The following is a 96974-nucleotide window of genomic DNA, read 5'->3' as shown; positions in this document are numbered from 1 at the left end:
CAATTGCGTCTGATTATTGGTCTTCCAAACGACATTGCTTTTCATACCATTAAGATAAGAAAATCGATACTTTTTTTAAAATCATAAACAAAAAAAAGAGACTGCCTTTTTAGACAGCCTCTTCAATTCACAAAATATTGTATTATTTATTGACCGCCAATTGACCCACGTTGTTCCATTCGGTAACATTGGCAATTTTACTGTCCACAAAATCCACTTCTTTTAATTTTTTGACATCCCAGAAGAACCATTTTCCGGTTTTCTTTCCTTCGGTATATTCACCCATGGATATTTTTTTTCCATCTTCACCGTACATCTTCCATTCACCATGGAGTTTTCCATTTAGAAATTGACCTTCCTGGGAAACTACTCCATTGTCATGGTAATAGGTGGCCTTCAATATTTCACCATCTAGTTCAAAAACAGGTTTTATATCTTGAGCGTTGATTACAACTGAAAATATAAGTGCAAAAATCAATGTTATTCCTTTCATTTTTTTTTGGGATTTTAAGTTTTTCAATAATCTCCTAACGAAATAAAGATACATATATTTTACGAAAAATAAACCTTAAGTTAACATTAAATTTACATTGAACTGCCAAACAGCTGTTTTATAGTTACTTATAAACCAAAGAAACTCCCTATTTTAGGGAGTTTCTGTTTTCATCGATTATTCGATGTGTTACAACTACAAATTATTGAGCTTCATTCTGAGGAATAGGGAATTGTGCAACCCTATTGTCTCCGGCCCTGTCTATTACCAGTTCATCCAGCCTATCAAACCTTCTTAAATCTATCCAGCGATGCCCCTCGGCAAATAATGAATATCTTCGTTCGTACAAAATCCTATCTTCATCCACACTACCTGGAAGAACAGGGTCTAGTCCGGCAGCATCCCTCACTAGGTTGATAGCCATTTCAGCTTCGCCAGGGTTATCTGCCATATTCGCTTCTGCATATAACAAAATAAGCTCTTCATTCCTAATTATTGCAACCGGATCAGTACTGGATTCATAAATATATACATCATGTGTCCCAGGTGTCAATCCTGCAATATTTAGTGGGCCGTCGGTTCTCAGTACCGCTTTCCCCAATCGACTATCTCCAGGTTCGGCTGAATTAACAAAATCTGGATGTGCAATTCTCGCATTGGCACCCGTGGAATTCTTGGCAAAAAACAACTGGTTCAATTCATCGGACCCCGCGGATGAAAATTGGTAATATGCTCCTAAATACAAGTCCCCCGTGAAATCCATAAAGGAATCCTCCAAAGCACTTAGAACAAGGGGATAGTTACCTTGATAGGCAGCTGCCCTTGCCGTTAGGGCTCTATTGAATTCCAAATAGGATACGCCCAAGGTATTGGGAGAAACGTCCCCTCCGGTGGCCAAATCAGTGGCCGCGGAATTCAATAAACCTATAATAGTTGTTAACGCGGCATCATAACCTTCGAAGCTGCCCAGATTATCAGGATCGGCCACATCGGTCCGTATTCCGTTTTGATACAACATATTAAGTACGGTTAACAGTTGATGTGCCTTAATAGTGTTTGCAAACCCCCGAATAGCAGCCTTTTCAGCCTCGGAAAAATCTGTTGTCGTATTTTCCAATCCTTCCAGCAAAATATTACATTCCTTAACTACAGCATAACGGGCCGAATACGGTGTTGTAAGATAAAAGGCGTTATCATCCAAGACCCCGGTCATAAGATCCCCGGTCCATCTGGGATCAGAACTCTGATGTCTCCAATAGTCCCGGCCAACAACCGAAATAACATCTTCTTGGGTATTTAAACGATCTCTCATATCGGCCAGTATTCCGGACACCACTTGAGGAAGTTCCGGTCTGGACACTCCTTCCGAAATGGATGTTGTTTCTGGACCGTTTAAATCTTTCCCATCTTCAATAGTACAACCAAAAACCAGCAATCCGATCAAGGTCATAAATAGAACTTTTAATTTATTTGTGATTTTCATATTATTATTTTTAAATGTTATAGTCCAATTGATAAGTGAAACATAAATCTTTTGGACGATGGAAATGGTGCCACTTCAATTCCTATCCCTGCTGCTGCCGAACCAAAATTAGATACTTCTGGATCGTAGCTATTGTAGTCAAAAATACTAATGATATTGTGTCCGGAAAGACCAATTTTAACATTGGAAACATTTCCTTTAAACAATTTTTGGAGCGTGTTTTCGGGAAGGTTATAATACAAACCTACTTCCCTTAATTTTAAATACGAAGCGTCTTCCACAAAAGGTCCTGCAAAACCGGCGCCATAAGCACTAAGCCTATAACTTCCATTGTTGAGGGCACCTGAAGGGTCTAAATTCATTTTATCAAAATCGGCACTGGTTCCGCCAAAATCTGAAAGTAACCTACTTAGATTTACATTATCCCCCCCTTTTTTCCAATGCCATAAAAAGGATAAAGAGAAGTCCTTATACTTGAAATTGTTATTAAATGACATTTGAAAATCCGGTTCTGCATCCCCCAAAACGACTACGTTGCCATTTTCATCATTACCAACAATTTGGGTAGCACTTTTGCCCTCCTCAATTCTAAATGTTCCCAGACCCGTACCAAAACCTTGAGTATCAAATGAGGCCACGGTTAATTTTGTGATTTCAGATTTATTTTTAAACCAACTAATTCCGGAATCCCATGAAAAGTCCTCATTGTCAAAGGCATTTACATTGATTCCTATTTCGGCTCCCTTATTTTGCAAAGCTCCGGCATTTGCCCATCGAAAGGTATAGCCCGAAGAGGGTTCGTTATCCGCTTGGAGAATTAGATCTTCCACCTTCTTGTTATACCATGTAAATTCCAAGGTCACTTTATTATTGATAAAACCGGCATCCAGACCAATTTCAAATTCCTTTTGCCTTTCGGGCTGTATGGAGGGGTCCCCAAGCGTTGCCGGGGTAATTATCCCTACATTTCCGTCGATCAAAGAATTTATATAGGTCGTAAAAAGTGCCCCATTTGGCGCAAAATTACCTGCTTCCCCATAAGCAGCACGTAGCTTCAACTGATTAACGGCCTCCAGTTTCCAAAAATCAAAATTGTGAATATTCATTGCTACGGAAGCCTTTGGATAATAAAATAGCTTATTGGCATCACCATTGTTTGAGGACTTATCTCCCCTTATCCCAATGGTTCCCACTAATTTATCTTGAAAATTAACCTCCTCCTGAACGAAAAACCCGGCATCTTCCTGTTCCAATCTAAACTGGTCTACCTTTACATTGGCAGCCTGATCCACATTTTGTTCAGAAGCTATTAAGCCAGTTGAGGTTACCCTAACAGTGTTTTGGGAAAACTGCTCATTGGTCACCCCTGCTTGGGTGGTAAAACTAAGTTCATTATCGGTTCGAAAATTATGTACAAGAAACCCCGAAAAATTAGCATCGGTGTTCTGTGTGGTACCATCGGATGACAATCCGTCCAATCCTCCTACATCCGGTCGCATAAACTGTAATTCCCTCGGAAAAAAAACGGTCGTTTTAAGAGTGTATGTGTCCATTCCAGCCTTAAGGATCATTTTCAAACTTTGATTTTCATTTCTAAATAAATTCACATCCAAAGATCCACCGGCAATCAATCGACTAACAGATTCGTTGTTCGTCATTACATCCCGGGTATGTATCTGATTGGAAGAATTCGCAGGGTGATCGGGGTAATTACCATCCGCATCGGGTAATAAATAATCCCATGGCCTAGTAAATAACAAAGAAACTCCTATGGTGGTGTTGGAGTTATCATTATTGAAGAACCCTCTATCCGCACTGGACTCAATATAATTTCCTGTTAAGGATAATTTAATATCATCTGTAATCCTGTGATCCACATTTAAACGAAGCGATTGTTTGGATGCCCCGGTCCTTTTCACAATACCATCTTCCTCATTGTTGGTAAAACTGCCAAAAAAAGAGGTTTTGTCGGACCCTCCTGAAATACTTAAATTAGTATTGGTAATAAAGCCCTTTTCTCCATAAATTTCCTGCTCATAATCACGTAGCCTGCCTGCAGATTCAGCCGCCGTAAACAATGCGCCTTCACTATATGCACTCTCTGCCAATGCCGCGGTCCAGTTTCTTTGACCCAACAAATTAACAGCTTCGTTAAATCCTACGGCTTGGGAAAAATTGATTTTTGTTTTCCCGGCCTTCCCCTTTTTGGTTGTAATAATTATTACACCTGCAGCGGCCCTAGACCCGTAAATGGCAGAGGCCGAAGCTCCTTTCAGTATCTCAATATTCTGAATATCGTCCGGATTTATATCCGCAATCCTATTTGAAGCGTTGTCCTGGGAATCGGTAGAGGAAGCACCACCACCGGCTGCATTGGAAATCTCATTTAGACCACCAGCAAAAACACTGTTGTTATTCACATAAACACCATCTATAATATATAAAGGCTGGCCCTGTCCATTAATAGAGGTAACCCCCCTCAATTTTACCGACATACCACCCCCTGGGGCTCCGGATGCCGCAGTAATTTGTGCTCCTGCAAATTTGCCGGCCAGGGCACCATCCAGAGTTTGTGGTGGTGTCCTTCCCGTTAACTCATCTGCGGATACCGAGGCTACTGCATTGGCGGAATTACTCCGTTTAACCGATGTTGCCAATCCTGTTACCACCACTTCCTCCAATCCTGTTGCAGATTCGTCCATAACAACATTTAAAGTAGTTGGGCCAGTTACCCGCATTTCTTTTAAGGCATATCCCAAGGACGAAAACACCAAGGTAGCCGGGAAATTATCCACTGAAATTTCGTAATTACCATCAAAATCGGAGGTAGTACCTGTTGTGGTACCTTTTATTACCACATTGACCCCTGGAAGTGGATCTCCCAGACTAGTGTCTGTAATCTTTCCCTTAACAACTCCCTGAGCCAACAAAAGCAGAGGTGCCATTAAAAAAAATAAGAACATGTTTTTCCTAATTAATTTCTGTTTCATATTTATAAGTTTAGTTAGAATTATATACTAAAATACTTAAGTTTTGTTAATATTCTCTAAAAATTATTAGAATTTGATAAAATTGAGTAACCCATATTTCGAATTTCCTAATTGCGGATATTTTTTTCAGCTTACCCTATTACTTCTTACATTTGCCTGATCATAGATGAAAAAAAAGATGTATAGAAGTCATAATTGCGGTGAATTACGGGAAAGCCATCAACACACAGAGGTTACCCTGTCTGGATGGGTCCAAACGGTTAGGGACAAAGGTTTTGTGATATGGGCCGATTTACGCGACCGATATGGTATTACCCAGCTCATTTTTGATGAGGAACGCTCCTCAAAAGAGATTATGGAAATTGCCAAATCCCTAGGTCGTGAATTTGTAATACAGGTTAAGGGAACCGTTATTGAAAGGACCTCCAAAAACCCAAATATACCTACCGGAAATATAGAAGTTTTGGTCTCGGAAATCAAAATACTCAATAAATCCTTAACCCCCCCTTTTACCATTGAGGACCAAACCGATGGTGGCGAAGATATCCGTATGAAATTCCGATATCTGGACATTCGCAGAAATCCTGTAAAGAACAACCTAATATTTAGGCATAAAGTGGCCATTGAGGTGAGAAAATATCTCTCCGACCAAGGTTTTATTGAAGTGGAAACTCCCTATTTGATCAAATCCACTCCAGAGGGTGCCAGAGATTTTGTAGTTCCAAGCAGAATGAACGAAGGCCAGTTTTATGCCCTGCCACAATCGCCCCAAACATTTAAACAATTATTGATGGTCGGAGGAATGGACAAGTACTTCCAAATCGTTAAATGTTTTAGGGACGAAGATCTAAGGGCGGACAGGCAACCGGAATTTACACAGATAGATTGCGAAATGGCCTTTGTGGAACAAGAAGATATTTTAAATGTTTTTGAGGGACTAACCAGGCATTTATTGAAGGAAATAAAAGGGGTCTCCCTTGACAAGTTTCCTAGAATGACTTATGATGAGGCCATGAGAAAATATGGCAACGATAAACCGGATATCCGTTTTGCCATGGAATTCGGTGAGCTTAACGCCATTGCAAAACATAAGGACTTTGGAATATTCAACGAGGCCGAATTGGTAGTGGGTATTGCCATACCTGGAGGAGCGGCCTATACCAGAAAAGAAATAGACGCCCTTGTAGACTGGGTACGTAGGCCACAAATAGGGGCCAAAGGAATGGTCTATGCCAAATTCAACAACGATGGCACCTTCAAATCTTCAGTAGACAAATTTTATGACCAGGAAGATCTTGCAAAATGGGCAGCTGCAACAGGCGCCAATGCAGGGGACCTAATATGCGTACTATCCGGGGAGACCCATAAAACGAGGACACAATTAAGTGCACTTAGAATGGAAATAGCCCAGCGTTTAGGATTACGCAAAAAAGATGAGTTTGCTCCGCTTTGGGTAATCGATTTTCCATTATTGGAACTAGATGAGGAAACAGGTCATTACCACGCCATGCACCATCCATTTACCTCACCGAAGCCCGGACAGTTGGAGCTACTGGACACGGACCCCGGCGCAGTAAAGGCCAATGCCTATGATTTGGTGCTGAACGGCAATGAAATTGGAGGTGGCTCCATACGGATTCACGATAAGCAAATACAAGCCACTATGTTCAGACATCTTGGCTTTAGCCCAGAGGAAGCCAAGGCACAATTTGGATTTTTAATGGATGCCTTTCAATATGGAGCACCGCCCCATGGTGGTTTGGCATTTGGCCTCGATAGATTGGTAGCCATTTTGGGCGGACAGGAAACTATACGGGACTTTATTGCTTTTCCCAAAAACAATAGTGGTCGCGATGTCATGATCGATGCCCCTGCCCCGATTGACAATTTACAGTTGAAGGAACTTCACCTAAAATTGGATTTATAATCATATCTTTAAAATCCTGCTAGTCAAAGTAACTAGCGGGATTTTTTCAAAATCATGACAGCACTAAAAAAATCTTGGCTTACCAACTTTTTGGTTTGGCGCGCAAAACATATCTCCCAAAGGCAATTTATTTACATCCTTAGTATTTTGGTTGGGTTTACTTCTGGGATAGGTGCTGTTGTCCTTAAAAATTTAACTCACTTTTTTCAACATCTATTGGAAGGTAATTTGGTAAGGTATTACCACAATGCCTTTTATTTTGTTTTTCCTATAATTGGTCTTACCCTTGTTTGTTTGATCATTAAATACGTGATCCGCAACAAGGTGAGCCATGGTATTCCCTCTACCCTCTTTGCCATTTCCAAGATGAAGGGAATAATGCGGAAATATCAGATGTTCGGATCCATTCTTACAGCACCCATTACCGTTGGTTTCGGAGGATCTGTTGGTCTGGAGGGCCCTACCGTGGCAACAGGAGCTGCCATAAGCTCCAACATTTCAAGGATGTTCCACGTAAACCAGACCACAAGGAATTTACTTATAGGCTGTGCGGCAGCAGGAGCCATGGCCTCCATATTCAAAGCCCCCATTGCAGCCATTATTTTCGCCATTGAAGTATTTAGCCTAGACCTGACCATAGCCTCCATGCTGCCCCTGCTCTTGGCTTCCCTTTCAGGAATTATAACATCCTACTTTTTCTTTGGGAGCGATGTGCTTTTGCCCTTTAAAATTGAGGACGATTTTATTATTTCGGACATTCCCTTCTTTGTAATCCTAGGCTTGTTTGCAGGTCTAACCTCCATCTATTTCACAGAAGTATATGAGCGGATCCAAAAAATATTCGACAGAATAGGTTCTCCCATCAAAAGGTTACTTTACGGCGGAATTGCTATTGGAATATTGGTTTATTTGGTCCCTCCTTTATACGGCGAGGGTTTTGATGTTATCAACAACCTCATCTTGGGAAAGCCTGAAAAGGTTTTGGAAAATAATATTTTCCATTTGGACCTTACGAATATATGGTTAGTAATTGGACTATTGGCCGGATTGGTTTTTTTTAAAATTATTGCCTGTGCCCTAACTTTTGGTGCGGGGGGCGTTGGGGGTATCTTTGCCCCTACACTATTCATGGGAAGTATAATGGGCAATTGTATTGCAAAAGCAATTAACAATTTAGGAATCTTATCAAACCAAATTTCAGAAAGTAATTTTACACTTGTGGGTATGGCCGGACTTATGGCCGGCGTTCTCCACGCCCCCCTCACTGCAATATTCCTTATAGCCGAGGTAACTGGGGGATATGAATTGTTCATTCCTCTAATGATCACCTCTACTATCTCCTTTTCCATCACCAAATATGTGCACCCACATTCTGTTTACAACATGGAGTTGGGCAGAAAAGGAGAGTTAATTACACATGATAAGGACCATGCCGTTTTAACTTTGATGGATATAGACAAAGTTATTGAAGATAATTTTGTCCCAATATACCCGGAGATGAATCTGGGGGATATTGTACATCAAGCAGTGGTAAAATCCAATAGAAATATATTTCCGGTAATTGACAAGGAGGACAATACCCTTTTGGGGATTATTTTGTTGGATGACATACGCCCCATAATGTTCAATCAGAAATTGTACAAGGAAGTAATGGCGGGCGACATTATGAACACCCCTCCCGATATAATTGAATTGGACAAGGATAAAATGACGGATATTATGGAGAAGTTTCAAAGTAGCGGAGCTTGGAACCTGCCCGTTATTAAAGATGAAAAATATGTAGGTTTTATCTCCAAGTCCAAGTTGTTGACCGCTTACAGAAGAAAATTAATAAATTTAACCTCATAAAATCCCAGTTAGGAATGAAGTATATTATTTCTTTGATTCTAATAGCTTCCATAACCTCCATCGTTTATGGGTTTAACATAAGTGAGGAAGATGTGGTCTTATCCAATAAATGTATAGGTTTTGGAACAGTCGGGATATTTTTGGTGGCCATGCCCCTCTTTCTTATCAAAGTTAGTAAAGGCAAAAAAATGAAGGACTATATGCTTACTGAGGAAAACATCCTAAAAATGCAGGGAAAGGAAAAGAAGCCTACTGACAATCAGTGATTTTCATATTTTTTTAAATCGATTATATCCAATTTTGCCCAAAAAAACATAAATTAGTAATATAAACCATTATTATTTTAATTTCATTGGAATGACTGGAACAGTAAAATTTTTTAATGAATCCAAGGGATATGGCTTCATTACCAACGACGACACAGGTAAGGATATTTTTGTTCATGCAACTTCATTAAACGGCACTGAACTTAACGAAGGCGACAAAGTGGAATACGAGGAAGAGGAAGGCCGAAAAGGAATAGTTGCTGCAAGGGTGCAGGTAATTGGCTAATACTATTTATTTAAAAAAATGTAAACCCTTGGTGATCGCTAGGGGTTTTGGTTTTTGACCATTTATCAATGCCTTGGCTATTTTACCAGTACCAATACAAAGCCATCCGCTCCACTACCCGAAGAGGTGTTGTTTTGGTCTAAGACCAATTGTGACTTGGCAACATCAATACCACCTACCTCCTTGTCGTTTAATTGCAAATAATCCTGGTCTTTCCCCTGTAGGATGGAATAAGCATAGGTGCCCGTTGGCAAGCCGTTGTATAGTGCGCCTGATTCGTCATTGTTGGTAACGAGCAAGGTCCCATCCTTGGTGTCGAATTCCCATATAATTTTACCTTTTTCAAAGTCTTCATCAACCCCAGCGAATCCACCACTAACGTTCATCAGGTTCCAAGTTCCACTAACCTTGTCCTTCTTTTCGGGCGTACTTTCTGTGGAACATCCATGTAGGACAAAAATCAGAACCAGGAAGCGTATTAATCCATATACTTTCATTATATCTCAGATTGTTGAATTAAAAAGTAGATGCAAAATCTGCTAATAAGTTGCGTATTGGGCAAAACCAATTGGAAACATTCTAATTCAAATTGCGCTTCTGAATAAAAAAGCGCTTCAAAATTTCCGATGCCTCCTTCTCCATGACCCCTTTTACCAATTCGGTCTTGGGGTGTATTTTGGTACCCATGGTTATAAAACCCCTATCCAAGTCCCTTGCTGCATAGACAACCTTGGAAATTTGGCTCCAATACAGTGCCCCCGCACACATTTGACAAGGTTCCAGTGTTACGTATAGGGTGCAATTGTGTAGATACTTCCCTCCTAGAAAATTGGCCGCCGCGGTTATGGCCTGCATTTCGGCATGTGCAGTAACATCGTTCAAACGTTCGGTTAAATTATGCGCCCTGGCAATAATCCTATTCTCAACAACAATAATGGCACCAACGGGCACCTCTCCTATTTCAAAAGCGGCTTCTGCCTCCTGTAAGGCTCTCTTCATAAAATAAGTGTCGTCAAAAGGATTGATCATACCTAACATTTTAAGCCACAATAGTAAACAATATTGGTGAAGGGTCAAAAAAAATACCATTTGATTAAATTATCCTGAAAAACCGCCAATGATCCACTAAAAAACATACCATTCAACGTTTAAATACCTTAGTTTTGCGTAACATTTTTAGTATGCCCAAGGGAATTCTACAACATATTAACGACCCCAAGGATATTCGAACCTTGGAAATAGTCGATTTATTGCAACTTGCCCAAGAATTAAGGGAGTTCATCATAGACATTGTAGCTACCAAAGAAGGGCATTTGGGGGCCAGCTTGGGTGTTGTGGAACTAACGATCGCCATTCACTATGTATTTAACACCCCAAAAGACAAGCTAATATGGGATGTTGGACATCAGGCTTACGGCCATAAAATATTGACCGGACGTAGGGATATATTCGATACCAATAGGCAATTGGGTGGAATAAGCGGATTTCCCAAACGCACAGAAAGCATTTATGACGTATTTGGCACTGGACATAGTTCAACCTCTATTTCAGCAATCCTAGGAATGGCTTTGGCCTCCCAAATAAAGGGGGCAAAAAATATACAGCACATTGCCGTCATAGGTGATGCCTCCATTGCTAGCGGTATGGCCTTTGAAGCGCTTAATCATGCCGGGGACACCAACGCCAACGTCCTTATTATCCTAAATGACAATGCCATAGGAATTGATCCTAGCGTAGGTGCCTTGAAAAAATACCTTACCAATGTTAAAAAAGGCACAGCCAAAGACGAAAACATTTTTGAATGTTTAAATTTTAATTATTCCGGCCCTTTGGACGGACATGATCTGGCTATGTTGATAAAAGAGCTAAAGAGGTTAAAAGATATTGAAGGGCCCAAATTGCTCCATATTATAACTACCAAGGGAAAAGGACTCAAAAAAGCTGAGGAGAACCAAGTAGCGTACCATGCTCCAGGAAAATTTAATAAAGAAACGGGCGACCTTTGGCCCAAAACCTCGGAAAAACAACCTCCAAAATATCAGGATGTTTTTGGGTACACCTTGGTAGAATTGGCTAAAAACAATGAACATATTGTAGGTATAACCCCAGCCATGCCCACCGGAAGCTCCCTTAAATATATGATGGAACAAATCCCGGAAAGGGCTTTTGATGTGGGCATTGCCGAGCAACATGCCGTAACCATGGCTGGTGGAATGGCCGCAGAAGGCCTGGTCCCATTTTGCAATATATACTCTACTTTTTTACAGCGTGCCTATGACCAGATCATACATGATGTAGCACTTCAAAATCTCCCCGTTATTTTCTGTTTGGATCGTGCAGGTATAGTTGGGCAGGACGGTGCCACCCATCACGGAATATATGATATGGCCTATTTACGGTGCATACCAAATCTTATTATTTTTGCACCTTTGAACGAAATCGAACTTAGGGATATAATGTTCACGGCACAGCTGGGTTTAGGACAACCCATAGCCATAAGATATCCAAGAGGAAGAGGGGTAACACTGGATTGGAAACAACGGTTTAACAAAATTCCGATAGGATTATCACAAGAATTAAAAAAAGGTACGAAAATTGCTGTACTTTCAATCGGTCATATTGGGAACATGGTGGTTGATTTACTAAAAAGCACGAAGGACGAGGGCCAAATTGGCCATTACAATATGCGTTTTGTAAAGCCTTTGGATACGATTATGCTGCGGAAAATATTCTCGGCCTATGAGCAGGTGATCACCATTGAGGATGGCTGTAAAATGGGGGGATTTGGAAGTGCCATTTTGGAATATGCCAACGAGATGCATAGTTTTGTCCCAATAAAGATTTTTGGAATTGAAGATGTTTTTATAGAGCACGGAACTGTGGAAGAGCTCCATAAAATAGCTAAAATAGATATATCGACCTTAAAAAAATATATTAACAACCTCTTGAATACTGATTAGCATGTACGGTAAAATTTTCATTATTGTCCTTCTGTTTCTAAATTTTAATTTTTTATTCGCACAAGATACTATTCCCGCTCCACAAGCCCCGGATTCCATACAAGTAGATTCTATGCGTATAGATACCATAGTAATACGGACCTTGCAGGACAAAATTAAATACATTCCGCGTGGTGCAGACCTGACAAATCCCGTTGTCTCCTTTAAGCGCACCAAGCCCCTAGAAGAAAAATACAGACGATTTAGAATTCCTTCGTTTTGGGAAAAGGAGAATAAACTTGGATTTAATTTTAGTGAAGTAGCCTTTGTAAACTGGAATGCCGGGGGTAACAATTCCATTTCCGGATTGGCCAGCGCCAAATTTGTACGAAATTATAAATTTCGATACGTTCAACTCAACAACAATTTGGACATACGATATGGCCTCAATGCCCAAGAAGGTTTTAAATTAAGAAAGTCCGATGATGCATTACGGTTTTCCTCCACCTTTGCATTTCGAAGGGATACCATAAGCAATTGGTACTATTCCGCTAGTGCCGAATTTAGGACACAGTTCTCCAATGGTTACAAATATCCCAATAGGGATAAACCAATTTCCCGATTTATGGCTCCTGGCTATGCCCTATTGGGTGCTGGTACTTCCTATATTCCAGAAGGCAAGAAATTCAACCTGCGCTTAGCCCCTCTCACCTTCAAATCCACCTTTGTGTTAGACCAAACTCTTGCCAACAGTGGTGCTTTTGGGGTACAAAAAGCACTTATAGACACCGATGGCAACATAATAAAAGAGGGCGAAAACGTATATCTGGAATTTGGTTTTCTGGTCTCCAACTCCTGGGAAACCATGGTTTATGAAAATGTAAAACTAAATCACAGGTTACAATTATACTCGGACTACGTGAAAAATTTCGGGAACATAGATGTTGACTGGGAAGTAAATTTGGATTTAGCCGTAAACAAATATGTAAAGGCCTCCATTGGCACCCATGTTTTATATGACCACGATATAATTTTCGACGAGGTTAAAGCCGCGGATGGCACCATTACAACCCCAGGAAAACGCAAGGTACAATTCAAACAATTACTGGGCGTAGGTTTGATCTATGATTTTTAAAGCTGTTTTCCCATAATCTTATTATGGATGTGCACCGCAGCACTATCCGATAAGCTGGCAACATAACAGCAGGTACTCAAGAGTATATCGTAGATGGAACCTTTGGTTTCCCTATAAGGTTCGGGCAAAGTAGAAATCATAAGTCGGTCATAATTGGAACTATTCCCTTCCTTATTCCTGATCAATGCCGTTGCATATACATCCAAAATGTCCGAAATTATCCTGTAACCCGCTATTTCCTTTTCCAACACCTCCTGGGACCTATAGATCTTCTGTACACTTAAGGTAATAATATCCTCTATTTGTGCCTTAAACTTGCTTTTATCCATTAAGGAAACCGAAAATTCCCCGTTTAGGATAGCATCCTCGTTTTCAATAAAAATAGTAATGGCATCAGAGATCAAGGTGTTGATAGCAAGAGCCCTTAAATAGCTCAGACGATCTTCCATATATGCCAAATTGTTATACTTTTTTATGTTGATACTGTCCTTGACCAACTTAATTAAATACTCCAAGGCATAATCCTCTGAAATAAGGCCTAAATTGATTCCGTCCTCAAAATCGATAATGGTATAACAAATATCATCTGCAGCCTCTACCAAAAAAGTAAGCGGGTGTCTACAAAAACCGACATCACTGCCCTTTCCCCTCGATTCGAGTCCCAGCTCCGCGGCCACCTCCTGAAAAGAAGACACATCCTGTTGAAAAAATCCAAATTTCTTGTCCGCTATATGCTTGGTGGGCTTTTTGGGCAAGGATTCCTTTGGGTATTTCATAAAAGCCCCCAGGGTAGCGTAACTAAGTCGCAATCCCCCTTCAACTCCTTGGCGGGATTCTGTTAATAATCTATATCCATTGGCATTACCTTCAAAATCTATAATGTCCTGATACTCTTTTGGTGTCAACACCTTCTCAAACTGTTTGCCCCTGCCTGTTTTAAAGTATTCCCCTATGGCCTTCTCCCCACTATGGCCAAAAGGAGGGTTCCCAATATCATGTGCCAGGGCTGCAGCGGCAACAATGGCGCCAAAATCGTTAAAGCGATAACCGTGCACTTCACGTAAATGAGGATGTTTTTCCAGAATTCTCTTCCCGGCGATCCTGCCAAGGCTTCTACCTACTACCGAGACCTCCAAGCTATGGGTAAGACGGGTGTGGACAAAATCGGTTTTGGAAAGAGGTATTACCTGTGTCTTGTCCTGTAGGCTCCTAAAAGCCGCAGAAAATATCACCCTATCGTAATCCACTTCAAAACCCAACCGAGTTTCATCCTGTTCCTTTCTAATTCTTTTGTTGGTATCACCAAAACGTTTCAAGGAAAGAAGCTGCTCCCAATTCATAATGTAATTTTAGAGGTCGCAAGATACATTTTTAGGATTTCAACACATAATAAAACCTAAAAACAGCGCTTACCCAACCAAACCACACACCCAATTTTTAACGATAAATTAAAGTTAAGATTACAATGGGTTTATTAGCAATCCCCATCTTAGCATTTGTCTTAAGACTATCTTGGTTTCATTGTAACTATTAGTTTTTGTCGACTATTGATGTGAAATCGGAAGCTACCTCTGGCCAAGGTAGCTTTTTATTTAAACTAATATTATTCCTAAGTTAACATTAAATTAACATATATATTGGTACTTTGTCCTCGACAAAAACTAATACTATATGAAAATGAAATGCTTAGCCCTAGGGCTTGCATTGTGCTCACTTTTTATATCCTATTCTCAAGAACCCAATGCCCCCGAATTTGGCAAAGGTCTTTTTAATTTGATGGGCAAGGACAGTACCTGGAGCTCCAAGATTGCGGCTAGAATGCAATTTTTGAGTGGCACGACTTGGACTGAAAATCCCAACGGAAATTATACAGACCCCGATTTTAATGCTTTGATAAGAAGGGCAAGGTTAAAATTTGATGGATTTGTATATTCCCCTAAACTTCGTTACAAACTGGAGTTGGGATTGTCCAACAGGGATATTTCCGGTGGTTCCAAATACACTGGTAACGCCCCGCGTTATATACTGGACGCCGTAATAATGTGGAATTTCTATCAAAATTTTGAACTTTGGGTAGGCCAAACCAAACTGCCCGGCAATATGGAGCGGATTATTTCTTCAGGCAATCTTCAAATGGTGGACCGTTCCCTATTAAATGGTCAGTTTACCTTAGACAGGGATATGGGCATTCAACTTAGACACCACTCCCATCTAACGGATACATTTGTGATACGCGAAATAATCGCAATTTCGCAAGGAGAAGGTAGAAATATCACCACTGGAAATCTAGGTGGCCATCAATACAGCGGACGCGTGGAACTACTTCCATTTGGTGAATTTAAAAGAGGTGGCGAATATAGTGGAGGCGATTTAAAAAGGGAAAAATCCCCAAAACTGATGGTGGCCGCCACGTACAACCTGAACCTCAATGCGGTTAAGACCAGAGGTAGCCAAGGGACATATATGGTAACCGACTTCGGTTTTCACCAAACCGATATCAACACCCTATTTCTAGATGCCATGTTTAAGTATAACGGATTCTCCTTTATGGCCGAATACGCATATAGGGATGCCGAAGACCCCATTGCGAGAAATATGGACGGTTCCCAGACCGGGGAGACAGTGCAGATAGGGCACGGATTAAATCTGCAAACCGGATATCTTTTAAACAGTAATTGGGAAATTTCCGGAAGATACACCAACATAGAACTGGAGAATAATATTACCATAGAAAACCCTAAAAATCAATACACCCTAGGACTTTCAAAATATATTGTTGGCCACAAATTGAAGGTGCAAACGGATATTAGCTATCTATCTGTTGGCAGTGGCCCTGATGAATTAATGTACAGACTGCAATTGGATGTACATTTTTAAGAATAAAATATAACCTTAAGATAACGTTACGAACCTAGAGACTTTAGATATTTGCAAACTATTTTTATAAGATAATGGACAATTTATATTTATTAATGATCATTGCCCTTGCCTTCTTGGCAATAGCAGATTTGGTAGTTGGGGTTAGCAATGACGCCGTTAACTTTTTAAATTCCGCAATTGGCTCCAAAGCCATTTCGTTCAGGACCATTATGATAGTGGCCAGTTTGGGTATAGCCATAGGTGCCATTTTTTCCAGTGGAATGATGGAGGTGGCCCGTAAGGGAATCTTTCACCCAGGTGAATTCATGTTCAGCGAAATTATGATAATTTTCATGGCGGTAATGATTACCGATATCCTGTTATTGGATTTTTTCAACACGGTTGGGATGCCCACTTCCACAACGGTATCCATCGTCTTTGAACTGTTGGGAGCCTCGGTAGCCATGTCCTTTATAAAAATTGCCTCAAGTGGGGGCGACTATATTGATATTTACAATTATATAAACACTTCAAAGGCTACTGAAATTATTTTGGGCATCTTGCTTTCCGTTGTAATTGCCTTTTCCATAGGAGCCATGGTTCAATATCTGTCCCGTATTCTACTTTCTTTCGACTTTAGAAAAAAGGCTAAGATAATAGGAGCGCTCTTCGGAGGTATTGCCCTGACAGCAATCACCTATTTCATTCTTATAAAAGGTTTAAAAGGGGCTACTTTTGTAAGTGATAATGTTCTGGATTATATAAAAAACAATACCGGCACCATTATCATTGGAAGCCTTGTACTTTGGACCCTGGTATCTTATATTATTTCGGTAATATTGAAATACGACGTGTATAAACTCATTATTATAGTAGGTACATTTGCCTTGGCACTTGCCTTTGCAGGGAACGACCTTGTTAACTTTATTGGAGTCCCCATCGCCGCTTGGCAATCTTTTGAGGCTTGGCAAGCTTCAGGGATTCCGGCAACCGAATTTAGTATGACAGTGTTGGCCGAAAAAGTTCCTACCCCCACTATTCTATTGTTCGTAGCAGGAATGGTCATGGTACTTACCTTATGGTTTTCCAAAAAGGCACGTTATGTAACCCAAACCGAAATTAACCTATCTAGGGAAGGGGAATCCAAGGAGCGTTTTCAACCCAATTTTTTATCAAGGGGAATAGTTCGATCGGCTATGATGTTGTCTACGGTCACCTCTGCCCTTTTACCAAAAGCCCTACAGGAAAAAATAGATTCCAATTTTAAAAAGCCCGTTATACCCCTTTCCAAAGATAAAACATTTGAAATGCCAGCTTTTGATATGGTAAGGGCTTCCGTTAATTTGATGGTTGCCGGGGTGCTGATATCCGTGGCCACCTCGTACAAATTGCCATTATCCACTACCTATGTAACATTTATGGTAGCAATGGGAACCTCTTTGGCCGATAGGGCTTGGGGAGCTGAAAGTGCCGTTTACCGGGTTGCCGGAGTATTGAATGTCATTGGAGGCTGGTTCTTTACGGCCATTATAGCCTTTGTTTCTGCCGCAGTTATAGTTTCACTTATCAATATACATGTACCCTCCATGGTGGCGGTTCTGTTATTGTTGGCAATCCTCTTGTTGGTAAGAAATTATATTTCACACAACAAAAAATCCAAGGAAATCCGGGCGGAAGACAGTTTAAGAAAGGCTGAAAGCAGCTCTATCCAAGGGGTGATCGAAGAAAGTGCGGACAATATTTCCAATGTGGCGAAAAGAAGTAACAAAATATACACCCACATCATCGACGGACTTGCCAAACAGGATTTGGAGCTATTGAAAAAGAACAAAAAAGGTGTTGGTAAACTTTCTGACGAAATAGATGAATTACGAGATCATATATTCTATTTCATCAAGAATCTGGATGAGGCAAGTGTTGGGGCCAGTAACCTATATATCAACATTTTAGGGTATTTGCAAGATATGGCCCAATCCTTGGAATATCTGAACAAGATAAGCCATAAACACATCCACAATAACCATAAAAAATTAAAATACAACCAGATAAAAGAGTTAAAAGAAATAGACCTTGAATTGCAAAAATTACTAAGTGCAACAAAGGCGGCTTTTGAAACTAGATCTTTTGATCGTATTGGTGAAATTTTTGCCAGTAAACAAGCACTTTTGGATATGGTTTCGCAAAAAATAGAAAAGCAGATTGCTAGGACACGTACCGAAGAATCCAGCCCAAAAAATACTACTCTGTATTTTACCTTTCTTCTGGAGACAAAAGATTTTATCAACGCTACCATGAACCTTTTGGAGCTCTATTACAACGAACACGATAGTACGGTAATACCTGCCAAATTGGAAGTGTAATAGTGTTCCTTTCAATTATAAGTTTGCATGAAATACTTATTTATAATAATCTGTTTTATACATGCTACGGGATGTGTGAGCCAGGGGATATCCGGATCCGAACTCCTGGATAAGGCTATTGAATATCATGACCCCAACAACAATTGGCACTCCTTTAAGAATGATTTTTCAGTGACCATGGAATCGCCCAAAGGGGATATCCGAAAAAGCCTCATCAACATTGACCGGCCCGCATCCTCCTTTAAGTTGACCACAAATATGGCTGGGAAAACCCTGGAACAGATTATGGTCAGGGATACATGTATTTTGAAAATTGATGGTAAGGCCATTATTTCAGAAAAAGATAGGGCAACCTATAATATCTCCTGTGAGCGGGCCAAAAAAATGAGGGATTACTACACCTATCTCTATGGCCTTCCAATGAAATTAAAAGACCCGGGGACCCTTTTAGACCCACTTGTTGATACCAAAACCTTTAAAGGCAAGAACTATTTGGTACTAAAGGTTACTTATTCAAAGGAAGTGGGAACAGATACCTGGTATTTTTATTTTGATCCTTCCAGCTATGCCATGGAAGCCTATCAATTCTTCCATGATGAATCCAAAAATGATGGTGAATACATTCTATTATCAGGAGAAGAGATAATCAACAATGTAAAAATGCCTAAGACTAGGGCATGGTACTACAATAAAAACGATCAATATTTAGGAACGGACATTTTGAGTAAACTATCTCAGGGCAAGCCCGCGAGGCATTGAAAGAAAATTCAAATTTGATTTCGACGCAAGCGTCAGAGCATTTAAATCTCGATTATCGAGTAAAACCCCCTAATGACCTATCTATAAAAATTCATTTCATCCATATATTTCCAGACTCTTTCCGGAAGCATAGGCCTTACATTTTTACCCAATTTATGTTGCGCCCTAATAAAGGTGGAGGATATTTCCATGATTGGAGCATCCACCCGTTGGATCCTATCGTGATTCTTAAAACGATGCACCACTTCCCCTTCGGATATCCTTGGGTAGACATAAATGTAATGGTTTTCCAAAATTACCTCAAAGTTCTTCCATTTATGTAGCCCTTTTAAATTATCCTCCCCCATTATCAAACAAAAATTGTGTTTATCATCATATTTTTCAAGAAGATAGGCAAGGGTGTTTACTGTATAATTGGGCTGGGGCAGATCAAACTCAATTTTGCTAGGTTTTAATTTGGGATAATCCAGGGTAGCTTCGGTTACCAGCTGATAACGATGATGATTGTCCAGCAGGCTTTTCTTGGTTTTAAAAGGACTTTGTGGAGTAACCACAAACCAGACCTCGTCCAGATCGGAAAACTCTACCATATAATTGGCTATCACCAAATGCCCTATATGGATCGGATTGAAGGTGCCGAAATAAAGTCCAATTTTTTTATTCATACGAAACTTGATGCAGTATCATTATTCAAGGAGTACACTAATCCTATTTGCGAGGGCCAATCTGTACCAGACCCTGTTTCCTATATTTTACTTTTAACTTCAACACCTACATATTCTGCCACCAATTTATGGGCCTCATTCAAAGCGGTATCCAAATCGTAATTCTTAATCACCGCATCAAACTGAGGGGCGGTCGCCAACTCTACCGAAGCTTTCGCAATCCGCATATTTATTTTATCCTCGGATTCCGTACTGCGTTTTTTCAACCTAATTTTGAGTTCATCAACACTGGGAGGTTTCACAAAAACGGCAAGTGTCTGATCAGGAAACTTCTTCTTTATCCGCAGACCCCCAACTACATCTATATCAAAAATGACATTTTTACCCTCTGCCCAAAGTCGGTCTACCTCACTTTTTAAGGTCCCATAGAAATTGTCCCTATAGACTTCCTCCCACTCCAAAAAATCATCATTTTTAATATGTCTCTTAAATTCGGACAAGGTCATAAAATAATAATGCTCCCCATGCTTTTCCTTACCTCTCCTAGGCCGGGAGGTAGCTGAAATGGAAAAAGCCAAATTTAGCTCTGGCTGGTTTAATAAATGTTTGACAATGGTAGTTTTTCCACTGCCCGAAGGGGCAGAAAAAATAATTAATTTTCCTCCTTTCATTATAAAACGTTAAGCATTTGTTCTTTGATCTTTTCCAATTCATCCTTCATTTGCACGACCAACTGTTGCATTGGGGCAAAGTTTGCCTTGGAACCAATGGTATTGATTTCCCTCCCTATTTCCTGACTTATAAAGCCTAGCTTCTTACCATTGGAGTCATCAGATTTAAGCGTAGCGGCAAAATAATCCAAGTGATTTAGCAAACGGACCTTTTCTTCCGTAATATCATATTTCTCAAGATAATAGATCAGCTCTTGTTCAAAGCGATTGGTATCCAGATCGGCCTTTAGGTCCGCCACGGCCTTCTCCAGTCGCTCCCTGATCGTTAGAAGCCTATCGGGGTCCATTTGTGCCACTTGTTCCAACAAGTTCTTTAAAACACTTATTCTGGCCTCAAAATCGGCTTCCAAAACCTTTCCCTCCTCCGTTCTAAAAATGTTTATTTCCTTAAGGGCTTCCTCCAAGGATTCCTTAATGATCTTATATTCCTCTTCATCAATATCCTCCCGTTCCGTTTTCATAGTATCGGGCATTCGCATAGCAATTTCCAACAAACCCATTTCATTGCCCGAAACAATATGTCCCAATTGCTTCATATATTGCCTTACTACCACTTCGTTCACCTCTGAAGAGGTCTCTGCACCCGTATTTTCTATATAAAGTCCGAAATCTACCTTGCCCCTGACCAATGAACCTGCAATAGTCCTGCGCAGTTCCAATTCCTTTTCCCTATAGGTGGATGGTATTCTAGCATTTAAATCGAGACTTTTACTGTTCAGCGATTTAATTTCGATGGTAATTTTTTTCGAAGGAAGTTGAATAACATGCTTCCCAAACCCTGTCATAGATTGGATCATAAAATATTTTTAGAATTTGTCAAAGGTAATTAAAATTGAGGTTTGTATATCTCGATAGTTCAGTACTGTCCAAAGTAGTTCATGGAGACCATAAACACCATTTTGAACACTTCCCTAATTGGGTTTACCACCTTTATGAATTCGTTTCCCATTTTTATCAAAATTATCCGCCAATTGCTGTTCGCACCAAAATATGCCTACAAATGCAGCAACCACAAGGAAAAAAATGGAAATACCAAAGGACCATGGAGGAGAAATGAAATAAGTGGCCGCACCTACTATCAAGGAGGACACGCCCACGTAAAAAAACATTTTGGCTCCTATTTTGTTACCAAAATCCCATGTCTCTTGATTCCTCATACTTTTCCTTGTACGGTAACCATAAATAAAATTAATGCTTTTGGGAGGGAATGCCCTATAGTACCAGGAAAAAATAATAAATAGTAGACCGGGCCCTGTGGCTCCAAGAAAAAACACCCATTCCATTTAAAGTTCCCGTACCCAAATATTCCTATAGCTAACCCTACTATTGTCCCCATGGTCCTGTAGTCTTAAAGGCCCCTTGCCATGTGCAGGATTTTTGGGCCAGCCAATATAGGGAGTGGTTCCCTTAATTTCAACATTGTCCTGAATCAGTACGCCATTATGTAAAACCGTTATGGTCCCAGATTTAATTTTATCCCCTTCATCATTGAATTCAGGAGCATGATAAATAATATCATATATATTCCATTCCCCTGTGGGCACCGATGCCATGGCGAGGGGCACGTGCTGCTTGTAAATAGAGCCCACCTGTCCATTAACATAGGTGTCATTATCATTGTTGTCCAAGACCTGTACCTCATACAGCCCATTTAAAAAGACACCGCTATTGCCCCTACTTTGACCTTTACCCTGTATTTCCGCAGGAGATTTCCATTCCAGGTGCAATTGAATACTTCCAAAGTTTTGTACCGTCTGTATATCCCCAGTTTTATTATTAACAGTCATACTGCCATCATTGTTCACTATCCATTTGGCCGCGGTACTATCCCTTGAGCTGATCCAATTATCCAAATTGTCCCCGCCAAAAAGTACAATGGCATCACTGGGAACTTTTTTTATGGGGTCATAGGGATTAACTACAGCTGGTACTGGTTTATACAATTCGGTCTCCTCAGGAGTAGTGGGTTCTATACCTGCATATTCCGAATGAACCACAATCTCTTCCCCCCCGGTTTCTGTTCCCCTTGACTCCAAGGCATCCACCGAAACTTTATCCTTACAGGCCAAAACCAAAATCGATAAAAAAGGGATAAAAATTAATCTTATTCCCATAAGCATTCCAATATAGATTTAGTCCAATGATTTAATTTTAATATTTCTATAGGACACTATATCCCCGTGATCCTGTAAACCTATTTTTCCAGTTCTATACTTCCCAAAATGTTCGGAACCCTTAAATTTGGATTTGGAGATCATAGCCTCCCATTCCTCTCCGTGTAAAGGGAAAGAAGCCACTTCCGTACCATTCAACACCACATTCCCCTTATTGGTTTTATGATTTACTGTGATAACACAGGTATTCCATTCCCCTACAGGTTTGGTAACATCCTCACTAGGACCAACCATATCGTACAAAGCTCCAGCCTGTCTTACAGGCCCATTTTTGGCGTCAGGGTGTTTTTGGTTGTCCAAAACTTGGATTTCCGGTCCGGAATGGTAGGCCTCTGGAAGACTTTCCACCTCCTTGACCCCCCAAAAAATACCACTATTTCCACCTTCCGAAATTTTCCAATCTACGGATAGTACAAAGTTGGTAAAGTCTTCCTTGGTCACTAAATTGTATTTCTCCCCCTTTTTACGCTCTTTTGGCGGATAGTATACCATGGCACCATCCTCTATTTTCCAGGCATCCCCTACACCATCCTCCAAGTACCTTTTCCAGGCATCGAAATTTGTCCCATCAAAAAGTACTTGCCATTCGTTTTCCATGACATTGGTAGCTGGGGTTTCTTGCTCCGAATTGGTCACAGCATCCGAATCTACGGTCTTTTTGTCTGATTTTTCCTTACATCCCATTACCATAACGGCGATCAAGCTGCTAAATATTAATTTTTTCATTTCCCTTATATTTATTTTAAAGTCCTAATATTTTCTTCAATACTGATTTATCTATGGCCGCCCCGGCGAAATCATCAAAGGTCTTTTCAGTGGCTTCAATAATATGCTCTTGGATAAACTTGGCGCCTTCCCTAGCTCCCTGCTCCGGGCTCTTTATACAACACTCCCATTCCATCACGGCCCACACATCGCATCCGTACTGGGTTAATTTAGAGAAAATGGATTTGAAATCTATTTGCCCATCCCCTAATGAACGATATCTTCCTGCCCTGTCGCCCCAATCATTAAAGCCCCCAAAGGCACCTTTTTTTCCAGTTGGATTAAATTCGGAGTCCTTAACGTGAAATGATTTTATGAATTCGTGATAATGGTCTATATAGGCAATGTAATCTAACTGCTGAAGTACAAAATGGCTAGGATCGTACAAAATATTAACACGTTTATGGTTCCCGGTGGCCGCCAAAAAACGTTCAAAAGTATCCCCATCATGTAGATCTTCACCTGGATGAATTTCGTAACATACGTCCACACCCTCCTTGTCAAAGTGATCCAAAATGGGCAACCATCTTTTAGCCAGTTCTTCAAAGCCCATTTCTACCAATCCTGCAGGTCTTTGAGGCCAAGGATGGGCGGTATGCCAAAGTAGGGAGCCAGAGAAAGTGGCATGTGCATTTAGTCCAAGCCTACGACTCGCCGTGGCCCCTTTTTTAACAACATCAATGGCCCATTCGGTTCGTGCCTTTGGATTATTCTTCACCTGGTCCGGCGCAAAGTTGTCGAACATCAGATCGTAGGCAGGATTCACTGCTACCAATTGTCCTTGCAAATGGGTGGACAACTCTGTAATTTCCAATCCATAGGAATTTATCTTTCCCTTTAGTTCATCACAGTAAGTCTGACTCTCGGCAGCCTTATCCAAATCGATTAGAAAATCTACCCATGTAGGTATTTGTATTCCCTTATATCCTAAATCGGATGCCCATTTACACAAGCCATCCAAGGAATTGAATGGTGCTTTTTCATCAACAAATTGCGCTAAAAATACTGCCGGCCCTTTAATTGTCTTCATTTTGATTTTTTATTAAGTATAATTGAAAATAACCTCTGTTAACATTTAGGATAAAAATCCTATATTTAAAGTTTGTAGCATATACCTACAAATGCGAAGTCATAAATATAGGAAAAGCATCAGAATTAAAACAAGAAATTTAGAATGAATCAAGGTGAAATATTTGATGCCATTGTTGTAGGTACTGGAATTAGTGGGGGCTGGGCAGCTAAAGAACTTTGTGAGAATGGGTTAAGGACTTTGGTGCTGGAAAGAGGTCGAATGGTAAAGCATATCGAAGATTATCCCACAATGAACGACGATCCCTGGGATTATCCGTTAAAAGGTGAATTATCCAAAACGGATAGGGAGAAATATCACATACAAAGTAGGTTGAATTGGGCACCGGTGGAAAGCAATAAGCATTTCTTTGTAAACGACCTGGAGCATCCTTACGTTGAAACCAAACGATTTGATTGGATTAGAGGATATCAGGTGGGCGGACGTTCCTTAACATGGGGCAGACAGAGTTACCGATGGAGTGATATTGATTTTGAAGCCAACAAAAAGGAGGGTATTGGTATTGATTGGCCTGTTAGATATAGGGACATTGCGCCCTGGTATGACAAAGTTGAGGAATATATAGGGGTAAGTGGCGAGCCCCTGGGGCTAAAGCAATTGCCCGATGGCAAATTTCAACCCGCCATGAAATTAAATTGTGTAGAGGAAGACTTTCAAAAATCTATCGAGGAAACATTTGATGACGGCCGTTTGGTGACCATTGGCCGTACGGCACATATTACAGATCCAAATGCAGATTTTGAAGGTCGTGGAGTATGTCAAAATCGAGATAGATGCTGGCGCGGCTGCCCTTTCGGAGGCTATTTTAGCAGCAATTCATCCACTTTGCCGGCCGCCGAAAGAACGGGCAATATGACGCTCAGACCCAATTCCATTGTTTACGAAGTTGTCTATGACGATAAAACAAAAAGAGCGACCGGCGTAAAGGTGATAGATGCGGAGACCAACGAAAAAATGGAGTTCAAAGCCCGTATTATTTTTCTTTGTGCGTCATCCATGGCCTCTGTGGGTATTTTATTGCAATCTAAAAGCGAACGCTTCCCAAACGGCCTTGGAAATGACTCGGATGCCTTGGGAAGAGGAATTATGGACCATCACTATAAATTAGGGGCAACCGCTAATGTAGATGGATATTTGGACAAATATTATAAGGGTCGCCGTGCCAATGGTTTTTATATTCCCCGATTTGTAAATTTGGACGAAAGGACCAAACGTGATGGGTATATTCGTGGCTTCGGGTTTCAAGGCACGGCCAGTAGAGGTGATTGGTCGGAAGCCATTGGGGAATTGGGATTTGGAAAAGAACTCAAGGAAACCATACTAAAGCCAGGGCATTGGACCATAGGTGTCACCGGTTTTGGTGAATTCCTTCCCTATGATGACAACAGGGTTACCTTAAGCCCTACTGAAAAAGATAAATGGGGGCTTCCACAACTGGCCTTTGATGTTGAGTTTAAGGAGAACGAATTGAATATGCGCAAGGATATCATAAAAGTTATTGTGGAAATGTTTGAAGCGGCAGGATTTAAAGATGTAAACGCCTATGAGGAAGCTTCCGGGCCAGGATTGGGAATCCATGAAATGGGCGGTGCCCGTATGGGGCACGACCCCAAAACTTCAATCCTGAACAAAAACAATCAAGTACATCTCGTTCCCAATGTTTACGTCACCGATGGTGCTTTTATGACCTCTTCAAATTGTGTAAATCCCTCATTGACCTATATGGCATTTACCGCCAGGGCTGCAAATCATGCTGCCAAACAATTGAAAGAGGGTACATTTTCATAATATCCTTCGAGAAATAATTAATGTTTTAAATCGTTACTGTTAAACCTTAGACCTAATTAAAATGGACAATGCTTCGGCTAGAAATATGTGGGGTGATTTTTTGGATGCCCACTTGGAATTTGCTTTTGAAGAAGCCCCTAAAGTGTTACACTTTAGCGACAATGAACAAGATGCAGACCACGGGGTGGAACTGGTCATCAAAAACCTTAAGAAAGCGACCACCTTTTCCCTTTTGGGCCTGCAATACAGAAAAGAGCCACTTCCCAAAATAGGTGCCTTTATAATCCTTACGGATTGGAGCGGCAAAGCAAAATGTATCATTAGGACAACAGCTGTAAAACTAAAGCCGTTCTTTAGTATTTGCAAAGAGTATGTACAATTGGACTGCTTGGGCGATAAAAGTCTGGAACATTGGAAAAAGTTCCATTGGGATTATTTCTCACGTGAATTGGCCCCTTTTGAACGTGTTCCTCGAGAAAGTATGATCGTGGTCTGTGTAGAGTTTGAAAAAATATACGGATGAGAATCCTTTACATTAAAAAGGGCCGCAAATGCGACCCTTTTTTTTATACCCAATCGCGTATTATTTTAAATTGATCCAAACGTTGCCCTTTTTGTTGGATTCCACAGTGCTCTCTATAAAATCGAGCCCGCGAACACCATCCATCATGGTTGGGAATTCTCCATCGTTATATTTTTGCCCTCGAATAGCCCTTGCAACACCCAAATAAATATTGGCCATGGAATCAAAGATACCTTCGGGATGCCCTGCAGGTAATTTTGTTCCATCCAAGGACAACTTGGAATTATAGGCATGACCAGGCTTATAAACCTGAAGCGGTTTATCATCGCTCAGCACATAAAGGTAATTGGGATTTTCCTGCTCCCATCTCAGTCCACCTTTCTCACCATAAATAGCAATGGAAAGTCGGTTCTCCTCCCCGGTAGCAACCTGGCTGGAGCGTATAACCCCTTTCACATGTTTGTCCATACGGATCAATACCGTACCGTCCATATCCATTTGGTTATCTTCATATAAATAATTGAAATCTGCCAAAATGGATTTGATGGTCAATCCCGTGGTATATTCAATCATATTAAAGGCATGCACCCCTATATCTCCCATACAGGAACTGATCCCGGCCTTCTTAGGGTCCAATCTCCAAACCGTTGAACGTTTGTCCTTGTCATGGATAATGGAGTTGATCCACCCTTGATAATACTGTGCGTCCACCTTATGTATCTTCCCTATGGCGCCGGACTTTATCATTTCCCGCATTTGTCTAACCATAGGATATCCCGTATAGGTATGGGTAACCGCAAAAACCGTCTTGGCCTTTTCCAAGGTAGCCTGTAAAATTTTGGCTTCCTCGTAAGTGGTGGTCATGGGCTTTTCACAAATTACGTGAAACCCATTTTCCAATAACTTTTTAGCCATAGGAAAATGCAAAAAGTTAGGGGTCAGCACCGAACAAACCTGTATACGCTCTGTCTCTGGAAGTTTCAATTCCTCTTCCACCAAGGTGTCAAAATCCTTATAGATTCTATTGGTAGGCACATCTATTTCCTTGGCAAAAGCAACATTTTCCTCAAAAACAGGGTTGAAAACCGCTCCAACAATCTCGTAATTATCATTGATCTGTGATGCCACCCGATGCAGCACCCCAATAAGGGAGTCTCCTCCACCTCCCAAAATTCCTAATCTAATTTTCTTGCTCATAATGTATTTATTCCTAAGTTACTCTTTATACTCAACTTCTACGTTCTTAAAAAATATTGCGAACAACAACATTGCCCCTAAGGCAAAAACAGCAGGAAATGTCCAAATATTGGTCCAACTGTGTATCCCTTCACCAATTACATAACTATCCGTTATAGTTCCTGCCACCCAAAAACCAATCAACATTCCAACCCCATAGGTAGCCAAGGTTATCAATCCCTGGGCCGCACTCTTAAATTTGTCACCTGCCTTGGAATCCGTATAAATTTGTCCTGAAACAAAGAAAAAATCATAACAAATTCCATGAAGGGCTATCCCCAAAATTAACATAAATGCCAAATCTCCAGCATTACCGTATGCAAATAACAGATACCTAATGGTCCATGCCAACATTCCGGCAATCAAAGTATTTTTAAATCCAAATTTCTTGAAAAAATATGGCAATAACAACATAAATAAAACTTCCGAACCCTGGCCAATGGTCATTTTACCGGTGGGATTTTCCATTCCGATCTCCGACAAAAACGGGTTGGCATTTTGGTAATAAAAGGCCAATGGAATACAGATTAAAATAGATGAAAGAAAGAAAATAAAAAAATTTCTATCCTTTAGGAGTTTTAGGGCATCCAGCCCCAAAATACCCGAAATGGATACCTTTTCACCGGTTTTTACCTTTGGTGGCGTTTTGGGCAGGGTAAAGCTAAAAATCCCTAAGGCCGCTGATGCAATGGCCACCATTAAAAATGTATTTTTCAAAAGACCTTGTTCCCTAGAAGTTTCCGAATCCCATAGGAACACAAAACTAATTATGAGTCCGGCCACTATCCAACCTACGGTACCAAAAACCCTCACAAAAGAAAACTCCTTGGCAGGATTCTTCATCTGACTAAAGGAAATTGAATTCACCAAGGCCAAAGTTGGCATATATAGAATCATGTATCCAAGTACATATGGATAGAAACCAGCAAAATCGACCGCCATATACATTTGATACATCATTATCGCGCCAAGAAGGTGCAAAACCCCTAAAATGCGCTCTGCATTGAAATATCTATCCGCTATTAAGCCAATGATAAAAGGTGCAATTATGGCCCCCCAGGATTGGGTGGAATAAGCCATTGCCGATTCTGCACCCGTGGCCTTGAGATTCTGCCCCAAAAAAGTGCCAAGTGTTACAAACCAACCTCCCCAAATAAAAAATTCGAGGAACATCATTAAGGACAACTGAACTTTGGTCTTTACATTCACGTTATTGTAGGTATATTTAGCGTTTATAAGTTGCGTAATCCAAGACCAAGGGCTCAATGGAGTTGTTTCTAAAATCAATGGAAATTTGTGCCCTGTGATGGGTGGAATGGTTTATGATATGAAATAACATATCCTGTATGGTATTGGTAAACAATCTACCCTGCGAATTCTCATAATCCAAGCGCTTTTCAAAACTATCCACATTGGTGATTATTTCAAAAGAGCTTCTTTGATTTTCATAATGCAGGTCGCCCCAATCTTTTAACGATTGTAACTGAAATACACCATACTCCACTTTTTTACCAAGAATTCTGGCGTTCCATATATGGTGTGCATTTAATATATGACTGAACAGTTCCGTTGTCCTTTCTGGAACGTTTTCCAGTCTTTGGCACTCTTCAATCAATTTCTTATTGCAATAAAAGTTATAATCGAACAGTTGATTGAAAAAAGCCTTCATAAAAATAATGCTAATTAAGTTCCTTACCAGCTTTTATCAATAGATCCCTGGTGGCGATTATTCCCTGCTCCTCACTGAGCACGCTACCTTCATACTCCACGCCTATAAAACCGGTATAACCGGCATCCTTGACGATTTTAAGTATTCTAGGGTAGTCCAATTTGGTTTCATTGCCCTCGGCATCAAAATTGTAAGATTTGGCACTTACTGCCAAGGCGTGTGGCATTAACTCACTAATACCTTTGTAAATGTCATATTCCTGGGCGCAACCATCCTTGGACCTCTCAATGCAAAAGTTACCAAAATCGGGTAGGGTGCCACAATTATCCATATTTACCTTGGTCATAACCTCTGCCAACATAACGGCATTGGACGATAGACCACCATGATTCTCCACCAAAATCTCAATATTTTTATCCTTGGCATAGGTAGCCAACTGGGTTAGACCATCCACAGAACTGGCAACCCATTCATCGGGAACCTTGCTTCCGGAAAGGTTGACCCTAATAGCATGGCAACCCATGTCTGCAGCAGCATCTACCCACTTGTAATGATTTTCAACAGCCTTCTTTCTTTTTTGTGCATCCGGTGTGGCAAGATCTCCTTGACCATCGATCATTATCAACACGTTTTGCATTCCATGTTTTTTGCTTTCGGCATTGCATTTTTCCACGAAAGAAGCCATGGCTTCCTTGGAAAAATTGGCAGCCTCCAATTCCTTATAATAAAGGGCACTTACATACTCCAATCCAGTAAAACCCCAATTCTTGGCCTTTTCGGCAAATGTATATGGATCCACACCATCTTCACGCACCATTTTATGCATTGACCATTGCGCGAGCGACAATTTAAAAAAAGGTTCCGTAGCCTTCATGGACACTTCTGGGGTTCCTACATCTTTGGGCTGCTCCTTGGGGGCTTCCTTACAGGACAAGGCACCCATTAACAAGGCAACCAAAACCACCTTGACACCTTTTGAATTTAAATTTTTTTGCTTCATTTTTAAGTTTTGAGATTATATCCGAGAATTAATAATTACTATAACGTTATAGTGCCATAGTATTAATATATATAGGGTTTAAATGTAAAAAATTAATTTTATATTTAATAAATTTATTAAATAAACAATTTCATAAATGAGCAAATTCAATAACAATGAAGTGCAGGATTCGTATGATGCAATTGTCGTGGGTACGGGTATTAGCGGAGGATGGGCCGCTAAAGAACTATGTGAAAAAGGACTCAAAACCCTAGTGTTGGAGCGCGGAAGGATGGTGAAGCATATCGAAGATTATGAGACGGCCAATTTGGATCCCTGGGATTTTCCGAATGCCGGCGAACCAACCAAGGAAGATATTAAAAAACAGCCCAAACAGAATAGAACTGGATATACCACCAATGCCGCCAGTAAAATGTGGTTTGTAAATGATTTGGAACACCCTTATAATGAAATAAGGCGATTTGATTGGATGAGAGGTTACCACCTAGGGGGGCGCTCCTTACAATGGGGACGCCAAAGTTACCGCTGGAGCGACATCGATTTTACCGCCAATCAAAGGGAAGGTATAGCCGTCGATTGGCCAGTGCGCTATAAGGACATTGCACCGTGGTATTCAAAAGTGGAAAACTTTATCGGTGTTAGCGGGGAAGCACTTAACCTACCTCAATTGCCCGATAGCGATTTTCTACCGGCCATGGAAATGAATTGTGTGGAAGAACATTTTAAGAACAAAGTAACCGAAGGTTTTGACGACCGTGCCGTAACCATAGGTCGGGTTGCACATATTACCGGTACCAAAAATTTTGAAGGCCGTACCAAATGTCAATATAGAAATAGATGTATCAGAGGCTGTCCTTTTGGAGGCTATTTCAGTAGCTTGTCATCTACCCTACCGGCCGCAGAGGCAACGGGAAATATGACGTTGCGGACGGACTCCATTGTTCACGAAGTAATATATGACCCCGATACCAAGAAGGCTACAGGAGTAAAGGTCATAGACAGGTTGACCAAGGAAACTTTTGAATTTAAGGCAAAGGTAATTTTCTTGTGTGCCTCGGCCATAGCGTCTACCTCTATTTTAATGCAATCCAAATCCGATCGTTTTCCAAATGGTTTGGGCAACGACTCGGATCAATTGGGACGTAACATTATGGACCACCATCTAGGAGTAGGTGCTTCCGGTAAATTTGATGGCTTTGAGGACAAATATTACAAAGGCCGAAGACCCAATGGGATCTATATTCCTAGATTTAGGAACCTTGGGGGTGCTTCCGATAGAAAAGATTACAAGCGTGGTTTCGGTTATCAAGGTGGAGCCAGCAGAGGTAATTGGGAAGAAACGGTTGCAGAACTCTCTTACGGAAAAGAATTTAAGGAAAACATGCTTAAACCGGGTGGATGGAGAATGGGAATTGGCGGTTTTGGCGAAGTACTCCCTTATGAAGATAACAGGATGACCTTGGATTATGACAAACTGGATAGCTGGGGACTCCCCACGATAACCTTTGATGCCGATTTACAGGAAAACGAATTCAACATGCGTAAGGATATGCAGGAATCTGCAGTGGAAATGTTGGAAAAAGCTGGATTACGGGATGTAAAGGGACATGATGGACCAACCGGTTTGGGTCTGGGCATTCACGAAATGGGTACTGCCAGAATGGGACGTAACAGAAAAACCTCCGTACTAAACGGTAACAACCAATTACACGATGTACCCAATGTATATGTTACCGATGGGGCATTTATGACCTCGGCCAGTTGTGTTAACCCATCATTGACCTACATGGCCTTCACCGCCAGGGCAGCCGACCATGCGGTAAAAGAACTTAAAAAAGGAAATATATAATGGATAGAAGAAAAGCACTAAAAAATATGGGGCTGGCATTAGGATATACGGTAGCCACCCCAACCTTGATCAGCATCGTACAAGGTTGTAAAAAAGATACTGCCAATGTATGGACTCCGGATTTTTTAACCTCCGCCGAAGGAGCTGTTCTGACCCATTTGGTAGATATAATAATGCCTAAGACCGATACGCCTTCAGCTTCCGAAGTGCAGGTCCATATCTTTATAGATCGCTTTGCCGATCAGGTAATGGAAAAGGAGCAACAGGATCTTTTAAAAATGACTATGGGAAAATTCATGGAGAAGGCCCTGCAAAATTCCGGCAAGATGGAAATTGCAGACCTGACCCCCGAAGATTTGGAACCGGTCTTGGCCAGTGCCCTCAAAATTTCCAAAGCCGATCAAGCCAAAAACTTTAAGGCTATAAGTTCTTATACAGAAGCTGTTAAGAATGGCCAAACAGCCACCTTGGATGATGATGTGTCTAGATTTGCCTTTGCCAATAATTTAAGGGGGTTGGTTATCTGGGGCTACAAGTCGTCTGAGTTTGTAGGAGAAAATGTATTGCCCTATTTACCGGTACCTGGTGAATTTATAGCCTGTGGAGACCTTCAGGAACTGACCGGGGGCAAAGCTTGGTCCCTATAAATTATTATGACTATCAAAAATTGAAAAAAAGCTAAAAGAACTGGGATAGCCAATGGCATTCTGTTCTTTTAGCCTTATTTTTATAATATTCCAACCATATCCAAAAAAATGAAAAGAAGAGATTTTATCCAAAAAACTGCCCTAACCAGCAGTGCGGTTACCCTAGGAGGTTCTTTGGCCTATGGGGCCAAGCCTATTTTAAATCAGAAACATACGTTCAACTTAAAATACGCCCCTCATTTTGGGATGTTCAAGAACCTTGCTGGCGACGACCTTATTGACCAGATAAACTTTATGGCCGATCAAGGGTTTACGGCGTTTGAAGACAATGGTATGATGGGCAGGGATGTAGCAACCCAAACGAAAATCGGCGAAACCTTGGCCAAACGCAATATGACCATGGGGGTTTTTGTGATAGACAAGGGTGGCAATATGGCCAACACCTTGGCTGCCGGCAAACAGGAATACATCGATATCTTTTTGGATGGATGCAGAAGAGCCGTTGAGGTTGCCAAACGCGTCAACGCCAAGTGGATGACCGTTGTACCAGGTGGATTTGAAAGGAAACTGCCGATCGGTATTCAAGATGGCAATGTTATTGAAGCATTAAAAAGGGGGGCTGAAATTTTGGAACCCCATGGCTTGGTAATGGTCCTTGAACCATTATCGGACTCTCCGGATCTGTATTTACAAAATTCCGATCAGACCTATATGATCTGTAAAGGAGTGGACAGTCCTTCCTGCAAAATATTGTTCGACATTTACCATATGCAGAAAACAGAAGGACATCTAATCCACAATATGGAACTTACCTGGGATGAGATCGACTATATCCAAATAGGGGATAATCCAGGTAGAAAAGAGCCAACTACAGGAGAAATTAATTATAAAAACGTATTTAAATACATCCATAGCAAGGGATTTAAAGGAGTTCTGGGAATGGAACACGGCAATTCCAGACCGGACAAGGAAGGAGAACTGGCGGTTATAAATGCCTACAAATCGGAAGATAATTTTTTGTAGTCCAAACTACCTTTCAAGGTTCCTGGGCCATCAATTTAACTTAGTATTGAGAAAGTTTCCATCTTGTTTCCACGTCAAAGGATCAGGATGGAACTTTATTTTTACACCATAACAATGTACTTGATATTATTTGTCCTAGGCAGAATAATATATCACCATCATTTTAAAAAATGAGAAGGGTAAACTAAGTTATATTATTGTTTTTGAGTTAATTATAATCTATTTTTTAATTCTTACCGTATATAACTATATACTCATTAATACAGGTAAAGTGGACAATTACATTACAATTCTGGTTATATACTGCATAGCGTACCTATGCGCATTTGTACTAAAGCCCTATATATCCAATAGATAGGAATACCCTCCTTATTGCAATAGGGAAGGGTTATTTTGAATAATTCCCATTTGCCAAGGACAAAAAAATCCCCGAAGAGATCTCCGGGGATTTTTTTGTTTCTCCAATATGCCAAATAAGCCATTTAGGAGCCGCACATTAAACAATCGTCATCTGCTTGGCCCTCCTTTGCCTTAGCGATCAATTCCTTCATCTCAGCGGCCGTCATAGGTTGAACATCCACCTCCTGGGTGTTGGCAGTAGTGGCCTCGACCTTTATAGTCTTTGCTACGGCAGGGGCTACTATTGTGGCCTCCATTGGCGCCTCAACCACTGGCACTTCCTGTTTCTTTGAATTATCCAAAGTGAATTTAATGGCATCTGCAGCTGCCTTGGTCCTTAAATAGTACATTCCAGTTTTAAGTCCGCTCTTCCAGGCATAGAAATGCATTGATGTCAATTTTGAATAGTTTGCGTTTTCCATGAACAGGTTTAGGGACTGGCTCTGATCTATGAAATAACCGCGTTGTCTGGACATATCAATAATATCCTTCATACTTAATTCCCAAACCGTTTTGTACAACTCCTTAATATCCGCGGGAATATTATCAATATGCTGTACGGATCCATTGGCACGCATCAATTCCTGCTTCATATTTTCGTTCCAAAGTCCAAGACCAACCAAATCTTCCAACAAGTGCTTATTTACTACAATAAACTCGCCGGACAGCACCCTACGGGTGTAGATATTGGATGTATAAGGTTCAAAACATTCATTGTTACCTAGTATTTGCGATGTGGAAGCTGTAGGCATTGGAGCTACCAACAAGGAGTTACGAACGCCATTCTTTTTCACTTCTTTGCGCAATTTTCCCCAATCCCATCTACCGGACAACTCCTCATCCTTAACTCCCCACAAATTGTGCTGGAATTCCCCTTTGGATATTGGGGAACCTTCATAGGTAGAATAAGCACCTTCCTCTTTTGCCATTTCCATGGAAGCGGTAACTGCGGCAAAATAAAGCGTCTCAAAAATCTCTTGGTTCAGTTCCTTGGCCGCATCACTGGTAAATGGCAATCTCAACATTATAAAGGCATCTGCCAAACCTTGAACGCCCAAACCAATTGGCCTATGCCGCATATTGGAATTTTCGGCCTCCTTGATGGGGTAATAATTTCTATCTATTACCCTATTTAGATTTTTGGTTACACGTTTTGTAACCCTAAACAACTCTTTATGATCAAACTCTCCATTCTTAATAAACATAGGGAGTGCAATGGAAGCCAAATTACAGACCGCCACTTCGTCCGGGGAGGTATACTCCAAAATTTCCGTACAAAGATTGGACGAACGGATAGTACCCAAATTCTGTTGGTTACTCTTCCTATTGGCAGCATCCTTATAAAGCATATACGGTGTTCCGGTCTCTATCTGCGATTCCAAAATCTTCTCCCAAAGCTCACGGGCCTTTACGGTTTTACGCCCTTTGCTTTCCGCTTCATACTTGGTGTACAATCTCTCAAATTCTTCACTATGATGGTTAAAGAGCCCGGGGCATTCATTGGGACACATGAGGGTCCAATTTTCATTGGCTTCAACCCTCTTCATAAATAAATCCGGAATCCACATAGCATAAAAAAGGTCTCTGGCCCTCATCTCTTCCTTTCCGTGATTTTTCTTTAAGTCCAAGAAATCATATATGTCCGCATGCCATGGTTCCACATAAATTGCAAAACTACCCTTACGCTTTCCACCCCCCTGATCTACGTACCTTGCAGTATCGTTAAAGACCTGTAGCATGGGTACAATACCATTGGAGGTCCCGTTGGTACCGGCAATATAGGATCCTGTAGCCCTTACATTGTGGATAGAAAGACCTATCCCCCCTGCGGATTGTGAAATTTTTGCCGTTTGTTTTAGGGTATCATAAATACCATCAATACTATCGTCTTTCATTGCCAAGAGGAAACAGGAAGACATTTGAGGTTTTGGGGTCCCTGAATTAAATAAAGTAGGAGTAGCATGGGTGAAATATTTTTTGGACATCAACTCATAAGTCTCCAGGGCCGAATCCAGATCGTTCAAGTGAATCCCGATGGAAACCCTCATGAGCATATGCTGTGGCCTTTCGGCTATCTTTCCATTCAGTTTCAAAAGATAGGACCGTTCCAAAGTCTTAAATCCGAAATAATCGTAGCCAAAATCCCGGTTATAAATAATGGTCGAATCCAACCTATCTGCATTCTCTGCAACAACCTTATACACCTCATCGGATAGCAAAGGTGCCTTTTTCCCTGTTCTGGGATTAACATACTCATAAAGATCCTTCATCGTTTCCGAAAAGGATTTCTTGGTATTCTTATGTAGGTTGGAAACAGAAATACGGGCCGCCAATTTTGCATAATCCGGATGGGAGGTAGTCATTGTAGCTGCAATCTCGGCCGCTAGATTGTCCAGTTCCGAAGTAGTTACCCCATCATAAAGTCCTTCAATAACCCGCATGGCCACCTTTAATGGATCTACAAGGTCATTTAGTCCATAACACAATTTTCTTACTCTAGCCGTGATCTTATCGAACATCATCAGCTCTTTTCTTCCGTCTCTTTTTACTACATACATGTTGCTACAATTTTTTTAAAATGATACATAATTTTGGGTTATGGCCCAATATGTTAAAAACATTAACATATCAAATTCATCGCATAAAAATCCCCTTATAACCCAAAGGGGATTTTATTATAAAACTAAATCTTAAAAATCCGCGTCGAAGCTGATTTTCTGGGAATCGTCGTCTTTATCTTTGTTCATGACCCCTGCCTTTTGATACTCGGCCACTCTTTTTTCAAAGAAATTGGTTTTACCCTGTAGGGAAATCATGTCCATAAAATCGAAAGGGTTGGTAGAGTTGTACACTTTATCACATTCCAATTCCACCAACAAACGATCTGTTACAAACTCCAAGTACTGTGTCATCAACTTAGAATTCATTCCTATTAGACTGGCCGGAAGCGATTCTGTAATAAATTCCCTTTCTATATTCAATGCATCCACCAAAATTTCGGTAATACGTGCTTTGGGAACTTTATTGATAAGATGATTGTTATGAAGATGAACAGCATAATCACAATGCATCCCCTCATCCCTGGATATCAATTCATTGGAAAAAGTAAGACCAGGCATCAACCCCCTTTTCTTAAGCCAAAATATAGAGCAAAATGCACCCGAGAAGAAAATACCTTCCACGGCAGCGAAGGCGATCAAACGTTCGGCAAAACTGGGCGACTCGATCCACTTCAAAGCCCAATCCGCCTTTTTCTTTATAGCCGGAAAATTCTCTATGGCATTAAAAAGCAAATCCTTTTCCTTTTCATCCTTAACGTAGGTATCTATCAAAAGGGAATAAGTTTCGGAATGGATATTCTCCATCATGATCTGAAAACCATAGAAAAACTTTGCCTCGGCATATTGAACCTCACTAACAAAATTTTCTGCCAGATTCTCATTCACAATACCATCGGAAGCAGCAAAGAACGCCAAGATATGTTTTATGAAATAACGTTCGTCACTATTCAGTTTATTGGTCCAATCATTAAGATCCGTATGAAGGTCAATTTCTTCAGCAGTCCAAAAACTGGCCTCACATTTTTTGTACCAATCCCACAAATCATGGTGTTTAATCGGGAAAATAACAAATCGGTTAAGGTTTTCTTTCAGAATCGGCTCTATAGCTGCTGACATATCTTTTTTTTGATTTATAGGGTTTCTTAAACTTAGGCGAAAAATTGCCCTCGATAGGAGTTAACAAAGATTGCAAAATACCCCCAATAACTAAAGCTAAATAAGCATTATTAACCACAAAGTTTTTAACACAAAATGTTGAAATGTTACCTCGCAAGTGATGTTCATTACCTTTGTAGTACAACGCAAAACGAAAAAAAGACAAACGCTTTCCTTGAAAATATTATCCCAAAAAAATAAACCAAAAAGTATATAAAAAACATACTCTTTGGTTTATCCACATCATTACCAGAAACCAACCATTGGCCGGTAGGGTCATGTATCCAAAAATGGCCTTTTTTCCATTTCAATTTAAATTAAAAAAATTAGAGCGATAATGCGGCCAAGATCATAAATATCGAAATAGCAGTCATTGCTAAAAAAACTAAGCTTACGGCTTTAATATTTGAAGTTGTCATAGTGGTGGAGTTTGAGTTAATATTGTATTTTAATACTTCCCACATGGTTAAATCCAAATGAAAATTATATTGTTTATGGCAAATCCTATCTATCGCAGAGCTCAACATCCCAAAACCTCAATTCCCGTAGTTTGCTGGGCAATCATCTACTTTCCAAATATATCTAAGATAATCCAAAAGGGATATCCAATATGTAACAATGTATGCAACAGATGTAACATTGTCCACCTTGTACTACTGTTCATAAGTGTCTAGATACTCTTTGGGTGTTTCTTGTAGGTTTCCCTAAAACACTCAAAAAAATAGGAAGGAGTATTGAAACCTATGGCATAGGCTATTTCACTGATCGATGCATCGGAGGTCTTTAATATATGCACGGCCCGTTTCAATCGTTGCGATCTAATAAAAACGGTGGTGAAAAGTCCGATATGGGTTAATAATATCCTGAAAAATAACCCATATGCAACATTTTCTATCTACATAACCCTTCTCCAGATCACTATGCGTGGCCCTTGCAACATAGATAATTGCGAATGGAAATACCAAATGTGCTACCATCGTACTTGTTAAGGCCTTCTTTGGTGGCAATACTTTTATTATTTTCTTGCCACGCTTAATCCCATCCTGCATCGCAAGAGACAAGTTAAAATTATATCCGTGGAAAATTAATTGAAATATACTTATAGGATTATTTTATGATAAGACTTATGCCAGAGAGGCGCTCCGAATGCAATTAGAAAAGTAAAAAATAACCACCAAATCGGTGCGATCCAACAGATGCAATGAGTTTCTGAATTACGAGAATCGGAACCACACGTTTAGGTAGTTCCCCCGAAACCTAAAGACTTTGCGAATTCCAATACCTACAAGTTGATTGCGTTTTTCAAATTTACATCAACATCCTTCGGATAGTTTTGCAACAATAACAAGTTACTATTTAAAAAATCCTACAGGACCGCACTTTTTTTGGCAGTTAATTTAATTTATTAATAATTATGGTCATTGAATACTCTTCGATTATAAATACCACAAATGGATTACCAATGTAAACTACAAAACTAAATTTTCAATATCTCCTGTCTGCCACGGTCTTATTTTCAACAAGATTCTTATTGTTATTTGTATCTACCTTATGTTCCACTAAGTTGTTTTCTTGGGAAATTGCACTCTTATTGTCCGTAAAAACAGCAGCAACAAGAACTAAAACTAAAACGATAAAAAAAACTATACATTTATTCATCACCTGGATTTTGGCACTATTAGGTTAAACTAGATCCATTTCTTCCGAATATCGGATGAATCAAATGTATATGAAATGTAAGAGCATATACCCTCTAATTGTGTAAATGGTAAAATTTCCTGTATAAATGACATCGGATAAATCCAAGATACCCTTTCTATTCCAGCCCATAAACCCGTAAACCGTCTCCCCTTTCCCAAATTACCCAATCTTAACCTAATAACCGCCAATTATACTCAATTCAATTCCATTGACACAAAATATTAAAAGCATTGCTTACAATATTTCTAATTTTGAGTATCTTTCCTATTCTATGTTAGAAGCAGTTTTAGTAGACGACGAAATTAAAGCCTTGCAGAGTCTTTCCTGGGAGTTGACCAACTTTAGTGATGAAATTAAAGTAGTGGCCTCCTTCACAGACCCTTTTGAGGCATTAAAATATTTGGAGCAATATCCCCCGGATTGTTTGTTCCTGGATATAGAAATGCCCACCATGGACGGATTTCAATTTATTCAGAAATTGCAGAACAAGGAGTTTCCGGTAGTCATCACCACTGCCTACAACCAATATGCGATAAAGGCCCTTAAGAACGAAGCAATAGATTATCTTCTAAAACCAATAGATACTGATGATTTAAATGCCACGATCGCAAAAATAAAGAAGTTCAACAGCAAAAATTATACGGCGGAAAAACTAGAGAAAATATTACTGAAATTCAACTCCGATTCTCTTCAAAAGAAGATTACCATAAATACAGATGGGAAATTATTATTTTTGGAAAGTGATGAAATTCTTTTTGCGGAATCCGATGGCAATTACAGTACTTTATTTTTAAGTGATGGTCAGAAAATTTTGCTAACCAAAAAATTAAAGGAGGTAAATCAGATTCTTCCTAAGGATACTTTTTTTAGAATTCACAATTCCTTTATCATCAACCTTAATAAAATAAAGGAATTTCTTAAAACGGATGGTTACGTAATTTTACAATCAAACCATAAAATACCTGTGTCAAGACAGAAGAAGTCCGACTTTCTAGATTTAATATAATCTATCATTATGAATTTTCCCTCTTTATTTTTTTCTATGCTTTGTCGACTTCCATTCTTAAATATAGGCCGCTACTTTTTTTTTTTAGTTTTTACCTCCCTTTCATTTTCCACAGCCCATTCCCAGAAAGTTTCAGAAGAATTTAAAAGGATAGCGGATAGCCTAATTAAGGCTGCACCTGTCACCTATCAGGAATTGGATTCCATTTTAAAACCTAAAAGAAGTGATACCACCTATATGCGCTTTTTTGATATGGAATCTGCCCGAAAAAAATATTTCATAGGACAGTCCTATGCCTTAAATCAACTTGGCAGGAAATACAGGAATATTTCCGATTATACAAAGGCCGTTGCACTCCATGAACAGGCCTTGCAGGCGGCCTTGGATGCCAACAATCTAGAATTCCGAGTCTATAGCCTAAATATGTTGGGTGTAGTCTACAGAAGGAGCGACGCCATTAAAATAGCCTTGGATTACAACCAGGAGGCATTGGAATTGGCGGAGTCGGAAGCGAATCCTTCGGACGGACTGAAAAGAAGTATCAACGTTTCCCTAAACAGTATAGGCAATCTTTATTCCATTCTAAAACAATACGATATTGCCATTGCACAATTTAAGAAGTCGATGGCTTTGGAAAAGGAGCTTGGCAATAAGTTGGGCCTTGCCATTAACTATCAAAATATTGGGGAATGCCTGGAATACAAGGGAGAATTGGAGGAAGCCCTGCACTACTACAGAACCTCCCTGGATTACAATAATGAAATTGATAGTGACAAGGGCAGGGTTATTTGTAAAAATAGTATTGCCCAAATCTACATAAAGCAGAACAAATTAACACAGGCGTTGGAAATTCTTGAACCCAACCTATTGGCCGCGGAATCCTTAGGGGACAAGACTGTTATAGCGGCCATAAACATCAATATGGGTTGGGCCCTAATGGAGTTAAAACAATATACAGAATCGGAAAAATACCTTGTGAACGGGTTGGAAATGTCCAAAAAACATCATTTGCCCAGTTACATTGCCCATGCTTATAATTACTTATCCAAACTATACACCTACAAAGGCGAATACCAAAATGCCTTGGAATACTACCAAACGGCGGAAAAATTTAACGAAGAAATAAATAGTGAGGTAAATCGGCGTTATATCAATGATTTGATCATAAAATATGAAACCGAAAAAAAAACCAATCAAATAGAGGCCTTGGCCCGGGAAAACGAATTCATCAACCTACGGCTTCGCAAGAAAACAAATACCCTGATCATCGGGGCATTGGGAATGGCCCTTTTAACTTTTATTCTTTACATTCTATATCGGCAGAAAGAGCTGAAAAATGAAAAACAGATTCTAACCTTGGAGCAAAGTATGCTGCGCAGCCAGATGAATCCTCATTTTTTATTCAATTCCCTAAATTCAATTAAGCTGTACATCATCAATAATGAAAAAAAGAATGCGGTACACTACCTTAATAAATTTTCCAAGTTGGTTCGCAAAATTCTCGAAGCATCCTCATTGAAAGAAATATCCCTGGCCGATGAATTGGAGACCATTGACCTATACATGAACATTGAAAACATTAGATTTTCGCACGAGATAAATTTTACAGTGCGGGTAGATGAACCCATTGATGAGCATACCGTTAAGATACCTTCGCTGATTCTACAACCATTTCTGGAAAATGCTCTTTGGCACGGGCTTTCATCAAAAGAAGGGGAAAAGAAAATCCATCTGCACGTAAGCCGGGAAAATGAGAAATTCATACAAATAAGCATCACGGATAACGGTGTTGGGCGTGAGGCCTCCGAAAGAATCAAGGAAAGTAAGATTTTGAAGCGTAAATCCATTGGCATCGACATAACCAAGGAAAGGTTGGCCAACTTCTCCAAAGACTTCGAAAACTCCTTTCAGGTAGAAATTATAGACTTGTATGATTCCAATAAAGTGGCCTTGGGTACCAAAGTGATCCTACACATCCCTACCCATTAGTATGCTCCAAGGCAATTTGCTCCAATTCCGAATACCATTTTTTTCCAAACTTCCGAATCAGGGCCTCCTTTACAAATTTATAAATTGGCACCTTTAGTTCCTTTCCAAAAGAACATGCAGGATCGCAAATTTCCCATTTATGATAGTTCACTGCGGTAAGTTCGGAATACTCACGCACCCTTATTGGGTACAAATGACAGGAAACGGGCTTTTTCCATTTGGTAGCGCCTTTATTATAAGCCTCTTCCAGGCCGCATTTTGTTATACCTTTATCATCAAAAATTACATATGCACATTCGCTCCCATTCACCAAGGGCGTTTCCCATTCACCATCCTCCCCCCGTATAAAGGCTCCTTGCTTTTCTATTTCAGCAATGCCTTCGGGCCGTAAAAAAGGTTTTACCTTGCTGTATATATCCACCAAAATTTCGGTTTCCTTATCATCAAGAGGTGCTCCGGCTTCACCATCAACACAACAGGCCCCCTTACAGGCATTTAAATTACAAACGAAATCGTTTTCAATTATTTCCTCCGATACTATTGTTTTTCCCAGTTGGAACATACCATTTTATTAGGCAACAAATATAATTGATTAAGGGATATATTTTCATTTAATTAAATCCAAATACCCTTAATTAAACGTAAATTTACCGCGTTTTAGACCCGAAAGGAAAATCAAGTGTTTTAGAATCCGGGATTATATTTTTTATTATGGAATTCAATTTTAATTTTAGGGAGATAGTTACTGCCAGTATGGTTCTTTTTGCAGTAATAGATATAATAGGCAGCATTCCGATCATTATTTCCCTAAGGAACAAGGTGGGACATATCCAATCTGGTAAAGCGTCTGTTGTTTCGGCCTGCATTATGGTGGCTTTTTTGTTTGTAGGGGAAGAAATCTTAAACCTAATAGGGATCGATGTCAACTCCTTTGCCGTGGCCGGGTCCTTTATAATCTTCTTTTTGGCCATAGAAATGATTTTGGGCATCACCTTGTACAGGGACGATCATCCTGAAAGCGCTTCCATAGTACCTATTGCCTTCCCGCTAATTGCCGGTGCCGGAACGGTTACTACCTTGCTCTCATTGCGTGCGGAATACTACGTAGAGAATATTATTGTAGCCATAATAATAAATGTTATTTTTGTATACTTTGTCCTGAAATCCTCTAAACGAATAGAGCACATTTTAGGTAAGAACGGACTTAATGTAATCCGAAAAATATTTGGTGTTATTCTTTTGGCCATTGCCGTTAAGTTATTTACCTCGAATATCAACCAGCTATTTTAAACTATAAAGTAAGTGATCAGATGAACAAAATTGTAATAGTAATACTTATTGTACTGGGATTGGGCCTTATAGCTTATAACGTGACCTTGGTGGATTTCAAGGACCCTTTTCAGGGAAATAGTATAATAGCCCTAATAGGAATAGTGGCCTCCTTATGTGCCATAGCACTTTTACTGATTTACAGTATCTCTAAAAAAATCCAGAAAAAAATTGAGCAGGACTAATTGGTAGCTTCAATTTGATCGGCCTCCTTTTGGCTTATGCTTGGGCTATCCAGTTCCAATACTTTTTGTAGCATATCATCCCCACCACTTTTTATCTTGGCATAGGTGTTGGGATCGAACAACTGTTCTGCCAATCTTGCCTTTATATATAATTTTATTTTATCCTCGTAAGCGTAAAAGTCGAACTTAATATTCTTATCCAAAAAATAATCTATAAACTCTTCAAAAAGGATATCATCTACCCTAAACCCATTGATAAATTCTTCCTTTGAGTACCCTTGGTACTGGGGCCTGTGGGCATCCAGATGTTCAAATACAAAATAGCCCAGATATCCCGAACTTTCAATAGTCTCCAAAAATTCGGATTCATTGGAGCCAATGGGTACAAATACATCGGGGATAATACCACCACCGCCATAGACCACCTTACCTTTCGGGGTCTTAAACTTTAGGGAATCGGCAACTTTTATACTGTCTACAGAAATTAGTTCCCCACTATGAAAGCGATCCGTAAATTTCTGATAATAATCCTTATTCCCCTTGTTGTAGGATTTCTGAATGGAACGCCCAGTAGGGGTATAATATCTTGATACGGTCAATCGCACGGCCGAACCATCTCCCAAATCCATTTCCCGCTGAACCAAACCCTTACCAAAAGAACGGCGCCCCACAATAGTGCCTATATCATTATCCTGCAGGGATCCTGCTATGATCTCGCTAGCAGAAGCGGAACGTTCATTTATTAAAACATAGACCGGTTTGTCCTCAAAGTCCCCTTTTTTGGTTGCAAATACTTTATCTATCTTACCCTTTTTGTTTTTAGTGAACAAAATCAATTTCCCATCGCCTAGAAATTCATCGGCCATTTGTTCGGCAATCCCCAGATATCCTCCAGGGTTATCCCTTAGATCCAAAGTCAATTTCTTTGCCCCTTGGGCCTCCAATTTCCTCAATGCCGCCTTAAACTCTTTATAGGTTGATTCGGCAAAACGATTTACCTTTATATAGCCCATATCCTTGGTAAGCATATAATAGGCCTCTACACTTTTTATGGGAACCACATCCCTTTTAATATTTACACTGAAGGTTTTATTGTCGTCCTTTCTATAAACCTGTAACTTTACGGGGGATCCTTTTTCCCCTTTTAGTTTATTTACGATAACATCATTTCCAATATTTTGACCAAATAGGGTATCCCCGTCAGCCATAAGAATTTTGTCCCCGGGCTGTAGACCTTTGCGGTAACTAGGCCCATCTTCTATAGTCCTGATCACCGAAATAGTATCCTTATACATATAGAAATTAACACCAATCCCTACAAAATCGCCCTTCATATTCTCAGAGACCTTGTCCATCTCCTGTTTCGGGATGTATACCGAATGCGGGTCCAATTTCTCTAGAATATTATTTACGGTTACATCTACAATGCTATCCGTATTGATGTCATCAACGTATTCGTAGTCTATATAATCTATTAATCTATTGAGTTTGTCCTTTTTAGAATTGGTAGTGAAAAGCTTCTCAGGAGAGTCATTAAAGTTCAATTTGCCCCCAACGAATATCCCCGTGGCCAAAGCCAAGGCAATTATTGTAGGCCATATGTAGGAATTTTTTCTTTTCATGATCCAAATTGGCATTTACACGTTCACAATGGAAGGGAGGTGAACGAGCTGCACTCCTGCCTTTTCCAGAAATTGCAGTCCGGAGTTATCCTTATACGCTTTCTGATATACTACACGTTTTATGCCAGACTGATGTATTAATTTACTGCATTCCTTACAAGGGGACAACGTTATGTACAAGGTGGCACCTTCACAAGACTGGGTGGAAGAGGCTACTTTGGATATGGCATTGGCTTCGGCATGAAGAACATACCATTTGGTATAGCCTTCTTCGTCCTCACAAATATTTTCAAAACCGGTTGGAGTTCCATTGTAACCATCTGAAATAATCATCCTATCCTTTACAATTATTGCCCCTACCTGCTTGCGCTTGCAAAACGAAAGTTTGCCCCATTCGCTGGCCATTCGCAAGTACGCCTTATCATACTTTTCCTGTTTACGTTCCTTCATCCGTTGAATTTTCCCATTTATTAACGAGCCGATTTCCCTTTTAAATGTCCCATGGCCCCTTAGCAACTACCCAAATGGTTTGCCTCTACAAAGGTAAGGGAACTTTTTATTGAAAATATTAGCGAATTGGGAATAAAATAACTTTTCCTTACTAAGATAGCTGCTACCCACAACCCATACAATCCCAAAAGGTTAAGATTTAGCCAAACTCTACCAAGGAAACGTTGCAAACAACATTGGTATTGTAATAACCAGGATAATAATCGACATTACTTGGGTAAAAAGCGATTGTTTTACCGCAAATAGGGATCTAACGATATAATTGGCGCACAATACGGCTAGTAGAATTAATATTTGCGAAATTTCTATCCCGGCCGCAAAGCCCAATAAAGGTGAAATTTTTTCTTCTTCCCCGGCCATTAGCATCTTAAAATAATTGGAAAACCCGAAACCATGAACAAGGCCAAAAAAGCCCGTTGCTATGCTATATAGGAGCATGTTCCTATGTTCTGCCGCTTTATGGGAATGAATTAGATTATGGATAGCCGTAAAAAAAATGGTAATGGGAATTAGAAACTCAATCAGCCCAACATCAACCACCGCTATCCCATAGACCGAAAGGGCAAGGGAAGCGCAATGTGCAATTGTAAAAATTGTGGCAAGTACCAATATTTTTTTCCAATTTATAAAAGTAAATGGGACCGCCAGAGCTGCCAAAAACAAAATATGGTCATAAGCCTCCAAATCCAAAACATGCTCCAATCCCATTTGAATGTAAAACCAAAAATCCCCCATTGTCCAGAATAAAATTTAAAATTATTAATCAGCGTCTTAAAGACCTCTTTCTTGTTGAATAATCTCGTAGGCTTTCTGCACTTCCTTGAACTTTTCCTCTGCCCCTTTCTTAATAGCTTCGTTTTCGGTATTTACCCTATCCGGATGATACTTTTTGGCCATGGTCCTATAGGCCTTTTTAACCTCCTCGTCCGTCACTGATTTTTCAATTTCCAATATTTTGTACGCATTATCGGCCGATTTGATGAACATGGCCTTAATACTTTCAAAATCGATCCGACTTACCCTAAAATATCCTGCTATTTCAGATATTTTATCGATTTCTGCCGGACGCAAAGTCCCATCCGCTTGGGCTATTCCAAATAAAAAATGCAATAATTGAAGTCTTACTTCATATCTAGTCCGCTGATTTAGATAGTTGCATATACGTTCTGCAGAGACTTCCCTTTTCTTAACAACCTCATTAAACGTCCTGAAAATGGCATTGGCCTTATCCTTGCCATAAGTGCTTACAAAATATCGCCTCACGTAATCCATTTCGGTTTGGCTCACGGAACCATCCGCCTTAATGACTATAGAACAAAGGGAAAGCAAATTGATCTCAAAATCGGCAGGAGATACATTTTGCTGAGTAATATCCCTAAAAACAGAACGGCCTCCCCCACTGCCAGAGCTTTTCAAATTATCGAAAAAGCTACCAATAATAAATCCCAGTATTGCTCCAGGAAACCTAAAGACATAATACCCTAATATTGCGGCGAACCATTTAATCATCTTTATTTCAAATTTTGGCAAAGATATAATTTTAAGGTACAATAGAAGGTTTAATGAAAAGTTAAGGTATTTAGTTAGGATGTACTAAAATGGTTATCTTTGAAGACTTTATCAATAATCGAATAAAAATATATACTATGTATCCTGCAGAATTAGTAAAACCTATGAGACAAGACCTGGCAGTTGCCGGTTTTGAAGAACTATATACAGCCGATGCGGTTGAAAGTGCCCTTAGTAAAGAAGGAACTACCTTGGTAGTGGTCAATTCGGTTTGCGGTTGTGCCGCGGCCAATGCAAGACCTGCGGCCAAAATGAGCCTTCAGAATCCAAAGAAACCAAGCCATTTGGTAACCGTTTTTGCCGGTGTGGACACCGAGGCTGTAAATGCCGCAAGAAATGCAATGGTTCCTTTTCCTCCCTCCTCGCCCAGTATGGCATTATTCAAGGATGGGGAATTGGTACATATGATAGAACGACACCATATAGAAGGCAGGCCCGCAGAGGTAATTGCAGAAAATTTGATGGAGGCATACAATGAATTTTGTTAATGTGGCATTTCCACATTAATTTTCAGTAAATATTCTTGAATGAAACCGCTCTTTAAAAGAGCGGTTTTTTATTTTTGTAACATGCAAAAAGTATTGGCATTTCCCTTGTCGGCCCTTTATCTCATATTATTTGGGTCAACATTGCTTCTGTTCCATCCCCTCCAATGGGTCTGCTTCAATTGGTTCGGCTATGATGCCCACAGAAAATCTGTAGCCCTGTTGAACCTATGCCTGCTGCGCTGTACCCATGTACTCGGTACTCGTTATTCCTTCAACAATCCGCACCATATACCAACAGACAGACCGGCCATTATTGTGCTCAACCATCAAAGTATGCACGATATTCCTCCTGTTATTTGGCATATGCGAAAACATCATCCAAAGTTTGTAAGTAAAATGGAATTGGGCAAAGGAATCCCCAGCGTATCCTATAACCTTAGGCATGGTGGATCGGTACTCATAAACAGAAAGGACAGTAGGCAGTCCCTGACACAAATTGCAAAATTGGGAAGTTATATTGAAAAATATAATCGTTCCGCCGTCATATTCCCAGAAGGCACTAGAAGTAAGACCGGACAACCCAAAAAATTCCATACCACAGGATTAAAAGTGCTATTAAAGAAAGCTCCCTCTGCCATAATAATCCCCATAAGCATCAACAATTCCTGGAAAATGTTGAAATATGGCAAATTCCCGTACGGACTTTGTAACCACATTACTTTCGAGGTGCACAAACCAATGGAAAATAACGGAGATTCCGAAAAGCTCATTGAACAAGTTGAAAAAACCATAACCCAGGCCATAATGCCATCTGCATGACCAACACACAGATTATAGAGGAAACTATTGCTTTTGTAAAGGAAACCCTGCAGGGAGCCGAGGGTGGACATGATTGGTTCCATATACAAAGGGTCTTTAAGAATACGCTGCTTATAGCAAAAGATGAAAAGGTAGATGTACTTGTTGTTAGTTTGGGGGCACTACTACACGATATTGCAGATGCCAAGTTTAATGGTGGGGACGAAACCGTTGGGCCACAAATGGCATTTGAATTTTTAACCTCCTTAGAGGTAGATAAAAAGATAGTGGACCAGGTGGTGAATATTATTGAAAACATTTCCTATAAATCCAGTTTGGATTCTAAAAAACCTTTTACTTCCAAGGAATTGCAGGTGGTACAGGATGCCGATCGTTTAGATGCCATTGGCGCCATAGGAATTGCCCGTGCCTTTAATTACGGTGGGTTTAAGAACAGGGAACTTTATAATCCCGAAATTGCCCCCAACCTTCAAATGACCAAGGAGGAGTATAAAAAATCAAAGGCCCCTACTCTAAATCATTTTTATGAAAAATTACTGCTCTTGAAAGACAAAATGAATACGGAAACTGGTAAGAAACTAGCTGAAAATAGACACCAATACATGTTGGAATATCTGGAGCAATTCTATAAGGAATGGGCTGGTAAAGCCTGAGGCCTAAAGTAAATACCTTTCAGTATTATTTAAACCATCCGTTTATTGGGCTTTGGGCTGCACAGATCCCTGCACCCAATGTTCTCATCAGGATAATCAAAGCCCATATGCTAAAATAATTTCAACTGACCTCCCTTATAGCCTTCGTATAGGCTTGTATTAAGCTTCGGAAAAACTTTGTCCTTAAAATATTTTTGACGCGCCAAATGGGCCATATCCTTAATTTGCTGTGCAATTTTGCCTTCGCCCTTATTACGAATACCAAATCTACTATCGTTTAGGGAGCCACCATGGCAGTCCGCTATCTGCTGCAACACTTTATTGGCCCTGTCCGGTAAAGTCTTTCTTATCCAATCCTCAAATATTTGGCCTATGGCGCCATTAAGTCTTACCACGGTAAACCCAAAGGAAAGTGCCCCAGCCTCGGATACCGCTTTGGCCAAATTAAGAATCTCATGACTATTTATCCCTGGTATAATAGGGGCCAACATAGCATTAACAGGTATATGATTTTCGGACAAACGGCGTATTGTCTCCAGACGTTTTTTAATAGTAGCCGTTCTAGGTTCCAAGATGCGCCGTGTTTCTTCGGACAAAGAGGTCACGGAAATATTTACTGCTATCAAATTCTCCGCCGCCAATTGGGTCAAGATGTCCAAATCCCTCAGCAGCAGTACATTTTTGGTAATTATCCCCACTGGATGCCGGTATTTTAAAAACACTTCCAAACAAGCCCTGGTAATTCTAAATTGATGCTCTGCGGGTTGATAGCAATCCGTATTCCCGGATAGGACAATAGTAGCGGCCTTCCAACTTTTGCTTTTCAATTTGGCTTCCAATAGGACAGGGGCATCCTTTTTGACCAAAATCTTGCGTTCAAAATCGAGTCCGGCACTATAGCCCCAATATTCGTGGGTATTTCTAGCATAACAATAAATACATCCATGTTCGCAACCCTGATAAGGGTTTAAGGAATAATTCATGCCCACATCGGGACTGTCTACTTTGTTTACAATGGTCTTTGGAAAGATGGGAAGGTATTGCGTCCTGTTATGGTCCGATGTTTCCCCTTCCAAACGACAGAATTCCAAAAAATCCTCCCTTAATTCATTGGAAAATTGGGAAAACCTATTGCTCGTATTTTGTTGGGCGCCACGACCTTTAATGTATGTATTCTGTTTCAAATGATTTGGATTTTGTCCAAATTTATGGATTTTATCCATATTAAAATACATAAAAATAGATATATACACTTCATTGGGACATTTATTCCTGCAGGAAATGAAAAGCAATAATCCCTAAACCTAAATAAATAATTATATTGTTGTCCTAAATTGTGCGCAGATGAAAACTAGCAAACACAGCTTTATAATAATATTTTTTCTTTGCGCATGGTATAGTTCATATGCCCAAGAAAAAAGGAATGTGGACGATGGCACCAATTTTACCATAGAAGAGGCACAGGCTATAATTGACAAATACAACTTATTGGAGGGCAGCATAATATTACACCCCAAGGATTCACTGACTCTTTCCTTACGGGAAAGAGATCCGGAATTAGCAAAAAACCTCTCTAAACCACCTTTAATACCGATGACCAAAGCCGAATTTGAAAAGTCAGTCGCAGAAATGGCCGCTTACCAACAATCACAAGAAGGACAGATAGCAAAAAAGATTGGGGATTTTTATAGAAAACTAGGTACCACTGAACCTACCGGAAAACAGCTGGATAGTTTATACTTGGGCATAGATAAGGAGTACGGAACAGACTATTGGCAACAGGTTAGAGGCCCCTTACCCCCTGGCGGAAAGCGTTACTCCAGTTTTGGCAATAAACCAATGCCCTTGAAAGAACCTTAGTGTATTACTATTCGGGAGGACAACCCTTATCTTTGGGCGTTATGGAGTGTTAATTTCTACTTTTACCAATTGCTTTTTAGATCCCCTTTTAGCATAATAAAGCATATTACTGTTTTCCTTGTCTATCAACGGCATGGAAACCATTAACGGAAGACGTGCTTCGTGATCATCTATTACCTTTTCATAACGTATCTTACCTTCCTTGTCCAACTGGATCATAAATACGTTTCTGTTACGACTAAGGCCCTGTTTAAAAACCAATCTTTCACCACTTAACAATTGTGGGTTTTCTGCAGCCGTGCTGATCAGATAATAGGTATTATCACCACTGGTGCAAGAACTGTAAGACGCGTACGCACCATCTCCCTGGGTCACCTCCGACTTATTAATATTTCTTGCCCAAATGATATCGCCTTCCGAATTTAATTTGGCACTGACAATATCGTTGTAATGAAACCTTTCTATTTTTATTCTGGATCCGGTGGGATCCTGCTGCACACTGGAAGTAACAAAGTACTCCTCCGCATTAAAAAGAATGGAATTATCCTTGGTAACACTGATATTCTTAAAGACTAAATTCTTGATTTCCGTATCGTCTTCCCTCCCAAACTTATCGGCCATAAACTGTTGTGAAAACGCATTGTATTTCCTTTCCTTGATGACTAAGGAGTTCCTATCAAGTTCAAAATAAGCCAAACCATTATATCTATTGTCCTTTCTATCTGCATAAAAACCAACACAAATTAATTTGTCATTTACGATGATAGGTTTTAAGGCTTCCGAAAATTTACCGGGGTCATCAAAAGTCTGGATTCCCGCCCCATATTTGGTTACCTTGAGCAGTTCATATTGAAATTTCCGTTCTGTGGCCGCAAATCGTTTCTTTTTATAATAAGCTTTACCAACCAAATACAACTGACTTAAATCCTTGGAAGTAACAATGTTTTCAAAGGCATAGTTCTTTTCTTCTATTTCCGAAGAAAAATCATATTCCATAAGCTTGTTCAAGCTACTGTTAAAGAGATATACAAAATGCTTTTCCTCCTTCCCCCTTTTAAAGTGGGTACTAATGGCGAAAGCCGATTTGTCCTCATTTAGAAAAGCGGTTGTAGTGAATCCTGAAGAAAAATTCCTCCTATAATAATTATGGTCCATAGGTTCGTTTACTTGCTGAGAGGGTATGGAAAGAATCGTCTCCTGGCTAAAATTAAAGTGGTCCAATGGACTTCTATGCACCACGTAATCATAGGAACCCTTACCAAGATTATAATCCAAGAACAGGATATTAAGTTGTCCGTTCTTTACAAAGGCATTTACAAAGTCGAGACCCTTTAGTTTGTAATTAAACTCCCCAATCAGTTCCAAATCCTTATTGTAATGTTCAATATAATACCCCTTGGGCTTCAGGATGATACCCGTGTAATAGGAACGCACCAATATAGAGCCTCCCATTCCGTCATCCGAAATTTCCAACAAGTTGGAATATTTATACCTATCATTATATTTTTCTCCAAAACTATATTTTACAGGCAATTGCTGAGCCTGGGTAAGGAAAAAAACACAATAAAACAAACATGGTAACACAAGATTTTTTCCAATATCCATAACAATCCATTTAGATTATCTTTCTAAGCACCCGGAAAATTGGCCTTTCTTTTTTCCAAAAAAGCAGTGGTTCCCTCCTTAAAGTCCAAAGTACCAAAACAACTGCCAAAAGCCTCTATTTCCGCTTCGAAACCGTTTATACTATTGTTAAAACCAGCATTTACCGCTTTTATTGCATAACTAATGGCCACAGGGGAATTATTCGATATCTTACCTGCAAACTTCATACAGAGATCCATCAGATGTTCCTGCTCAACCACATAGTTGACCAAGCCGAATTGCAATGCTTTGGCAGCATCGATCATGCCTGCTGATAGTATCATTTCCAAGGCCCTTCCCTTCCCTATAAGTTGCGGTAACCTCTGTGTTCCTCCATATCCCGGTATCACTCCCAGGGAAACTTCGGGAAGACCCATTCTGGCATTATGGCTGGCTACCCTAAAATGGCAGGCCATAGCCAATTCCAAACCACCCCCCAAGGCAAATCCGTTTATTGCGGCTATGACAGGAGTGGATAGGTTTTCTACAAAATCGAACAATCGTTTCTGCCCTTTTGCGGCTAGTTTTCCACCTTCCTTAACGGTAAAATTGGCAAACTCGGAAATATCGGCCCCGGCCACAAACGCTTTTTCACCACTCCCCGTCAAAATAATGACCTTTACTTTTTTATCCTGCTCCAAATTCTTAAAAGCGTAATGCAGCTCTTCTATGGTTGCCTTGTTAAGCGCATTTAATTTAGTTGGTCTATTTATGGTGATGACGGCCACCTGCGCTTCTGAAGTAATAAGTAAATTTTCGTATTTCATTGTTTTAATATTAATTTAATCCAAAAAGTATTAAGATACCCGGTATGGACTTTCCAGCCGATACCGATTTATATATTTACACCTTCATTGGCAATAGGAAACCGAACCGTAAACACAGTGCCCCTTCCTGGTTCCGAAGTAAAGTTGATAGTTCCCTTATAGGTTTCCACAATATTTTTTACCATCCCAAGACCAAGGCCCATACCGCTGGTCTTAGTTGTAAACTTAGGTTCAAATACCTTGTCTTTAGACTCCATTGAGATTCCCATACCGTTATCTTCCACGGTCATTTTAACAAAATTCCCATCTCTGGAAACGGTCACCAAAACATTGGGGGCATCTACATTCACAATTGCCTGGGTGGCATTCTTGACCAGATTGGTAACTACCCTAATCAATTGTGTACGATCCAATTTGGCAATTATCTCCTCTTGGTCGGAGGAAAAATGAATATAGTTTTCATCAAAAATATCCACCGCCATTTTTACGATCTTCACTACATTTAAGGTCTCATTCTGCTGGGCCGGCATATTGGCAAAATTGGAAAATGCCGAGGCGATACTGCTCATAGTATCAATCTGCTGAATCAATGTTTTTGAATATTCGGAAACCTTTTTTGTAATATCGGGATCATTTGGATCGAACTTACGTTCAAAATTCTGCACACTTAGACGCATAGGCGTCAGTGGATTTTTAATTTCATGAGCTACCTGCTTTGCCATTTCGCGCCATGCCTGTTCCCTTTCCCCTTTTGCCAATTTTGCTGCGCTTATTTCCAGCTCGTCTATCATTTCGTTATAGGAGGTAATCAACTTTCCAATTTCCTCACTCGGATTCTCTACAATTATCTTTTCGTTCCTTTTGGTAAGGTCGGTCTGATTCAATCGGTCCGAAATGGTCTGCAAGGACCTAGTAATATACTTGGAGATAAAATAGGCTAGGGCAATTGCCAGGAGTAACAACAAAAGGTAAGCTCCGGTTAACCTCAACAAAATCTCCTTCAATTCCTTATCATTAAAGGAATTATCCTCAAAATAGGGCAGGTTTAAAATCCCCACATGTTTAAACCTTTTATCGTCGATGTAAGTGTAGGATGCTTGATAACTATAGCCTGCAGCCGATTTTTGTTCCACGTACCTTTTGTTAGGCGAGGACGCCAGATTGTTCAGCACTTCTGCTTCCAAACATGTGGAAATGGAGTCTACTTCAAATTTGGGCCTAGAACTTTTAATTAATTGGCCCTGTAGATCATAAATATTAAAATTGATATTCTGGACCAAGGCGATCTCATAAATTTCATCCCTAAAAATAAGGCCTAAATTTTCGGTAGTAACCGGGTATGTTGTCTTTTGCAGTGCCAGATCAATACTCTGTTTGATCTGTTCCTCCTTCCGTTCCATACGATCTGCATGGTAGTCCCTGTTTTGTTCGCTGTACTGGTATATGGTAACGGATGCAATCAAAATAAATGCGATTACCACCCAAAAAATCATGGAGATAAAAATTCGGGAACGCAAGGAGAAGTTTGTGAGCAACTGAAATCTAATTTAGACTTTAAAGGTAACAATTATCACGCCAAAATTAATGGCAATTTAGCATCAAGTAGTGCCTAAGCTTCAGGATCTTTATCGCGGATCCGCTTGTAAAGCCTTATACCCAACATTAAAAGCACTCCCAGTACAATAATACCGACAACACCAAAAATCCAATTGAAAGTTCCCTTTAAAATCACCAAGAAAACCACTGCAAATAGAATCAAGGTAGCCCCTTCGTTCCATATGCGCATAAATTTGGAGGTGTATTTCACCTCATCTCGCTGCAACTGTTTAAAAATCTGATGATTTTTCAAATGATAGGCTATCAGTAACAGTACAAAGACAAGTTTTATATGCATCCACGGCTGTTGCAACCAGGCAGGATACAAAACCAAAAGCCATATAGCAAAGAAGGTGGCCAAGACCGCGGACGGCCATGTAATGATAAACCACAACCTCTTGGTCATCAACTTTAGTTGGTGGGTTAGGATTTCCCGCTCCGGTGACGTTTTTTGATCGGCTTCAATATGATAGATAAACAACCGGGGTATATAGAACAATCCCGCAAACCAGGTAACTACAAAAATGAGGTGCAAGGATTTAATATAGTTGTAATAGTCGGTCATACAAGTTCTATTGTTCCGTAAAGATAGTAGACGGATTTCTGAAAAACTAATCTTTGGTATCCTTACTGGTTTACACCCCTAATACAGGGGTCAATACCAACTAAAAAATCTCCCAATTTTATTCACTTTCTGAAAAATGTCCTCTGTATTTGTTATGGTAAAAAATGCAATATGCCTTACAATCAGAATAGGGTTTATGTGAATGGATTAATTTTTTAAGCAATAAGACTTTAATCCCTGCAAAAGTTACGTAATTTGGGTAAATGCAAAAGAAATTATCCATTATAAACCTGCTCTCGGTGATTTTGGTCATAGCTGTAAATTATGTTTCGCAGGCTGTCCGCATTAACGATACCACTATAGGGGAATTAAGTCAGCGGTACACCAATCTTTTCACTCCTGCCAGCTATGCCTTTGCCATTTGGGGCCTTATTTTTTTTAGCTTGTTGGCCTATGCCCTATTTCAAATTAAAGTTGTTTTTTTTGATAAGAAAGAACTTGCTTACATAGAGCAGACGGGATATTGGTTTGCCTTTGCCAATGTATTGAATGGGATGTGGGTGATTGCCTTTGCATATGGGTACATGGGCTTAACCGTAATTATCATGGCCGGAATCCTAATCTCCCTAACAAGAATTATTATCAACACCAATATGGAACGATGGGATGCCCCTAAGGGAATAATAGCCTTTTCCTGGTGGCCGATTTGTCTTTACAGCGGATGGATTACCGTTGCCACTATAGCCAATATTGCCCTTTATTTAACGAAAATAGGTTGGAGCGGTGGTTTTCTTACAGAAGTGTCATGGACCATTGTTCTAATGGTAGTTGCCACATTGATAAACCTGGTCATCATCTACAAAAGAAACATGCGCGAATTTGCAGCTGTTGGGGTATGGGCACTGTTCGCAATTTATATTAGGCATCAAGACAGCATGGAAGTCCTGGCTTATACGGCATTGGCGTGTAGTGCTGTTCTGCTATCGGTAATATTGGTCCATGGGTATAGCAAAAGGAAATCCAACCCCTTTTTAAAGCTTTGAATTATTAAAAACCCGGATTCTTTATTGGGTTCGGTGTAAATATCATCTTCTTGGACTTTAGAATGTTGAATTCTTAAAGCTTGTGTTACTTATGCTTTTCCATCAAGGTCGCCCTCACTTCTTTCCTCAAAAAATAGCCCGTAACCAGGGTGGCCAGGACATCGGCAATGGGGAAGGAAATCCAAACTCCCAGTTCTCCCAAGTAATTGGGTAAAATTAAAATGAGCGGTATAAAAAAGAATCCCTGTCTACTCAAGGTCAGTAATAGAGCAGGAACGGCCTTGCCAATGGCCTGAAAATAGGCCGCACCAATCAATTGAACTGCGATAATAGGTGTAGCCGCAAAGACCCAGCGCATAGCTGAAGGGGTATGTTCCAATACATAGGCATTCATAGCCAATTCATCTGCGGTCATTCCTGGCTGGTTGCTCAAAAACAGGGCCGCAATCCCTGCCGGAAAAATCATAAGCCCTACAAACACCACAAATGCCAAGCTGGCAGCGTATAGGATGGCCGTATTGATCGACTCCCGTACCCTTTGGTATTTTTTTGCTCCGTAATTAAAGCCTGCAATAGGTAGAAATCCCTGTGTAACCCCAAATACGGGGAACAGGGCAAACATTAGCATCCGACCAATAATGGCGTAAACCGCTATCATGGCCTCTCCTCCCAGACCAAAGAGAATGTTGTTCATCAACAAATAGATTAAACTTATTACGGCCTGTCTGGACAAGGTTACGAAACCCAAAGCGCCTATTTCCCTTAGAATGGGTCTATCCAGTCCAAAATGGGACCATTTCAATTTTAATTCGGAATTCTGGGAAAGAAAAAAGTACAGTATATAGGCAAAACATAGAAAATAGCCTATAGTAGTTGCCCATGCTGCCCCTTCCATACCCCAATCAAATACATAGATAAAAAGATAATCCATCAAAAGATTTCCTACCGAGGGGATTATCATGGCGTTCATGGCAAATCTTGGTTTACCTTCCGCTCTAATGACCGTATTTCCCATCATACACAGCGCCAAGAATGGCACTCCGTACAAAACAATGGTATAATATATTTTGGCCGGACCAAAAATATCCCCCTTGCCCCCAAAGGCCGGAATTAGGCTATTAACATAATAGAGTCCCAAAATCACCATAACTATGGTAACCAGAAGTGTTAAACTTATCTGATTTCCAAAGGTCTTTAGGGCCTTTTCCTTATTGTTTTCACCCAGGGCACGCGAAATAATACTAGATCCCCCAATACCAATGGCCATACCTAGGGCCGCTATAAAAAAGGAAACTGGAAGTACTACATTGATGGCCGCAATGGCTATGGAACCGATCCAGTTGCCAACAAAAATAGAATCGACCAGCACGTTAAGTGACATGACCAAAATGCCTATTGAAGCGGGAACTGCCTGTTTTACCAGCAATTTACCTATAGGCTCACTACCCAACTGTTCTGAGGATACCTTGGCCATTACACGGGAAGAGTTTCCTTAGCCTGCCAATCCCCTATCCATTTCACCATTAAATTCACCCAGGCTTCATTGTCGTTTAAACAGGGGATATGCTTGTAATCTTCCCCTCCTGCTTCCTGGAACTGCTGTTTTCCTTCCATGGCAATTTCCTCCAAAGTTTCCAAACAATCCGCAACAAAGGCCGGGGTAATTACTGCCAAACGTTTAATACCCTCTTTCCCAAAACGTTCAAACTCAAAGTCGGTATAGGGCTTTAACCAGGGATCGTTGGGCAAGCGGGATTGAAAGGAAAGGCTTACCCTATCATCGGAAAGACCCAGTTGCTCCTTTACTTTTCCGGTCATTTCATAACATTGATGACGATAGCAGGTATGATGTGCCACCGAATTGGTCTTACAGCAGTTGTCATCAATCTTGCAATGGAATTTTGTAGGGTCGGATTTTTTTATGTGTCTTTCGGGAATGCCGTGATATGAAAATAAAATGTGGTCGTATTCAAAACCTTTCAACCCTGCTGCAATACTTTCGGAAAGCACCTCAATATAATCCTGGTTATTGTAGAACGCGGGTAGCGTTGTTATTTTAACCTTAGGAAAAAACGCATCCTTGACCTCCATGGTCTTGACCACCACGGTTTCATAGGAAGACATAGCATAATGAGGGTATAGTGGAACCAACAGCACCTCGTCCACCCCTTTTTTCGTAAGTTCCTCCAAAGCGTTCTTTATCGTCATACTTCCATAACGCATCCCCAAGGCCACGGGAATTTCACTTTGTTCTTTTACCTTTTGTGCAAAACGTTCGGAAATTACTATTAAAGGAGATCCCTCTTCCCACCATATCTTTTTGTAGGCCTCGGCCGATTTTTTAGGTCTAGTCTGTAAAATTATCCCACGCACAATAATATTCCTTAACCATTTGGGAACATCAATTACCCTTTCATCCATTAAAAATTCATCCAAATAAGGTTTAACATCCTTAGGGGTGGGACTATCCGGGGAACCTAAATTTACCAACAAAACTCCTTTCATTCTTCCTTTATTATCAATTTACCTGTGCAACAAAAATAACACATGCAGAGCAACTATGATTTAAATCCTATAAATAGTTTAACTATACCGGCATAGACTGAATCAATTTATAGGGAATGGGTAAAACAGTATTATTTTAATACCATTAGGTATTTTATTTTCAACAGCCGTAACATGTTTACAAATTGGCAATTTCCTGTCTCGAAAAGGAATATTATGGGGTTATTGAAAGTTCACCCAATAATATACTGGCTCGAAGTTTTTATATTGAACAGATTTTAGTATGTTAAAGTCAATATTGAACTTAAGTAAGACCAAAATGGAAAACATATTAAAAAACATAGACAACCAGACGCTCATTTACGCTACTGGCACATTCGTCCTTTTGGCTATTCTTTACATCATCACGTATTTTACCCTGCGCAAACTGGGGAGTAATCCAAAATATCTCATTCCCAAAGATGCCATGAAAAGAGTGAGCATGCCACTTTTTATACTATTCCTCTCCCTTTTGGTCCGTTCAAAATCACTTCATACCCTATTGTACCTCAACGATTATAGCTTTGTTATTAGAAAGACCAGCACTTTAATGATTATATTTTCTATAACCTGGTTGATTTTGGTGGCTTTAAAAGTTGCCAAAAAATTGATTATCCAAAATTATGATGTAAAGACATCCGACAATCTCAAGGCTAGAAAAATATATACCCAATTCAATATCCTGGAACGGATTTTTATCGTAGTGGTGGCGGTACTGGCTTTGGGGGCCGCCCTGATGAGTTTTGATAGCATAAGGGAGATTGGACTTAGTCTTTTCGCTTCTGCAGGAGTGGCGGGTATTATCATAGGTTTCTCTGCACAGAAACTAATTGGAAGCATCTTGGCCGGAATCCAGATTGCCATTACCCAACCCATTAAATTTGATGATGTGGTGGTGGTGGAAGGCGAGTGGGGCCGGATAGAAGAAATTACACTGACTTATGTAGTGATTGAGATTTGGGACAAAAGGCGGCTTATTGTCCCCACCACCTATTTTATAGAAAACCCCTTTCAGAATTGGACCAAAACATCGGCGGATATTCTAGGTACTGTTTTTATACATACGGATTATCGTGTTCCTTTTGACAAACTGAGGGAAGAACTCACTAGGATATTGTCGTCCTCGGAATTGTGGGATGGCAATGTAAACGTATTGCAAGTTACGGACGCCAAGGCCCAGAGTATTGAGATAAGGGCCTTAGTGAGCGCAGTGGACTCGGCCACCGCATGGGATCTAAGGGTTTTGGTACGGGAAAAACTAATTGGTTTTTTACAAGAGCATTATCCGGAAAGCCTACCACATACACGATTATACCTTAGCGATGATGCCCAGCCCAACTCTTTTAAAAAGTAATCCACGGCCCCAATTGATTGGCACGAAAAATGATGCCTTAATACAAATAAAACGTTAATTATGCCCCAAGCCTTTATTCCTATAAATTTTTAAAGCATTTTTAACAAAAATTTGGATTCGGTATGCGCTTTTGTTTAGGTTTTCTTCTGCTATTCTTATCCTATGTCATCTCCGCCCAAGAAGAGAACAGCCTTTTATGGGAGATCTCCGGCAATAATCTACAGCAAACGTCCTATTTGTACGGTACCATGCATGTAAGTCAGAAAATAGCCTTCAGATTGGACGACGTTTTTTACGAAGCTTTGGACAAAAGTGAAATTGTGGCCTTGGAATCGGACCCGGATAGTTGGTTGGAAGACTATGGAAAAATGCGTAGTGGCGGAGTTGGATATGGAACCGGCTTTATTACCAAGGGCTTTTATTTATATCCCTTTGCCATCAAAAACCCGACCAAGGAAACCGTGTCCTCTTACCTCTCCCTGGACGATCGGTTAGTGAACAATATTCTCTACCGCACCAATGAAACTTCCCAAAACTTTGAAGAGGAAACCTATTTGGACATGTTTATTTATCAGGCGGGCAGAAAGTTTTCCAAACCCATAGTGGCCTTGGAAGATCTGGAAGAATCCAGCGCTTTGGTTGGTAGGGCCAATATGAATGCCATGAAACCCAAACCTGACGAATGGCTTCAGAAAAAAATGCAGACCCAGGAGGTGATGTCACTTTTGCAGGACGCCTATAGGGAACGCAACATAAATCTTATAGATTCGCTTGACCAGGCCATGTATACGGAGTATTACTTGCAAAACATGCTCTATGCCCGTAATAAAAATATGGTACTGAGATTAGATTCCTTAATGCAAACAGCAAAAGTGTTTACAGGTATTGGGGCCGCACACCTCCCTGGAAAAAATGGGGTAATACAACTGCTTAGGAACAAAGGGTACCAGGTGAAACCACTTACTTCCAGATTTTCCAACAAAGGACGGGCCCTAAAAGATTCCCTGGAAACCAAAATCCTGGACAATGAATATTACCTAAGAACTCTGGATGACGACCTTTTTAGTATTCTCCTACCCAATAAACTCTATCCCATAGCAGAATATACCAATACTACCTACGTATCTCCCGATTTGGCTAACGGTAGTTATCTTATGGTGAACCGCATCCCCACTTTCTCCTATTTAAAAAAAGACTACACCTACAGCTTGGAAGATGTGGATAAACTGTTGTTCGAGAACATACCGGGCAAAATCCTTGAAAAAAGGAAAATAGAAAACGGGATATATCCCGGATTGGATATTAAAAATCAGTTGAAAAATGGTGACTTTCAACGTTATCACATTTACATAACCCCATTGGAAATACTCATTTTCAAAATGAGCGGACACGGTGATTATGTAGTAAAACATTCCGATACCATTTTTAACAGTATACAATTCAAGTCCTTAGAAAAAAAACGAACGGTACTTTTTTCCCAATTCGATGATTTTGAAGTCGAAATGCCTCCTATATACAATTTTACCAATCGGAAGCGAAAAGGTAATAGATTTATTGAAGGTGTAGATCCCGAAACCTCCTCCTACTACTTTCTTAAAAAAGCTACTTTAAATGATTTTAATTTCATTGAAGAGGACACCTTTGAACTGAAACAAATACAAGCCCGATTTTTTGAAGACCTTAAGTTGAAACCTGAATATGGGCCTTATGACAATCAGAGTTTGACTTCTTCCGCCAACTTTAGCCCCAACGGAGCACAAAAGTTATATTTAAAGACTGTTATTAGGAACAACCACTATTATCTCTTGGGCAGTGTTTGCAAGGATAGCACGGATGCCAAACATTTTTTCGATTCCTTTAAGGTAAGGCAACAGAAATATACCGAAGTGTTTAAAAAAATTCGGGATACTGCTTTGTTTTTTTCAACAGTCAGCCCTGTTGATCCTCCCAAATTTGTTGAAAACAGTAATAACTATTACGAACGCCACAAAAAACCAAAACCTTACAGCGCATACACCAAGAAATCTGTTTATCAAAATAAAAATAACGAGGCTGTGCTTGTTACTGTTAATAAGGCCCATGATTTTCTAATGTTCCCCAATATTGATTCAGTATGGAGGTTAAGGAGAAAATTGTATGCTCAAAATACGTTTAAGATTATCCGGGAGCAACGGCCAAAGTACAACAACAAATATCACGAGATGAACATAACCCTAGCAGATACTGGTAGCACTAGGGGAATAATGATCAAAAACATTGTTAAAGGCGGTTTACTTTACGAAGTAAAGGCCCTTATAGATACTGTTCTGCCCCCAAGTAAGTTTGTCCATGAATTCTTCAAAAACTTCTCTCCCCATGATACCCTTATAGGTTCCTCAATCCTAAGCGATAAAACAGCCGGTTTTTTCAAGGCTATAAGACAGAACGATAGTATTGTCCTTGATGGCTATCCATTTGTGCAGTTTTACAAAAAACACGAGGATTCCCTTAAGTATTACATTTCCGAATTCAACTTTAAGGACAATCAAAAATATTTGCAGGCACATTTAATCCAAAAATTGGCCCAAATGCAAGATGTGGACGCCACAAAGTTCTTTGAGGCCTACTATGCCAAATCCTACAACAACTCCAAGGCTCAAACAAAAATACTACAGGCCATTAGCAAAAGACAAAATGAAAGCTCTTTAGAACTTCTTTTACGCCTTATGTCAACCGATTTGCCTTTGGTATCCAGCAAACAGGAGATTCAAAATATATTTCAGCCCTATTTGGATAGTCTGCCCCTTGCGCGCAAATTATTTCCGGAAATCCTGGACTACAGTGCCATAGAGGAATATAAATCGCCCATTTTCTCAATGCTTGCCAAGCTCAAGGCACGTGGCTTGATAAAACCGAAAAGCTACAAGAAATACAAGAATCAGATTTTAAATGATGCCAAGATCCAGTTAAAGAGGCAGCTGGGCCTCTCCATGGATCAATTGACAGAGGAGTCACCAAATACATCTGGCAACAATTACGACATTTTGGAGAATTATGCCATTCTACTTTATCCGTTTATTAAAGAAATAGAGGTTGCCGCATTCTTCAGACGTCTATCGAAGGTGGAAGACCCCGAAATACAAACGTCATATATTGCCCTAATGATTAAAAATGAAGAAAACCCTCTGAATGGTGAAAACAAAATACCGAAAAGCCTAATAATATCACTTGCTGAAAACCCTGAAACACGCTTAACACTATTCGAGAAATTACAGCGTATTGGCAAATTGAATTATTTTCCTGCCACCTACAGAAATCAACAGGCTATAGCCGAATCCATACTCTACAATACTTTGGAATTAAATCCCGAACAATACAACATTGAATACATCAAAGATCAAAAATTGTATTATCCCAACAACAATTACCACGGCTATTTTTTTAAAGTAAAAGATAAGGATAAGTACAGTAATAATTTAAAGATGTACTTATTAGCTTTCAAAAAAAGAAACCAAATTGAATCCAAGCCCTATTATATAAATAAAGGTTTTAACATTGCAGACATTAATACCGAGGAAGAAGTATTGGAGTTAACTACCGAGGAGTATAATTTAAAGGATAGGCCACGTGCGATAGTGAACAACCCTTCGGCCTACCCTGGCTTTATGCATTAATACTATACTTTTTGGCATTAATACAAGGATATATGCCTCTAACCCAAACTAGAGTGATTGGGATAAATAAAAGAATCTTTAATAATAAGTAGCCATTTTTGAATGGTTGCCCCAAATAATTATTTATATGTATATATTAAACAAGTTTAATCTGTCCGTTACCAGGTTTTTATGCCTCTAAGGTTGGACTCGCCCTCCTGATACCGAAATGCACATACCAATAAGTATTAAAAAATTATAATTCATTTATATATAACAATATATAAACTTTTAAATAAACTATAAATTCATATTAATTCGATGAAACATATACTCTGCTTTCTAATATTAATTGGTTACAATCTCCCTGGAGCTGCCCAAAAACTAATTTGCTCAACACAGGACAGGGAAGCCTTTAACACCAAAATAATGGCAATTTCCAATATTAATGCTCAAGATATTGGCCCTACAATGGTTGCGGTGGGCAAAACCTTTATTGGAATTCCCTATGTGGCCAAAACTTTGGAGATAGGAGAAACCGAATCCCTGGTCATAAACTTTCAGGGGTTGGACTGTACTACTTTTGTTGAGAATGTTTTGGCTTTTAGCCTCATGCTTCATAATAAAGAAAAGGAATTTAACAGCTTTATCGACCACCTTGAAACCATTCGGTATAAAGACGGAAAACTCAATGGTTACGCCTCACGGCTGCATTATTTTTCAGAATGGATCGCCAACAATGAGCAAAAAGGCCTATTGCAGGATATGACCTCCCAAATTGGAGGTGTGGAAAGCAGTAAGCCCATTAATTTTATGAGTACACATCGGGAACTGTACCCTTTTCTCAAGGATGCGGATAACTACAGGAAAATACAGGCTTCAGAGGAATTTCTTAAATCGCAGTCCATCTGTATACTACCACAGGAGCAGGTAAAGACACAGGAGCACCTAATCCAATCCGGGGACATTATTGCCCTGACCACCTCAATAAAAGGACTGGACATTACCCACACTGGAATAGCGACCATGGAAGCAGATGGAAGAATACATTTATTGCATGCTTCCACGGGATCCATGGAGGTAGAGGTCTCCAAATTACCATTGGCCGATTACCTAAAGGGCATAAAAGGAAATACGGGAATTATGGTAGCACGCCCCTTATAGCCCCATGAATCATTGTTCTTAAATTGGACTTTCTCAAATGATATGCCCTAATCCCAATTTAGGATAAAATAAACGTAATTGCAGAAGACTTATAAAAGTTGTTCCATAGGCCCACAGGCGAATTTCGAATTATGTGACAGTACTCCCAAAGGCCGGCGCAACACAATTTCATAGGCTTCTCTATTTTGCACCCTCTTGAAGGGCTGTCTTTAAAATCTTTCCCACTTTTCGGTAACCTTTTGCGTTGGGGTGCAGACCATCCGAAAAAAGACTGGCATCAATTTTCTGGTCCTTGCCCAATAACACTCCCCCGATATCTGCATAATCCACATTTTTAGAGGTCGCCAATGCAGCTATTCCAGTGTTTAAATTACGCATACGCTCCTCCTTGCCTACCCTTGGAAACAACCCCAGCACTAACAGTCTTGCTTTTGGCTGTCTTTCTTTTATGGCATTGATCACCATTTCCAATCCACCGAGAATCTCCTTATCCGTATTGAGGTGTTCATTGTTGGTGCCGATCATAAGCACAATTTGCTCAGCTTCAAAGCCATCCAATTCATCGTGATAGATGCGCCATAATACATTTTCTACCCTATCCCAACCAAAACCAAAATTCCGTACCTCCAATTCGGCCAAATTGGATTTCCACGAATCTGCCCCGCTGCTTAAAATTGCTTTTGGAGAACCGCCCCAATAATGGGTGATACTGTTTCCGAAAAAACATATTTTGGGAGCACTTTCCCGATTCATTTTCAATAACTCCTGATGACGGCCCTCCCAAGGGTACATTTCGGGCTCCCTGGCCTGGGTTACCGGAATTGTCGTGGAAATGATTCCAATCGGCTCCTTCAATATCTCGCGTAAGGCCTTTTCATAGGCAAGGGCATACTCCATCATTCCCAAATCCGTTGGGTGGGTACCATCCACAAAACTCTCCATAGACAGATTCAATTCTTCCCGGGTCAACAAATGTATATCCCTTAGCCCGTCTGACTTTAATTGAGCAAATGCCTCCTTGGCAATTCTATTCAAATCGGTATAGGTCTGAAAACGATCAGCATCTACGGCCCCATCGGAATATCCGTCGTGCTCCACCACTAAAATTGGGGTTGTGGGACGTTTTTTCTTTATTTGTTGCACTGCCGAAATAATTAGCTGCCGTACCTCATCCAGTGAACGGTCCTTGGTTGCACTCAAATTGGGCAAACAATCCAGCACAAAGATTTTAGCATCAATTTCCGTAATATAATTGAGCACCTCTTCTTCAAGTCGCCCATTTCCTGAAAAGGCCAAATTTATCAGGGGTCTATCCAATTTTCTCCCCAGTATAGAGGACCAAGCCATTCCTGGGCGGGAGGCACAGCCACCTTGTGCAATGGAAGTGCCATAAACCACAACAGGTTTCTCTCCTCTTAAGGGCAAAGCTTCCAAAACAGCATCCACTGGCACTCCTATTTCCAACCATTCTACCTCATTATACAATGGCAGGTACAATTGGTACTCCCTTCCCTTGGTATGATATTTCTCATTTGGGTCTATGTTGGAGTAACGATATTGTATGGTATCGGCAAAGGAATATTTTCCTCTATACCATCTCCAATCCCCATCAGCGGTCTTGGCATATAGATCCACCCCGCTAACCCCGGTTGCCGGCATGTGGGGCATGGCATGGTTCCCTTTTACCTTGTATCGCACCGTTATAGATTCGGCATCACTTATAAATCTAATGGAGAGACCGGCTGAATGTTTGGACAAGTTCCAGACCGCTTCGCGGACAACTCCCTCGGCCTGTTTTGGCAATCTGTGATATCTTGTAGCCACCTGATCAGGCCATGCCTGGCCTTCAACCACCAACGAATTGGATTCTGCAGGATTATACCAAGAAATAGCTGTATCCTCTTGGGCAATTGAAAATTGAAATAGCAAAATTATTGCCCATAAAACTAAAAGCGACTTTTTTTCCATATATACTTATTCTTTTATTTTTCTTTTAATTGGCACCCAGACCTCTTCTTCCGAATTTGAGTTGTTGTTGCTGTATTTATCGCCCATAATCTCGAAATGTTCCCTATGATCCAATTGATAGTCGGATTTTGGCAACCATTCCCCAAAAATATACTGAGCCGTTCGGGGAAAATCACTGGGCAAACCCTTATGAATAAAAACGGCGTACAATCCTCCCAACAAGGTATAGGACTCCAAACCTTGTGGCAAAAACTCAAAATCTTCCACCTCACCAACCGCCCATTTTTCAAATGGAATACTGTCATTAAATTCCGGAAAACTCAGCTGCCTATCATATATTTGCATACTGATTAAATGGGCGCCGATTAAATTCCCAATTTCCTTTCTTCTCTTCATAAATCCCTGCCACAGTTCCCTGGTCCTATCCCGAGCCATAGACATTACCAATCGTTGTCCGATCAATTTTTTTTCAGATACTACTTCTATTCGAGGTTCCATTTAAAATATTACACTGATATAAAAATATATCTATTGATTTCTTCATATTAAGTCCTTCCAAACTAAATTGCCAGCGCTTTTTAAAGAGAATTCAATAGCTAAATATAAGCACTTGATTACAAAGATTTGGACTTTCAAAAAACCTTTCTGTCATCGAGCTGGCAATCATCGCATTTTTCCTACTTCAATTAATATTTGAACCAGACAAGTACATCTTTGAAACAATGGAAAAATGAAATTAAACCTCTATAAAAATTCATTGTAACGCTTCAATTACATACCCATTGGTTGGTCTAATATCACAATATGCCGCTTTTAGCACCATGACTGGCATTTGGTCGGGGAATTATGCACAAAATCTACCCATTGTACCATTTTTCTAAATGGATTAAACACAAAAACCAACCTTCCGGTTGGTTTATATAGGTATTCCCACAATAAGGCATTAGCCAAAGGGTAAATTAAGTGCCTTTTAATTTACAGATAGCAAAGTAACTTCAAAAATAAGTACAGAGCCCCCAGGGATTCCATTATAATCCCTGCTACCGTATCCCAAGTGGGCAGGTACCAAGAGTATACCACTTCCCCCTTCCTTAAAATAGGCAATCCCCTCTGTCCAACCGGCAATAACTTGGTTTAAACCAATAGTAATACCCTCTGCATCACTTTGATCGAAAACCGATCCATTACGAAAATATCCCTTATAGGCCACCGTTACATTGGAACTGGCCGTGGCCTGTGTTCCCGTACCTTCTTCTTCTATTACATAATAAAGCCCCGAGTTACTTCTTTCGGCGGTTAAATTGTTCTCCTCAACATAGGCCTGGATTTCCGCCTCGTTCTTGGCAACATAATCAATATTCTCCTCCGTTTTCTTATCGATATCACAGGAAATAAAAAGTATTAAGGCCAAAGCAAATAGTGTCCTCCTCATAGTTATTCTTTTTTAAGGGCCAAATATAGTAAAATAGCTAAAGCCACCTAGGCCGGTAGTCTTATTTAGGTGTGTAAATTTTAGTTAATTATAAAAAAACAAAACACCCTTAAAAACTTTTTTGGAAGCCTTTAAGGGTGTTCAATTTTCCACTCTATTTATTATTATACCGCAAAGCCAGGCCGGTAATTTCTGGTTACAAACTGATTTGCTTCCTCAAGATTGGTAATACGCATATTTTCCCCATCCCAAAGCAATTTCTTACGTGCAAAAAACTCCATCTTCCCCTTCTCATTTTCCCTTTGCAACAAATAGCTACGTATGGCAAGGTTCCCCATTAGGACTGTCTCTGTCATAGGCCCTGCATAATCAAAGGACGAGGTAAGCCCAAGATGCTCCTTACTGCCAAAACCAGCCTTACAGGCTTCTATCCACAAGCGTTGATGTCCGTATTCAGGTTCATCATTTGGCTCCACTTCCGGACCAAAATCCGTTGAACCATCGTTCATATATAATTTAGGCATTAAAGGGGAACTATCGTTAATATTGGTAGAGATAATTCCCTTTTCACCAATGATCAATACCCCGTTCTGACTCCCTTTACCTCCAATATCATCATCCGCTGGAATAATCTCTGGGTGTGCAGGGCGTATACCTCCATCGCTCCAAGTCATTTCTATGGGAGACTGACTCTTTTCCGTAGCCCCAAAGTGCAATGTTATAAATGAAGAAGCCGGACATCCTTCTGGATGATAATCGGCATTCCACATATTGGTATAAACAGCACCCACGCTACATTCTGCATCCGTTGGATATTTAAGCCCCAAAGTCCTAAAGGGAATATCGATCAAATGACACCCTACATCTCCCAGAGCCCCTGTACCGTACTCCCACCATCCTCTCCAGCCAAAAGGATGTAAATTAGGTGTGTAAGGCTTAAATTCCGATGGCCCCAGCCATAGATCCCAATTAAGGTCCTTTGGCTTTGCACTTGGATCCGGCTTGGGAAAAGCACCACCCTGTGGCCAAACAGGTCTATTGGTCCATACCTGTACCTTTGATATCTTACCAAGTTCCCCTGAATCCACCCATTTTTGAACCATGCCCAATAATGGGTTGGAACCACCTTGATTCCCCATTTGAGTTACTATTTTTTTACTTCTGGCCATCTCGGTCAGCATTCTTGCCTCCCGTATATTGTGAGTCATTGGCTTTTGCACATACACATGTACCCCTCGCTCCATGGCATAGGATGCTGCAGGTCCGTGTACGTGATCCGGGGTGGAAATGGTAACGGCATCGATGCCTTTTTCCTTGTCCAACATCTCCCTAAAATCTGCATACAGTTTTGCTTTCGGGAAGAGTTCAACAGATTTCTTTGCCGATCCTGAGAAATCCACGTCACATAAGGCAACCACTTTTTCCCTGCCTCCTACGGAAGCATTGCGAATATCACTGGCACCCTTTCCGCCCGCACCAATGGCCGCAATGTTCAATCGGTCACTGGGAGCAGTATACCCAACGCCTCCAAGTACATGCCTAGGCACAAAAAATATAGAGGATGCCATAGCGCCCTTTTTGATAAAGGATCTACGCGAGTCCACAGATTTTTTAGATTTTTTTTTCTTCATAATTATTGATTATTAGATTTTTATATTGACCATATTATCCACATAAGTCCTCCCAAAGCCGGAGATACCGCAACAACATTGCCATACACCTAAGCATATCAAGCATAGGGATATAGCAATATAGAACATATCCGCAAACATAATCTCTAAGATTTTCTCAAATACTACTACAATTTTAACCCTAATTGCAAACCCTGACCTCTTGAAAATGAAAAGTTTATAAAATGTGTGATAAAATCCCTCAAAGTTGATTTCCGCCTACACTGGGAAATTTGCCCGTCCACTTCCTCCATCCCGTCCCAATTTTAATGGATAATAAAATTCCAGAATTCCATACCAAATACAAGGAATCCGTTGCAAGGGGGAGGATACTTCCCTTGCCAAGCAATAAAATATCATACATCTGTAAAAAAATCTTCCTAAGGACGCCAATACAACAACGCAGCCGTATCTTTTAAACTTATTCCTGTAATTATCACCAACCTCCACCGTCTATTCATGTATGCCGGCAGATTGAAATTAGCATTCCTTACGAACATTTTATATAACCCTTATTTTGGGCCAATTCAATTATTCCAATACCATTAAGAGATTATTTATGATTTTTGTACTTCTTTTTGTAGTGGCTTGTTTTCTCGCATATAGCAATGGGGCCAATGATAACTTTAAAGGTGTGGCCACCCTCTTTGGCAGTGGGACCACAAATTACAACCGGGCCATAAATTGGGCTACGTTGACTACATTTCTTGGTTCAGTAACTGCTATTTTTTTAGCCAGTTCACTGGTCAAAAACTTCTCGGGCAAGGGCTTGGTCCCGGATGTATTGATACAGGCCCCTGAATTTGCCACATCCATAGCCCTAGGAGCAGGGATAACAGTATTCCTGGCCACAAAAATAGGGATGCCTATTTCAACTACCCATAGTTTGGTAGGTGGTCTTTTCGGAAGTGGTATTGTAGCTGTGGGAAGTGCATTTAATTTTAATCTGCTCGGCAATACATTCATAATGCCCTTAATTCTGAGTCCACTGATGGCTGCCGGGGCCAGTATAATCATCTATCTCCTTTTTAGACGATTACGTAATTTGTTTGGGGTCTCCAAACAAATGTGTATTTGCATTGGCCAAGAATATGTACCTGTTTTTGACAATTTGAACAAGACGAATCCTGCGGTTGATGCCATTGGCCCTTACAAATCAATTAAGATAGATGAGGAACAAAAATGCATTGAAAGGTACCAGGGAGCCTTTTTGGGTTTAAACGCCCAAAAACTACTGGATGTTGCCCATTTTTTAAGTGCAGGGGTGGTTAGTTTTGCCAGAGGTTTAAACGACACCCCTAAATTGGTAGGCCTGCTCATTGTAATAAACAACCTATCCATAGAATGGGGCATGATTGCCCTTGCCGTTGCAATGGCTATTGGAGGATTATTAAACGCAAAAAAAGTAGGCGAAACTGTAAGTAAAAAGATAACCCCAATGAATCATGGGCAAGGGTTTACGGCCAACCTCATCACTGGTCTTTTGGTAACCACAGCAAGTATACATGGACTGCCCGTTTCTACAACCCATGTCTCCGTAGGCTCAATTTTTGGAATTGGGACCGTAACCAAAAAATCGGATTTAAAAGTAGTACGCAATATTGTTCTTTCTTGGATACTAACATTACCTATAGCAGCCCTTATAAGCGCAATGGTCTATTATTTGTTGTCCAATATAGTTCGTTAGCCCTTCTTAATCAATGCCTCGGTTTTAAGAACGTAAATACGGCTTTCCTTTTCCTTAAAGCCCAAACTTTTATAGAGATTAATGGCTTCGATTCTCTTGTCTGCGCTAAAAAGAAGGATTTCGGTAAGACCATTTTGCTTTCCCAACTCCACCAATTTCTCCATCAGCTTCCTGCCAATTCCCTGGCCCCTGTGCTCCACATCTACGACCACATCCTCTACCCAGCCCTTAATGCCAGATATTACTGTATAGGTACACATTAAGGCCATTCCCAATACCTTATTGTCATCAATGCAATACACCAAACTTATAGGGTTCTCAGGATCCAGTACCTGCTTCAGGTCTACCTGTTTTATATCGGCATTCAATTGGCGGAACAATCCGGCCAGTTGCTCCTCCATTTCCGAATTTATATCGGATTCTTGTAATAATGCTATTTTCATGGGCTCTCTTTAGACTTAAGCTCTAAAATTTGAAAATTTTTATAGTTGCAAATTTAGTCAATCTTCTTTTAGTGTCAATAGCCATTTTTCTTTTGGTAAACCTTAACATAGTCCACCATAAAAACATCTGGAAAAATTGTTTTTAATATCTCCTCCTTTTTGCTAGGATATTCCATACTTAAAATTATATATTCCTCTATATTGGAGATACCCTCCTTTACCTCATAATACTTATACCCATCCACATAAAAAATATACTTGTCCGGGAACCATTCCAGGCCAAAGGTATGAAACCCCAAGCTTACCCCCCGGAGATAGCTCTGCATACCTTTGGTAGATTGCTGGTTGGGTCCGTAGGCCCAATGTACATTATGCGACACGATATCGGTTCCCAATTTTTTAAAAAACTCCATTATATCTATTTCAGCTCCAAATTTGGACGGGTCTTCCCCCTTGCTTATCTGGGGAGACTGTAACCAAAAAGCCGCCCAAACCCCCTCTGACTTCTGTAACTTGGCCCTGCATTCATAATAGCCATATTTGGACATAAACTTCCCCTGGGTACCCACTGCGGAGCCCAACAAGGTGTCCCCCTTTTTAAGGGCATACAACTTCAGATATCCCTTTTCCACTTTTACCGCTTCTTCGGAAACATAGGCAATAGCCCTAGGGCCAATACCTCTTACGGCCCATTTGGTGGTATCCAAAGCTTTTCCCTTAAACTGATCTTCCCATACCAATTTATAACCCATTTTTTCAGGATTAAAGCGTTTTTTGGACATAGGCCCCTGTGCTGGCCGTTGCGCAAAGGCAAATCCACTAATAAACACAAATAAAAAGACAGTGGTCAATTTCATTCTAAAGGACTTGTAACCGTCAATGGCTGTACACAAAAAAATTTCAGGTTATATATCATTTCAGACCCAAATTGATTTTATGAATTATTACCAATGTAAAAATACAACACATAACCAACAGTTTGAGCCAACAGCAAGATAACACACCTGAGACAAAATTATCTGGCAGATTCTATCAAAAACTGTTGTAATTTTAACCATTGGGCGAATTTTTTGGGTGTGTCCCTAATGGGCCGGGCTATCCGCTACAAGTCTTCGGTTTTCAACCTGCGGGCTTTTCACTCCTATCCCTCACACTCAGAACGGTAACACAAGGCAAATCCGACCCATTGGTTGGTTCTTATTAACTCCGGACAGCCAAAACGGCCCTATTACTTCGATATAAAACGCAATATAGTCCATGAAATACCAATACCTTTCCCCTTAGGCGCCAAAAAACAGACCAAACCGACCATACAGTCTATTTGGAAAGTCATGAACGACCCAGATAATTGGGATTTCATTGCTTTTATCATCTAATTCGAGCCGGAAATAAAAGGCAGTTTCCACTTCTTAGGAATTCTGTTGGAAAAATATTCTTAAACCCAACCCCTGTACAAAATCCTCATTAAAAAGGCTTCAGCCGATTAGCTTTTAGGACACTTGCAAAAATTATTGAAATCTTTTGACTCCAAACTGAACGGGTAGGCCAGTATTCCATTACCAGGTAGACGCTAGCGCATTCAAATTCCACATAGGGAGTAAGAACTACATAAAAAAAAGTCCTGCGAGGTTGTTACCGACACACTAAAATGAATTTTAGGTTGGTTGATCCGGTGACAATAGAACCTTGCAGGACTACAGTAAAGGTTGGTGGTTATTAAAATTACAAAGTATTGGTATCAACTTTGTTCTGTAAATACCCGAGAGTTAATCCCTCTTTAGGCAATATTCGATACCGCCGACCAAATGTTGACGGAAATTAAGATCATCAAAAGCTTCCTCGGTATGTCCCAAACCAGTATAGAAAGCACGCCCTCCATCATACTCATGGTACCAAGCAATAGGGTGGTTATCACCATTCTTACCTCCCTCATAAGAGCTTTCATCCAGTTTCATGAGCACATGGACTGCCGGATTTATATTTTTATAATTGTACCATTCATCAAAATGGGTCCAGATATCGGCCAAATGTTTGGTGGCAGGATGGTTGTGGTCTACCACGTTTATCCTGGCTGTTTGTTGTTTCGGATGACTTAAAAAATAGGCCCCAACCAATTTGTTATACCAAGGCCATTCATATTCCGTATCGGCCGCAGCATGGACTCCCATAAAACTTCCGCCATCCTGTATATATTTCTCAAAGGCCGATTGTTCCTCCTCTCCCAATACATCCATAGTAGTACTTAAAAAAACCACCAATTTAAACTTCCTTAGATTTTCAATATTAAATTGAAGCGAATCCTCGGTATGGGATACTGCAAAATTATTGGCTACGCCCAATTTTACAAATGTGGCCACCCCCTTTTCTATGGATTTATGGCGAAAACCATTGGTTTTGGAAAATATCAAAACCCTATCTTTCGCCAATGTGTTGGCCGAAATTATTCTTTCCGGAATCTGTACAGGAGTATTATGAAGGTTTGGATTTAAGGTCACCTCTTCCTGTATCTTGGTGCTACCACATCCAATCATAACTACTAGCGCAATTAAAGCAATAGCAAATCTATATAAGCGCATAAAAATTCTCGATTATCTATTTGAAGTTCTAAATATCTAAAATTTAACGCAACAAAACACAAAATTTATCATTATTTCCAAAATTTACTGGAGTTCTCACAATAATAGCGCTACTTGTTAGGAATAAAAACCACTATCCATTTTGCAGAAAATGGAACATTGCCAACCCCAAAACCAAAAAAATAGGGATAAATACAACCCTAATAACAAAATCAACCTATCCGTTGGCGAGGGACATGAGGTATTTTTTTGGAGTGGTACTATATTTCTTCTTAAAGGCAGCTATAAAGTGACTGGAAGTACTATACCCCACCTTAAGCCCTACCTCATTGACGTTGTGCTTACCGGATTCCAACATTTTACGGGCATATTCCATTTTGTAGTCGAATAAAAAACTATATACAGAGTCACCATAGATTTGCTTAAAGCCTTCTTTCAATTTTTTTAGACTAAGTCCTATTTCTTCGGAGAGATCCTGTAAACTAGGTGGTTCGGCCATTCTAGAAATAATTATTTCCTTGGCATTCCTAATTCGCTTTACGTTGTCCTCATCCACTAAAAAGGGACATTGTTCTACATCGGCATCCTGACTTTTATTAAAATAAAGTGAAATTAACTCGTACACTTTTCCTTTTATATACAACTCTTTAATGGACCGATGAAGGTTATAATTCATTACCTGGCTCAGAACAACCGCTATGGCTGGGGACACAGCTTCCTGTGAATAATATTTTTTGTCCTTGTTATCGGCGCTTAAAAAAGGAATATAATCGGCCTCCTTGGAAAACAAGGAATGGAATTTTCGGATAGTCATAATGATGGAGACCATCCACGAGTTGGCATTTAAAACCAGATTAAGAGGCAGGTCTACCTGAGTATTATACAAAAGGAGTGAACTATCTTCATTGACCTCCAAGGCATACCTGCCTTCATTAAATACAAACTTGGCACCCCCCTTTAAACAGAAATGGAACTGAATAAAGGAACTATCAATTTCACGGGTAACCGTCTGGTTATGAATACCATCATTTTGAATTTTCAACACATAGAAGCCATCTTCAATAAACACTTCCTCGAAAGACCCTTGAGCGATATTTTCTAGCTCCATCTCAACCTTATATTAAATTTATCTATTTAGAAACATTCTAAATTATCATTGGCTAGAATTCCCTAAACACTGCTAAAATATACTATTTCAAGGGTTTTGGTACCTAAAACAACGTTAAAAAACCACAAACGATATTAATTGTTCCTCCAGCGTTACTTTTATAAGTTTGATGCACTTATTTTTGTGGCGCTCTCAAGAGTACCTATGAAAGATTACCATATTTCCAAACATAATTCATTATACTCCATTGGTCTTAACTACAAAAAGGCGGATGCCGAAGTACGTGGTAAATTTAGTTTGGATGAGAATGCCATAAATCGCATACTGGAGCAAGCCAAAATAATTGGCCTGGATGGTCTCTTGGTAACCTCTACCTGTAACCGTACCGAATTACATGGGTTTGCACAACATCCTTATCAATTGATAAAATTATTGTGCGACAATACGCATGGCACCGTGGAGGAATTCCAAGAAGTAGCCTATGTGTACAAAAATAACGACGCCATAAACCATCTTTTCAGGATGGGCACAGGCTTGGACAGCCAAATTTTAGGAGATTTTGAAATTATTAGTCAATTAAGACAAAGTTTCAATCGTTCAAAAAAGCAGCATATTGCCAACCCATTTTTGGAACGCTTGTGCAATTCCGTAATCCAAGCCAGTAAAAGAATAAAGAACGAAACCAATATTTCTTCGGGTGCCACCTCGGTTGCCTTTGCCTCGGTACAATACATTATAAATACCATCCCCAACATATCGGAAAAGAACATTCTGTTGTTCGGAACCGGCAAAATAGGCAGAAATACTTGTGAAAATTTGATTAAGCATACCAAAAATTCACATATCACCCTTATTAACCGCACCAAAGACAAGGCAGAGCGTATAGCCGGGAAATTTAATTTGATAGTAAAAAACTACGGGGACCTGCAGACCGAGATCCGAAACACCGATGTGCTAATAGTAGCCACGGGGGCACAATCGCCCACCATTTCAAAAGAATTGATCTACACCAAGAAGCCTCTATTGATCTTGGACCTATCCATTCCAAAAAATGTATCGGACAATGTAACGGAATTGGAGAATGTAACCGTAATACATTTAGATCATCTTTCGCAAATGACAGATGATACCTTGGAGAAAAGAAAAGAATCGATACCTCAGGCCGAGGCAATTATTGAAGAAGTAAAGGACGAATTTATAAAATGGTTGGAAACTCGAAAGTTTGCGCCAGTCATCAAGGCTTTAAAGAAAAAATTAAAGACCATGAAGGATGAGGAATTGGATTTCCAAAGCAAAAAGATTTCCGATTTCAATTCAGTACAAGCCGATATTATCTCGGAACGCATCATACAGAAAATCACCAAGCAATTTGCCAATCACCTTAAGGACACCGAAATAGATTCAGACACCAGTTTAGAGCTTATTCAACGCGTTTTTCAACTTGAATTGGAGTCTAAATGAGTAAAACAATACGCATTGGCACCCGTGATAGCCAGTTAGCACTCTGGCAGGCCCATACCGTACAGGACCAATTGGAAGCCCTAGGCTTTAATACGGAAATCATTTCCGTAAAATCTACCGGGGATCTCCTTTTGAACAAGCCATTGTACGAACTTGGGATTACGGGAATATTTACCAAAACCTTGGATATCGCCATGATCAATGGTTCCGTGGACATTGCCGTGCACTCCATGAAAGATGTTCCTACCCGACTTCCCAAGGGAATTGTACAGAGCGCGGTACTCCCAAGAGCAAATACCCAAGATATCTTGGTCTACAAAGACTTGGATTTTTTGGAATCCAACGGCACTATAGCTACTGGAAGCTTACGAAGACAGGCGCAATGGCTACATAAATACCCCTCACACAAGGTTGTAGATATACGGGGAAACGTAAATACCCGACTTCAAAAACTTCAGGACAATCCGTGGAACGGGGCTATTTTCGCAAAGGCTGGTTTGGAGCGCATAGAAGTACTGCCCCACAATCATATAGATTTGGATTGGATGGTTCCTGCACCGGCCCAGGGGGCCATGGTAGTTGTTAGTATGGAAAATGACACCTTCTCAACAACAGCAGTACGCAAGCTGAACGACTCGGCAACGGATATATGTACCCATGTGGAAAGGCAGTTTCTACAAGTTTTGGAAGGGGGCTGTACGGCACCTATAGGAGCTTTGGCCAGTATAGAAGAGGATAGCCTCCATTTTGAAGGGGTACTACTTTCCTTGGATGGCAAACAAAAATTAAGGGTAAAGAAATCTATTTCCGCCCATGACCATTCCCACTTTGGCAAATTGTGTGCCCAAGAAATTTTGGACAATGGCGGCAAGGAATTGATGGTAGGAATAAAAAAGGAATTGTCATAACCCCCCGGTTTGGAAATTACAAATCACAGTAACATGAGCATGACCGTTCTTTCTACAAAAATCCTGACAGCCTCCCAAAAGGCAATGCTGACCAATGCCTATATTCAAGTAGTAGAGTACAATGCTATCCATATTGAATACCTAAGTCCGGAGATAGATCCAAATTTTAAAAATATCATATTTACCAGCCAAAATACCGTAAAGGCCTTTCTAAAGACCATAAATCCCCAGTATCTCAAAAACAATTCCTATTCCGCCTTTTGTGTGGGTGAAAAAACAAGGTCGATTTTAGAGAAAAACGGTATAAATGTGATGGAAATGACTGATTATGGAGCAGAATTGGCCAAAATTTTGGCCGATAAGCACTCAAATAAAACTTTTCTGTTTTTGTGTGGCGATAAGCGTCGCAATGAAATTCCCTCCTATCTCACAAAACACAAAGTAGCATTTAAGGAACAGACCCTGTATCAAAATACCCCAAATCAACTTACCTTTGACCCCGATTTTGACGGGATTCTATTTTTTAGCCCCAGTGGTATCCAAAGCTTTATGACCAAAAATAATTTTAGGAACTTTGTTGCCTTTTGTATTGGTACCACCACGGCCGCTGAAGCCAAAAAATACGTTAAAAAAATTATCGTTGCCGAAAAACCAACGGTAGAACATGTCCTGGAAAAGGTAATAGGGTACAGTAAGAGAAAAATAAACTAAATATGGCCTATGATAGACATCCCCCGCATAATGAATTGCAGGGGAATACACTAAATTGAATAGGCAATAATTGCAGCTATATTATGAGCATTAAAAACGATTTATTCTTAAGAGCATTAAAAGGTGAAACTGTAGAGCGCCCACCAGTTTGGATGATGCGCCAGGCAGGAAGATATCTACCGGAATTTATGGCAATCCGCGACAAATACGACTTTTTTACCCGTTGCCGTACACCGGAATTGGCCAGTGAAATTACTGTACAGCCCATACGTCGCTACGGTATGGATGCCGCAATTTTGTTCAGCGATATTTTGGTAATTCCACAGGCGATGAACATAGAAGTACAAATGAAACCCAATTTTGGGCCGTATTTGCCCAATCCGGTAACGGACCAAAAAGGCGTGGACGAAGTTATTGTCCCTGATGTGAACGTGGAATTGGATTATGTAATGCAGGCCATAAAAGCCACCAAGGAACTTTTGAACAATGATATCCCCTTGATCGGCTTTGCCGGCTCACCTTGGACCATTTTGTGTTATGTGGTACAAGGCCAGGGCAGCAAAACCTTCGATAAGGCCAAAGAATTCTGTTTTACCAATCCAGTGGCGGCCCATCAGCTACTACAAAAAATTACCGATACTACCATTGCCTATCTAAAGGCAAAAGTCAAGGCCGGTGTAGATGCCGTACAGGTGTTCGACTCATGGGGGGGAATGTTGTCCCCTGTGGACTACCAGGAATTTTCGTTCCAATATATACAACAGATTATAGATGCCCTTAAGGACGAGGCTCCCGTAATCGTTTTTGGAAAAGGATGCTGGTTCGCCTTGGGCGATATGGCCAAATCTGGAGCAGCTGCCCTTGGAGTGGACTGGACCTGTTCCGCACGGAATGCACGTTACCTTTCAGGAGGCAATATCACCCTACAAGGTAATTTTGATCCGGCAAGATTGCTTTCCCCTCCTGCCGTAATCAAAAAAATGGTAACCCAAATGATCAATGAATTTGGCAAGGATAAATACGTGGTCAACCTTGGTCACGGTATCCTGCCCAATGTTCCCTTGGACAACGCCAAGGCCTTTATAGAGGCGGTAAAGGAGTACCGATATAATTAAAAGGGCGTATCCCTTTCTTCCTCTTTTCAGGGAAAAAAGGGTCGCGCTTTCCGTTATATCTTTTATTTTTATGGAAGTATTACTTTGGGGCATCGCTTAAAATAACAGAATTACACCCAAGACAGTTTGTCTTCCATAAAAATAAAAGGATGTCACTGCAATCGCTTACGCAAAACCACAAGTATGACCAAACATATACTGAACGGTATTAAAGCCTATTTTGGCACCTTTAAAATTATTTCCCAATTGGGACTTTGGCGCTATTTTTGGATTCCAATATTGATCAGCATAGTCGTAGCCATTATTATTTTCACCTCCGCTTTTGGGCTATCCGATAATATAGGTGGATTTCTTTCGCAATGGTGGATTTGGGACTGGGGAAGGCAAACGGTGATTCTGATCAGCGAAATTTTTGGAGGCCTTTTAATTATTGTGTTTGGATTTATTTTATACAAGCATATTGTCATGGCACTTTCTGCGCCTTTTATGAGCCCAGTTTCAGAAAAAATAGAGGCCCATTTATTGGGAAACACTATAAAAACCCATAGAGATACCACCTTCGGGGAACAACTTTGGCGCGGTATCCGAATCAACCTAAGAAACCTGATAATGGAAATCTTGTTGACCCTCCCTATTTTATTAATCGGGCTAATCCCGATTATAGGATTGGTTTCAACCCTTCTCATATTTCTAGTACAGGCCTATTATGCGGGTTTTGGTAATATGGACTATACCCTGGAACGACATTTTAAATATGCCGAAAGTGTAAACTTTGTACGAAATAACAAAGGCATTGCCATAGGTAACGGAATTGTATTTATGTTCTTTCTGTTTATTCCCGTAATTGGTGTAATTCTAGTATTGCCATTGTCGGTAACCGCTGCGACCATAAAGACGGTAGATATATTGAAAGCAGAAAAAGAAATTGGATAGCATAGGACCTGCAAGGTTGAGCCGCTGACAAGACCTGCAAGGTTTCAAAAACCTTGTAGGTCTATAAACCGAAAATGAAAAAATGATTGTTCCAGGCAATGGAACAAAGCCAACAAGGTCGGGGAGACCTTGCAGGTTAGGCAAACAACTGAGCGCTAACCAAGACCTGAAATATGGCAAAGGTGACAAGACTTGCAAGGTTTAAATTCTATAAAGCAACAAAAATGAAACTAGAAAAACTTGAACAGGGTTGTTATTATCACATATACAACCGAGGAATAAACGCTGGGCATATATTTAAATCTGATGAAAACAAATGCTACTTCTTAAAACTGATCAATAAGTATTTAACAAACAAGGTTTCCATTCTTGCATATTGTTTAATGGGCAACCATTACCATATGGCGGTTCAGGTCATTCAAGAAGAACAAAAAGTAACTCAATCATTTTCCAATCTTTTCAACGCATATGCCAAAGCTTTCAATAAAATGCACAATAGAACGGGTAGTCTTTTTGAAAAGCATTTTAAAAGAATTAGAATTCAAGATACCAAATATTTAAGGAACTTGATTATCTATATCAATACTAATCCAGAATTACATGGAATCACCGAAGATTATAAATCATACAAATATTCGTCTTATCAGACCACTATTTCCATTCAGAACAGTACCGATTTAGTTTCAATAGCAAAAGAAGAGGTAATAAATCTTTTTGATGATCTAGGGAATTTTGAATATTTGCATGAACAAAAAAGAAGCTTAGGTCTAGACAAATTGAACTGGGGTCAATGACCTGCATGGTTGAGCCACTACAAGACCTACAAGGTTTCAAAAACCTTGTAGGTCTAAAACTGAAAAAAATGATTGTTCCAGGTAATGGAACAAAGCCTACAAGGTCGGGGAGACCTTGTAGGATTGGTAAACCTTGAAGGTCTACATCGAAAACAAGAAAACAAAAGGTATGAAAGATAAATTTTACGCTTACATTCAACAACTACAGGATACGATTACTTCCAAATTGGAAGCCGTAGACGGTTTGGCCAAGTTTAGGGAAGACATTTGGGAACGACCTGAAGGGGGCGGTGGACGATCAAGGGTCATAGAAAACGGCGCTGTTTTTGAAAAGGGCGGTGTAAACATCTCTGCCGTTCACGGCGCCTTGCCACAAAGCATGCAAGACTATTTTGGAGTAAAGGACGCCGATTTTTTTGCCTGCGGACTAAGTCTTGTCATTCACCCAAAGAATCCCATGGTTCCTACAGTACATGCCAATTGGCGCTATTTTGAAATGTATGATAAACACGGTAAATTGGTGGACCAATGGTTTGGGGGGGGACAAGATTTAACACCGTATTATCTATTTGACGAAGATGCCAAACACTTTCATACAATTTGCAAAAATGCCTGTGACAAACATAATCCGGAATTCTACAATACGTACAAAGTAAAGTGCGACAATTATTTCTGGAATACGCACCGGAACGAGGCTCGGGGTGTTGGGGGACTGTTTTACGATTACTGTAAGGCAAATAATGCGATGTCCATGGAAGATTGGTACAATTTTGAAACCGAAGTGGGCAATAGCTTCCTGGAGGCCTATGTGCCAATCGTTGAGAAAAGAAAGGACTTGCCCTATACCAAAGAACAGCGGAATTGGCAGGAAATCCGACGTGGCCGTTATGTAGAATTTAACCTGGTACATGACAAGGGTACACTCTTCGGCTTAAAGACCAATGGCCGAATAGAAAGCATATTAATGAGCCTACCTCCCCATGTACAATGGGTATATGACCATCACCCAATAAAGGGAACTGAGGAAGAACGTTTGTTGAATGTTCTTGCCAAACCCAAGGAATGGGTATAGTAAACCTAAACATAGGATTATGAGTAAAAAAGGTAAGGAAAAAAATACCGCCAACAAGGCAAAACACAGCAAACTCCTCAATAGAAAGAAAAACAAACTTAAAAAAGAAAAGGAAACCCGTAAAGAGCGACTTAAAGCGATTATAACACAACATCGGGAAAAGGGGAATATAGAGGATACGAATTAGTCTTTAAAAGGCAGTAGAACCATAATCACTAAAAAACCATTATAATAAATGCCATGAATTGTCCCTGTGGAACCCATAAATCCTATGTCAATTGCTGTGAATTGGCGCATAAAGACCTCAGAGCCGTTAGGACAGCGGAACAATTAATGCGTTCCCGCTATTCGGCCTTTGTTTTGGGCAATGGCAACTATTTAATGGATAGTCACCACTCCTCCAGCAGACCCATTAAAGAAAAGAAATCTATTGAAGCTTGGGCAAAATCCGTAAGCTGGATCAGATTGGAGATTTTGGATAAGGAAAAAGGAGGGATATACGACCAAAAGGGCACCGTTACCTTTAACGCATATTTTTTTGAAAACGGCAAAGTGGAAGTGATATATGAAAAGTCGGACTTTGTAAAGGAAAACGGCCTATGGATGTATTTAGGTCTAGCGAAATAATAAAAGGATTAACCCGTCCATTTAATACAATTTAGGACATGTTCCCCTATCTTTGAATTTTAAAATTAACATAACAATGTATCCACTTAAAAGAAACAGAAGACTCCGTACCAATGAGGCCATAAGGTCCTTGGTCCGTGAAACTATTATCGCTCCAAATGATTTTTTAGTACCCCTTTTTGTTGTGGAAGGAAATGGGGTCAAGGAAGAAATTGCATCCATGCCCAATTACTACAGATACAGCCTGGACTTATTGGAAAAAGAAGTAAAAGAACTTTGGGCCATGGGACTTAAATCGGTACTTCTCTTTGTGAAAGTGCCAGACCATTTAAAGGACAATAAAGGCAAGGAAGCCGTAAACCCCAAGGGGTTAATGCAAAGGGCCATTAAAACGGTTAAAAATGCTTGTCCGGAGATGTTGGTTATGACCGATGTTGCATTGGATCCCTATTCCTCCTATGGACATGATGGTATAGTGGAAAACGGACAGATCGTTAATGACGATACTGTGGAGGTTTTGGCCAATATGAGCGTGAGCCATGCCCAAGCCGGGGCCGATTTCGTTGCGCCCAGTGATATGATGGACGGCAGAATATTGAGCATTCGGGAGGCCTTGGAAGATGAAGGGTTTATAGATACTGGAATTATGAGCTATAGTGCCAAATATGCCAGTGCATTTTACGGTCCCTTTAGGGATGCGTTGGATTCGGCTCCAGGCTTTGGAGATAAAAAAACCTACCAAATGGATTACGCCAATAGGTTTGAGGCCATTAAGGAAACCGAAATGGATATTGATGAAGGTGCGGATATCGTAATGGTAAAACCTGGTCTTTGCTATTTGGATATAGTAAGGGAAATTAAAAATGAGGTGGATGTTCCCGTGGCAGTATACCAGGTATCAGGGGAATATGCTATGGTTAAGGCTGCAGCCGAAAAGGGTTGGTTGGATCACGATGCCGTTATGATGGAGCAGTTGACCGCCATAAAAAGGGCCGGTGCCAATATCATTGCCAGTTACTTTGCCAAGGATGTAGTCCGCGTATTGGGATAAATAAGGTGTACCACCTTTCATCCTAGGCCTTGCCAAAAGTTATTTAGCACTAAACTTACATTATTAGCATATGAAAGATTTGCTTTTTGTACTTATTATTCTTTTTGTGGTCCCCCTACAATCCCAAGACCTTGTTATTCCCACTTTTTTGGAAAAATGGGAAAATTCCAAAACTTATCTAGTGGATATAGCAGAAGCCATGCCTGCAGAGAAATATAATTTTAAGCCTACTGAAAGACAAAAGGTTTTTAAAGATCAGTTACTGCATATAAAAGGCAATATGGATTGGTTATGCAGCACCTATTTCGGCGGACAAAAACTTGACAATAAAACAGATATAAACTCCACACCAACAAAGGAAGAAATTATAAAATCGTTAATAGACAGTTTTGATCGGGTTGGTACTATTCTAAAAAACACCCCTTCTTCAACGCTTTCGGAAAAAGTTGAATTTTTTGCCGGTAAAAAATCCAGATTACAAATATTGAATCTTTTACAGGACCATGTAACCCATCACCGGGGTCAATTAATTGTATATTTAAATCTCAATAATATTGAACCCCCAAAATATGTGGGTTGGTAATTCATCTGTTATGAAAAGAAGTAATTATGGTGCCATTATTATACTGTTAAGTATATTTATAAATATACATCTCCTAGCGGCACAAACAACTAATCTGGAGACACTTCGCTATGATCATCCGTCGGCTGTCGGAATGGATTCATTGTTTATCCACTCCAAAGTAGATTCAATAATGACCTTTGCCATTAAGGAGGAAGCCTTCCCAGGTGCACAGGTATTGGTGGCCAAGAACAACAAAATCATTTTTCATAAAGCCTATGGGTTTCACACCTATGACAGTTTACAGCCTGTAGGTCTAACGGATATCTACGATTTGGCATCAGTAACCAAAATAATGGGGCCACTACCAGCCTTGATGAAATTACATGACGAGGGAAAACTGGATTTGGATGCGCCCTTCAGTACCCTATGGCCTAAATGGAGCAAAAGAAAGGATAAAAAATCGCTGACGATAAGGGAAGTTTTTGCCCATCAGGCGGGTTTGGTTCCCTATATAATTTTCCTTCAAGAGGTGATGAAAAGGAATGGTTCGGTAAAAAATCGTTTTGTAAGACACGAGCCTGGTCGTAAATTCAACACTAGAGCCTATGACAATATCTATATCAAGGATAGGTTTAAAAACAAAATATATCGCCACATCAATCGCTCTAAGGTGTCGGGAATAAAAAAGTACAAGTATTCCGGGCTTACTTTTTTACTCTATCCCGAAATCATTTCACGACTTACCAATACGGATTATGAAGCCTATGTAACCCAAAACTTTTATGCTCCTTCGGGGGCCACTACTTTGGGGTTCAATCCCAAAACAAAAAATTACCAAAACAAAATAGTCCCTACGGAAATCGACACCTTGTTCAGACATCAACTGACCAAAGATTGGGTCCATGACGAAAACGCAGCTTTAATGGGCGGGGTATCAGGAAACGCAGGGCTGTTCGCCTCGGCAACGGATTTGGCAAAAATGATGCAGATGTACATGAATTATGGTACTTATGGAGGTAAGCGGTATTTGTCCGAGGCCACGGTGAAGGAATTTACCAAAGTACAATATCCCGAAAATGACAATAGAAGGGGGCTAATATTCGATAAACCCGATTTGAACAATCATGAACTTACCTTAGCCGATTCCTATCCGGCCCCAAGCGCCAGTGCTGACAGTTTTGGACACAGTGGGTTTACAGGAACATTTGTTTGGGCCGATCCGAAAGCCCAATTGGTATACATATTTCTGTCCAACCGTGTATATCCCAGTAGAACACATGGCAATATATACAAATACAATATCCGCTCCGCGGTACAGCAAGTATTTTACGACGCTATGATGGATTGAGTTAAGAATTTCTGAATTTATTAGTACCTTAGTGTTTTATACATTTATATGGGGTTATTAATATTTTTTGCACTTATTTCCATCCTCGTATCCTTTCTATGCTCCATTTTAGAAGCAGTGCTTCTGAGTGTTCCCCAAACTTTTATCAACCTAAAGATAAAAGAGGACAAATCTTATGCACAGGATCTGGAAATCCTTAAAAAGGATGTGGACAAGCCTCTTATAGCCATTCTCACCTTAAATACCATAGCCCATACAGTAGGGGCAATTTTAGTAGGGGTGCAGGCAAAAGTAGCTTACTCCGAACTTTACGGAAATACCGAAAAATCCATTTTAGGAATGGAATTTACCGAAGCCGCCATGGTGGGATTGGTTTCTACCATCATGACCATTTTGATCTTGGTAGCCTCCGAAATAATTCCCAAGACAATTGGTGCCACCTATTGGAAACAATTGGCGCACGCGGCCACAACTTCCCTAAAAATAATGGTGTGGGCCCTTCGTTGGACAGGAATTCTTTGGCTATTGCAACTTTTCACAAGACTGGTCGGTAAAAAAGGTGTGCATGGCAGTGTATTTAGCAGGGAAGATTTTAGCGCCATGACCGATATTGCCCATGAGGAAGGGGTATTTCAAGAATCGGAATCCACCATTATCAGAAACCTCCTGAACTTTGACGAAATCAAGGTAAAGGACATCATGACTCCAAGGGCCGTGGTAAAAATTGCCTCGGAATCCACCACCATTAAGGAATTTTATAATGCCAACCCCAAAATGCCATTTTCACGAATTCCCGTATACAGTAAAAAAATGGATAATATTACTGGGTTCGTTTTAAAGGACATGATTTTGGAAGAAATAATTAAAAAAAATGGCAGTGCACCACTGTCCAGTATTAAAAGGGAGATATTGGTAAGTAACCGACAAACTCCTATTCCTGAGTTATTTGAAACCTTTATTTCCAAAAGGGAGCATATAGCCCTTGTTGTGGATGAATACGGTTCAGTTAGTGGGGTAGTAACTATGGAAGACATTTTAGAGACCTTATTGGGCCTCGAAATAATGGACGAAAGCGATAGTGTGGAAAACCTACAACACCTCGCCCGAAAAAATTGGAACGAAAGGGCCAAACGTCTCGGAATTATTCAAGGAAACAGAAATAAGGAATAATGGAGGCCGTATATATAAACACGCCTTTGGGTATAGCAAAAATTGAAGGTGATGAAAACGGATTAACTTCCATCACTGTATTCGATAGTGAAGAAAAACTATCGGATATTGTTCCTGAATTGCTCGAGGATGCGGTATACCAGCTTCGGGAATATTTTGAAGGTACAAGAAAGGAGTTTAGCTTAACACTCAACCCCGAAGGAACAGATTTTCAAAAAAAGGTTTGGCAGTCCCTACAACAAATTCCTTATGGCAAAACTGTTTCCTATCTGGAGCTGTCCAAAACGTTGGGCGATGTTAAAGCCATAAGGGCCGTAGCTTCGGCCAATGGCCAAAATCCTTTATGGATAGTTGTGCCCTGTCACCGGGTCATTGGCAGCGATGGTTCCTTAACGGGATATGCCGGTGGATTGCATCGTAAAAAATGGCTTTTGGAACACGAGAGTCCCGTAAAGCAACAAACTCTGTTTTAATTTTTTACAGACCCTTCGGTCGGTACATCATCCTTTAGGGCCCTATTTGTATACCTTGGTAGACTTACATCGGTATTTCTGTGTTCTTTATGGAAATATCCCAAATATGTAACGGTAACTCATAGTTGTGTACCAACCGTATGGTCGGTTAATACCTTCTTGTGCTTCCCGCCCAATATACCCTAAATTGAATCTAAACAATAGGGAAAATGCCCAAAACAACAGTTTTAAATTTGTTTGTATATTTATAATTCACCTTGTTTTATCAAAATTATAATCGAGCCATTTAGGTAATAATAAACTTTGAATGCTACATAAAATTAACTTGGAACACATACTCTTTTTGGACATTGAAACGGTTCCGGAAGAAGAGAATTTTAATAAGCTGGACGACACCAAAAAAGAACTTTGGGAACATAAGTCGCTCTACCAACGAAAAGACGAATATACAGCTGAAGAATACTATGACCGGGCTGGAATTTGGGCAGAGTTCGGAAAGATAGTTACAATTTCGGTTGGATACTTTAATTACAAAGGGGACAATCGGAAGTTTAGGGTTACCTCATTTTATGGGGAGGAGCCAAAGATTCTCAAAGATTTTAAGAATTTGTTGGATACTCATTTCAATCGTCCCCATCACCTACTGTGCGGGCACAATGGCAAGGAATTCGATTTTCCCTATATCGCTAGACGTATGATCATCAATAAGGTTGATTTGCCCAACAAGTTGGACCTTTTTGGTAAAAAGCCATGGGAAATAGCTCATTTGGACACTATGGAACTATGGAAGTTTGGAGACTACAAGCATTACACTTCACTTAAGCTTATGGCCAATATTCTTGGCATTCCCTCTCCTAAAGAAGATATAGACGGCAGTATGGTAAAAGCCGTTTACTATGAGGAGAAGGATTTGGATCGCATCGTAAAATACTGTGAATTGGATGTGATCACTACAGCGCAGGTGTTTTTACGTTTGCGGAACGATGAACTATTGGATGAAAGTGAAATTAAAAGAATATAGGGTCTTGGCTATTGATGCTTTTAGATTAAGACTTGTAGAACTTAATGGATTTTGATCCTTCTAGGTCTGCAAGGGTTAGCACGTACAAGCCAGTGGTAAGGTCGGCAATATAAATCTGCCTATGCTCCGCCTTACCGGATTTTACAACGATGCCGTTAAGAGAAACAATCTTGTACATGGCATCCTCCGAGACATCTCCATTAATAGTCATTGAGGTCTGCACGGGATTGGGGAAAATGGAAAACTGTACTTCCAAAGTCAAGGTTTCATATTCCATATAATCCATAAGTTCGGTTTCGCTTCCCTTAAAGGTAAATTCGTATTCTTCACTATATTCGGAACTTATATTTGCGGAACAAAATGTCTTTACCCGAAGGCTATATTCCATTCCCTCTACTAGATTATTTAGGCTAATAAAGTTATCGAAGGTTGTTTCCACATTCCATTCGTTACTACTTTTCTTTTTATATTCAATTTGGAAAAGTGCATCTGTGTTTGCAGTCCAATCCAACCTTACCCCGGTATCATCGGAGGTGGTAAGTTCAATATCTTCCGGGGTAACTAGTACACAATCGGTAAGGGCAATCCCCGTAACAATAAGGGAAAAATTCTGAGGCCCTAGGCTAAGGGTATTTTTATGGGTAATTGTTATGGTATATTCCCCTTTGGCATTCTGAATATCTATTCTTTCAAAGGGATCCACTCTATTGTCTCCGCTAGCGGCTGGAGCATCTGCCTTGGTTGCATTCAGTTTCCATGGTAAAAATGTCTTGCCGTCCTTAATTATCCGAATATCCAAATCGTTCACCAAGGCTGCGGACATATCGTTTAAAGTTCCGGAATTTACCGCTCCTGTAGCAGGGTCTGTCCAAGAAATTGAAGCAGATAACGGTTCTAGTCCATTGGCCATTACCGTATAGGTCTTTGTTTCACCTTCCAAAAGGGTTTCTTCCGAAATCATGGTAGAAAACCCCTTATTTGTTATTACCTCTACAGCCGATTTTGTATTAATAACTCCCCAACCCATTTTATAGTCGGGACCCGGAGCATCAACATCGTCTGCAGTATGTAGTACCAATCCTTTTAGCGTGGCAGCCTTCATAAAACTACCTTCCATTTGTTCGTGATATTCCTGGATCAACAACATAGATCCTGTTACTCCCGGTGTAGCCACAGATGTTCCATTAGCAGTCTCATACCTAGTGTCGTTCGCAATACCAGTAGTGTAAATATTCGTTCCATAGGCCGCAATGTCTGGCTTAATACGACCATCATCAACAGGACCAAAACTGGAATAGGAGGCCACTGAAGCTCTTACCAATTGCCCTTGATCATTGGTTTCAATATCTGCCGCAGCAACCGTGACGCCATTTTTCGAGGTTGCAAATCCCAACATCAAATCAAAACCATTGGAAGCCGAACCAAAAATAGGAGCCTCGTTATCTTTACTTTTTTGGGAATTCCCTGCAGCGGTCACCATTAAATAATAGGGAGCATTGTACATTATTTTATCCCAATCCCTTGAAACTTGAATATAAGACCCGAAATACCAATCTGGCACTCGGTTAGACATAATTCCGTAGGAGTGGTTGGACAATAGTAAGCCATTGGCGGCCATCTCGGCAGCTTCAATTTTATCCCTTCTCCAGTCATTGGAAACAGCCTTAGCCTTATATGCCACTCCTTTTGATTTTTTATCCAGTCCTTCTGCAACCAAAATTCCAGTGACCCTTGTGGCGTGCGAATCCACAATATCACTCTGATCCAAAATCTGTACCCTATTCCCAAATTCTTTGTGGTTTGCTAAAACGGCTCCTGCGTCCCATACCCCTACCAACATATTCTCTCCGTTAATACCCAAATCCAATAACCCATTATCATGTAAGGCGTTGGCCCTGGTAGCGGTATTTAATTCTGTACTGAAGGTGCTATAATAAAGAGGGGTTCCATCATCGCCTATAGAAGTAAGCTCACTAAAATTTCCATCTGCCAATCTTTCGGTCAATTTCCAACCATTTGTCTTCGCGGCCTGCAATAAGCTATTGTTCTCCTTGTCAAAATTCCTTTTAAGGTCATTGGTAAACACGCCCAACTTTGAGCTGCGGTATTTATCCTTAATAACATGGATCTGTTTCTCGGTTTGTGCAAACGAGTTATAGGTAGCAAGGCAAAAGGCTAGTGGAAGTAAATACTTGCCAATCTTTAACAAAGTAGGGTTTGCGTAAGCCATGATTAAGTTTATAGTAAGATTTGGACTACAAATATACCACAACAAGCAAATATTATCGATTAACGCACCTTTTTATTCGATGAAACGCATGGTTTTGTTGTGAACAGTCAAAAAAACGACATGAACGCTTCTCTTGAAGGAAAGAATAATTTAAATATTGTACATAAACTGTACGTAAACTGGAAAATGATCACTGAATCCACCCATATATCTCCTTCCAACATAGGTTCTACGTGGATTGCCCTTATACTTCCCTTTGAACTCGGTTAAAAAGGTCTCATCAAAAATATTGGCTTCGCAAAAACTATGGGTGCCTTTTTCGTAATTGAAAAAGTTATGGGACACTATAATTTGATCGAAAAGACTCCAAGACCTTCTATAGTTGGCACTTCCCCTGTCAGGAGATTTTAATTTCTCCATAGGATTATGCAAGCTAGTCCTACTCATCAGGGTCTGGAGACTGGCAGATGAAGGACCGTCATTAAAATCGCCCATTACAATATAATTGGGATTTTCAATGCGTAGCTCCAAATCCTCCATAAAATCAATAATAGTCTTGGCTGCAGCAATACGCTTATAATCGGTTTCTACCTCCCCACTCCTTCTCGAAGGCCAATGGTTTACAAAAATATGAACCTCTTCACCATTTAAAACCCCGTTTACATACAAAATATCCCTTGTTGTATCGCGTTGGCCATTATCATTATGTATTATCAAAGGAATAGCTTCGGAGTTTAATACTTCAAAATTATCCTTATTATATAGCAAGGCATTATCTATTCCCCTTTCGTCCGGGGAATCATAGTGAACATAATGATAATTGTAATTATTTAAAGGATCTGTGGACAACAAATCCTGTACTACCTTCCCGTTTTCAACCTCGGCAACACCAACCAAGACCGGAGGAAACCCTGTAGATTCGCGTCCAATTTCGCCAATGGTTTTGGCCAGTCTTGACAACTTATTCCGATAGCGCTTTGGGGTCCACTTTTTAGATCCATTGGGCGTAAAATCATCATCCAGGGTTTTAAAGTCATTTTTGGCATCAAATAGGTTTTCTAGATTGTAGAATGCCACAGTGTGGAGGGTATTGATCGATTTTTTCTTAAAAAATGAAAATTTCATCCAAAATTTTTAATCGATTGCTAAATTACGAAAAACCCTTGGCAAGTATTGATTAGATTTGTACTTTAAACTGATATATGCTAGAGAAGAAGACAATAGAATATGAAAAAGCAGTACTCATAGGGGTAATGAACAAGGACCAGAATGAGGAAAAGGTAAACGAATATTTGGATGAACTGGAATTCCTTACCTACACTGCCGGTGGGGAGGTTTGTAAACGCTTTGTCCAACGAATAGACTTGCCCAACCCCAAAACCTATATTGGAAGTGGTAAAATGTTGGAAGTGGAGGCCTATGTTAAAAGCAACGACATTGGATCCGTTATTTTTGATGACGAACTTACACCAGGACAGCAGCGGAATATAGAAAGGCAACTGAAATGTAAGATCCTTGACCGTACCAGTCTTATCCTGGATATTTTTGCCCAAAGAGCACAGACCAGCTATGCCCGTACCCAAGTAGAACTGGCCCAATATGAATATTTACTCCCAAGACTAACCGGATTATGGACCCACTTGGAGCGACAAAAAGGGGGTATTGGGATGCGTGGACCTGGTGAAACGGAGATCGAGACCGATAGGCGTATTGTTCGTGACCGAATTTCCCTTCTAAAGAAAAAATTGTTGAAGGTAGATAAGCAGATGGAAACCCAACGGGGCAATCGTGGAGCATTGGTGCGTGTAGCCTTGGTAGGGTATACCAATGTGGGCAAATCCACCCTGATGAACGTTATTAGCAAGAGTGATGTCTTTGCCGAAAACAAACTTTTTGCCACCTTGGATACTACGGTTAGAAAAGTAGTGATAGGTAACCTTCCCTTTTTATTGAGTGATACGGTAGGATTCATTAGAAAACTGCCCACACAATTGGTCGAAAGTTTTAAAAGTACTTTGGATGAGGTGCGCGAAGCAGATCTATTACTACATGTAGTTGATATATCCCATCCAAATTTTGAAGAGCATATAGATTCGGTAAACCAAATTCTTGCTGAAATAAAAAGTTCGGATAAAAAAACCATCATGGTCTTTAACAAAATAGATCAATACGAACACCAGACCATAGACGATGATGACCTGATCACCGAAAAAACGAACAAACACTTCTCTATTGAAGAGTGGAAGAATACTTGGATGCGCCGTGTTGGCGACAGGGCCCTTTTCATTTCGGCCCTGAACAAAGAAAACCTCGAAGAATTCAGAAAACGTGTCTATGACGAGGTCCGGGACATACACATCACCCGATTTCCGTACAACAACTTTCTATATCCAGAACATTTGGATGAATATTGAATTAATGCCATACAAGGGGTTAATTGCCGATTCCCATCTTAAATACGTGAGGGTATCCCTCTGATTACGGACTTGGAGGACAATGTTCAGGGACATTAAATAGCGGATAAAAAATCCTTGTAAGGCATTATCATCACTTATAATGAAACCAATGGGGTATAAACCTATTGCCGTTCATCGAAGAAAGGATACCGTTGATTTTTTTCACAACATTCTAGAGCGCGTTCACAACAAAAATTAAACATAACTACCTATTCCTTATATCTTTACATTGTATTTAAGTGATAGTGTTTAACCCCAAATTGAATACAAAACTTAATTCGAAGTGCTTTTTCCCCAAATCGGCACTTAACCTTAAAGTAAGAGCTTTAATTAGCCAAATTTTACTAGAAATGCCTACTTAACTAAAAAAAATGCCCTTCTCTCGAAGGGCATTTTTTACATGCATTTATCTACTCCTGTAATGTCCACTACAGAAATAGGCACTACCAAATTTATTCGTTAGCAACCATTGTACCCAGCTAAGCGAATCCTTAAAACTTGCCTAAGGGTATCTCCGATCCTCTGAATAGCCAAGTGTTACATCTATTGCACCAATTGTTACATATGTAATACCCATCTCCTTTTTACTTTTATAGTTTTGTTTCATACCTAGAAGGAAGGTGTTTTAGCTTTTGTAATAATTTAAAACACTATCTGAAGAATAAGAGAACAAGTTTCTGATTTCCCAATTATGCAGAAACCTTATCTCCTCTAAATACTATCCTATGTCAAAGTGTAAATAATAAAAATAAGTATATGAGAGCAAAGAGTTTTTTAGTTATACTGGCACTCAGCGTTTTTTGTTTAATGTGCTCATGTGAGCATTTAGGGGAAGAGATTGAGGACAGAATAGCAGAGAATACTGGGGAAACCTGCGTATTTCAAGACCTCCAGACGATTCCTCAATATATGAGAAATCTAAGAGATGAATACAATACTCAAATGTTAACTCCTGATTCGGAGGGCAATATGCAGTCTTATGAAAAATGTAAAGCAAATCTTGAAGCTGCTGAAGCATACCGTAATGATTTAAACAATGTAATTTATCTTTTAGATGATTATTGCCCTGAACGCAACAGTAAACTGAACCAGGAACATAGAGCGAAAGTGGTAAAACTTAGAAGTGATCTTAAAAGACAGATCGATGAAACAGATTGCGAATCGGCTTTTGGTGTAGACGACTAAACCCTGATATCTTTGGTTTTTAGAATTACATAAATAGTTGAAAATATGCGGTAGAAAGACAGGAACAACCAACAATCAATTGATTTAATAGTCTACATTTTTTAACTTCTTTTAAATGCATATGAATCAACATTTTAAGGAGGTTTTTTCGCTGATAAGTATTACATAGTTCAAATAAAAGGGAACTATAATTTAACGTGAGTTCGATATAAGGACTATCCAATTCTTTGAAGGTTGTCTATATTGATGTTTGGTTTTGTTGGGTAAAAGGCATATGCAATGAGTCCGGAAACCATATTTGTGATGAAGT

Annotated in this window: 87 protein-coding genes and 1 pseudogene; 44 read left to right on the top strand and 44 right to left on the bottom strand. The window is 40.1% G+C overall.

Translation table 11 applies throughout. From position 1 onward, the window contains the following. Nucleotides 1–142 precede the first annotated feature (142 nt). The 3 genes from QSE00_RS16765 to QSE00_RS16755 all read right to left on the bottom strand — a co-directional run bounded on the left by QSE00_RS16765 (nucleotide 143) and on the right by QSE00_RS16755 (nucleotide 4966). On the bottom strand, nucleotides 143–493 hold the full coding sequence (locus QSE00_RS16765; protein ID WP_286106826.1) for a toxin-antitoxin system YwqK family antitoxin: 351 nt from the start codon (nucleotides 491–493) through the stop codon (nucleotides 143–145). Nucleotides 494–695: 202 nt separating this feature from the next. Then, nucleotides 696–1976, bottom strand: a complete 1281-nt coding sequence (locus QSE00_RS16760) for a RagB/SusD family nutrient uptake outer membrane protein (RefSeq protein ID WP_110356090.1) — start codon at nucleotides 1974–1976, stop codon at nucleotides 696–698. A gap of 17 nt (nucleotides 1977–1993) precedes the next feature. Further along, nucleotides 1994–4966, bottom strand: a complete 2973-nt coding sequence (locus tag QSE00_RS16755) for a SusC/RagA family TonB-linked outer membrane protein (protein ID WP_286106825.1) — start codon at nucleotides 4964–4966, stop codon at nucleotides 1994–1996. 178 nt (nucleotides 4967–5144) lie between these two features. Here QSE00_RS16755 and aspS point away from each other — a divergent pair, with 178 nt between their 5' ends. From aspS to QSE00_RS16735, 4 genes are all read left to right on the top strand, one after another. Further along, nucleotides 5145–6893, top strand: coding sequence for an aspartate--tRNA ligase (aspS, locus tag QSE00_RS16750; RefSeq protein WP_286106828.1), 1749 nt, complete (start codon nucleotides 5145–5147; stop codon nucleotides 6891–6893). Between the two features lie 54 nt (nucleotides 6894–6947). After that, a complete protein-coding gene (locus QSE00_RS16745; RefSeq protein ID WP_286106824.1) occupies nucleotides 6948–8741 on the top strand; it encodes a chloride channel protein in 1794 nt (597 codons plus the stop codon). A 14-nt stretch (nucleotides 8742–8755) separates the two neighbouring features. Then, the gene (locus QSE00_RS16740) at nucleotides 8756–9007 is read left to right on the top strand and encodes a hypothetical protein (RefSeq protein ID WP_110356094.1); all 252 of its coding nucleotides are present in this window, start codon (nucleotides 8756–8758) and stop codon (nucleotides 9005–9007) included. A gap of 91 nt (nucleotides 9008–9098) precedes the next feature. Continuing rightward, nucleotides 9099–9293 carry a cold-shock protein gene (locus QSE00_RS16735; RefSeq protein WP_110356095.1) on the top strand — a complete coding sequence of 65 codons (195 nt, stop codon included), beginning with the start codon at nucleotides 9099–9101 and terminating at the stop codon, nucleotides 9291–9293. A 77-nt stretch (nucleotides 9294–9370) separates the two neighbouring features. Here QSE00_RS16735 and QSE00_RS16730 read toward each other — a convergent pair whose 3' ends face one another. Together QSE00_RS16730 and QSE00_RS16725 are read right to left on the bottom strand one after the other, a co-directional pair. Continuing rightward, nucleotides 9371–9790, bottom strand: coding sequence for a hypothetical protein (locus QSE00_RS16730; protein WP_286106823.1), 420 nt, complete (start codon nucleotides 9788–9790; stop codon nucleotides 9371–9373). 82 nt (nucleotides 9791–9872) lie between these two features. Next, on the bottom strand, nucleotides 9873–10322 hold the full coding sequence (locus QSE00_RS16725) for a nucleoside deaminase (protein WP_110356294.1): 450 nt from the start codon (nucleotides 10320–10322) through the stop codon (nucleotides 9873–9875). Between the two features lie 152 nt (nucleotides 10323–10474). Between QSE00_RS16725 and QSE00_RS16720 the strand changes: the two genes are divergently transcribed. Next, the gene (locus tag QSE00_RS16720) at nucleotides 10475–12253 is read left to right on the top strand and encodes a 1-deoxy-D-xylulose-5-phosphate synthase (protein WP_286106827.1); all 1779 of its coding nucleotides are present in this window, start codon (nucleotides 10475–10477) and stop codon (nucleotides 12251–12253) included. Between the two features lies 1 nt (nucleotide 12254). After that, nucleotides 12255–13367: a DUF3078 domain-containing protein gene (locus QSE00_RS16715; RefSeq protein WP_110356098.1), complete on the top strand. Its 1113-nt coding sequence runs from the start codon at nucleotides 12255–12257 to the stop codon at nucleotides 13365–13367. On the opposite strand, the gene dgt is transcribed toward QSE00_RS16715, so the two are convergent. Beyond that, nucleotides 13364–14707 carry a dGTP triphosphohydrolase gene (gene dgt / locus QSE00_RS16710; protein ID WP_286106822.1) on the bottom strand — a complete coding sequence of 448 codons (1344 nt, stop codon included), beginning with the start codon at nucleotides 14705–14707 and terminating at the stop codon, nucleotides 13364–13366. The two genes, QSE00_RS16715 and dgt, sit on opposite strands and share 4 nt — an antisense overlap. 331 nt (nucleotides 14708–15038) lie before the next feature. On the opposite strand from dgt, the gene QSE00_RS16705 reads away from it, so the two are divergent. From QSE00_RS16705 to QSE00_RS16695, 3 genes are all read left to right on the top strand, one after another. Then, the gene (locus tag QSE00_RS16705) at nucleotides 15039–16244 is read left to right on the top strand and encodes a porin (protein WP_286106821.1); all 1206 of its coding nucleotides are present in this window, start codon (nucleotides 15039–15041) and stop codon (nucleotides 16242–16244) included. A gap of 74 nt (nucleotides 16245–16318) precedes the next feature. After that, nucleotides 16319–18586 (top strand): inorganic phosphate transporter, encoded by a 2268-nt coding sequence (locus QSE00_RS16700; protein WP_286106820.1) that lies wholly within the window; start codon nucleotides 16319–16321, stop codon nucleotides 18584–18586. A 27-nt stretch (nucleotides 18587–18613) separates the two neighbouring features. Next, nucleotides 18614–19345 (top strand): DUF6503 family protein, encoded by a 732-nt coding sequence (locus tag QSE00_RS16695; RefSeq protein WP_286106819.1) that lies wholly within the window; start codon nucleotides 18614–18616, stop codon nucleotides 19343–19345. A 77-nt stretch (nucleotides 19346–19422) separates the two neighbouring features. Here QSE00_RS16695 and nadD read toward each other — a convergent pair whose 3' ends face one another. The 7 genes from nadD to QSE00_RS16660 all read right to left on the bottom strand — a co-directional run bounded on the left by nadD (nucleotide 19423) and on the right by QSE00_RS16660 (nucleotide 24710). Then, nucleotides 19423–20010 carry a nicotinate (nicotinamide) nucleotide adenylyltransferase gene (gene nadD, locus QSE00_RS16690; RefSeq protein WP_286106818.1) on the bottom strand — a complete coding sequence of 196 codons (588 nt, stop codon included), beginning with the start codon at nucleotides 20008–20010 and terminating at the stop codon, nucleotides 19423–19425. Nucleotides 20011–20090: 80 nt separating this feature from the next. After that, nucleotides 20091–20681: a guanylate kinase gene (gene gmk, locus QSE00_RS16685; protein WP_110356104.1), complete on the bottom strand. Its 591-nt coding sequence runs from the start codon at nucleotides 20679–20681 to the stop codon at nucleotides 20091–20093. After that, the gene (locus tag QSE00_RS16680; protein WP_110356105.1) at nucleotides 20681–21538 is read right to left on the bottom strand and encodes a YicC/YloC family endoribonuclease; all 858 of its coding nucleotides are present in this window, start codon (nucleotides 21536–21538) and stop codon (nucleotides 20681–20683) included. The genes gmk and QSE00_RS16680 overlap by 1 nt, the downstream gene beginning before the upstream one ends. A 114-nt stretch (nucleotides 21539–21652) precedes the next feature. Beyond that, nucleotides 21653–22024 (bottom strand): SdpI family protein, encoded by a 372-nt coding sequence (locus QSE00_RS16675; protein WP_110356106.1) that lies wholly within the window; start codon nucleotides 22022–22024, stop codon nucleotides 21653–21655. After that, nucleotides 22025–22855, bottom strand: a complete 831-nt coding sequence (locus tag QSE00_RS16670) for a 3-keto-disaccharide hydrolase (protein ID WP_110356295.1) — start codon at nucleotides 22853–22855, stop codon at nucleotides 22025–22027. A gap of 18 nt (nucleotides 22856–22873) precedes the next feature. After that, complete coding sequence (locus QSE00_RS16665) at nucleotides 22874–23641, bottom strand: 3-keto-disaccharide hydrolase (RefSeq protein WP_286106817.1); 768 nt, start codon at nucleotides 23639–23641, stop codon at nucleotides 22874–22876. A gap of 16 nt (nucleotides 23642–23657) precedes the next feature. Beyond that, on the bottom strand, nucleotides 23658–24710 hold the full coding sequence (locus QSE00_RS16660) for a sugar phosphate isomerase/epimerase family protein (protein WP_110356108.1): 1053 nt from the start codon (nucleotides 24708–24710) through the stop codon (nucleotides 23658–23660). A gap of 144 nt (nucleotides 24711–24854) precedes the next feature. Between QSE00_RS16660 and QSE00_RS16655 the strand changes: the two genes are divergently transcribed. After that, nucleotides 24855–26558, top strand: a complete 1704-nt coding sequence (locus QSE00_RS16655; RefSeq protein ID WP_286106816.1) for a GMC oxidoreductase — start codon at nucleotides 24855–24857, stop codon at nucleotides 26556–26558. A gap of 61 nt (nucleotides 26559–26619) precedes the next feature. Beyond that, entirely contained in the window at nucleotides 26620–27081 is a 462-nt protein-coding gene (locus QSE00_RS16650) for an ASCH domain-containing protein (protein WP_286106815.1), read from the top strand. Nucleotides 27082–27141: 60 nt separating this feature from the next. On the opposite strand, the gene QSE00_RS16645 is transcribed toward QSE00_RS16650, so the two are convergent. From QSE00_RS16645 to QSE00_RS16630, 4 genes are read right to left on the bottom strand one after another with little or no spacing between them, the layout of a single operon-like run. After that, nucleotides 27142–28278, bottom strand: a complete 1137-nt coding sequence (locus tag QSE00_RS16645) for a Gfo/Idh/MocA family protein (RefSeq protein WP_286106814.1) — start codon at nucleotides 28276–28278, stop codon at nucleotides 27142–27144. An 18-nt stretch (nucleotides 28279–28296) separates the two neighbouring features. Further along, the gene (locus tag QSE00_RS16640) at nucleotides 28297–29526 is read right to left on the bottom strand and encodes a nucleoside permease (protein WP_110356112.1); all 1230 of its coding nucleotides are present in this window, start codon (nucleotides 29524–29526) and stop codon (nucleotides 28297–28299) included. Between the two features lie 16 nt (nucleotides 29527–29542). Next, nucleotides 29543–29986 carry a DinB family protein gene (locus tag QSE00_RS16635; RefSeq protein WP_110356113.1) on the bottom strand — a complete coding sequence of 148 codons (444 nt, stop codon included), beginning with the start codon at nucleotides 29984–29986 and terminating at the stop codon, nucleotides 29543–29545. 10 nt (nucleotides 29987–29996) lie between these two features. Continuing rightward, nucleotides 29997–30986 carry a sugar phosphate isomerase/epimerase family protein gene (locus tag QSE00_RS16630; RefSeq protein ID WP_110356114.1) on the bottom strand — a complete coding sequence of 330 codons (990 nt, stop codon included), beginning with the start codon at nucleotides 30984–30986 and terminating at the stop codon, nucleotides 29997–29999. Nucleotides 30987–31122: 136 nt separating this feature from the next. Between QSE00_RS16630 and QSE00_RS16625 the strand changes: the two genes are divergently transcribed. The 3 genes from QSE00_RS16625 to QSE00_RS16615 all read left to right on the top strand — a co-directional run bounded on the left by QSE00_RS16625 (nucleotide 31123) and on the right by QSE00_RS16615 (nucleotide 34505). Then, a complete protein-coding gene (locus tag QSE00_RS16625) occupies nucleotides 31123–32835 on the top strand; it encodes a GMC oxidoreductase (RefSeq protein WP_286106813.1) in 1713 nt (570 codons plus the stop codon). Beyond that, nucleotides 32835–33482, top strand: a complete 648-nt coding sequence (locus tag QSE00_RS16620; RefSeq protein ID WP_286106812.1) for a gluconate 2-dehydrogenase subunit 3 family protein — start codon at nucleotides 32835–32837, stop codon at nucleotides 33480–33482. Before QSE00_RS16625 ends, QSE00_RS16620 begins: the two co-directional genes overlap by 1 nt. A 108-nt stretch (nucleotides 33483–33590) precedes the next feature. After that, on the top strand, nucleotides 33591–34505 hold the full coding sequence (locus tag QSE00_RS16615; protein ID WP_286106811.1) for a hydroxypyruvate isomerase family protein: 915 nt from the start codon (nucleotides 33591–33593) through the stop codon (nucleotides 34503–34505). A gap of 482 nt (nucleotides 34506–34987) precedes the next feature. On the opposite strand, the gene QSE00_RS16610 is transcribed toward QSE00_RS16615, so the two are convergent. From QSE00_RS16610 to QSE00_RS16600, 4 genes are all read right to left on the bottom strand, one after another. After that, nucleotides 34988–37462 carry a ribonucleoside-diphosphate reductase subunit alpha gene (locus tag QSE00_RS16610; protein ID WP_286106810.1) on the bottom strand — a complete coding sequence of 825 codons (2475 nt, stop codon included), beginning with the start codon at nucleotides 37460–37462 and terminating at the stop codon, nucleotides 34988–34990. A 132-nt stretch (nucleotides 37463–37594) separates the two neighbouring features. Then, a complete protein-coding gene (locus QSE00_RS16605) occupies nucleotides 37595–38581 on the bottom strand; it encodes a ribonucleotide-diphosphate reductase subunit beta (RefSeq protein ID WP_031446286.1) in 987 nt (328 codons plus the stop codon). Between the two features lie 709 nt (nucleotides 38582–39290). Then, nucleotides 39291–39428 carry a helix-turn-helix domain-containing protein gene (locus QSE00_RS25245; protein WP_459076848.1) on the bottom strand — a complete coding sequence of 46 codons (138 nt, stop codon included), beginning with the start codon at nucleotides 39426–39428 and terminating at the stop codon, nucleotides 39291–39293. 677 nt (nucleotides 39429–40105) lie between these two features. Continuing rightward, complete coding sequence (locus tag QSE00_RS16600; RefSeq protein ID WP_181422856.1) at nucleotides 40106–40279, bottom strand: hypothetical protein; 174 nt, start codon at nucleotides 40277–40279, stop codon at nucleotides 40106–40108. Between the two features lie 313 nt (nucleotides 40280–40592). On the opposite strand from QSE00_RS16600, the gene QSE00_RS16595 reads away from it, so the two are divergent. Then, complete coding sequence (locus QSE00_RS16595) at nucleotides 40593–41327, top strand: LytR/AlgR family response regulator transcription factor (protein ID WP_110356122.1); 735 nt, start codon at nucleotides 40593–40595, stop codon at nucleotides 41325–41327. A 9-nt stretch (nucleotides 41328–41336) separates the two neighbouring features. Beyond that, nucleotides 41337–43316 (top strand): tetratricopeptide repeat-containing sensor histidine kinase, encoded by a 1980-nt coding sequence (locus QSE00_RS16590; RefSeq protein ID WP_286106809.1) that lies wholly within the window; start codon nucleotides 41337–41339, stop codon nucleotides 43314–43316. Here the strand turns inward: QSE00_RS16590 and QSE00_RS16585 are convergent. Continuing rightward, nucleotides 43306–43878 (bottom strand): DUF3109 family protein, encoded by a 573-nt coding sequence (locus QSE00_RS16585; protein ID WP_286106808.1) that lies wholly within the window; start codon nucleotides 43876–43878, stop codon nucleotides 43306–43308. The two genes, QSE00_RS16590 and QSE00_RS16585, sit on opposite strands and share 11 nt — an antisense overlap. A gap of 149 nt (nucleotides 43879–44027) precedes the next feature. Between QSE00_RS16585 and QSE00_RS16580 the strand changes: the two genes are divergently transcribed. Beyond that, nucleotides 44028–44606, top strand: coding sequence for a MarC family protein (locus QSE00_RS16580; protein ID WP_110356125.1), 579 nt, complete (start codon nucleotides 44028–44030; stop codon nucleotides 44604–44606). Between the two features lie 20 nt (nucleotides 44607–44626). After that, complete coding sequence (locus QSE00_RS16575) at nucleotides 44627–44830, top strand: hypothetical protein (RefSeq protein ID WP_110356126.1); 204 nt, start codon at nucleotides 44627–44629, stop codon at nucleotides 44828–44830. Here QSE00_RS16575 and QSE00_RS16570 read toward each other — a convergent pair. The 4 genes from QSE00_RS16570 to QSE00_RS16555 all read right to left on the bottom strand — a co-directional run bounded on the left by QSE00_RS16570 (nucleotide 44827) and on the right by QSE00_RS16555 (nucleotide 48471). Next, nucleotides 44827–46452, bottom strand: coding sequence for a S41 family peptidase (locus tag QSE00_RS16570; RefSeq protein WP_110356296.1), 1626 nt, complete (start codon nucleotides 46450–46452; stop codon nucleotides 44827–44829). The two genes, QSE00_RS16575 and QSE00_RS16570, sit on opposite strands and share 4 nt — an antisense overlap. A 15-nt stretch (nucleotides 46453–46467) precedes the next feature. Continuing rightward, on the bottom strand, nucleotides 46468–46902 hold the full coding sequence (locus QSE00_RS16565) for a deoxycytidylate deaminase (protein WP_110356297.1): 435 nt from the start codon (nucleotides 46900–46902) through the stop codon (nucleotides 46468–46470). A gap of 210 nt (nucleotides 46903–47112) precedes the next feature. Then, nucleotides 47113–47697: a HupE/UreJ family protein gene (locus QSE00_RS16560; RefSeq protein WP_110356127.1), complete on the bottom strand. Its 585-nt coding sequence runs from the start codon at nucleotides 47695–47697 to the stop codon at nucleotides 47113–47115. Between the two features lie 36 nt (nucleotides 47698–47733). Beyond that, nucleotides 47734–48471, bottom strand: a complete 738-nt coding sequence (locus QSE00_RS16555) for a tellurite resistance TerB family protein (RefSeq protein WP_110356128.1) — start codon at nucleotides 48469–48471, stop codon at nucleotides 47734–47736. 137 nt (nucleotides 48472–48608) lie between these two features. Between QSE00_RS16555 and QSE00_RS16550 the strand changes: the two genes are divergently transcribed. The 3 genes from QSE00_RS16550 to QSE00_RS16540 all read left to right on the top strand — a co-directional run bounded on the left by QSE00_RS16550 (nucleotide 48609) and on the right by QSE00_RS16540 (nucleotide 50491). Further along, nucleotides 48609–49019, top strand: a complete 411-nt coding sequence (locus QSE00_RS16550) for a BrxA/BrxB family bacilliredoxin (protein ID WP_110356298.1) — start codon at nucleotides 48609–48611, stop codon at nucleotides 49017–49019. 81 nt (nucleotides 49020–49100) lie between these two features. Next, nucleotides 49101–49838: a lysophospholipid acyltransferase family protein gene (locus tag QSE00_RS16545; protein ID WP_110356299.1), complete on the top strand. Its 738-nt coding sequence runs from the start codon at nucleotides 49101–49103 to the stop codon at nucleotides 49836–49838. Beyond that, nucleotides 49835–50491: an HD domain-containing protein gene (locus tag QSE00_RS16540; protein WP_110356129.1), complete on the top strand. Its 657-nt coding sequence runs from the start codon at nucleotides 49835–49837 to the stop codon at nucleotides 50489–50491. The genes QSE00_RS16545 and QSE00_RS16540 overlap by 4 nt, the downstream gene beginning before the upstream one ends. A 110-nt stretch (nucleotides 50492–50601) precedes the next feature. Here QSE00_RS16540 and QSE00_RS16535 read toward each other — a convergent pair whose 3' ends face one another. Next, complete coding sequence (locus QSE00_RS16535) at nucleotides 50602–51675, bottom strand: PA0069 family radical SAM protein (RefSeq protein ID WP_286106805.1); 1074 nt, start codon at nucleotides 51673–51675, stop codon at nucleotides 50602–50604. Between the two features lie 160 nt (nucleotides 51676–51835). On the opposite strand from QSE00_RS16535, the gene QSE00_RS16530 reads away from it, so the two are divergent. Further along, the gene (locus tag QSE00_RS16530; RefSeq protein WP_286106804.1) at nucleotides 51836–52351 is read left to right on the top strand and encodes a hypothetical protein; all 516 of its coding nucleotides are present in this window, start codon (nucleotides 51836–51838) and stop codon (nucleotides 52349–52351) included. A gap of 39 nt (nucleotides 52352–52390) precedes the next feature. Here QSE00_RS16530 and QSE00_RS16525 read toward each other — a convergent pair whose 3' ends face one another. The 4 genes from QSE00_RS16525 to QSE00_RS16510 form a co-directional block, all read right to left on the bottom strand. Next, nucleotides 52391–53956, bottom strand: coding sequence for a hypothetical protein (locus QSE00_RS16525; protein WP_286106803.1), 1566 nt, complete (start codon nucleotides 53954–53956; stop codon nucleotides 52391–52393). Between the two features lie 23 nt (nucleotides 53957–53979). Continuing rightward, nucleotides 53980–54762 carry an enoyl-CoA hydratase/isomerase family protein gene (locus tag QSE00_RS16520; protein WP_110356131.1) on the bottom strand — a complete coding sequence of 261 codons (783 nt, stop codon included), beginning with the start codon at nucleotides 54760–54762 and terminating at the stop codon, nucleotides 53980–53982. A 68-nt stretch (nucleotides 54763–54830) separates the two neighbouring features. Next, nucleotides 54831–56255, bottom strand: coding sequence for a sensor histidine kinase (locus QSE00_RS16515; RefSeq protein ID WP_110356132.1), 1425 nt, complete (start codon nucleotides 56253–56255; stop codon nucleotides 54831–54833). Between the two features lie 116 nt (nucleotides 56256–56371). After that, nucleotides 56372–56923, bottom strand: a complete 552-nt coding sequence (locus QSE00_RS16510; protein ID WP_286106800.1) for a CopD family protein — start codon at nucleotides 56921–56923, stop codon at nucleotides 56372–56374. A gap of 263 nt (nucleotides 56924–57186) precedes the next feature. On the opposite strand from QSE00_RS16510, the gene QSE00_RS16505 reads away from it, so the two are divergent. Next, entirely contained in the window at nucleotides 57187–57966 is a 780-nt protein-coding gene (locus tag QSE00_RS16505; protein ID WP_286106798.1) for a tryptophan-rich sensory protein, read from the top strand. An 85-nt stretch (nucleotides 57967–58051) separates the two neighbouring features. Here QSE00_RS16505 and QSE00_RS16500 read toward each other — a convergent pair whose 3' ends face one another. Beyond that, nucleotides 58052–59440 carry an MATE family efflux transporter gene (locus QSE00_RS16500; protein WP_286106796.1) on the bottom strand — a complete coding sequence of 463 codons (1389 nt, stop codon included), beginning with the start codon at nucleotides 59438–59440 and terminating at the stop codon, nucleotides 58052–58054. After that, nucleotides 59440–60471 carry a ferrochelatase gene (gene hemH, locus QSE00_RS16495; RefSeq protein WP_110356136.1) on the bottom strand — a complete coding sequence of 344 codons (1032 nt, stop codon included), beginning with the start codon at nucleotides 60469–60471 and terminating at the stop codon, nucleotides 59440–59442. Before hemH ends, QSE00_RS16500 begins: the two co-directional genes overlap by 1 nt. A 319-nt stretch (nucleotides 60472–60790) precedes the next feature. On the opposite strand from hemH, the gene QSE00_RS16490 reads away from it, so the two are divergent. The 3 genes from QSE00_RS16490 (at nucleotide 60791) to QSE00_RS16480 (ending at nucleotide 66660) form a co-directional block, all read left to right on the top strand. After that, entirely contained in the window at nucleotides 60791–61864 is a 1074-nt protein-coding gene (locus tag QSE00_RS16490; RefSeq protein ID WP_286106795.1) for a mechanosensitive ion channel family protein, read from the top strand. A 122-nt stretch (nucleotides 61865–61986) separates the two neighbouring features. Further along, the gene (locus QSE00_RS16485) at nucleotides 61987–65517 is read left to right on the top strand and encodes a TraB/GumN family protein (protein WP_286106794.1); all 3531 of its coding nucleotides are present in this window, start codon (nucleotides 61987–61989) and stop codon (nucleotides 65515–65517) included. Between the two features lie 300 nt (nucleotides 65518–65817). Then, nucleotides 65818–66660 carry an N-acetylmuramoyl-L-alanine amidase-like domain-containing protein gene (locus tag QSE00_RS16480; protein WP_286106793.1) on the top strand — a complete coding sequence of 281 codons (843 nt, stop codon included), beginning with the start codon at nucleotides 65818–65820 and terminating at the stop codon, nucleotides 66658–66660. Between the two features lie 180 nt (nucleotides 66661–66840). On the opposite strand, the gene QSE00_RS16475 is transcribed toward QSE00_RS16480, so the two are convergent. The 4 genes from QSE00_RS16475 to QSE00_RS16460 form a co-directional block, all read right to left on the bottom strand. Next, the gene (locus QSE00_RS16475) at nucleotides 66841–68628 is read right to left on the bottom strand and encodes an SGNH/GDSL hydrolase family protein (RefSeq protein ID WP_110356139.1); all 1788 of its coding nucleotides are present in this window, start codon (nucleotides 68626–68628) and stop codon (nucleotides 66841–66843) included. A gap of 6 nt (nucleotides 68629–68634) precedes the next feature. Beyond that, the gene (locus QSE00_RS16470) at nucleotides 68635–69126 is read right to left on the bottom strand and encodes a GyrI-like domain-containing protein (protein WP_286106792.1); all 492 of its coding nucleotides are present in this window, start codon (nucleotides 69124–69126) and stop codon (nucleotides 68635–68637) included. A gap of 472 nt (nucleotides 69127–69598) precedes the next feature. Further along, nucleotides 69599–70060, bottom strand: coding sequence for an FKBP-type peptidyl-prolyl cis-trans isomerase (locus QSE00_RS16465; RefSeq protein ID WP_286106791.1), 462 nt, complete (start codon nucleotides 70058–70060; stop codon nucleotides 69599–69601). A gap of 164 nt (nucleotides 70061–70224) precedes the next feature. Further along, nucleotides 70225–71691: a Gfo/Idh/MocA family protein gene (locus tag QSE00_RS16460; RefSeq protein WP_110356142.1), complete on the bottom strand. Its 1467-nt coding sequence runs from the start codon at nucleotides 71689–71691 to the stop codon at nucleotides 70225–70227. A gap of 598 nt (nucleotides 71692–72289) precedes the next feature. On the opposite strand from QSE00_RS16460, the gene QSE00_RS16455 reads away from it, so the two are divergent. Then, nucleotides 72290–73417 (top strand): inorganic phosphate transporter, encoded by a 1128-nt coding sequence (locus tag QSE00_RS16455; RefSeq protein WP_110356303.1) that lies wholly within the window; start codon nucleotides 72290–72292, stop codon nucleotides 73415–73417. On the opposite strand, the gene QSE00_RS16450 is transcribed toward QSE00_RS16455, so the two are convergent. From QSE00_RS16450 to QSE00_RS16435, 4 genes are all read right to left on the bottom strand, one after another. Continuing rightward, on the bottom strand, nucleotides 73414–73860 hold the full coding sequence (locus QSE00_RS16450; protein WP_110356143.1) for a GNAT family N-acetyltransferase: 447 nt from the start codon (nucleotides 73858–73860) through the stop codon (nucleotides 73414–73416). The genes QSE00_RS16455 and QSE00_RS16450 overlap by 4 nt on opposite strands. 74 nt (nucleotides 73861–73934) lie before the next feature. Then, a complete protein-coding gene (locus QSE00_RS16445; protein WP_286106790.1) occupies nucleotides 73935–74717 on the bottom strand; it encodes a glycoside hydrolase family 16 protein in 783 nt (260 codons plus the stop codon). 909 nt (nucleotides 74718–75626) lie between these two features. Then, a complete protein-coding gene (locus QSE00_RS16440; RefSeq protein ID WP_286106789.1) occupies nucleotides 75627–76436 on the bottom strand; it encodes a ThuA domain-containing protein in 810 nt (269 codons plus the stop codon). A 217-nt stretch (nucleotides 76437–76653) separates the two neighbouring features. Further along, complete coding sequence (locus QSE00_RS16435) at nucleotides 76654–77544, bottom strand: helix-turn-helix transcriptional regulator (RefSeq protein ID WP_110356146.1); 891 nt, start codon at nucleotides 77542–77544, stop codon at nucleotides 76654–76656. A gap of 204 nt (nucleotides 77545–77748) precedes the next feature. Between QSE00_RS16435 and hemA the strand changes: the two genes are divergently transcribed. The 15 genes from hemA to QSE00_RS16360 all read left to right on the top strand — a co-directional run bounded on the left by hemA (nucleotide 77749) and on the right by QSE00_RS16360 (nucleotide 90793). Next, nucleotides 77749–79005 (top strand): glutamyl-tRNA reductase, encoded by a 1257-nt coding sequence (gene hemA, locus QSE00_RS16430; protein WP_110356147.1) that lies wholly within the window; start codon nucleotides 77749–77751, stop codon nucleotides 79003–79005. Further along, nucleotides 79002–79913 (top strand): hydroxymethylbilane synthase, encoded by a 912-nt coding sequence (gene hemC, locus QSE00_RS16425; protein ID WP_286106788.1) that lies wholly within the window; start codon nucleotides 79002–79004, stop codon nucleotides 79911–79913. Before hemA ends, hemC begins: the two co-directional genes overlap by 4 nt. A gap of 33 nt (nucleotides 79914–79946) precedes the next feature. Further along, entirely contained in the window at nucleotides 79947–80624 is a 678-nt protein-coding gene (locus QSE00_RS16420) for a uroporphyrinogen-III synthase (RefSeq protein ID WP_286106787.1), read from the top strand. Between the two features lie 83 nt (nucleotides 80625–80707). Further along, the gene (gene hemE / locus QSE00_RS16415) at nucleotides 80708–81739 is read left to right on the top strand and encodes a uroporphyrinogen decarboxylase (RefSeq protein WP_110356150.1); all 1032 of its coding nucleotides are present in this window, start codon (nucleotides 80708–80710) and stop codon (nucleotides 81737–81739) included. Between the two features lie 183 nt (nucleotides 81740–81922). Then, nucleotides 81923–82672, top strand: coding sequence for an EI24 domain-containing protein (locus tag QSE00_RS16410; RefSeq protein ID WP_110356151.1), 750 nt, complete (start codon nucleotides 81923–81925; stop codon nucleotides 82670–82672). Nucleotides 82673–82896: 224 nt separating this feature from the next. Further along, nucleotides 82897–83466, top strand: a complete 570-nt coding sequence (locus QSE00_RS16405; protein WP_110356152.1) for a transposase — start codon at nucleotides 82897–82899, stop codon at nucleotides 83464–83466. Nucleotides 83467–83635: 169 nt separating this feature from the next. Beyond that, nucleotides 83636–84538: an oxygen-dependent coproporphyrinogen oxidase gene (gene hemF, locus QSE00_RS16400; RefSeq protein ID WP_286106786.1), complete on the top strand. Its 903-nt coding sequence runs from the start codon at nucleotides 83636–83638 to the stop codon at nucleotides 84536–84538. 19 nt (nucleotides 84539–84557) lie between these two features. Continuing rightward, nucleotides 84558–84725 carry a hypothetical protein gene (locus QSE00_RS16395; RefSeq protein ID WP_286106785.1) on the top strand — a complete coding sequence of 56 codons (168 nt, stop codon included), beginning with the start codon at nucleotides 84558–84560 and terminating at the stop codon, nucleotides 84723–84725. A 53-nt stretch (nucleotides 84726–84778) separates the two neighbouring features. Continuing rightward, nucleotides 84779–85165: a YchJ family protein gene (locus QSE00_RS16390; RefSeq protein ID WP_110356154.1), complete on the top strand. Its 387-nt coding sequence runs from the start codon at nucleotides 84779–84781 to the stop codon at nucleotides 85163–85165. Between the two features lie 76 nt (nucleotides 85166–85241). Then, on the top strand, nucleotides 85242–86216 hold the full coding sequence (gene hemB, locus QSE00_RS16385) for a porphobilinogen synthase (protein WP_110356155.1): 975 nt from the start codon (nucleotides 85242–85244) through the stop codon (nucleotides 86214–86216). A 70-nt stretch (nucleotides 86217–86286) separates the two neighbouring features. Continuing rightward, complete coding sequence (locus QSE00_RS16380; protein WP_110356156.1) at nucleotides 86287–86799, top strand: DinB family protein; 513 nt, start codon at nucleotides 86287–86289, stop codon at nucleotides 86797–86799. Between the two features lie 10 nt (nucleotides 86800–86809). Beyond that, complete coding sequence (locus QSE00_RS16375) at nucleotides 86810–88129, top strand: serine hydrolase domain-containing protein (protein WP_286106784.1); 1320 nt, start codon at nucleotides 86810–86812, stop codon at nucleotides 88127–88129. A gap of 48 nt (nucleotides 88130–88177) precedes the next feature. After that, nucleotides 88178–89299 carry a CNNM domain-containing protein gene (locus QSE00_RS16370; protein ID WP_286106783.1) on the top strand — a complete coding sequence of 374 codons (1122 nt, stop codon included), beginning with the start codon at nucleotides 88178–88180 and terminating at the stop codon, nucleotides 89297–89299. After that, the gene (locus tag QSE00_RS16365; RefSeq protein ID WP_286106782.1) at nucleotides 89299–89772 is read left to right on the top strand and encodes a methylated-DNA--[protein]-cysteine S-methyltransferase; all 474 of its coding nucleotides are present in this window, start codon (nucleotides 89299–89301) and stop codon (nucleotides 89770–89772) included. Before QSE00_RS16370 ends, QSE00_RS16365 begins: the two co-directional genes overlap by 1 nt. A 307-nt stretch (nucleotides 89773–90079) precedes the next feature. Further along, entirely contained in the window at nucleotides 90080–90793 is a 714-nt protein-coding gene (locus QSE00_RS16360; protein ID WP_286106781.1) for a 3'-5' exonuclease, read from the top strand. A 25-nt stretch (nucleotides 90794–90818) separates the two neighbouring features. On the opposite strand, the gene QSE00_RS16355 is transcribed toward QSE00_RS16360, so the two are convergent. Next, nucleotides 90819–93023, bottom strand: coding sequence for a S8 family serine peptidase (locus QSE00_RS16355; RefSeq protein WP_286106780.1), 2205 nt, complete (start codon nucleotides 93021–93023; stop codon nucleotides 90819–90821). A gap of 150 nt (nucleotides 93024–93173) precedes the next feature. Then, nucleotides 93174–94148, bottom strand: coding sequence for an endonuclease/exonuclease/phosphatase family protein (locus QSE00_RS16350; protein ID WP_286106779.1), 975 nt, complete (start codon nucleotides 94146–94148; stop codon nucleotides 93174–93176). Nucleotides 94149–94225: 77 nt separating this feature from the next. Between QSE00_RS16350 and hflX the strand changes: the two genes are divergently transcribed. Both hflX and QSE00_RS16340 read left to right on the top strand, forming a co-directional pair. Further along, nucleotides 94226–95437 carry a GTPase HflX gene (hflX, locus tag QSE00_RS16345; RefSeq protein WP_110356162.1) on the top strand — a complete coding sequence of 404 codons (1212 nt, stop codon included), beginning with the start codon at nucleotides 94226–94228 and terminating at the stop codon, nucleotides 95435–95437. A gap of 798 nt (nucleotides 95438–96235) precedes the next feature. Continuing rightward, complete coding sequence (locus QSE00_RS16340; protein WP_286106778.1) at nucleotides 96236–96664, top strand: hypothetical protein; 429 nt, start codon at nucleotides 96236–96238, stop codon at nucleotides 96662–96664. Nucleotides 96665–96879: 215 nt separating this feature from the next. Here the strand turns inward: QSE00_RS16340 and QSE00_RS25380 are convergent. Beyond that, nucleotides 96880–96974 (bottom strand): annotated as a pseudogene (locus QSE00_RS25380) (IS982 family transposase); the annotation flags it as partial.

Source organism: Arenibacter flavimaris, assembly GCF_030291335.1.
Lineage (GTDB): Bacteria > Bacteroidota > Bacteroidia > Flavobacteriales > Flavobacteriaceae > Arenibacter.
Note: the sequence above shows the minus strand (reverse complement) of the source record. Positions and strands in the feature narration are given on the sequence as shown.

Excerpts from the sequence above, each read along its gene's own strand:
- QSE00_RS16465 (WP_286106791.1), bottom strand. The coding sequence starts at position 70,060 with ATGAGGAGGACACTATTTGCTTTGGCCTTAATACTTTTTATTTCCTGT.
- hemE (WP_110356150.1), top strand. The coding sequence starts at position 80,708 with ATGAGCATTAAAAACGATTTATTCTTAAGAGCATTAAAAGGTGAAACT.
- hemA (WP_110356147.1), top strand. The coding sequence starts at position 77,749 with ATGAAAGATTACCATATTTCCAAACATAATTCATTATACTCCATTGGT.
- QSE00_RS16540 (WP_110356129.1), top strand. The coding sequence starts at position 49,835 with ATGACCAACACACAGATTATAGAGGAAACTATTGCTTTTGTAAAGGAA.
- QSE00_RS16440 (WP_286106789.1), bottom strand. The coding sequence starts at position 76,436 with ATGCGCTTATATAGATTTGCTATTGCTTTAATTGCGCTAGTAGTTATG.
- QSE00_RS16740 (WP_110356094.1), top strand. The coding sequence starts at position 8,756 with ATGAAGTATATTATTTCTTTGATTCTAATAGCTTCCATAACCTCCATC.
- dgt (WP_286106822.1), bottom strand. The coding sequence starts at position 14,707 with ATGAATTGGGAGCAGCTTCTTTCCTTGAAACGTTTTGGTGATACCAAC.
- QSE00_RS16695 (WP_286106819.1), top strand. The coding sequence starts at position 18,614 with ATGAAATACTTATTTATAATAATCTGTTTTATACATGCTACGGGATGT.
- QSE00_RS16675 (WP_110356106.1), bottom strand. The coding sequence starts at position 22,024 with ATGGAATGGGTGTTTTTTCTTGGAGCCACAGGGCCCGGTCTACTATTT.
- QSE00_RS16765 (WP_286106826.1), bottom strand. The coding sequence starts at position 493 with ATGAAAGGAATAACATTGATTTTTGCACTTATATTTTCAGTTGTAATC.
- QSE00_RS16670 (WP_110356295.1), bottom strand. The coding sequence starts at position 22,855 with ATGGGAATAAGATTAATTTTTATCCCTTTTTTATCGATTTTGGTTTTG.
- QSE00_RS16355 (WP_286106780.1), bottom strand. The coding sequence starts at position 93,023 with ATGGCTTACGCAAACCCTACTTTGTTAAAGATTGGCAAGTATTTACTT.
- QSE00_RS16565 (WP_110356297.1), bottom strand. The coding sequence starts at position 46,902 with ATGAAGGAACGTAAACAGGAAAAGTATGATAAGGCGTACTTGCGAATG.
- QSE00_RS16615 (WP_286106811.1), top strand. The coding sequence starts at position 33,591 with ATGAAAAGAAGAGATTTTATCCAAAAAACTGCCCTAACCAGCAGTGCG.
- QSE00_RS16660 (WP_110356108.1), bottom strand. The coding sequence starts at position 24,710 with ATGAAGACAATTAAAGGGCCGGCAGTATTTTTAGCGCAATTTGTTGAT.
- hemH (WP_110356136.1), bottom strand. The coding sequence starts at position 60,471 with ATGAAAGGAGTTTTGTTGGTAAATTTAGGTTCCCCGGATAGTCCCACC.
- QSE00_RS16380 (WP_110356156.1), top strand. The coding sequence starts at position 86,287 with ATGAAAGATTTGCTTTTTGTACTTATTATTCTTTTTGTGGTCCCCCTA.
- QSE00_RS16725 (WP_110356294.1), bottom strand. The coding sequence starts at position 10,322 with ATGATCAATCCTTTTGACGACACTTATTTTATGAAGAGAGCCTTACAG.
- QSE00_RS16390 (WP_110356154.1), top strand. The coding sequence starts at position 84,779 with ATGAATTGTCCCTGTGGAACCCATAAATCCTATGTCAATTGCTGTGAA.
- QSE00_RS16635 (WP_110356113.1), bottom strand. The coding sequence starts at position 29,986 with ATGAAGGCTTTTTTCAATCAACTGTTCGATTATAACTTTTATTGCAAT.
- QSE00_RS16515 (WP_110356132.1), bottom strand. The coding sequence starts at position 56,255 with ATGATTTTTTGGGTGGTAATCGCATTTATTTTGATTGCATCCGTTACC.
- QSE00_RS16475 (WP_110356139.1), bottom strand. The coding sequence starts at position 68,628 with ATGGAAAAAAAGTCGCTTTTAGTTTTATGGGCAATAATTTTGCTATTT.
- hflX (WP_110356162.1), top strand. The coding sequence starts at position 94,226 with ATGCTAGAGAAGAAGACAATAGAATATGAAAAAGCAGTACTCATAGGG.
- aspS (WP_286106828.1), top strand. The coding sequence starts at position 5,145 with ATGTATAGAAGTCATAATTGCGGTGAATTACGGGAAAGCCATCAACAC.
- QSE00_RS16755 (WP_286106825.1), bottom strand. The coding sequence starts at position 4,966 with ATGAAACAGAAATTAATTAGGAAAAACATGTTCTTATTTTTTTTAATG.
- QSE00_RS16585 (WP_286106808.1), bottom strand. The coding sequence starts at position 43,878 with ATGTTCCAACTGGGAAAAACAATAGTATCGGAGGAAATAATTGAAAAC.
- QSE00_RS16405 (WP_110356152.1), top strand. The coding sequence starts at position 82,897 with ATGAAACTAGAAAAACTTGAACAGGGTTGTTATTATCACATATACAAC.
- QSE00_RS16360 (WP_286106781.1), top strand. The coding sequence starts at position 90,080 with ATGCTACATAAAATTAACTTGGAACACATACTCTTTTTGGACATTGAA.
- QSE00_RS16645 (WP_286106814.1), bottom strand. The coding sequence starts at position 28,278 with ATGAGCAAGAAAATTAGATTAGGAATTTTGGGAGGTGGAGGAGACTCC.
- hemC (WP_286106788.1), top strand. The coding sequence starts at position 79,002 with ATGAGTAAAACAATACGCATTGGCACCCGTGATAGCCAGTTAGCACTC.
- gmk (WP_110356104.1), bottom strand. The coding sequence starts at position 20,681 with ATGAAAGGAGGAAAATTAATTATTTTTTCTGCCCCTTCGGGCAGTGGA.
- QSE00_RS16705 (WP_286106821.1), top strand. The coding sequence starts at position 15,039 with ATGAAAATGAAATGCTTAGCCCTAGGGCTTGCATTGTGCTCACTTTTT.
- QSE00_RS16590 (WP_286106809.1), top strand. The coding sequence starts at position 41,337 with ATGAATTTTCCCTCTTTATTTTTTTCTATGCTTTGTCGACTTCCATTC.
- QSE00_RS16655 (WP_286106816.1), top strand. The coding sequence starts at position 24,855 with ATGAATCAAGGTGAAATATTTGATGCCATTGTTGTAGGTACTGGAATT.
- QSE00_RS16560 (WP_110356127.1), bottom strand. The coding sequence starts at position 47,697 with ATGGGGGATTTTTGGTTTTACATTCAAATGGGATTGGAGCATGTTTTG.
- QSE00_RS16395 (WP_286106785.1), top strand. The coding sequence starts at position 84,558 with ATGAGTAAAAAAGGTAAGGAAAAAAATACCGCCAACAAGGCAAAACAC.
- QSE00_RS16680 (WP_110356105.1), bottom strand. The coding sequence starts at position 21,538 with ATGATCCAATCTATGACAGGGTTTGGGAAGCATGTTATTCAACTTCCT.
- hemB (WP_110356155.1), top strand. The coding sequence starts at position 85,242 with ATGTATCCACTTAAAAGAAACAGAAGACTCCGTACCAATGAGGCCATA.
- QSE00_RS16730 (WP_286106823.1), bottom strand. The coding sequence starts at position 9,790 with ATGAAAGTATATGGATTAATACGCTTCCTGGTTCTGATTTTTGTCCTA.
- QSE00_RS16745 (WP_286106824.1), top strand. The coding sequence starts at position 6,948 with ATGACAGCACTAAAAAAATCTTGGCTTACCAACTTTTTGGTTTGGCGC.
- QSE00_RS16600 (WP_181422856.1), bottom strand. The coding sequence starts at position 40,279 with ATGAATAAATGTATAGTTTTTTTTATCGTTTTAGTTTTAGTTCTTGTT.
- QSE00_RS16410 (WP_110356151.1), top strand. The coding sequence starts at position 81,923 with ATGACCAAACATATACTGAACGGTATTAAAGCCTATTTTGGCACCTTT.
- QSE00_RS16530 (WP_286106804.1), top strand. The coding sequence starts at position 51,836 with ATGAAAACTAGCAAACACAGCTTTATAATAATATTTTTTCTTTGCGCA.
- QSE00_RS16555 (WP_110356128.1), bottom strand. The coding sequence starts at position 48,471 with ATGATTAAATGGTTCGCCGCAATATTAGGGTATTATGTCTTTAGGTTT.
- QSE00_RS16420 (WP_286106787.1), top strand. The coding sequence starts at position 79,947 with ATGAGCATGACCGTTCTTTCTACAAAAATCCTGACAGCCTCCCAAAAG.
- QSE00_RS16520 (WP_110356131.1), bottom strand. The coding sequence starts at position 54,762 with ATGAAATACGAAAATTTACTTATTACTTCAGAAGCGCAGGTGGCCGTC.
- QSE00_RS16715 (WP_110356098.1), top strand. The coding sequence starts at position 12,255 with ATGTACGGTAAAATTTTCATTATTGTCCTTCTGTTTCTAAATTTTAAT.
- QSE00_RS16455 (WP_110356303.1), top strand. The coding sequence starts at position 72,290 with ATGATTTTTGTACTTCTTTTTGTAGTGGCTTGTTTTCTCGCATATAGC.
- QSE00_RS16630 (WP_110356114.1), bottom strand. The coding sequence starts at position 30,986 with ATGAAGCAAAAAAATTTAAATTCAAAAGGTGTCAAGGTGGTTTTGGTT.
- QSE00_RS16650 (WP_286106815.1), top strand. The coding sequence starts at position 26,620 with ATGGACAATGCTTCGGCTAGAAATATGTGGGGTGATTTTTTGGATGCC.
- nadD (WP_286106818.1), bottom strand. The coding sequence starts at position 20,010 with ATGAATAAAAAAATTGGACTTTATTTCGGCACCTTCAATCCGATCCAT.
- QSE00_RS16575 (WP_110356126.1), top strand. The coding sequence starts at position 44,627 with ATGAACAAAATTGTAATAGTAATACTTATTGTACTGGGATTGGGCCTT.
- QSE00_RS16340 (WP_286106778.1), top strand. The coding sequence starts at position 96,236 with ATGAGAGCAAAGAGTTTTTTAGTTATACTGGCACTCAGCGTTTTTTGT.
- QSE00_RS16760 (WP_110356090.1), bottom strand. The coding sequence starts at position 1,976 with ATGAAAATCACAAATAAATTAAAAGTTCTATTTATGACCTTGATCGGA.
- QSE00_RS16665 (WP_286106817.1), bottom strand. The coding sequence starts at position 23,641 with ATGAAAAAATTAATATTTAGCAGCTTGATCGCCGTTATGGTAATGGGA.
- QSE00_RS16545 (WP_110356299.1), top strand. The coding sequence starts at position 49,101 with ATGCAAAAAGTATTGGCATTTCCCTTGTCGGCCCTTTATCTCATATTA.
- QSE00_RS16370 (WP_286106783.1), top strand. The coding sequence starts at position 88,178 with ATGGGGTTATTAATATTTTTTGCACTTATTTCCATCCTCGTATCCTTT.
- QSE00_RS16720 (WP_286106827.1), top strand. The coding sequence starts at position 10,475 with ATGCCCAAGGGAATTCTACAACATATTAACGACCCCAAGGATATTCGA.
- QSE00_RS16460 (WP_110356142.1), bottom strand. The coding sequence starts at position 71,691 with ATGAAGAAAAAAAAATCTAAAAAATCTGTGGACTCGCGTAGATCCTTT.
- QSE00_RS16550 (WP_110356298.1), top strand. The coding sequence starts at position 48,609 with ATGTATCCTGCAGAATTAGTAAAACCTATGAGACAAGACCTGGCAGTT.
- QSE00_RS16700 (WP_286106820.1), top strand. The coding sequence starts at position 16,319 with ATGGACAATTTATATTTATTAATGATCATTGCCCTTGCCTTCTTGGCA.
- QSE00_RS16480 (WP_286106793.1), top strand. The coding sequence starts at position 65,818 with ATGAAACATATACTCTGCTTTCTAATATTAATTGGTTACAATCTCCCT.
- QSE00_RS16365 (WP_286106782.1), top strand. The coding sequence starts at position 89,299 with ATGGAGGCCGTATATATAAACACGCCTTTGGGTATAGCAAAAATTGAA.
- QSE00_RS16470 (WP_286106792.1), bottom strand. The coding sequence starts at position 69,126 with ATGGAACCTCGAATAGAAGTAGTATCTGAAAAAAAATTGATCGGACAA.
- QSE00_RS16605 (WP_031446286.1), bottom strand. The coding sequence starts at position 38,581 with ATGTCAGCAGCTATAGAGCCGATTCTGAAAGAAAACCTTAACCGATTT.
- QSE00_RS16485 (WP_286106794.1), top strand. The coding sequence starts at position 61,987 with ATGCGCTTTTGTTTAGGTTTTCTTCTGCTATTCTTATCCTATGTCATC.
- QSE00_RS16570 (WP_110356296.1), bottom strand. The coding sequence starts at position 46,452 with ATGAAAAGAAAAAATTCCTACATATGGCCTACAATAATTGCCTTGGCT.
- QSE00_RS16595 (WP_110356122.1), top strand. The coding sequence starts at position 40,593 with ATGTTAGAAGCAGTTTTAGTAGACGACGAAATTAAAGCCTTGCAGAGT.
- QSE00_RS16500 (WP_286106796.1), bottom strand. The coding sequence starts at position 59,440 with ATGGCCAAGGTATCCTCAGAACAGTTGGGTAGTGAGCCTATAGGTAAA.
- QSE00_RS16580 (WP_110356125.1), top strand. The coding sequence starts at position 44,028 with ATGGAATTCAATTTTAATTTTAGGGAGATAGTTACTGCCAGTATGGTT.
- QSE00_RS16625 (WP_286106813.1), top strand. The coding sequence starts at position 31,123 with ATGAGCAAATTCAATAACAATGAAGTGCAGGATTCGTATGATGCAATT.
- QSE00_RS16505 (WP_286106798.1), top strand. The coding sequence starts at position 57,187 with ATGCAAAAGAAATTATCCATTATAAACCTGCTCTCGGTGATTTTGGTC.
- QSE00_RS16450 (WP_110356143.1), bottom strand. The coding sequence starts at position 73,860 with ATGAAAATAGCATTATTACAAGAATCCGATATAAATTCGGAAATGGAG.
- QSE00_RS16510 (WP_286106800.1), bottom strand. The coding sequence starts at position 56,923 with ATGACCGACTATTACAACTATATTAAATCCTTGCACCTCATTTTTGTA.
- hemF (WP_286106786.1), top strand. The coding sequence starts at position 83,636 with ATGAAAGATAAATTTTACGCTTACATTCAACAACTACAGGATACGATT.
- QSE00_RS16445 (WP_286106790.1), bottom strand. The coding sequence starts at position 74,717 with ATGAAATTGACCACTGTCTTTTTATTTGTGTTTATTAGTGGATTTGCC.
- QSE00_RS16620 (WP_286106812.1), top strand. The coding sequence starts at position 32,835 with ATGGATAGAAGAAAAGCACTAAAAAATATGGGGCTGGCATTAGGATAT.
- QSE00_RS16350 (WP_286106779.1), bottom strand. The coding sequence starts at position 94,148 with ATGAAATTTTCATTTTTTAAGAAAAAATCGATCAATACCCTCCACACT.
- QSE00_RS16490 (WP_286106795.1), top strand. The coding sequence starts at position 60,791 with ATGGAAAACATATTAAAAAACATAGACAACCAGACGCTCATTTACGCT.
- QSE00_RS16375 (WP_286106784.1), top strand. The coding sequence starts at position 86,810 with ATGAAAAGAAGTAATTATGGTGCCATTATTATACTGTTAAGTATATTT.
- QSE00_RS16525 (WP_286106803.1), bottom strand. The coding sequence starts at position 53,956 with ATGGATATTGGAAAAAATCTTGTGTTACCATGTTTGTTTTATTGTGTT.
- QSE00_RS16435 (WP_110356146.1), bottom strand. The coding sequence starts at position 77,544 with ATGGAGCTAGAAAATATCGCTCAAGGGTCTTTCGAGGAAGTGTTTATT.
- QSE00_RS16735 (WP_110356095.1), top strand. The coding sequence starts at position 9,099 with ATGACTGGAACAGTAAAATTTTTTAATGAATCCAAGGGATATGGCTTC.
- QSE00_RS16610 (WP_286106810.1), bottom strand. The coding sequence starts at position 37,462 with ATGTATGTAGTAAAAAGAGACGGAAGAAAAGAGCTGATGATGTTCGAT.